Raw genomic sequence first — 115,343 nt, 5'->3', positions numbered from 1 at the left:
GAAGGCACCCGACAGCCGTAGTCGCGAAAGGCTTCTACACCGTAGTTATGGACCTGTAGGAGCGAGGTGACAAAATGAATGTTGCGACTGTTCAAGTAATTCCGGCGGATGAGGGGCAGTGGAAGGTCGAAGGCGACGAAAGCGAAGACCGGACGACATATTCCACTCGCGCCGAAGCCATCGCCGCTGGCGTTCATATGGCCCTCGAGAACGAGGCTGTACTCTTAATTCTGAGCCGCACACGCGAGCGAAGGGAGCTTGATTTCAAGGATTGCGGCATCGCATCTCAGCACTAAGCCGAACATGCCGATCACGCATGTTGTAATCTTCGGAGCGATCTGCGGTCGTTGGTACGTTTCTCCCATCCTTCACGATGGCGCGAAAGGAGGAGCGACAGGGTTCGATAGCCTCGGAGCCGCGGAAACTCACGTAAGACGCAAGTTTCCCGGGGCCGAGGTGATAAGAGGCGGGGCGCTCGCGTTACCCAACGATCAGGCCAAACTTCGTAAGGTTACCGGCTGAAGAGCGCCGAGCCACTACCGATGGCTCCAACTCGCGTCACACGCGCGGCGAAATTGCTAAGCCATCGCCGCATACCTGCTATGCCAAGGCCTCGTGCATTTCGGCCCAGCGCAGTTGCGGCTAACCGTGACTCGCCGGAGCTGGCAAAAGCGCAACGGCGGTAGCCGGCCAATTACGGTCATTGCAATAAGGATGATTGCGTGACCGAACAAGGCCTCAATTGCGCCATTGTGGCGGCCTCACGCCGTTACGTCTCGCCCCTGCACTGCTAAGCCGGAAAGAACTAAATGATGCCTCGAGCGCGGTAATGAGCACCATTGAACCACGCGCCAGGCGTCTTCTTTGAACGCTTGCGCTAGGGGTCTCCACCCGTCGCGATCACCCTGCAGCGCTTCAGTTTTCGACCGGCCCCGCTTTACTTTCCGCTTAGACGCTTCGTAACTTGTTCGATAAAGACCTTCAAGGCGTGTGTTCCTACGTTGCTGGCCGCAGTCATGATGCATACACCCACCGACAACGGAGGCTCGACAAACGTCAACTCCTCACTAGTGGACTGAGCGGTGTACTCGTCAATTATCGCGAAACCCACGCCCCGCTCTACAAGTGCTCGTGCGAGGTAGTAGGTCTTGACCTCAATTGTCGCACTGCCATCGTTTATGGCGGGAAGCACCTCCGCGATGCGCGAACCAAGGGGGTCGGCAGAATCAAGGCGAATCCACTCGGAACGTTCCAACTCATCGAGATGAACCACGCTGCGTCCGCGGCGAATACTTTCCGGGCCAAAGAAAACGGCGCGGGCTCGCCCCAATTCCTCGACAGTGATCCCCGGCGGCGCTGACGGTTCGAAAGCGATGCCAATGTCAATCTCTCGCGCCAACAGTAGCGCCGAAAGTACCTCGTTGTTCTCGGTACGAATGTTGATCGAGACATCCGGACACTGGCGAATGAACTGTGCTACCGCTTGAGGAACCAGACTGAGTCCTAGACTGGGAATGCATCCAATCCTCAGTATTCCCCCTGGGTGCGCAGTGAGGTTGCGCGCGAGTTGCCGGACGCGCTCCAGACTCGAATGGAGATGTTTTGTCTCCTGAAACAGGACCGTTGCTTCAGGCGTTGGCTTGAGCCCCCCGGGCAAGCGCTTGAACAGCGAAATCCCGAGGCTCTGCTCCGCCTGCGCAAGCATCTTGCTCGCCGCAGGCTGCGAAATGTTCAGCAATTCAGCGGCGCTCGACAACGAGCCTGCCTGCATGACTGCGTGGAAAACCTCGATATGACGTAGCCGCATGCCAGTTCCATGTGTTAGTCGCGCACCGACGGTGACGATATGCTTTTTGCGCAAATCCCTCATTGGCGACCACACCAAACGATCCAGCTTCGCATCTGCAACCACATCCTGCCAGTTACCCGCGACGGCGAGGACGTCAGCTCAACGTGATCGGCCATTTGGGCAGCTTAGCCTTCCTATAGGTCAGCAAGTCGTAACACGGCGTGGCCGAACCCGGAGCACCGACGTAGAGAACACGTTGAGAGACCTTCGAATACGAGGCATAGAAGTGCTGCGCCGATTTGACGACAACGATCTTCTTCTTGGCGATGTCGCAACCAAGACCAGTGAAGACATCCACGTTTAGTGCCTGGCATCGGTTCGAGATCAACACACACTCGATGCCATCGAATTCAACCAGTGCCGCGTCCCCCACGGATAGCGGATCGCCGGTTAGTCCGGTCATGACGTGGCCACGACGCAGCGCCTTGACGTGGCACGTGACATCCAGCGGATCTCCGGATACGGCACTGATCTTCCCGCCGATCCGAATACCGACGCGCGAACCTCCCCCCGCGGCGAACGCCATCTGTACAGCAATGGGATCCCAGAGCGGGCCCACGGCAACGTCGGTAATACCACGCTCGATGAGCCGCTCGAGAATGAAGGTCGAATCGCCAGCCGCGCCGCTACCTGGATTGTCGGACCGGTCCGCAAGGATGGCCGGCGTCGGTCCTTCCTTCAGCGCGCCGTCGAGCGCTTCATCGATCGTCAGGTAATTCGGCCGAAGTTGTTCTCGCAGCGTGACGAGCTCGTCCGCCAGGCTTTGCGCAAGTGCGTGTCCCCCTGCGGGGTCCCCATCGGTGTAGACAAGAACCTTTGTCCCCATGGCCGGCACGTCGCCCGTCGCGAAACCCTGGATCGCCGAAATGGTCAGCACGCCATTCTTGCCTTCCAGAGCGGAGAGCTTGTCGACGAACGATCTACCCGGATTCCGGGAGGTGTGAATCGGCACGACCATGTTGGTGTCGACTACTGCCGCTACGGGGCGGATCTCGCCTGCGTACGTGCGAGCACACAGATCAACAAGTTCGACGGCACGCTCCCTAATATCCGTATGCGGATATTCCTTGTACGCGATCAGGACATTCGCCTTGGAGACCATCTCTTCGCTGAGGTGCGCATGCGGATCCAACTCACAGCCAATAATTGCCTCTGGTCCAACCAAGCCGCGGACGCGGGCAATCAGGTCGCCTTCGCAGTCGTCGTAACCGTCGGTAACCATTGCGCCATGAAGACCGAGGAGGACCACGTCGACCGGCAGTGCTTTCTTCAGGTCGTCGAGCAGTTCGTCTCGAAGGGCCTCGTATGCAGCGCGCGTCACTAGCCCAGCCGGCTGCGCCTGCGCATACAGCCCCTCGATCACCGTCCAACCTTCGGTACGCGCGCGCTCCCGCGCGATGATGAGAGGCGCAGCGTAGCGCGTCGACTGCTCTGGATGCGTGCCGGCCGGGAAATACCCACCCTCCTTGAAGGCGTCGAGTCCCGTAGGCAATGGAGAAAAAGTGTTGGTTTCGGTGCCAATGCCGGCGCTAAATACACGCATCGTTTACCCCTGTCGTTTGCCGCTGACCGCAGCCGATCCGGAAAAGTGACGCAAGAGCGCCAGAACGGGGAAAGTATGGCGCGCGCGCCCGAACCTGACAAATGAGAAAAAGCGAGGCGTCTTAACCGGTGGTTATGCACCATGATAGCGATGTTACGCACCGAGGTAGAGAAAAACCCTACGGCATAACCAAAAACTATGTCGCCCCTTATCTTTTCATTAGACGGGGACCGCCTGTCACATCAATATGACATCGCCCCCAGCCGCGTTTGCGGCGGTTTTCCACGATTGCGTGCATTTTTCGCTGAATTGAGACCATGAGCCACTCCTTGCTTCGCAAAATCTTCGTTGCCTCCGCCTTCGCCATGTCTATCGGTGCCGCCCATGCGGGCTATCCCGATCGGCCCATCCGCGTCATCGTGCCCTCCGCCGCCGGCGGAGCCCCGGACATCGTTGTACGGATTTTTAGCAACGAGATCGGCAAGAAGCTCGGTCAATCGCTCGTGGTCGACAATCGGCCCGGCGCCGCCGGCAACATCGGCATGCAGGCCATCATGACTGCGCAGCCTGATGGTTACACGATCGGCTATGGCAACAACGCTACGTTGACGACGAACGAATTCTTGTTCACGAAGCTGCCGTATGACCCCAACAAGTTAGAGCCGGTTGTCCTTCTGACCAGGACCGCGAGCGTGCTGGTCGTGAACAACGATCTGCCGGTGAAAAACGTGCAGGAACTCGTCCAGTACTGCAAGCAACACGGCGACAAGGTTTCCTTCGGCTCGGCAGGTATCGGCACCTCGGCACACATTGGTGCCGAGCTCTTCAAGACCATGACTGGTATCAAGGCAGTGCATGTACCGTACAAAGGGGCTCCTCAAGCTCAGAATGACCTGATGGCTGGCAATGTCCAGTTCATGTTCGACAACTTCGGCCCCATCGGGCCAAATGTGAAGGCAGGTAAGGTCCGCGCATTGGCAGTCACGTCCAAAGCGCGAACGCCACTCTTCCCTGATCTCCCGACGATGGATGAGGCAGGCGTCAAGGGCTTCGAAATGAGTGCCTGGGGTGCCATCATCGCTCCTCCCGGCACACCGGCGGAGATCGTCACGAAGCTCAACAAGGCATTCAATGAGGTCATGCAGGACAAGAACGTCCAGGCCCAGCTTCAGAAGCTGGGCTCCCTGCCTGTGGGTGGCACCCCGGCCGATGCCCGGAAGCATATCAAGGCCGAACGTGCGAAATGGGGTGAAGTAGTACGCAAGAGCGGTGCAAAGGTCGAATGACCGGGCTGGCCGCAAAAGAAGTCTTGCACCCTCTTGCGCAGCGGGTGTGCCGCCAGCTTCGCTGGCGATCGCACCGATGCTGCCCGGGCCCGTCGTTGACGCGCTGATCGCGGCCGGTGGTCCAGCCTTCCTGATCTTTGAAACGCTGGCGGAACGCACGCTCGCGCTGGCGCAGCTTGCGTGGCGCGCGGATCCGAATGCTGGCTATGAACCGCTGCTCGTGGACATCCTGCGCCTGGTGCTCGGGCGTTGCCTTGCCCATGGCGTGCGCATCGTCAGTAATCTCGGCGCAGCCAACCCAGAAAGCGCGGCCAAGCGCATTCACGCCCTCGCCAGCGAGCTCGGCCTTCCTAAGCTGCGCATCGCCATCGTCTAAGGCGACGACGTCTCTGGGCCGGCGCATCGGCCGCTGTTGGAACAGGCTGTAGGCGCCAGCTTCTCCACGCTGGATGTCGTATCGGCTAACGCCTATCAGGGCGCAAAAGCCATCGCGGACGCGTTGCTTGCGGGCGGGGACATCGTAGTCTGCGGTCGCGTTGCCGATCCGTCTCTCGCGGCCGGGCCAGCACTCGCGCATTTCGGCTGGGCCTGTGATGACTGGGCTCGTATCGCTCGCGCGACCTGGCCGGACATCTGTTGGAATGCGGCGCCCAGGTGCCCGGCGGCTAGTATGCCGACCCAGGTAATAAGGATGTCCCCGGCATGGCATGCCTTGGCTATCCGATCGTCGAAATTGATGATGACGGAAACTGCATCATCACGAAACCTGCTGGCACGGGCTGACGAATTGATGCACATACAATGAAGGAGCAGCTTCTGTACGAGGTGCATGATCCAGCCGCGTACTTCACGCTGGACGTGATCGCCGACATATCGGACGCGCAAGTCACTGAACTGGCGCCAGAACGCGTGCGGCTCACCTCGACACCAGCGAGTCTTAGACCAGACGGTTGCGGCCAGCAGGAGTCTGCTGGCCGGGTGCACGTAGCCCATCTCTCCTCCACACTTCCCTGGCCAGTAGCGGAAAGTTGGATGCGAGCGATAGTCTCTTTCATTTTTGGAATCGACCTTACGACGAGCTTTCGAGTGTGGTCCGCAGGCACATCACGACGTGATGTTGTTAAGACCTGCGCACCAATCCGGCGCCCGCACCAATGCGTACAGACTAACTGAGGGTTATGCACCGTATCAGGCAATCCGGGGTTTCGCATAACCGCTGTCTATGTCCACCCCAAACATTTCATTGGACGCAGGGTTCTGGACCGCGCACCATGAGCGCAATCAAAGGAAGAGCAGTGAGTAGGAGAAGATGATGCAAGACAGATTCAGCCGAGCACAGAAGACCGCTTGTATTGCGGCCACTCTCCAGGGCGAAGATCGCCCGCAAGCCACCCCCAAGATCCTCGGAGCCGCGCAGACCCCAGCGAGATCCTGAGAGATTGCCCGACTGCACGCGCACGACCGTGCTGTCACCCGGCTTCTGGTGATTCACGAATTCGACACCAGCGTCAGCTACGCCGTACAACGTCACCGACGATTGCGCGTATGCTTCCCCGGCAACCAGGCCCAGAGCGGCCGCTGCCATCCACACTTCCTTCTTCTTCATGGCTCTAAGGTTTCCCCTCGTTGAAAAAGCGAGCGCCGGACTACCATGAACGGCATAATTGCTTTGCGCTTATGAGATCCCCCAACCGGGGGCTTGCACTGGAAGCGGTGTCAGGTGTGCGAATCTATGACTGCACGGGCTTCGAGCTTCTTGTAGACGAGAGCCGAAAGAGCAACGTCGACAAGCCCCACGCCAACCGACTTGTAGACACCGATGCCTTGAGCTGCGCCGTGAGCGGCAGCGTCTTCAGGCAACACCTCCCCGATCTCCAGAACGCGATCCCAGTCGACGACGCCATCCTGCGCCATCACCAGGTCGCCAGCCTCCTTGCGCGCCTGCTCCTTGTGCTCGACGATAATTCGGGTTGCGCGCTGCAGCGTGGAATCATCAATTTCGCGCGTCTGTGGCTTGCTCGATCCGATCGCCGCGACAAACGCGTGCGGCTTGAGGAGCTTGCCATCAAACAAGGGCGTCGGGCTCCGGGTGCATGTGATCACTACATCCGCTTCCGGCACAGCCGTAATTGCCTCAGCAGTCTGGAACTCCACGTGCGGATGCGCTTGCGAGAAACTGGCCGCCATTGCTTCTCCGTCGCCCTTACTGACAATGAAAACGCGGCGGAACACATCGAATTCCAGCAACGCGGCGAGATGTGCCCGCGCCTGAACTCCCGCACCGAAGATCGTCAGCGTGGAAGCCTCTTTGGGCATTTGCGCCTCGATGACGACACGCGTGGTCGCCGCAGTACGGAACTCCGTCAGTGCGTTACCCTGGAGAGTCCCCAGATAGCGGCCGTCCTTGCCATCGAAGAGCACGACAACGAAGTCGAATTGCCCAGCGTTAGTGGAATAGACCTTCGCTCCGCACATCCCGGCCGGCGCCACGATGCCGCCCATAACACTGAGCGTCAGATGGTAGAGATAGGTACGCGAGCGGGGAAGGGTTACGGCGCGTCCCTGTGCTGCCGCGATGAACGCATCGCGCACAACCGCGCTGCTCTCGCGCATGGTGAGAACGCTGCGGACTTGCTCATCGGTGATCAGTTTCATAGTGGCGTGCTTCCGCGTCTGCCTAATGGCAGTACTGCATAGTGGTGAGAGAGGCCGATTGTTTCCCGATCACGCGCCTTCGTCTAATGCGTTTTTTTTGCCCCGCCTAACCTGAGGCTATATGCCGGGCGATGTGCGTTTCCAGCTACGGCCGCGCGACTATTGCGCCCTTCCGAACAGCGTTAGCCTCGAAATCGTGCGACGCATACATCGACGCACCAAAATGGATTAACCAAGGGTTATACCCGGTAGCGTTTTGTCAATTGCGCCGAATAGCCGACGTTCGCATACTGGCGTAACGCTGAAATTGCAACAGCGAGCGTCTCTCCAGTACGTAACTGGGATAACAACCCCATCCGAAACTATGCATGTATGTGTGCTTGGCGGCGGCGTCGTCGGCGTGACCACCGCTTACTTCTTGGCTCGTGAAGGTCACCGCGTCACAGTCGTCGAACAACACCCGGAAGCCGGCGTCGAGACGAGTTTTGCAAACGGTGGCCAGCTCAGCTACAGCTACGTCGCACCACTCGCCGGCCCGTCGGCTCTGCATCATTTGCCCGCCTGGCTTCTCAGCAAAACGGCACCCCTGATCTTCCGACCCAGTCTGAGTCTTTCGCAGTGGACTTGGTGCATGCAGTTCCTGCGCCATTGCACGACTGACCGCAGTCGGCAGACAACCGTAGAGATGCTCCTGCTTGGCGCCTACAGCAAAGCGGTGATGAATGATGTCATGCAAGATGAAGGCATCGATTTTGACCATAGCAAAAGTGGCAAGCTGGTGGTGTATCGTGATCCTGTCGAGTTCGAAGGTGCGAAGCGGCAGATGGACTTCCAGGCGAAGTTCGGCGCCGAACAGAGTGCGCTGGACGCGAAGGCTTGCGTGCTGGCGGAGCCTGCGCTTTCCGCAGTCGGTGAAAGGTTGGCTGGTGGCATCCTGACCCCCTCCGAAGACGCTGGGGACTGCTATCTCTTTACGCGGGAACTGGGCCGTGTCGCCAAAGAAAAATATGACGTCAAGTTCCTGTTCAACAATCGCGTCCATGGGCTGGTCCGCGAACATGGCAAAGTGGTGGCGGTGCGCATCGACTCTGGCGAACTAATTGCGGATTCCTACGTCCTGGCCCTCGGCAATGGCAGTTCGGAGCTTGCAGCCGACGTTGGCATCCGACTGCCGATGTATCCACTAAAGGGATATAGCCTGACGGTTCCGGTAGGTCCGACACATCGGGCACCTTCGATGAGCGTGACCGACCTCCATCACAAGATCGTCTATGCCAAACTCGGGCAGCACCTGCGAGTTGCCGGGATGGTCGACATGACGCCCCCCGGCTCGAAGGTTGATGCGGCCCGGATCGAGCTCCTGAGGTTGCAAGCCGCGGCCACGATGCCGAATGCTGGGGATTTTCCCGACGCACAGGTCTGGACCGGCGCCCGTCCGGCCACTCCGGACAGCAAGCCTCTCCTTGGCAAGACCAACGTTTCGAACCTTTTGCTGAACACTGGCCATGGGGCGCTTGGCTTCACCCTCGCCTGCGCCAGTGCCAAGCTCGTTGCGGATACGTTGTGCGGCCGTTCCTCCGCGCTCGATCTGGCGCCATATCAGCTCGCAGGTCGGAACGTGCGCCGCGACTACCGGAAACTTGGCTCGCCTATTCATCGACCACGTTGTGGAAGCATTCCGCGCTGAGGGCCTGGCAGAGCGGCTGGCAGGCAGCCTCGGGGTTTAGCGTTTGCCTACCGAGGCAAAGCAAGGCTTCGGCGTCCGCTCTGGCCGTACTTGAGTCACTCGCCGGGCTTTAATGAAGGGCGGCTCCGGGTCGCTATGCAACGTTCGCGCTTCCAACAGACAGTTGACCCAGAGAACTGGAGAATCAGCCCACATAGGTGCTGCGCCGCCCCCCAATCTGCGGCGAGAGTCCGAGGGCTTCCGCTTATTTTCGCTGCGGGAGCCGTAGGGCTTACAGCGCCGCGCTCTTCGGCCTGCGAAACTTCACCTTCACTAGGCTGGATCCGCCGGATCCGACAGGCTGAGTGGCACGGCGGTCAGCGCCCTCTTACCGAGGCCGTTGGCGCAAGCTCGCAAATCCGCTTGGCTCCCACTCCCGTGTGGCCAGAAGCATGCCGATCCCACGACGCTGCGCCAGAGGCGCAGACGCGGACTCATCATGCAACAGAGCAACACGGGCCCGAAGCCGTTGCAGCTCCAACCGCAGTTGCTCAAGCGCCGGGCCGGTCAACATGGCGTGTGCAAACTCCATGGTCTGGCCCGGCGCATTAAAGGGGCTGTCGAGAAAGTCGTTCAGCCCCTCCTCCCTGAAAAAATCACGAATCGGGCCATCAGGCAGCCAGTCAAAATCGCGCATGACGCGCAGACGGATCCGGTCGCCGGGCAGGAGGGTAATCAGACCCATTCGGTCAAGCACAAGAAGCCGCTTCACACACTCCGCGCGGGTAATCCGGTAAGCAACCACGATCTCATCCGCCGACCAGTGGTTTAACGCGCAGACTGCAACCAGCAGCAGCTTGCGGTCTAACACCAGTTGCGCCTCCTGTTCCCGGGTAAGCCCCCGCAATACCGGCAGAGCGGCGGCGGCCTCCTGAGTGAGTTCGGCCAACGTAAAGCCGAGGAGCGCGGCGAGCTGGGCTAATCGGTCCAGGTTCAGCCGTTCACTGGCGAACAGCCGCTTGACGCTGGCTTCGGATAGGGCGAGTTCTTTCGCGACATCGCGATAGGTCAGCCCCTGCGCCTTGAGCTGGCGCTTGATTGTGGCGACGAGTAGTTCAACTTCGTTCATGGTTCGCCCCCTAACGCTAGAAGAAATCGGAGCCACGTATCAAATTGTGATACTCGATGGCCATCCAATCGCCACTCTGGCAGAGATTTTCACATTTTTCGATACCCCGTGCCATGCTGTGTTCATCGACATAGCGCTGCCAGGGAGACCATCCATGCAGATCGATACCAACGTTCTGGACCTTGCCACGACGCTGCAGGTTGGCGATGTTGTCTTTATCCGCGTTCGAGCCCGCCCCTTTCGTGAAGTTGCCACCGCCACGGCCTCTTGGACAAATCACGTCGGCATCGTAGTTGCCAACTCGGGAACCGAAACGTCGATAGCGGAAAGCACGTTCCCGCTCAGTCGAACCACCTCCCTCAAACGCTTTGCTGCGCGCTCCGAACATGGGCGAATTGCCATCGCCCGGCCGCGGCAGCCGCTGACGGCCTTGCAGCAAGTCCGACTGTCTGAGGCCGTGCGCCACCGCATGGGCATCTGGTACGACACTGGCTTCAACCTTCACTCGCGACGCCAGTTCTGCTCTCGTTTCGTGCGAGAAGTGCTGGCGGAGTCAGCCGATATCCGTGTCGGCGAACTGGAGACATTCAAGGAACTGCTGGCGCGTCAGCCTGACGCCGCGCTTGGTTTCTGGCGGTTGTGGTACTTCGGCCGGATTCCATGGGAACGGGAGACGGTCACACCTGCCAGCCTCCTTCGCAGCCCCGCACTGGAACTGCTTTTCGATGGAATCGTCCAGCCAGCGCACGCCGCCGCCAACCGGTCCGGAGGAGCACAAGCATGATTTCCGTCATTCTTATCGTCTGTGTTTGCTGCTTCGTACTGGAACGCATTGCTCCAGGCTGGCCCCTGCCACGCGTGCGCACATGGCCTGTTCGAGTCCTGCTGGTCAACTCCGTCCAACTCGGCGTTGTTTTGCTCGCCGGCATGAGTTGGGAACGGTGGCTGGCATCGTGGTCGCTGTTCCGCCTCTCGGACCATGTTTCGCCGGCCGCCGGGGGGCTCGTCGCCTACTTCATCGCGACCTTCGTATTCTACTGGTGGCATCGCTGGCGCCACGAGTCGGACTTGCTCTGGCGCCTGTTCCACCAGATCCATCACAGCCCGCAACGGCTTGAGGTGATCACGTCGTTCTACAAGCACCCCGCTGAGATGGTTGTCAACTCAATAATCGGCAGCCTGTTGGTCTACACGTTGCTTGGCCTGTCGCTCGAGGCGGGCGGCGTCTATACGCTGTGCACTGCGTTGGGTGAATTCTTCTATCACACCAATGTCAGGTCGCCACGTTGGGTTGGATTTGTGTTCCAACGGCCAGAAATGCATCGTATCCACCATCGTCGTGGGCATCACCGGAACAACTACGGTGACATCACCTGCTGGGACATGCTTTTCGGCACCTATGAAAATCCAGCCAAATGGCGGGACAGTTGCGGCTTTGATGGCGACCGCGAACAGCGACTGACGGAGATGCTGACCTGGCGTGATGTCCATGCTGGTAAGCGGCCGGATTCGCGGTGATATGGACTAGCGGCTATAGCAGACTTGACCCGGGTCGTCCACGAATAGAGGCCGGCAATGCTCCCACAGTGGCGTGATACGGCCCGTCATGCTGAACGTCGCGGAGGTAGCCGGGCGAGCAAGATCGGCCACCAGGAGCCGCTCGGGTCGGCCGGCCGAACTACAGCGCAGCCCAGCGGTTGCTGTCGTATGCCCTTCAGCCTTCGTAGTCACGGCCTTGGCTTGCATGCCGGTCATTCAGTGCATCGGAGACGCCTGAGTGGCCCTCGGTTTGTCTTGCCACAGAGGGCCTTGCTGCTTCTTAAGAGTTACTCTATAGTTTACTCCACAGTAACTCTGGAGATTGCCATGACAAACATCGTGAACGACGCTGTCAGCGTCAGCCTCCCGAAGGCGCTGCTCCTGCGTATCCAGGCCAAGTCCGAGATGCCCGCGATCGAGGGCCTCGAAGGCATCCTGACCCGGGTCCTCAATGAACACGACACGGCGTACCCGAACCAACCGAAGCACGTCGTCTTGGCCATGCCAGTTCAGCAAGAGCAGAAGTCCTTCAAGACTCAGCGGGGGTTCGAGCTGCCGATCGGGTTGGAGCTATTCGCCAACTACGACGGCAAGCACCTGACCGCGAAGGTAACCAAGAGCGGCATCGAGTACAAGGGCAAGACGTATGAGGTGTCTCCGTCTGCGTTCGCCGCCAAGAAGGACTGCGGTGCCACCGACACAGCAGCATCGACCAACGGCTGGAAGTTCTGGATGTTCAAGAAGGACGGCCGGGCACAGTTCATCGACGCGCTTCGGCCGCCTGTCGGTCAGAAGTGATCCTCAAGGGAGGGACGATGCAAGAGGAGCCTGCCAAGACGTGTCGCATCCTCGCCCTCGACGGCGGTGGTGCGAAAGGCTTCTACACGCTCGGCGTCCTCAAGCAGCTTGAGGCACTGCTCGGCGGTGAGCCGTTGGCCACGAAGTTCGACTTGATCTTCGGTACCAGCACGGGAGCCATCGCGTCGCTGCTGGCGCTAGGCAATTCAGCCAAAGACATCCACGCCCTGCAAAGGGCACGTGCCCAGAATCATGGGGGTGCATTTCAAGGGGCCGCGCACGATAGCCTTGGAGCAACTCGCGAAGGACGTGTACGGCGACCTCAGATTCGACGCCGTGAAGACTGGAATCGGGATCGTCGCCACCAGATGGCGTGAAGAGCGACCGATCATCTTCAAAGCCAGCGTCGCGCAAGGGCATGGATCGCATGCGACCTTCAAGCCTGGATTCGGTTGCACCATCGCCGACAGGCGCCTGCCGGCCAGGAAGCGACGGTCGACCGCACGCCCCGAACGGCGAGTCTACGCTTAGCTTCGGCCATCCAAATGAACCTCATGCAAGCTCCCGACCTACTTCTGTCGACATTCGTTCCCTGAGAGGCAGCCGCTGAGGTGCTTACTCGACGACGATCCCGCGCTCCTTGATCAGCGTTGACAGCCGCTTGCTCTCGTCATTGAGCAGGCTTCGGAAAGATGGCTTGTCCAGTGCCACCGGTTCGGCGCCGAGTTGCGCGAACCGTTGCTTGAGCACTGGCGAGGCCAACACCTTCTTTAACGCCGCAGAAAAGCGCTCGCTGATGTCGGCCGGGACCTTATTCGGTGACCAGACACCGAACCAGATATCAAGGCTCGCATTGCGGATGCCCAGGTCCGCGTATGACGGCGCGTCCGGAAAGAACGGTGACCTGCTCTCGCTCGCCACTGCCAGCAGCTTGACCTTGCCACTACGGATGTGGGGGAAACCAATCCCCGGGTCGAATACGACGTCCGCCTGACCGGCCATCACATCCTGCAGCGCAGGGGCGGAGCCTTTGTAAGGCACGTGCGAGATCGACGTGCCGATGCTCTGGTTCAATAGCTCGGCGGCGAGATGCGGTGCCGTCCCGGTACCGGCCGACGCGATGTTTATCTTGCCCGGCTGCGACTTCGCCAAAGCGATGAACTGCTTGGCGTCCCTGGCCTCAAGTGTTGGACGGGCGACCAGATACATCTGGGCGCGTCCGATCGCCATGACGGGCGTCAGATCCCGGGACGGGACGAGATTCGACTTGAACAGATATGGGTTGGCCGTCTCAACCGAGGTGGGCGCAATCAGAAACGTGTACCCGTCCGGCGCCGCCCTCACGACTTCGCCGAGCGCCAGGTTGCCGCTCGCCCCTGGCTTGTTGTCGACGATCACCGTCTGCCCCAGTGCTTCATTCAGCAACTGTGCAATCGCACGCGCCATCACGTCCGTTCCGCCGCCGGGAGCGAAACCGACCACTAGGCGGATGGGCCGTGCCGGCCACGCGGGACTCTGGCTTGCCGCCGGAAACGCTGCACCAGCCAGCAAGGCGGCAGCCAGCGTCAGTACCGCGCGGCGTGAACGGAAATGAGAAATGGGGCTGAAGCGGTGGGTCATGGTTGGTTGTCTCCTGGATTGTCCTGGCGATCGGAAGCGCCCTCGGATCAACCATAGTCGGATCGCTTGGCGTTGTAAATACGGTTTCATGGTTATCCATAGGATAATTTTTCGCAAAGTGCCCCACGCCCCACTCTTCGACGAAATTATCCTATGGATAACGCTACAACCCTATTTACAACGCGACTCTGATGTTCTACCGTTCGGTTCATCGGCAGCGGCCTTCAGCGCGATCGGCCTGCCGCAACGCAAATCAACGAGAGATAACGTGCTTGATAAGAGACAGTTCTATATCGATGGGGAGTGGGTCACGTCCTCGCGGCGCCAAGACCTAACGGTGATCGACCCAGCCACCGAACAACCCTGCGCAGTGATATCCGTCGGCGATGCGCTCGATGCGGACCTTGCGGTGCGGGCGGCAAGGCAAGCCTTCTCAGGCTGGTCTCGTACCAGCCCGGGCGAGCGCCTTCGGCTGGTAGAGCGCCTGCTGGAGATCTATGAGCGACGCGCTACGGAAATGGCGCGGATGATCAGCCTGGAGATGGGCGCGCCCTTAGACATGGCGCGCTCCGAACATGTCGGCGCCGGCGCGTATCACATGAGGAACTTCATTACCGCGTTTCGCACGTTCTCGTTCGAACGTTCCCTCGGCACGCATGCACCCAACGATCGGATCCTGATGGAGCCGATCGGCGTCGCCGGCCTCATCACCCCGTGGAACTGGCCCATGAATCAGGTCACGCTGAAAGTCGTGCCCGCATTGCTGGCCGGCTGCACCGTCGTGCTGAAGCCATCCGAGATCGCGCCGCTCTCCTCGATGCTCTTTGCCGAGTTCATTGAGGAAGCGGGCTTTCCGAATGGTGTGTTCAATCTCGTGAACGGAGACGGCACCGGAGTCGGCGCGCGCCTGTCATCCCATCCCGATATCGACATGATCAGCTTCACGGGCTCGACCCGTGCTGGCGTCGCCATATCCAAGGCCGCGGCCGAAACGCTCAAGCGAGTGGTGCTCGAGCTCGGCGGAAAAGGGGCCAACCTCGTCTTTGCCGACGCGGATGCGGATGCGGTCAGTCGCGGAGTGCTCCATTGCTTCAAGAACACCGGCCAAAGCTGCAACGCCCCTACCCGCATGCTGGTCGAGCGCTCGGTCTATGCGCGCGTAGTCGACGAGGCCCGCGAAATCGCCGAGAACTTCGCGGCCGAGGCGGCGCACGCGCCGGGGAAGTTCTTTGGCCCGCTGACCTCGGCGGCGCAATTCAGGAAGGTCCAAGAAATGATCGAGACAGGCATGGCGGAGGGCGCGCGACTTGTTGCAGGCGGCCCCGGGCGTCTCGAAGCGCACGAATGTGGCTACTTCGTGCGGCCAACCGTCTTCGCGGACGTGACCAACCAGATGACCATCGCCCGCGAGGAGATCTTCGGCCCTGTGCTCTCGATCATTCCCTTCGACACCGAGGAAGAGGCGATCGCCATCGCGAACGATACGCCGTATGGGCTGGCCAATTACGTGCAATCGACCGATGACGAACGATGCCGCCGCGTCGCGGGCCGGCTGCGTTCGGGCATGGTGGAGATGAATGGCAGGCCACGCGCACCGGGATCTCCTTTCGGTGGCATCAAGGCGTCCGGACGTGCCCGCGAAGGCGGGATCTGGGGCATTGAGGAGTTTCTTGAAGCCAAGGCGGTTTCTGGCTGGGCGGATCCTGCCTGCTCGCGCTGACCCCACGCGACCAATCTTCATCGAACCGGAGAACACACAACATGAATGGCGCCGAAAGTCTGGTCACCACACTGCTCGAGTCGGGCATCGATACCTGCTTCGCCAATCCCGGCACCAGCGAAATGCATTTCGTCGCGGCCCTGGATCAGATACCAGGTATGCGGTGTGTGCTGGGGCTGCAGGAGAACGTCGTTACCGGCATGGCCGACGGCTATTTCCGCATGGCCCGGAAGCCCGCGAGCACGCTATTGCATTGCGGCCCGGGACTTGCCAACGGCTGGGCGAACCTTCACAACGCTCGCCGTGCGAATAGCGCGGTCGTCAACATCGTGGGAGATCAGGCGACCTATCACCGCCCGTATGATGCGCCCCTCACTGCCGATACGGCCGCGCTCGCGGGCGCCGTATCGGCATGGGTCCGCACGAGCCAGTCCGCAGCCGACGTCGGTCGTGATGCGGCCGCCGCGGCAGCCGCTGCGCGCACCGCGCCCGGACAGATCGCCACACTGATCCTGCCTTCCGATACTTCCTGGGATGCGGGCGGCGTTGCCGCGCGCGCATTGCCCGTACCGTCGGCGCCATCGATCGATCCATTTGCCGTCGATAATGCGGCGCGCATTCTGCGCCAGAACACCAATGACGTGCTGATCCTGCTTGGCGGCGAATGCGCGCTGCCCGAAGCGCAGGCGCTCGCCTGGCGCATTGCCAGTTCGACGGGCGCGACCCTGAAGTACGAGTACGTGATGGGGCGCGTCTCGCGTGGACGAGGCCGTCTGCCGATCGAGCGGGTGCCCTACAGCACCGATCAAGCCATCAAGATGATGGCATCGTTCCGGCACATCATCCTGGTCAACGCCAGGCCACCAGTCGGATTTTTCGCCTATCCCGGCAAGCCGTCCCTCCAGTATCCGCGCGAAGCCCAGATCCATCATTTGTCGCGCATCGACCAGCATCCCGAAGCGGCCCTGCTTGCGCTGGCGGAGGCGCTGAACGCGCCAGTGGTCGATATGCCGCCCGCGCAGCCCTGCTCTGAAATCGTTACCGGTGCCCCCACGCCGGAAGGGCTGGCCCAGACGATCGCCGCCGTGATGCCGGAGAACGCGATCGTATCGGACGAAAGCATTTCGTATGGCCGCAGCTTCTACCGATTCACCCACGCTGCAGCACCACATGACTGGCTCTCACTGACCGGCGGTGCCATCGGCGACGGACTCCCGGTTGCAACCGGCGCGGCGGTGGCCTGTGGGGGCTCGAGACGGGTCATCAGCCTGCAGGCTGACGGCTCGGCGATGTATTCGCTTCAGTCGCTTTGGACGCAGGCACGTGAACGACTCCCCTGCACGACGCTTCTGTTGGCCAACCGCAAGTACAACATCCTGATCGGCGAGTACGAGAACGTTGGAGCATTACCGGGGCCCACGGCCATGAGCATGCTCGATCTGTCGAATCCCGATCTCGACTGGGTCAGGCTCGCCAACGGCATGGGGGTGGAAGCCGCACGCGCAACGACGCTCGAGCAGTGCGCCGATCTCATGAAGCAGAGCTTCCGCCAGGACGGTCCCTTCCTGATCGAACTGTTGATCTGAGTGAAGGCCGGCACTGCAACGTTACCCGAAGCACGCCGCGCGGCACCAACTGCTGGTCGCGGCGCGCGGAGATCTACCCAGATACAGAGACATACGAACATGAGCGAGATGACCCACGTCGGCTTTTTAGGCCTTGGCAACATGGGTGCCGCAATGGCATTGCGGCTTATTTATCCCGGGTACCGACTGCACGTCTACGACCCCAACCCGGGAGCCGTGTCGAGACTCGTGGACGCTGGCGCGGTGGCGCATGCCAGTCCGCGTTCGGTGGCCGATGCCGCCGCCATCGTCATGGCCTGCCTGCCAAGCGAGGCGGCATGCGAAGCGGCGATTTTCGGCCAGGACGGCGTGGCGGCCGGCAACGCGTTGCAGACATACGTCGAGATGTCGACCATCGGTCCGACCGCGGTGTCCTCCATCGCCGAGAGACTTCAGCGTCAGCATATCGCCACGGTGGACGCGCCAGTCAGTGGTGGGCCGGCTGCCGCGCGTGCGGGCACGCTGTCCATCATGCTGGCTGGCGCGAACCATGACATTGCGCTGGTCATGCCCTCGCTGGCTCGCATCGCGAAGACGATTCACAACCTGGGCGATCAGCCCGGCCAGGCACAGGCGATGAAACTGGTGAACAACATCATGCTGGCCGCCAACATGGCCGTTGCATCGGAGGCGCTGGCGATGGGCGCCAAGGCAGGCCTGAGCGCCGACGCCATGGCTGACGTCATCCAATCCAGTACCGGGCAGAGCGCGGCGGCAGACATACTCGCTCGCTTCGCCCTCCCCGGATCGTTCGACTTCGGGGCACACATGTCGATCCTCGCAAAGGATGTGGAACTCGCCATCACGGAGGCCCGCAATCTGGGCGTCCCGGCGCGGGTTCTGGAGCAGGCCCGGGGCGTCTGGCACACGGCAATGGAAGAAGGACGCAGCCAGGACGATTTCACTTCCATCATCAAAAGCGTGGAAGAACGCGCCAACGTGCTGGTACGCGGGGCACCACGGCGGTGACCCGCCAATCGGTTCTTCAATCATGACAACGACAACACTCATGGAGCAGATCATGGATTCATCCACCGACAACGTTCATTCCGACGCGTCGATTGCCGACGCAGAAGCGCTTGCGGCAAAGCTTGCCTATGCCACGCCCGAAACGGCGCCACAGGTGCCGGGACGCCGCTCATTCTTCAAGTATCGGGACCTGGGCGTGACGACTGCCACTGATGGCCGCATGCGCGCGCAGATAACTCTTGCAACCGGCGAAATGCAGCAAACCGGGTGGCACTATCACCTCTGCGATTCCCAGTTCATTTATACGCTGCGCGGCTGGGTCGACCTGGTCTTCGAGGACGGCCGCCACCTTCGCATCAGCGCGGGAGAATCGCTCCTGATCCCTGGCGGACTCAAGCACAACGAGCTGGCGATCTCACCAGACCTCGAGCTTCTCGAAGTCTCGATTCCGGCAAAGATGGGAACGGTGGCCTGCGACCCGCCAGCGAACTTCACCTCATCCTTCTGACGGGAGACAACATGACGAAAGGTTATATTTTTGCCGAGGTAGACATCCATTCCCCCGGCGCGGAGTGGGATGAGTACGCCAGGAAGGTCCAGCCCACGCTGGATTCCTATGGCGGCGTGTTCCTGATTCGGGGAGGCACGCCCAACGTCCTCGAGGGCGACGCCAAGACGGGGACGTTCGTGGTTCTGGAGTTCGAGAGCCCTGAGCAAGCCGAAGCCTGGTACACCTCCACGGACTATCAGCGCATTCTGCCGCTCCGTCTGCGAAATGCCGACGCGCGCGTCATTTGCTTGCCAGGGGCCGGGTGAGTTCACGTGTCATCGCCCGTGATAAACTCAAAAGTCGTTCGCGCACCCTGAATCCGAGCGCCCCTTCCGAGAGGAGTATCGACGGCTTTGACAAAAGCAAAAAAAACCATCGCAGAACCATCGGCAGTATCGGCGGACGACCTGCCACCGACTGCTGCCGGCAATGGCGCAGGACGGCGCCGGATTCAGTCGGCCGACAAGGCAACGGAGGTTCTTCTTGCGCTTGTCGAGGCGGGTAAGGCGACACCCCTCAAAGATCTGGCGCGCGCCATCGGCATGCCAAACAGCCTCGCGCATCGCTACCTCGCGAGCCTGATGGCAAGCGGTCTCGCGGTACAGGATGAAGTCACCGGTCTCTACGACCTTGGGCCGACGGCGGTACGCATTGGCGCGTCCGCCCTCGCGCGTGTTGATCATTTGCGCCTCGCCAGCGAAGCGATGCCACAGCTAGTTTCCAGCACGGGATTGCCTGCCCTCCTGTGTGTGCTCGGCGATCGCGGCCCCACTATCGTGCGATGGGAACGCAGCTATGTGCCGTTCATCACTACGTTGTCGGTGGGCTCGACATTCCAATTGACGAACTCGGCTACAGGTCGCGTGCTACTCGCCTTCACCCCCGATCAGGTCAGAGATGACCTGATCGAGTTGGCCGTTTCGAAGAACCATGAACAGCCGCCAGTGAAGTTGCTTGAGCGTCTTTCGACGATCCGGCGAGTCGGATACGATGAAGCGGAATCGGTTCTCATTCCAGGACTGTCAGCCATGAGTGCGCCGATTCTCGATGTTCAGAACGAGGCAGTCGCCTGTCTGACGCTAATCGGCGCAAGCCCTGATGTCCGGCGAATCAAGACAAAGGCAATCCAAGCGCTGGTCGAGGCAAGCGTGAGCATCTCGCGGTCCTGCGGGAGCAACCTGTCGTTCGCCTCGTTGGCCGATCCGACAACATAAGCTTGATCTCCTGCACTGCAGCCTGATCGTCTGCCAAAACCTGATATCCAACTCGCGGGCGACGGTCGCAGCACCGAGCCGGGCGACCGCTCTTGTCGCGACTTCAGTCAGAACAGTTGGACCGGCCGACCGGCGGAGAAGGGTCGCAAAGCGCCCTTGATTCTCTCCACAACTTGGCGCTGCCCGCCGTGTCCCCAACTCGGAACGGTTGAAGTAGACGTTAAGGCCGCGCCCCGTTCCTTCGCCTCTACTCGGCCCGCTGCGCGCTCTTGGGCATCTCCAGCCCAAGTCAGTCGACGTTTGGTCTTCGCGGCAATCGCTGAGACCAACATTTCAATCGGCTAGGTGACTCTTATTTGGGCGGCGCCTGCGGACTGCCGGCTTCACAGGATCTGTTTTCGCAGGTGGCGGTCCGGGTGGGCTTATCACTGTGATGACGGCGTCCAGAAGAGCATCGATACGGTTCGGCGTGAATCGCTCCGGCTCGATGGGGAGCATCATCATCCAGCCGTCGCCCATCGCGCTAAGTTGGTCGGCGAGCAGGTCTGCAGAGACATCGCTGCGGACTAGACCTTCTTCCTGGCCCCTCTCCAGTAGCGCCACACGCTTACTCCGATACTGGGCGTTGCGCCGCTGGAAGACGGCAGCGAGGGCCGGATCGCATTTCGCCTGGGCTAGCAATTGAAATTGCACGATCCACCACTGTCCCGGATCCTCGGCGTTGGTCCAGGTCACGAAGCGCTTGAAAGTCGCCTTGATATCGCTCGGGTCATGGACAGGCGCCATGAAGGATTCGAACTTGTCAAAGTGGCTTTCAACAAGAGCTTTGATCATCGCTTCCTTGTTCTCGAAATAGTGGAGCAAGGAACCTGTGGTGCAGCCCGCCTCCTCCGCCACCTTTCGCAAGGAAGCTCCGGCATAGCCCTCCCGCGCAACCACGGCGGTTGCGGCCGCAAGAAAGCTCGCGCGCCTGGCTTCGTGATCCCCGACCTTTGGCCCGGGTCGCCGCCTCCGCGCATTGGTCTCGGCTTTGGTGGTCGCGGAATCACGACCATCTGGCGTCTCCAAGTTCTTGGCTTGTGTCATGGAAGAGAGCTAGCAATTTAAGAGAAATACCGATGTCCGCGGACGATGCGATCGCTCGGGAATATGGCGCAAAAAATGAAGACGTCATCTTGCGGAACGGCCAGGAGTCGAGCATTGGCCGAGCTTGCCCCTAGCAATCCCACCCTGCGGTTCCAGGTGATGAATTGCACACTTCCCACCTGAAGACGCCGCGCAGCAACGATTAATGTAACCGGTCATGCACCTAACGGGGAAGGCTTTACCGCGCCCCCCAGCGACACCCGTTTCATACGCGTAATCCCTGACGTCCCAACAATTGTAATTGTATAACACACGTTATAGCATTCGTCCGTCAGCAGACAACAACAGCAACGTCGTGCGTGCCGCCCCAATGAGGGTGCATGACTTCACGCCTGCGACCGCGCCCTAATCCCAGAAGGAGACCGCATGCTTTTCCATTCACCTGTTAGCCCTCTTGACCATGGCCTGCCCGGCATGCTGGCCCCCGAGGGGGCGTGGCGTCATTGCTTTTCGCACCACCCGTTCGATGTGGAACTCGCCTACGCGGAACGCGTGTATTTGTACGACACCGAGGGAAAGCGATACATCGATGCGTCTGGCGGCCCGATGTCCGTCAACATTGGCCACGGCGACCCGCGGATGAAGGCGGCGCTGAGTGAACAGTTCGATCGTTATGCGTACGTCCACCCCACGTTTGCCAACCGCAGACGCGCAGAGCTCTGCGAGGCTCTGGTGGCCATCGCCTCGCCATCACTGAACGCCGTTTATCTCTGCAGTGGCGGCAGCGAAGCGGTCGATTCCGCGCTCAAGCTTGCCAGGCAGTATCACGTACTGACCGGGTCGACCGGCAAATTCAAGGTGGTCAGCTACTTTGAGTCCTATCACGGCATGACGCTGGCAACCATGTCGCTGGCAGGCAATCCCGGCTACAGAAAGACCTTCGATCCAATCATGTCCCCCTGGCTTCACATGGGCCAATACAGCGAAGTTCACATGCCACCGGGCATCGGTCGCGATGCCTGGGGCGTGCAGTGTGCGCAAGAGCTCGAGCGAGTGTTGTACTTCAATAACCCGGATACCGTGGCCGCCTTCATTGCCACGCCGCATGGCGTCGGCGCGGACTACGGCCTTGTTCCTCCCGCAAGCTATTGGCGAGAAATCCGCCGCATCTGCGACGAGCACAACGTACTCCTCATCGCGGATGAAGTGGTAACAGGGTTCGGCCGGACGGGCCGGTGGTTCGCAATGGAACACTTCGATGTCGAGCCGGATCTGATGACATTGGCCAAAGGCATCTCGGGTTCAAATCTGCCGCTCGCCGCTGTGCTGGTGAGCGATAAGGTGAACGAGCCCTTCCGCCGGGATGGCGCATATTTCCTGCACGGCTTCACGTACCAAGGCCATCCCATGGCCTGTGCGGCAGGACTGGCAACACTGCAGATCCTGAAGGAAGACAAGCTGGTCGAGCAAACCGCCGCAATGAGCCCGCACTTGTTCGAGCACGCCAAGAGGCTGAAGGAACATCCCACGGTGGTTGACGTTCGCGGCTGGGGGCTGTTCATGGCGATCGAACTGGTTGAGTCGAAGGAGCGACGGGAATACTTCGACGTCGAAAAGGGAGCAGAACGACTCTTCCAGGCCTATGCCCTCAAAAACGGCCTGGCGATCTATGGGACCTTGTACGGCCCCCGTCGCAGCGCGGCGCTACGCCGCGGCTTGCCAATCATGATCGCTCCCCCCTTGTGCATTCAGCCCGACGAGATCGACGACATGATGGATCGGCTGGACACCGCTCTCAGCGAGTGGGAACAACGCCTGCTTGGCTGATTCAGACCGCGCACTCCCAGCAGTTGAACAATCCTGGCGGACTTTGCCGCCCGGGTCTCGGCCCGGGCGCGGCCCGCCTATGCAGACTCATTGTCGCGAAAGGTTGAACTCGATGGAAACCACGAGGGACCGAATCATCCGTGCAAACTCAAAGCCGAACATGCTCCCCTTGAAGGGAGATTCCAGTGGCGCGGCATCACCGCGCTCCAACTCGATCACGCTGGAAGGGCTGGGCAAATCCTATGGCAGCACGACGGTGCTGCATGAGATCGACCTGCACGTTAAGCCGGGTGAGCTCTTCACCATCCTGGGTCCCAGCGGATCTGGAAAAACAACGTTGTTGTCCCTGATCGCGGGGATGGCGGTACCCAGTCGCGGCCGGCTGTTGATTGGCGACCGTGACGTCACCGCGCTTGAGCCGGCTCAGCGAGGCGTTGGCGTGGTGTTTCAGAACTACGCGCTCTTTCCCAATCTCTCGGTTTTCGACAACGTGGCCTTTCCGCTCTCGATCAGACGCCGCCCAAGACACGAGATCGCCGAGAAGGTCAACGAGATGCTGGAAAGAGTTCAACTCACGGGAGTCAGGGACCGGCGGCCTTCGCAACTTTCAGGCGGTCAGCAGCAGCGGGTCGCGCTTGCGCGTGCACTGGTATTTCGGCCATCGATCGTGCTGCTGGACGAGCCCCTGGGCGCACTGGACCGGCAATTGCGCGAACGCCTGCAAGTTGAATTGAAGGAGCTGCAGCGTTCTCTTGGCGTAACCATGATTCTGGTCACACACGACCAGGAGGAAGCGCTGTCTCTTTCCGACCGCCTGGCGATCATCGATAAAGGGCGACTACAACAAGTAGCGCCTCCGAACGAAGCCTATCTGAGGCCTAGCAATCCATTCGTCGCGACCTTTCTCGGCATGGCGAATTTCGTCGAAACACCCGATGGCGGGCAAGCCGTCGTGCGCCCTGAGCGGCTCAGGATCAACCGGGAACAAGACGGCTTCGGTGTGTCGGGCCATGTTCGTCACACCGTCTATCTGGGGCCATCCATACGCCAGCACATCGCCTTAGACGGCGGTGGCGAGATGGTGGCCAATATCCCGGCCACCGCCCCTGCCGCAAGCATTTCCCCCGGGGAGCGCGTCCACGCTTCCTGGCGTGCCGAAGACGCCTGGCCTTGCACCTGAATCGGCGATATCACGCAGCGTCCGTAACATCCGCCTCCTCCCGCTTCCAACGGTCTAGACACACATCCCAATCCTGGAGAACTTTCCATGAACCGTCGCGACTTCTTGCTGTCCGCCCCCGCAGCCTCCCTGGTCGTAGCCTGTCCCAAGGTATTTGCGGCAGCACCCACGAGCATTCGACTGATTGACTCGGGAGGGACCACTGGTGAATCCATTGCCGCCGCCTACATTCCACCCTTTACCAAGAAGTACGGTGTGCGGGTGGTTCGCGAGGCCCCCTCGTCGCTGGGCAAGCTGCGTGCAATGGTGGAAAGCGGCCGTATCAATGCGGCGCTGTTCGAGCTTGGCTCGTCAACCCTGGCGCAAGCACGCGAACTCAACTTGCTGGAGAAGCTGGACTGGACGGCAATTCATCCCGACCCGATGTTCCCTGAGGCCCGCGATGACTACGGCATGGGCTATCAGTATTTCTCCACAGTCATGGCGTGGCGCGATGGCAACCCGGCGCCAAAGACATGGGCGGACTTCTTCGATGTCCAACACTTTCCTGGCAAGCGATGTATGTCTGCTTATCCGCATTACACGCTGCCATTCGCCTTGCTGGCAGACGGCGTGGACCCGGCGAGCCTGTTCCCTCTTGATGTCGATCGTGCCATGCGAAAGCTCGAAAGCATCAAGAGCCATGTCTCTGTCTGGTGGAAAACAGGAACACAACCTCTGCAACTGCTCAAGGACAACGAAGTCCAGTATGCAGTGACCTGGTCGGCCGGTATCGAAAGGGAGCCGGGAATTCGCTCAACCTTCAATCAAGGCATGTACGACATTGCCTGGCTTGTCGTACCGCGCGGACAGCCCCCCGCCACCAAAGACCTGGCCATGAAGTTTCTGCATGAGGTGACCGTCGCGAAGAATCAGATGGTCGCGGCAAAAGTGTTGCCTCTGAGTGGCAACAGCCCGCAACTGGAAGGCCTCCTGGGCGCCAAGGCGTTCCAGTCCTTTCCCACCGCAAAGGCCAACCTGCAGGCCCAGTTCAGACAGAACGCCCAATGGTGGCAGAAGAACGGACCGGAAGTGAACAAGGTCTGGTCGAACTTCCTCCTGAACGCTTGAACGCCCCAAGGTCGCACCATGACTACTCTGTCCTCCTCGCGTTGGCATCGAATCATGCCCGACGCAAACGGCTGGCGCGCTCTGCCGCTGCTTGCCCTCTTCCTGATCGTCTTTGATTACTCATTGGGCGGTCTGCTGGCGAAGTCGGTGCACGGTGGTACTGGTCTCACCCTCCATTACTTCAAAGAAGCGTGGACGACGAAGGCGTATTTTCGTGTTTTCGTGGACACCTTGCAGGTGAGCCTGATCGCGACGAGTGTTTGCGTTCTTCTTGGATATCCATTGGCGTACTGGATGCGCGGGCTCGACGAGCGCCGCCGCGCTGTGGTCATGACTCTGGTGTTGATGACATTCTGGGTGAGCATCCTGGTGCGCACCTATGCGTGGATTGTTGTCCTGGGAAACGCGGGCCTGGTGAATCGGGCGCTATTGGCCACGGGCTTGATCCGTGAGCCATTGACGCTTTTGTACTCAGAAGTCGGCGTCACGATTGGCATGGCCAATGTACTGCTGCCTTTTCTGCTGTTACCTCTCCTCACTGCCATGTTGCGGATCGATGATCGACTGCTGCAGGCGGCGGCGTCACTAGGCGCATCCAGGCGGCAGATCTTCTGGCGCGTCTTCTTCCCGTTGTCATTGCCCGCGCTGGGTGTGTGCGTCTTGCTGTTGTTCATGTTGAGCCTTGGCTTCTACATCACCCCGGCCATTCTCGGCGGGGGCAAGGTGCCACTTCTGGGCAACCTTCTTGACACGTTGATCAATGAGACGTCCGAGTGGGCGCTCGCGGCCGCAATATCAACGGCGTTGCTCGCTTTTGCACTCGGCGTCTTTGCGGTCTTCCTTCGCCTGAACCGAATGACGGAGACAAAATCATGAATGCGCCACATACAATGTCTGCGCTTTGGCTCCGCGCCTGGGCCTTGTTGACCCTCGCCTTCCTGCTGATTCCGGTGGCCATCGTGCTACCCATGTCATTTTCTTCTGCAAACGCCCTCACCTTTCCCCCACCGGGATGGTCCCTTCGATGGTTTCAGGTTCTATTGTCAGATGCTGACTGGATTGATGCTTTTTCCAACAGCGCACTGATCGCGACGCTGACCGCCAGCGCGGCGGTCGTGCTCGGTAGCCTGGCGAGCTATGGCCTGGGTCGCGGGCAACCAAGATGGCGCGCGATGGCCGAAGCCAATCTGATGCTGCCACTGATCGTGCCGGGCGTCATTATCGCGATCGCGCTGTATTTCTTCTACGCGCGCTGGAATCTGCTCGGCACGATCGCCGGTCTGGTTCTCGCGCACACCTTGCTCGCTATTCCGTTCGTGGTCATGGTTCTCAATACGGCGATCCGAGGCTTCGATATCCGCATGGAACAGGTGGCATGGAGCCTGGGGGCGAACTGGTCGCAGACCATGCGACGGGTGGTGTTGCCGACGCTGGCGCCCAATCTGGCAGCGGCCTGGATCTTTGCCTTCGTAATCAGCTTTGACGAGGTCATCGTGAGCGTTTTTCTCGCGGGCACGATTAACACCGTACCGAAGAAGATGTACAACGACCTGATGCTGGAGATCACACCGACCATCACCGCAGTGGCGACCGTTCTGATTACCACGACGGCGCTAGTCCTGCTTCTTGTACGTTGGCTGACGCAACGGAAGCCATGACAACGCAACGGGCATCGACAGGCCTCGGCTAACTCCAGCCATTCGCCGCGGAAGCATCGCCCGGTCAGCCATGGCCGGCTGGGTCTGCTCGCCCTCGTAGCGCGTGAGATCACTCAGGCTGACCGCTGACAGCACGCTGTTGTGGTGCGTCGGCAGGCATTCACCGCCGCGGTGATACCGCTTGCACGGACCTTCCGGCGTAGTACATCGACCGCGGGCCCGTGCGGCTCTTGCCCTCTTAGTAGTAGTTCCGTCCAGGCCGCCCCTTTTTGACACGAAAAGGGACGAATGGATCAACGCGTCCATAGGGGCGCCCTCATGCCAGAAGGTTTGACCACGAAAGGGAGACAAAAATGAAATCGACGTATGGGATCAAATGCCGCAGTGCCGCGCTGACGCTGGGTGCGTGGCTTGCCTGTGGCGCTGCGCAGGCTCAATCCGGTGTGTTGCTGTATGGAGGGGTCGACGCAAACCTCGAGTATGTCAATCACTTCTCGACCGTGACGCCGTCCGCTGAAAACGGATTCAGCACGGGTCCTGGTACGAGCGTCTACCGCCTGAACTCGGGTGGCTTGTCGGGCTCGCGCTTTGGCATGCGGGGAACCGAAGAGCTTGGTGGCGGCCTGAACGCAATCTTCGTGCTGGAAGGCGGCTTCGCCCTGGATAATGGCATGATGCAGCAAGGGGGGCGCCTGTTTGGTCGCCAGGCCTTTGTCGGCTTCGATGACAAAGGAATTGGTACCTTCACCTTTGGTCGCCAGTACATAAGCTGGTTCGACGCGTTGGCGAACTTTTCGCCGACAGCCTTCTCAACGCAGTATGAACCGATCGTGGCACAGATCGGCATGGACTTCCGCTCTGACAACACATTGAAGTACACGGGGGTATTCGGCCCCCTGACTGCAAGCGCCAACTGGTCGTTTGGCAACGGGTTCCTCGGCAATGGCGAAGTCCCAGGACAGTTTCGTCGCGACACAGGCTATGGCGCTGCATTGACGTACGATTCTGGCCCCTTTTCCGCAACCGTCGGGTACAACCAGTACAACCCTACGCTGACCACGGCGGGCGACACTGGTAGATTTAAGAAAGCCGCCATCGCCGCAAGCTACAGCTTCGACGGGCGCGCCAAGCTGATGGCTGGCTACCGCTGGGGTCAGAGCAGGGGTGCCGATGGCTCAACGGTTTTGCGTGATGACTTCTACTGGGCGGGCGCCAACTATAACCTCACTCAGGGAATTGAGTTGACCCTGGGCTACTACTACGACGACATCAAGAAGTTTGGCGATAGGAGTATGAAGAACCCTTGGCAGATCTCGTTCATCGCCGACTACCGTCTTTCCAAGCGGACTGACGTCTATCTGACGACCGCATATGCAAAGAATGCAGGCCTGAACTTCGACACGTCAGCAGTCAGCTTTATCAACGGTTACTTCCTCGGTACCGGTCAGAGTTCGATGTTCGGCGCCGCTGTCGGCATCCGCCATAATTTCTGATAGTGATGCTCTTTTGTCCCCGCTATGTCCGAGCGGCGGGGACGCTTCTTGTCATTGGTAGGATGACGCAGTTCTGCGTGACTATATGATCATCGCGGAAAACGTCGGCGTGCTGTTAGTCCGTGAAATCAGCGTCAGTTTTTGGCATTGATTACCGGGCCTGACGCGCCTGAGCAAGCGCGCGCCCTTGGTTCCCCTTGACGATCGAGTTCGTGAAATGTCCGGCTCGGCGCAAGGCAAAGAGGGAGGTCGGCGAACAAATGGCCGCCGACATGAGGATTGCCGACGCCAACGCGGCCCCGGCCACCGAACCGGTGCGCGGGCAGGAACCCTCTTGGCCTGCCCCGATGTTCGCCCATCCGGTCCGCCGAACCGGCGCGCCATTCTCCGCAGATAACTGCGCGTTATCGTGCCTTATCGCCGCGTCTCAGTACGCCGATCTCGCGATTGCCCTGCTCTGCTCGCAGTGACGGACCGCTACTGCCTCAAGTTGACGGATGCCCAATGGTGTTAGCCGGCCAATAACGGTCGAGTGGCGCGTGCTTTCCAATGACCGATTTCTGGATCACTTGAGACGCTGAATTCGTATATGGAGCCGAAAGGCCGAGCGCAGTAGTGCTCGGCTCAGAACCATATTGACCGAGGCTTCGCTATTTGCTTCCTTCGGGTCGCAGTTCCAGCGACTCAAGTTTGTCTTCGTTGACCACGATTACACGACCCGTGGATCGGGAAAGGAAAAAGTAGGTCGATCCCAGCTTACCTACGAGGGCGCGCGTCTCCGGCGGCAAGGCACTAGTGCCGTCACCCGGCAAAATTTGGCGGACCAGTGTCGACTTCTTCCCTTCCCGCACTGCTTTTACGTCAGACATCGCGTTGAGAATGGCATATAGCGGAAAAGAGAACACTAGGGAGATCAGCGCAATTCGCAGATTGCGGCTCGGAATACGTTCCATTAAAGGCCCCCAATAAGAGGCAGATAAGACGGATGGAACGATAGCAACGAATAGCAGGTCGTGCTTCTGGCTTAGAAGCGGAAATTCGCCGGCACTAGCAAGAATCGCACAAAAAAACACAACGACGGGTAGCACCAAGGCACCATAGCCGAGCGGAGTGTTCGTCTGCTTGACTGCTCCCAAAAAGGAAGCAACCAAACCGAGTGCCACCACCGTTGCCGACATGACAAGCACTCGCAGAGCGTGGCCGACGGCATCCGCCGGAGAGATGAAGGAAAAAGGATTGATTCCAAACGGTCTGTAGTAGACGTCTAGATATAGAGCGGCGGTCGCAATGAGTGCGACGGATAGTACCCAACCCCAATTCTTGATAGAGTCCAATTTCTTAACGGCCTTGTGTTTTGTCTTGCAATCGACTTATGAGTGGGTAAGAGTGTCGGTAGTAATGCAATGTGTGTCCGACAGGAAAATTCTCGCGCGCCTGATTGGAAAAGCACTCCACACCCGCGTTTGTACATAGCACGTCGATAATCTCCCACGCATTTGCGGCATCGATCTTTGTTACGCGCGTCGAACGGGACGGCGTAGGTAGGAACAGTATTTATACCACGGCGGAAGGCGCCACCTCCTCGCACAATCGCGCCAGCAGATAGGCTCCCTCCGGGTTGAGTCCGAGACCGGTGAGATCGGAAGCCGGCGCTTTGGGAAGCAGGCACTCATCGAGTTCCTCAGCCAGCGGAAGCCAGGTCAGGTGGCACTGGAGGCCTGCGGCAGCGCTCACTGGTGGGCTCGCCGAATCGCGTCGCTTGGTCACGAGGTTACTGCATGCCAAATTCGCTCGCCCGTTCGTCCAGTCTGCGCCGGCGCAGGGTCAACGCGGGAATCTATCACCGTCGACACCGCACTAAGAGATCCAATACCCCCCTCTAGGGCCGGGTTGACTGTCCTGACATCTCGTTCCAGAGTCTTGGATGCTCCAAACCTAGCCTCGAGAGAAAGCGAATGCGGCTGCAATCTGTGTCGATCCGAAATTTCCGCTGTTATCGTGATGAAATCACGGTAGCCATGTCAGATCTGACGACGTTTGTTGGCAAGAACGACATCGGGAAGTCGACTGTCCTCGAGGCGCTCGAGATCTTTTTCAACAACGAGACAGTCAAGATCGACGCCAGCGACGCTAACGTCCACAACGAAGACAAGACCGTCGCCATCACGTGTGAGTTTTCCGATCTGCCCACAACATTGACTCTCGATGCCGGCGCAGAGACGACTCTGGAAGCAGAGTTTCTGCTCGCTGCCAACGGTTCGTTGAAGATTCGCAAGAGCTTTGATTGCAGCAAGAAGACGGTGTCGGCAGAGGTCTCGATCCTGGCACACCATCCCACAACTTCTGGTGTCGCGGACCTGCTTGAACTGAAAGAGCGAGACCTGCAACGTCGGGTGGATGATCAGAAACTACCTGTCGCCCGCAAGGGAAATCCAGGCATGCGGCAGGCCCTTTGGGCGGCGGCAGGCGACCTCCATCTGAAGGAAGTCGAGATACATGTCACGAAGCCGAAGGAAGACAGCAAGCGCATTTGGGACCAGCTCGAGCCACATCTACCACTATTCGCCCTGTTCCAAAGCGATCGGAGCAGTCGGGATTCGGATGGGGAAGTACAAAATCCGATGAAGGCCGCGGTCGCCGCAGCGATTGCGGAGGTGCAGGACGACATTGAGCGCATCCAGTTGAAAGTACGTGAGAAGGCCGAGCAAATCGCTCGGACAACACACGAGGCACTGAAGACGATCGATCCGGGTCTTGCTAGGGAACTGACTCCGCAGTTTGCGCCGCCCACTGCAGCGAAATGGACCGGACTCTTCTCTGTGAGTCTGGATACTGACGACGGAATCGCTCTGAATAAGCGGGGAAGCGGGGTCAGGCGACTTATCCTGGTCAGCTTCTTCAAGGCGGAGGCGGAACGCAGGCTGCGCAATGGTACCACTCGGAACATCATCTATGCGATCGAAGAACCGGAAACCGCTCAGCACCCGAACAACCAGCGCATCCTGATCGAATCGTTCAAGACGCTGGCGGCCGAGCGGGGCTGCCAAGTCATCCTGACCACCCATAGCCCCGGTTTCGCTTCCGAACTGCCAACGGAAAGCATTCGATTTGTGACGCGCGGCAACGACTTGAAGCCAGAGATTCAGACGGGCGCTGACGTCTTTGGCAACGTCGCGGAAACCCTTGGCGTCGTACCGGACAGCCGCGTCAAGGTCCTTCTCTGCGTCGAGGGTCCAACCGATATCATCGCGCTGAAATGCCTTAGCCGTGCGCTGCATGCAGCAGATCAGACCGTGTTGAATCTTGAGAGCGATCCGCGGGTGGCCTTTGTATTGCTAGGTGGGTCCACCCTCAAGCACTGGGTTGCCGCACACTACCTGCGCCAGCTCAACCGTCCCGAGGTCCATATTTATGACAGCGACGTTGCCACGTATGGCGCGGCGATCGATGCCGTCAACAAGCGCACCGATGGCTCGTGGGGTGTATTGACCGCGAAGCATGAGATCGAATGTTATCTCCATGCCGACGCCATCAAAGAGGCGTTTGGTGTCGACGTAGTGGTGGCCGATCAACCCGGCGCCGACGGCAAGGCAGTGCCCAAGTTGTTTGCAGAAGTTTACTCCGCGCAACAGAGGTTCGATGGGGTGATGAAGGACACGCAGGCAAAGATCCGCTTGGCCGACAAGGCTTTCCCGTTGATGACAGCGGAACGGGTGGCAGCCCGGGATTCGGCTGGCGAAGTACTCGGCTGGCTTCGCAGACTTCGCGCAATGCTCTGAAGTCCCAGCGTCAAGATGGCCGTATATCAAGCAGGCGTCTCGGAGCGAGTATTCGAGTTCGCGTTCAATTCGGAGTTCTGCGCCTTGCGCAGCGCTGTGATTGCCGGGTGCCCCTACATTCCCACGCAAAATCAGGAAAAGCGACTCGGTTTTGACGTCGCATTCGCGCTAAAAAATTCTGGGGCCGTGCGCTTTCTCTACCTCCAGCACAAAATCTCCAGAAAGGTAGACGGTGCTAGTCGCTCCAACAAGCACTTCCGTTCGGCAGCGGGTATGCCGTACTACGCCTTTCCGATCGACGTGGACCAGTACAACCTCATTCATAAGTTCTCGCAGAAGAAATCTCGAGAATTCTATTTCTGCGCGCCACTCTTCACGAGCAGAAGGGAACTGAATGATCATTTCAAGAATGGCGGTGTAGCGCTGAACTCAATCTGGATCGATATATCCGCTTGCGGGACGCTGACTAACACGGAATCCCACTGCATTGTGTATCCAGCGAACGGTTCCCACGCCTTTGTGTTCTCGGAGCATCCCGATGAAAGGCCATTAGTCGTCCAACCAGCAGGAATAGAAACATTTCCGTCCGACCGCACTATATCAACCTTACCACGGCGTCACTACGGGACGAATACGAAGAGATTTTCGAGACGGTGTCTCAGTGGTGGCGGGAGGATCGCATCGCGCAAAGGCGGACGGGAGGCATCGATAGCGATTTCAGAATGAGGCAGGAACCGCCGCGGCACAGGGACGGGTTCAGGAACCCGATGGACATGATCGCCGCCATTCGAGAACTCACCAATGAGTATCTTGGCGTCACATGGCTGATTCAAGAAAAATAGGGCGACAGTCTGCGTTGCTGCGCCGGTGGGTGGAACGATCCGATTCGGCGCCGGGTCGCCCTAGGCCGTGCTGTGAGGCAGTGGGCACTGTCACGTTGGTGGGGCGGTCGCGTAGGATGGCGCGATGACGAAGACGAAATCGCTCTACCACGGCCACCGCTTCCCGGCGGTGGTCATCAGCCAGGCGGTGCGCTGGTACTTCCGGTTCAACCTGAGCCTGCGCGACATCGAGGAATTGCTGTTCGAGCGCGGCGTGACGGTGACCTACGAGACGATCCGTCGCTGGTGCGACAAATTCGGCGCCCGCTTTGCCCATCGCGCCAAGGCCGCGCGTCGCAAACCGGGCGGCACATGGCACCTGGACGAGATGTTCGTGACACTCCGCGGCGAGCCGTACCTGCTGTGGCGGGCGGTCGACGAGCACGGTGCCGAACTCGATATCCTGCTGCAGAAGCGACGCGACAAGGCTGCCGCCAAACGTTTCTTCAAGCGCGTGCTGCGTTCCTGCCCAGTGCCGCGCAAGATCGTCACCGATCAGTTGCGCAGCTATCCTGCGGCGAAAGCCGAGATCCCGGAGCTGGCGAACGTCAAACACATGTTCGTCAAAGCCGCCGCCCGGGTGAACAATCGGGCAGAGAACAGTCACCAGCCGACCCGCGAACGGGAGCGGCGCATGCGCGGCTTTCGCGCCCCGAAGCGCGCGCAGGCGTTCCTATCGAGCTTCGGCCCCATCCGGCAGCACTTCGCGCTCAAGCGACATCTGCTGCGCGCCTCGCTTTATCGCAAACAGCTTGCCGCACGCTTCGTTGCCTGGCGCGAATTGACCGAACACGCCCAAAATCCGCTGGCCCCTATCTGAACGATGCTCACACCTGCCGCCGGCACGTCTCACTCTCGGTAAGTTGACAATGCCCTCGCCAGCATCCTTCCCCTGACGCAGGTGTGGTGGATTCCAGGCAATCACGACACCGACAGCGATGCCGACTACGACAACCTGTTCGGCTCGGGCCTGGCCGACCGGAACCTGGATGGGAGGGTGGTCACGATCTCAGGCCTTCGGCTTGCCGGGCTCGGGGGGATTTTTCGGGGCCAGGTCTGGATGCCGCCCGAAGCCTCGCGCGTAGAGAGCGCCACTGACTATCTCGCCAAATGTGGGAAGGGGAATTACTGGCGGGGTGGTCTGCCGCGGCGCCATCGCAGCACGATCTTCCCGCAGACCTACAACGCGCTGCTGAGTCAGCATGCGGATGTCCTGGTCAGCCAAGAGGCTCCGGCTTGTCACCCACACGGGTTCGAGGCGATTGACACGCTCATCGAAGCGATGGGCGTGCAACGTGCTTTCCACGGTCATCACCACGAATCCACGACTTATCCGACCACAGGACCGTGCCGCATCTTCGGTCTCGGTGCGTGCGCGTTGGCCACGATTGAGGGCGAGTTCTTGCCCAGCGTCCTGACTTGACCAAATCAAGACGAAGCAGGTTCGGCCGGCGGTTGAGGTTCGCTGGCAGCGCTATTGGACGGCAGGGCAGACGACCGGCGCGCTTTCGGATTGTGCACGCAGGCCAGGCCGCCCGCAGGTCGACATGACACCGGCAGATCCGGTGCTCGACCGCGCAGCGGCGGCTGCCGTCGGCAAGTTGGACGCGCCGGTTGCCAGATAGTGGGCGCGACCAAAAAAACAGCCCTCGCTCCGATGGAGGAGAGCCGCAGAACGTCCAAGAAGAAATCGGGTAACACCTTGCGGCGCCGCCCGCAGTCAGTATCCGCCAGGTTGCCGTTGACGGCAATCCAGACTGCGCCGCGCAGTTCATACTGTTCGCGAAAAAAACCCGCGCTCACCAGGGAAGGGGCGCGGGTGGTAGCAGGACCTACCGGAGCAGGATACGGCGAAATAAACATCGCGCAACACAGGATTAGGTGCCATTTTTCCCGGCAGTTCTTTTGCCAGCGAGAAAATTGTCACGCAGCTAACAGAACGCTGAACGAGGGGCGTAGCACGAGCGAACGACAGCAAGCGCTGCTCGAATGCCTGGAGCGATTCCTGCCGTCAGGCATCAAGTTTGGGGTTCTCGGATTTAGCGCTCGCCTTCTGGCTCATGGCATTCGGTAGCACTCATACGACCTTAGTCGTCGGGGAGTAGCGGGTCATCTTCGTGTCGGCGGTCAGCAGCGTCATTCCCTCATGGAGGGCCTGCGCTACTAGCATGCGGTCGAACGGGTCTTTGTGGTCATCGTGAAGCGCCAGCGCATCGAGGGTGCTCGTATGGTACTTGTTTATCACCAGGCTTTGATATCCGCACAGATCGAAAGCAGCGTTGGCCTGCGTGGCTGTGAACCCCAGCTTGCCGATGGCCGATTTGATACCGATTTCCCAGAGGCTGACCACGGAGACGAAAATATCGTTGGTCGGCTCGGCAATGACCGCCGCGGCCGCGGCCGGCAGATCAGTGCTGCCGGTCACTGCCCACAGCGCGATGTGTGTATCCAGGAGCACCCTCACTCATCGCCCTCCAGAAACATCGCCGCGACTTCGTCGTCGCTGGCGTTGAATTTATGCAGAGTCAGTCCCTCTAGCGACGGAAGCATGCCCTTGGCCCCGCCGATGCGTTGTGGTGCGAAAGTGGGTACGGGGACGAGCTGGGCAGCCGGCTTACCATTGCGAGCGATGATGACTACTGCCTCGGTGCCGGACTCGACAGCGTCCACCAGCTTCGAAAGCTGGCTTTTCGCATCGTGCATGTTGATCGTCAGCATCTTTCTCTCCTTAGCTAGAAGTCTTAGCTAAGTATAACTGCCAAGGCGCTGACTTGCACGTTGGCAGCGATGCCTCAACGCGCCGCCCCCAACCGTTGAGGTAAAAAGCAAATAATACGTTCTGTTTTTAGTGATTTGAGCTATTATTATTTGCATCATGCCAAGAAAAGCCAGCGCCGTTTCCACCCTACCTGGCCCGGTCAGCCGGTCGCTGATTCAGCTCGGCCTCAACCTGCAAGTTGCCCGCAAGCGACGCAAAGAAACGATGGCGGCCTTCGCCGAGCGGATGCAGGTTTCCGTGCCAACGCTCCGGAAGATGGAGCAAGGCGATCCAACGGTGTCAGTCGCCGTTTATGCCATGGCGCTCTGGCTGGTCGGGCGCGTCAAATGGCTTCCCGAGATTGCCAATCCTGCCGCGGATGAGGTCGCGCTGGATCTGGAGATCTCCCGCGTGCAACGGCCTGCTGCCAAGTCGCAGTCCCAGTGGAAGAAAGCATGAACGGCCACCTGTACGTTTGGTTCTACCGACCTCACAGCCCTGAACCTGTGCTCTGCGGCCGCCTGGATCTGATCGGTGGTCGGCAGTGTCTGTTCTCGTACGCGCCTGATTATTTGCAGCGGAAGGACGCCATCGCGCTCTCGCCAGACTTGCCGCTCCGTGATGGCAAGTATTCGGCGCCGTCTGGCCTGGAGCTACACCCTGTCTTCGAAGACGCCGGACCGGACCGCTGGGGACGGCGCGTTATCGATCGGGCCTTCAACCCACGCAGACGTGCGGCGATTGACTACCTGGCCTTGGCCGGCGAGGACCGGATCGGCGCGCTCGGCTTTGCCGATCTTGCGGATCGGTATGAGGTCAATCATCCTCTCGTGTTCCATCGCGGGGATCTGCCAGGATTGCTCGAGGCCGCGCGCGCCGTCGAGCTGCAGCTGCCAATCGACGATCGCCTTCGCCAGTTGCTACGGCCAGGCGGCACCGCCGGCGGCGCTCGTCCCAAGGCGATTGTCGATGATGAAGGCAGTTCCTGGATCGCCAAGTTCCCAGCAGAGGGCGACGAGGTGGATTTCTGCGCGATCGAGCATGCCTCGCTCGTGCTGGCGCAAGCGTGCGGCATCGAGGCGCCGGAGTCCAGGCTTGTCCGTTTGGGCACGAAAAACACGCTACTGGTCAAGCGGTTTGACCGGAAACCTGGCGGCGACCGCATCCACTTCGCGAGCGCTCGCACGCTGCTGCTTGCCGAAGGCATCCCTGAGGAACAAATGTCCTACGCGGACATCGCGGAGGTCGGGCGCCGCTATTCACCCTCGCCTCTCGACGACTGTCTCCAAATGTTCCGACGCATGGTTTTGAACATCCTCATCGAAAACACGGACGACCATGCGAAGAATCACGCCTTCCTGCATCAAGGTGGCGAAAACTGGCGGCTGTCGCCGGTCTATGACATCCAGCCGCAATTGCAAGGCATTCCCTACCAGCAACTGATTGTCGGCGACCACGGCACTGACCCGACGCTGGAAAATGCCCTATCCCAGGCCACCCGCTTCATGCTCACGCCTGCGGAGGCACACGCTGAAGTCGAGCAGCTTCTGGACATCGTTTCTGGATGGAGGAACACCTTCGCGGAAGCCGGAGTTTCTGAGCAAGACATCGAGGCCTGCGCACGCTACATGATGCGTGACACCAACCTTCCCCCATTGCCAACGCGCCGTCGCACCCGAAGGAGTGTCTAGGCACTAAGCGCACGCCCCCCCGAGGGAGTTGTCCAAGGAGATCCGCTGTCCGGGCTTTCTCGCCAGTCCCTCAATGGAATCGAGCAGGGCACAGTCAACGCCACGCTCGATACGCTCGGCCGGTTGCTTGACGTGCTCGGCCTGGTGCTCGACGTCATCGACCCGGATGCGATCAGGAGCGCAGCCGGCAAGCCGACGCGGGCTTTATGGCTCGCGGCCAAGAGCGCCAGCGTCAGCTACAGCGGCGAGCTAACGCCAGAGGAGTTGGAGCAGGCGTTGGCATCCGGCGAGGTCCCGGCCCAACATCATGCTCAGCTGGCTCACGTACTCGAAGAAGCGCCGCTTCAGCTTGTCTGCAAGGTGGTGGCTGAAGTTGCCGCCAAACGGCACCGCGAAACTACGGACATCTGGAAAAACCTGCGGCGCCTGGCACAGACCCTCAATGCTACGCGCTCGGGCCTATGGGGTGATCGGTCGTGACTGCGCTTTGGGTGAGCGCACAACGCCACCCACTAGTAATCAATGATTGCGCGAGTCATCGGAGGTATCGGTATTGGCGCAGGTCCCACCTCCACCAATACTGTGCCCGGGCGGCTGCGATTTGCCCGCTACCACTTCCAGCCCTCGGCCATCCCGGCCGAGGGCTTTTTCTTGTGCCTCAAATCCGTCACTGTATTTGGCACGGCTGCGGCACGCATGTCACTGTAGACCCTGGCGGCACAATGACCGTACGCCCGCTCGCGGGGGGAGGCGAAGGCGACTGGATGACATGGCGCTCAAATGAGAAGCAGCTGCCCAGCCCGAGCAGAGGCAGCAGCGCCAGTGAACGCACAAAGATTCTAAAGGTTTCCATGTCGACCTCCCAGTCAGGTATGGCGGGCGGTGCGGGTGCCCAGCACGTAGGCTGTGAAAGTATAGGCATTGAAATGCGATCCGCCCTGCCCGCTCGCTCGCAAGCCGGCCGTGAATCCATCCGACACTCAGGCTAAGTCCCCGGCATCCGCCATTTGGCGCTTCCGGGTCGGCATAGGCGTTTCAGTCGTGGCGTGTGGGGCATGCTCGCGGTTCCCGTGGCGGCCTCGGCAGGTGCTTTCGCGGCGCACATTGCCAAGCTGACCGGAGCCATCGTGGTGGCAATTTAGATCATTGGCGTCGCGGTGGGTAAGCCGGGATTCATCCGGGCGAAGACCATGCTGCCTCAAAACTGCGGCCATCTGCCCTGAGGACACCATCGGGCCAGTTTGTCATGACAAAGCTTAAACTGTTGAGCGTGAACTTTATGCCGACTGGACACAGAGCGCTACCCTTTTCCCCACGTGATCCCAACCAGTGTTTGCTGGTGTCTCAAGCCATGATATTGACACCACCATCCACATATAGCGTTTCGCCAGACAGCCGCCTGGCATAAGGCGTCGCCAGGAACGCGCAGGTGTATCCCACGTCCATGATGTCAACCAGTTCTCCAAGCGGGGCACGCTGCACGGCGTCGGCGAGCATCACGTCGAAGTTCTTCAGTCCCGACGCAGCGCGGGTCTGGAGCGGACCGGGCGAGATCGCATGCACGCGGATGCCCTGCGGCCCTAGCTCGTATGCCAGGTAGCGCGCCACCGCCTCCAGGGCGGCTTTCACCGGGCCCATGACATTGTAGTTCGGTACCACCTTGTTGGCGCCGTGGTAGCTCATGGTGAACATCGTGCCGCCATCGCGCATCAGCGGCGCGGCTAGCCGGGCCATACGCACAAAGGAATGGCAGGACACATCCATGGCCTTGGCGAAGCCCTCCGCCGAGCAGTTGAGCAAGCCGCCCTGCAGGTCGTCCTTGGGGGCCCAGGCAACTGAATGCATCAGGATGTCGAGCTTCCCCCACTGCTCCCGGATCCGCGCGAACAGTGCCTCCATTTCGGTCTCGTTCGAGACGTCCAGGGGAAGGAAGATGGGGGCAGCAAGCGCCTGTGCTACCGGTTCGACATGCGGCCGCGCTTTGTCGTTGGCATAGGTGATCGCCACCTCCGCTCCCAATTCGTGGAAGGCTCTGGCGCAGCCGTAGGCGATGGAATGCTCATTTGCAATGCCACAGACCAGCGCTTTGGCATTGGCAAGGATCGGTTGTTGTTCGGCTGTCATGTCACATTCCCTGATGGTTTGTTGCTTCGGTGGCGCCGAACCGTGCCGAGCGCCAACCTGGCCGGGGTGGCTGTCATCGCGGATGCGCCGCGAGAATCTCCTGGGTGTGCCTTGCAATCATCAGTTCCTCATTGGTCGGGATGACCCAGACCGGTACCCGGCCCGAGGCCGAGCTGATGCGCGGTCCGTCGCCCGCATTGGCTTCGGCATCGACACTCACTCCGAGCCAGGCCGCCAGCCGGCATACGCGTTCGCGGATGGGCGCAGCATGCTCGCCGATGCCTGCGGTGAAGACCAGCGCGTCCAGCCCCTGCGCGGCAGCGGCGAGCGAGCCAAGTTCGCGGGCAATGCGATACGTGTACAACTCGACCGCAAAGCGCGCCTGAGCATCGTCGCTGGCGAGCAGCGCGCGCATATCGCTCGACACACCGGAGACGCCAAGCAGGCCGGATTTGCGGTAGATCAGGTCCTCGATGGCGCGGGCATCCATGCCGAGTTCGCTGATCAGGTACAGGATCACGCCCGGGTCGAGGCTGCCGCAGCGGGTTCCCATCGGCAGGCCGTCCACCGCAGTGAAGCCCATGGTGCTGGCCACGCTGCGGCCCGCCACCAGCGCGCACATGCTGCTGCCATTGCCGAGGTGGGCCACAACGGTGCGGCCCGCGGCCGCGCCCGCATCCACGCCTGGGAGGACACTCGCGATGTACTCGTAGGACAGTCCGTGGAAGCCGTAGCGCCTGACGCCTCGCGCAGTTATCTCCGCTGGCAATGCAAATGCCTGTGCCACTTCCGGCTGCGCCCGGTGGAAGGCGGTATCGAAACAGGCGACTTGCGGCAGTTCCGGACGCCGCTCGGCGAGGATGCGGATGGGCTTGAGGTTGTGGGGCTGGTGCAAGGGCGCGAGCGGGCAAAGCGTATCCAGTTCCGACAGTAACGCGTCGGTCACCCTTGCCGGCTGGGTGAAACGTACCCCGCCGTGCACCACCCGGTGCCCCACCGCGCTCAGCGTATGCCCTTCCCCATGGCCGCGCAGGAAGTCCGCCAGGAAGGCGATGGCACCTTCGTGCCCGAGCTCGGTGCCGGCGTCCCACCGCCTGGTCTCGATCTCGGCCCCCGCCGCATCGGTCGCGCGGAACGCCGGCGCCGTGTAAAGTCCGTCGAGGCTGCCGCGCAAGACAAGTTGCAGCGCATCGTCATGGGTATCGTAGGCGCAGTACTTGAGGCTCGACGAACCCGCATTCAGGACCAGGATCAGTTCGGCCATGGCATCACCCCGCCACCTTGCCGGACTCGCGGCGAGCCCTGGCCACCAGCGCGGCCACCGCGCACGACGCCAGCCGGGTCGTGACCGAGTCGGCGCGGCTGGTCAGGATGATCGGCACCCGCGCGCCCAGCACGATGCCCGCGGCGTCGGCCCCGGCCAGGAAGGTCAGGCTCTTGGCAAGCATGTTGCCGGCGTCCAGGTCCGGCACCAGCAAGACATTGGCGCGCCCCGCCACCGGCGAATCGATCTTCTTGATCCGTGCGGCATCCAGGTTGATGGCGTTGTCCAGCGCAAGCGGCCCGTCGACTACCGCCCCGGTGATCTGGTGGCGGTCGACCATCTTGCACAGCGCGGCAGCATCGAGCGTGGACGGCACCTTCGGGTTGACCGTCTCCATCGCCGAGAGGATCGCCACGCGCACCTCCTCGACCCGCAAGGCATGGGCCAGGTCGATCGCGTTTTGCAGGATGTCGGCTTTCTCGGCCAGCGTCGGCGCGATGTTGACGGCAGCGTCGGTGACGATCAGGGCGTCCTCGTGCCCCGGCACGTCCATCACGAAGCAGTGGCTGACGCGTCGCGCGGTGCGCAAGCCGCTGTCGCTCCTGACCACGGCCCCCATCAACTCGTCGGTGTGCAGGCTGCCCTTCATCAGGGCCTCGGCCTTGCTTTCGCGAACGAGTTGCACGGCTGCCGCGGCGGCTGCGTGACTGTGCTCGGCATCGACGATCGGGTAATCGCGGATATCAAGGCTGGCTGCGCGCGCAGCGTCCTCGATGCGCGAACGTGGCCCGACCAGGATCGGCGCGATCAGGCCCAGCCGTGCGGCCTCCACCGCGCCTTGCAGCGACGACTGGTCGCACGGATGCACCACCGCAGTTGGTGTAGGCGGCATGGTCTTGCAAAAATCAATCAGACGCTGGTACTTCTCATGCTTGGCGTTCACGGCTTGCTCCGTCAGGGTCATCGGTGACGGTCGCCCGCGATGCAGGCGACCCACGGCGTGCTAGGACGCGCGCTTGATCGGAACGGCCGCGCCACGCACGCGTTCCGGCTTGGTGCCAAGCACCGTGCTGACCTGCTCAAGCATGGCTGCCTGCTCGGCGGTGGGCGTGGTGCCAAGCACGCGCTCATCGGTTCGCAGCTTTTCCGCCAGGGCCTGCAGCCGCTGCCGGTCGGCCTGGTGCCTGAGCAGCGCCGGCAGCGTCTCAAGCGCCTGCTCGGGCGCGTACCGCGTGATCAGTTCCTGCTGGCCGCGGAGCTTGCGCCAGGCGTCCGGCTCTAGTTCCGGCAGCAGATCCGCATAGTCCGTGACCAGTTCCTTGCGCAACTCCAGCCGGGACAGCGGCAGCGGTTCCCCCTTGCGGCCCAGCAGGCAGGCCAGCCGGGCAATGGCCTCGGCGTATCCGCCTTGCCCCACCGCGGCCAGCGCCGCTCTGACTTCCGGCAACTCCCTGGGGTCGGTCACCGTCGGGGTACCCGCGCGGGCGGAAGGCTCGCTTCCGGGCAGGAACGGGAACAGGTTGGCGTACACGTTGAAAAAGGTGTACTCGGTCATCGCATCGCGCACGGCACGATATGCATCCAGACCGGCGCTGAGCATTTCCGCGCCCGCCTGCTCTTGCTGGCGCAGCGGATGGTCCGGCTCCAGCGCCTGCCGGCTGGCCCGGACCGCGTCGGCAGCAGGCTTCAACCAGGCCATCCACGGATTCAGGTCGGAGAACAACCAGTTCTGCATGCGCAGCGGATGGAATTCGCGCAGCACCCGCGCAGTCATCTCGTTGGACAGCGCCTGGACGTAAGGCTGCGCAAACAGCTCGTAGGCGCGCTGGGTGAAGTCCGACAGGTTGGCGACCCTCTCGAACGGCTTTTCGTCGACGCGCTCGAAGCGGTTAAGCCTGCTGGCGATCTCCTCCAGCGAGTGCTCCTCGAACTCGACCTCATACTCCACGCCAGCGCTGCCCTTGCGCTCATGGATGACCATGGCGTAGAGCCCCGGCGGCAGCAGTTCGATGCTCTTGAGCACCGAGACGATCTGCGCGTGCTCCTTCTGCGCGACCTTGCCGGAGACGAAGATGCCGAGATGGCCGACGTTTCGATGCATCATGCCGACGATCACCTGGCCGCGCGCCTTGATCTCCTCGGTGCTGCCATAGATGTCCACGACCCAGTTGAAAGCCTGCTGCGGCGGCGTGATGTTGTCACCCATCGAGGCAAACAGCACGATGGGCGAGCGGATCTCGCGCAGATCGAACGCCTTGCCGCCGGCGTTCTTGACGTCACCGCTCTAGAGCTTGTTGCCGACGAACAAATTGCGCGTGATCCATTCGATCTCCTCGCGGTTCATCAGGTAGTAGCCACCCCACCAGCGTTCGAACTCCAGGAAACGTGGCGGCTCGGTATCGGCCTTTTTGTACAGGTTGTAGTACTTGTCCCACAGACTGTTGGCCGGATTCAGGTTCTCGAAATTCTGGACTAACCAGGCGCCGTCAAACTTGCCGTTGCCGAGGTCAGCCGTATACGAGGCCAGCCAGGTCCCGCCCAGCAGTCCGCCGGAATAGCGCATCGGGTTGTCGCCCTCGCCCTCACTCCAGGCGCCGCTCCAGTACGACATCGGCGCGCCGTTGATGACGATCGGCCCGGTGTCGTCCGGGTCCGAGGCGCCAAGCATCATCGCGGCCCAGCCGCCCTGGCAATTGCCGATGATGGCGGGCTTGGCACTGTGCGGATGCAGCGCACGCACTTTCTTGATGAACTGCTGCTCGGCCTCGCACACGTCCAGCAGGGTCTGTCCCGGCTCGGGATCGCGGAAGAAGATGACGAAATACACCGGATGGCCGGCACGCAGTGCCACGCCGACCTGCGAGTCGTCCTTGAAGCCGCCGATGCCGGGACCATGGCCGGCACGCGGATCGATGATGACGTAAGGGCGGCGGCTATCATCGATCGCCACCCCGTCGGGCGGCGTGATCTTCAGCAGCGCATAGTTGACGGGCCGCTCAAACTCGCGCGCATCCAACACGGTCTCGTAGCCAAAATGCAGGACCGGCTTGAGCCCCTGCATGGTGTTTTCGACAAAGTTATTGCCCCGTTGCCTGAGCGTGTCCCAGAACAGGATGGCGCGCTGCATGCTGTCGACGGCATAGGCATAGCCGCTCATCGGGTCCATCCCTGCCGTCGGGATGGCCGGGCCAGCGCCCGGATCCCCAACGGCTTGCTGCACGCGGCCGCTATAGGCCTCCTGCGCATTCTTCAGGCGCTTTTGCAGCACCATGCCGGTCTTGAGGCCAACTTCACGCGCGTGAACCAGTTGCTTTGCTGCATCCATGCCGTTCTCCACTGGAAATGCTGTGACATGGGTGCCAAGGAGCCAGGGTTGGTTGCTATGGCGATCCCATAATAGTCCGTGACGCGACCGCGAACGCCAGGAAGAGGCCAGTACGGTCGGCGGGCTTGGCCTGTCCTGGAATGATCCGGTGCTGCTACTTGCCTGCGGCCGGCTGCACCGACACAGCAACCGCCTCGGTATAAACCGCTTCGACCCGGTCGCCCTTCTTGATGTCCTTAAGACGCTCCGGATCCTCAACCAGGAGGTCCACGGTACGTCCTTTTGGCCCCTTGAGGGTGACAGTCCTGGCGCTGGTGTTGACCGCGACAACGTCGGCGGTGGCGGTCACCTCACGGCCGACCATGCCGCCCGGCTTGGCTCCCGGCGACGCACGGTCCGAGATTTCGCGCTCGTGCATGGCAAGCGGCCCCTTACCCTTCTTGAGGCTGACGGTCAGGGCTTCTTTGTACTCGATCGTGACGGTATCGCCGACCTTGAGCTGTTCGAAGTTTCTAGCCTCCGGTCCCACCACGAGATCCGTCGATTTGCCGTCGGCGGATTTCAGCGAGACCGTTCGCGTCGGCGCATCGATCTTGACAATCTTGGCAGTGACTTTAGCCGTGCCGGTCGCCGCAGCCTGTCCGGGCGACTGCGTGACATCCACACGGGTTTCGGGTTGCGCCAATACAGAGGCGCTAGCCGCTACCATCACTGCAACAGCCAGAAGTGTCTTTCGTTTCATGCTGAATCCCCTTTGATCAGACTTGTATTGCGCCCATTTCGCGATGTCCTACGCCGCCCTCGCTTCAGTTAAAGCGTTCTCTCATGATCAGGGCAGTGATCTTGTGACTTTTCCAAAAAATGTCGTGGATGCGCCCCCGCAACTTGTCCAGGGTGTCGTCGTCGAGCGTATCGAAGGTCAGCCGCACGGCAGGCCTGGTACCGTCGCCCCCATCGCGGCCTGCACGATCTCAAGGGGATATGTGGAGGCCATCAGGACTTGCGACAGCACCGAATCAGGGTAGAGCGCGATGGGTGCGACCAGCGCCTCGAGTTCTTCCGGCTTGAACGGCGCCGGCTGGGCTGTCGCGTCCTGCGCCCGGGCGGAGAGCGCCAGCAAGGTCAGGCCCTCGAACATCCATGCGCGGATGCAGCGGCGCAGTACTCCTCCCTCCATAGCCAATCCCCCTCGCCCGACTGCCGGGCATCGACCCCCGCTGCACGCTATGACCACTTAGGCAGTCAATGACACGGTTGAAAGCATCGTAGCCAGCCCCGGACGTGCGTCTTGCTGCGTACTCTACCGTCACCCGTTGCTGCAATAGAACTGAATCTTTTCGGACGCCGAGATAAGAGAAATTTCTACCGGATGAATGACCAGTCCTACTGGACTTTGCGTGCGCTATGCTGAACTGGCGCGGTGCACACCCGCTCCCTCAATGGAGAACAATCATGAGGTGTCGCCTGCTAGGGCTGCAGTGTCGACTCTCACGCTGGCGCGTGTGGCACCCGGCGGTCCTTCGAAACCGCAGAAGCGCCATTGCTGACGAACGCGGCATGCTTGACGCGATTAGCGGCGATGGGCGAGACGGAAAAATAGATGGGCCTCATGCAGCCGAATCAGAATGGAGATGGATACAACGTAATCTGGGCGTCGGCTCTAGCAGCTTTAGCTCCCTTTTTATCCCTCCAGGTAGGCGATCGAAGGACGTTTTGAGGACGATCTGGCCTCACCGGACGAAGGAGGTCATCCATGTGGATGAATTTGCTTCTCATTTTTGTCCCGATCGCGATCGCCCTAGAATTCCTGGCCGCTGATCAACATCTCCTAATCTTTATTGCGTCTTCTCTGGCGATCCTGCCGCTGGCGGGATGCATGGGCCATGCCACCGAGCAATTGGCGGAGCGCATGGGAGAGGCGGTCGGGGGACTGCTCAATGCAACGTTCGGCAATGCAGCGGAACTTATCATCGCACTGGTCGCCCTGCGTGCCGGCCTGCACGAAGTGGTGGAAGCCTCCATCGTCGGTTCCATTGTCGGGAACCTACTGCTGGTGTTTGGCGCCGCAATGCTCGCTGGAGGCATTCGGTATCCTGAGCAAATGTTTAACCCGCGTGGCGCGCGTTCTCAGGCAACCATGCTGATATTGTCTGCCGTGGCTCTGATTCTTCCCGCCACCTTCGAAGCGGTAGAGGGAAAGACAGCAGGGCTGCACCGACTCAGCGTCTGGATTTCGTTCGCACTCCTGGTCGTCTATGCGCTGTATCTGCTGTTCTCGCTGGTCACACACCCTGCGCTGTTCCGAAGTGCCTACGAGGCTCGAAGCGTTGGCACCGAAGGCGAGGAGATAAAGTCTAACCCTTCTTCCTCAGGGCGGGCGCTGGCATTATTGGCGGCGGCCACCGTAGGAACAGCCTGGGTGAGCGAGATCATGGTGGGGTCGCTTGCCCCGCTTATGCGCGACTACGCACTGAGCGACATTTTCGTCGGCGCATTCGTGGTCGCAATCCTCGGCAATGCAGCCGAGCATGCGTCGGCCATTACCGCAGCCCTCAGGAACCGGATGGATCTATCGTTTTCCATTGCGGTTGGTTCAAGTGTGCAGGTGGCGCTGTTTGTCGCGCCAGTGCTGGCGCTGGCAAGCCACTTTCTGGGACCAGCCCCGATGGATCTGGCCTTCCGTCCCGCTCTTGTTCTGATTGTGGTCCTCTCCGTCGTGGTCACGGCACAAATGGCGAGCGACGGCCACGCCGACTGGTTCAAGGGCGCACAACTCTTGGTCGTTTACATCGCCCTTGCCCTTACTTTTTTCTTCCTGCCACGCTAGCCCGTCATTCTGGCAAGGGCTGCTGGCGGCCCACGTCAGCGCCCCATGCGGCGGTCATAGCTGCGTGAAATGCGGTCAAGCAAACCGGTATCGCGAGGATTGGCTGCGTTGAACTCCACCCGCACGCTGCCGTCGCCCTGCTGGCGAACAGTGGCCGTAACGGTATCGCCGCTGGGGCAGCTTCGGGAAACCGCCTAGCGCCCTTCTGCCGCACTGTACTTTCTTGCGTAGAAATTCGAAACTTCCTCGATCTCGTGATCGGTCATCGCTCGCGCCATATTGCGCATCTGCGCCTCGCTGTCATTGCGGCGGGTACCCTCGCGGAATGCGCGCAACTGGCTTGTCAAATAGGCGTGCGGCATGCCTTCGAGCCACGGCGCGCCGAATTTCTGATCCACGCCCCCGTGGCAAGAAATGCAGGGCGCCACATTGCGCAACGGGTCTCCCACGCGCACCAGGGCGGGCAGGTTCTCGTTGTAGGTCGTCGGAGCCGTGCGGGCCCTTGGAAGCGAAGCGTAGTAGGCCGCGAGATCGGTGATGTCGCGCTCGGAGAGATTGCGGGAAAGCGTCTCCATGATCGGACTATTACGCTTACCTGCCTTGTAGTCCTGCATCTGCTTGATGACAACTTCGGGATACTGTCCGGCGAGGTTGGGGGCATTGGATGCGCTCATACCCTGCGCGCCGTGGCACATGGTGCAGTTCAGCGCGAGCGTGGCACCCCGGCCTACGGCGTCGGCCGGCGCCGCATTTGCCATTGCGCGGTCCAGCACGACGTTGGTGGCCACGTGGCCGGTCCGCGCAGCACTGTTGCCGGCCCATTCGGACGGTACGCCCGCAGCACGGCAGATGGTGTCCCACAGTCCACGCACGGTAAAGTCGCCTTGCGCCATGGGCAGCCACAGAAAGCCGACCAGCATCAGCAGGGCGGTGATTACAGCCAGAGCCACCACGCTCTGCCTGCCGAGCGGGCTGCGCTCCGGGGGCGTAGGGTTGTCTTGCATCAGCGGCTCCCGATGGGCACCACCGGCACGCGGGCGTTGTCCAGCATGGCCAGTTGCACGATGGGATAGCCATAGTTGACCAGCGTCAGCGCGATCATCATGCCCACCCACAGCGCGAAGCCGTTCAGCGCGGCTGGCGGGCGGGCACCGGGATGCAGCGGCTGGCTAAAGGTGTAAGGGGTGGGCACCGGCCCGGGGCGTCGCTGGGCGCGGGCGAGGATCAGCACAAACAGGATGGCCGAGACGACCATTGCCAGCCCCCCGAAGGTGGAGGCGGTTACCGTCCATGCCTGCGGCTGGAGCGCCGGGTGGGTGTAGTCGTAATAGGCCATGCGGCGCGGCATGCCAAGCAGGCCAACCCAGTGCCACGGCAGCGACAGCACCAGCATGCCGAGGAACCACAGCCACAGTTGCAGGCGCACCAGCCCCGATTGCAGCGGCGCGCACCCAGTGAGCTGCGGCCACAGGTCATAGGCGACCACCATGTACATGATGACAATGGCGCCAGCGAAGATCAGGTGGAAATGTCCGGTGACCCACTGCGTGTTGTGTATTGTCTCGTTGAGCTGGTAGCTCATGTTGATAATGCCGCCTGCGCCGCCCAAGCCGAGCATGATGAAGGAGAACGTTACCGCCAGCATCATCGGGTTGCGCCACGGTAGCGCCGTCAGCCAGCCGAACACGCCCTTGCCGCCGCGCAGCCGCCCCGCGATCTCCACCGAGGCGACGATGGTAAACACCGTGAGCAGCGTGGGCACTGACACCAGTGCTGTCATGGCTGCATGCACGAACTTGAAGCCCGCGCCGACCTGCGGATCGGCAAACAGGTGATGGATGCCAATGGGCATGGAAAAGACGAGGAACAGCGCGAAGGCTACCCGCCCCATCGTGTCGCTGTAGAGCCGCCCGCCGATGGCGCGCGGCACGATGCTGTAGAAGGCCACGTAGGCCGGGATCAGCCAGAAGTAGACGATGGCATGCAGTGTCCACGAAAAAAAGACTCGCGATAACCCGGCGTTGATGGTGTCGGTCAGCCCGAGCGACGCAGGCAGAATCAGCACCAGGACCTCGACCGCGGCACCCACCGACGTCCACGCCCACAGGTAGGCGCCGGCCACTGTGCCGTACAGCGCCAGGGGAACGGTCGCGCCGGGGTTGTCTCGCCGCCAGGCGTGCAGATTCACCGACATCAGCGCCACCCACACCCACGAGCCCACCACCACCAGCACCACGCCGAGGTAGTAGAACGGGCTGCCGATCATGGGGGGGTAGAAGGTATAGAGCACTGACGCCTTGCCCAGTCCCATGGCGATGGCCGCCAGTCCCGTGCCGGCAATCACCAGCCAGAAGCCGAGCCATGCCCAGCGCAGCCCCAGCAGAGGCCGCTTCAGCGACAGCTCGGTGATCGCATAGCCGAATCCCATTGCCACCAGCGTGGGCAGCACATAGGCCATGACCGTGCCGTGGGCGGTGACGGAGCGGTAGTAGTGCTCGGGATTGTTGACCCACTGCGCCAGCGGGCTGCGGATGAACATCTGCCATTCGCCAAGCAGAAGGGCACCGAGGAAGGCAACGAACGCCACCCAGAAATGCGCGAGGACGAGCTTTCTAGCGAGAAACACAGTTCATCCTTTCCGCGCCACGCGCGCGGGCCATGAACTCCTCTCGGGGCAGGACCTGCACCCGCGCCCACATCGCCTCGTGACCCGTGCCACAGTACTCGTGGCAGGGCATCAGGTGCTCGCCGGCCTTGGGGAAGGTGGTGGTGAAAGTGGCCACGAAGCCGGGAATGAGCATGGTGTTGGCGTTGGTCGTGCCGACGATGAAGCCGTGGATGGCGTCGGCGGCGGTGCCGCGGAAGGTGACGGGCACCCCTGCAGGCACCACGATGCATTGTGGCTCGAATGAGTACTGCTGAGCGATGAGCCGCACCGTGACCTTGCCATCGGCGTCCACGGCGGTGCCCAGGTTGCCCTCGGCGAATTCGCCGCGCAGGTGCAACGTCTTAACATCCACCGTCTCCACCCGCGATGGCGGCATCGACGCCCAGTGCAGCCCGGCGAAGATCATCAGAAGAATAATCACGACAATGATGAGTCCGACCACCACGGCCCAGCGCCGCTCGGCCGCGACCGCGACCGCCTCGGCGTGATGGCCGTCCGGGGCGGCGGACGGTCTGGAAGGCGGCGTTGCTGCGTTCACTGGACTATCCCCCTCGGCACGTGGATGAAAAACCAGAAGGCGAGGTAGATCAGCACGACGATAGCCGTGGCCACCCCTGCCACGGCGAAGGCGCCGGTGGGTCCTGCGCTGACCACGCGATGCACGTCGGCCTCGCTGGGCTCGATGGGCTCGGAATGGTCAGGATCGGGGGCGACCGGTTTCGCGCTGGGTATCGGACTGGGTATGGTCATCGGATTCACTCCGGCAGCAGCTTGCGCAACTCATTCACCTGGCTTGGAGCGACCGGCGTGCCGGCATTGCCCCACGCTACGCGGATATAGGTAACGACAGCGGCAGCCTTGTCGTCGTCAAGAATGTGCGAGAACGGCGGCATGCCGTGTGGACGAGGATTCTTGGCGGTGCCGGGCGGATAGCCGCCATTGAGGACCATGCGGATGGAATTGACCGGCGAGGCCATCGTGATCGACTGGTTGCCAGCCAGTGGCGGGAAGGATGGCGGATGGCCCTTGCCGTCATCGCCATGGCACATCGCGCACTGCTGCGTGTAGACCTGCCGACCCAGTTCCATCACCGCCGGCTGGACCAGTCGCGCCTGGCTGGTAGGAGGCGGCTCGGCGTCGCGCGGCGGCAGTGACTTCAAATAGACGGCCATTGCTTCCACGTCCGCATCGGTCAAGTATTGCAGGCTGTTGTAGACCACTTCGGCCATCGGTCCATACACCGTGCCCCGGTGAGAAATGCCCACCTGCAGCAGGTCGGTTATATCCTTGATCGGCCAGTTGCCCAGTCCCGCTTCCCGATTGGAGGTCAGGGACGGTGCATACCAGTTCTGGTTGGGAATCATGCCGCCCTCGAATTCCTTCGATTCGCTGGAGCCGCCCAGCGCATTGATGGCGGTGTGACACATCGCGCAATGGCCTAGCCCTTCTACCAGGTAGGCACCTCGGTTCCACTGTGCCGTTTGCTTCGGATCGGGCTGGTACTCGCCTTCCTTGAAATACAGGGTACGCCAGCCGATCAGCAACTCGCGCTTATTGAATGGAAAGCGCAGCTCGTGTGGCCGGTTGGCATGCTTCACCGGCGGCACAGACATCAGGTAGGCATAGATGGCGTCCGAATCCTCGCGCGTCACCTTCGTATACGAGGCGAACGGCATGGCGGGGTAAAGCAGCGTGCCATCGCGCGAGACGCCGGTGTGCATCATCTTGTAGAAGTCGTCCGCGCTCCACCGGCCGATACCGGTCTCATCGTCGGGGGTGATGTTGGGCACGTAAAGGTTGCCAAAGGGGGTGGCCATGGGCCGTCCACCGGCAAAGGGTTTTCCATTTGGCTCGGTGTGGCAGGCCACGCAATCGCCTGCGCGGGCCAGGTACTCGCCCTTGGTGATGACCTGGGTGGCAGCGCCGACCGGCCCGGCAGGAGCGGCCTTGGTCGGTGGCGAGCCCGCCTGCTGCGGCGCCGAGGGGGTACGCTGCATGAGGCGTGTCGCCAGCACCACGACGGCGACTATGACCGCAGCGCCGAGGATGAGTCGTGGCCAGCGTTTCATTGCATCACCGCTGGCTGCCGCAAGCCAGCGGCATGCGAACGAGGTTTGAGGATTCCGGCGACGGGTCGCTGGGGGCAGGCTGCTGCGACAGCCACTCAGCCACCGCAGAGACGTCGGCGTCGCTCAGCCGACCGGCGATGCGCTTCATGCAGTCGGGCTCGGCCGCATGGCGCTCGCCTACCTTCCATCGCGTGAGCTGGCCGACAATATACGCGCGGCGCAGCCCGACCAGCCCTGGAATACCCGGTTCCATCCCGGTCAGCCCGTTGCCATGGCAGGCGGCGCAGGCCGGAATGCCCTGGCCAGCATCGCCCTTGGTCACAAGCGCCTGACCGCGTGCGAGCACGGGTGGCGCGGCGTTGGTGCTCTCCTTGGGCGCGAAGGGCGGCCGAAGCTTGGCGAAGTACTCGGCCATTTCCTTCAGGTAGGGGTCGGGCAGGTAGGCCACCAGGTAGTTCATCGGCGGATAGCGCCGCGTTCCGTCGCGAAAGGCCGCTAACTGGTTATAAAGGTACCCTGCCGGTTTGCCGGCTATGCGAGGGAAGTAGCCGTTTGCTGTGCCTTGGCCACTCTGGCCATGACAGGTCACGCAGCCTTGCACCCTGGCTTCGAGGGAGTCCACTTGCCTGAACGCCGGAATCGCCTCAGGTTGCGCGATCCCGACCAAGGGGAAGACTAGTAGAGTCGCGAGCGGCGGAAACTTCCATGTGGGGCGCATGGTCGGTGTGCCGTGTGAGATGCATCAAGCGTAGCCGCCAAGCGTCGCGTGTCAAGCCAAAAGGCAACCTGAATAGGACTTGCATTCGAGGAACCAGCTTTTTGCGCCATATGCCCCATGACGAATTCGGCCATAGCAGAGGACCGGTCGTCTGCCATCGCTTGGGCGCGGTCTCGTCAGAATGCGGTGGGCGACAGGTCCAGCCCGCCGCTAGAATCGATCGAAATGCGATAGCGGACCGTCGAAGCTGGATTAAGCCTTACCTCCCTCTCCTTTAACCCTCCGGGACACATCACTGAAGTCTGGGCGCCAAGAATGATCGGCCCCGGTTTAGCGTAAAACCGGGCTACCTCACCTGATCTGAGTCGGCCCACTTCCTTCCCGTCCACTGATAGGACTGTATCGCAGGCGCTGCCGTAGAACCCTTCATCCCGGGTCACGATTAACGTCGCGAAATCGCCAGGCGGCGGCGTTTGCAATCCGCTAAGTCGTTCTGAAGGTGCTGGCGCCGCCTTGGTCGCCGTTATGGGGGTGGTCGAGCATGCGCACGTCAGCGTTGTCGCGACACAGACAGGAAAGATTATGGTTCGAATCAGCACGTCACTCTCCAGAATGCTCCAACTTGTCCAAGGGAACAAAGCGATGGTTGTGAGTTGATTTTTGCCATTTCAAGCTGAATCGTGTTATCCAGCTGTGGAAAATAGGCCTTCTCACTTATGGTCCACTCAAAATCTGTGCCGGACGCCCAAGGCGACGCCGAACATGTTGCTCTGGCCGTTGCCCAAAACATAGCTGTTACCTAGTGACAGGCTGTTGGCATAGAAAGTCGCCAGCGACTCAAGCATCAACCCCGCGTTCTTGGCGTAGGCCGTAGTCATGTAGAGATCAGTGCGTTTGGATAGCGCATAATCGGCGACGAAGGAGATCTGCCACGGGTTGGCCACGCTCGTGTTGCCGTAAAGGTTCTTGAGATCGTCGTAGTTGTACTCGAGCGTGAGCGCAAGCGCCGGCGTGACCTGGTAGTTTGCCCCTATCCAGTAGAAGTCATCCCGCTGAATCAAGGCATCGGCCGCATTCCTGTTCTGGCCCCAGCGGTAGCCGCCCATGATCTTGGCGGGGCCGAAGGCATAGCTGGCGCCTACTACGGCCTTCTTGACGGTGCCGGTGCCGGTGCCGATGGTGGGATTCCACTGATCATAGCCGGCTGTCGCGGCGAACGGGCCGAACGTATAAGCTAGCGCCCCGCCATAGGCGGTGTCGCGTCGGAACTGCCCCGGCACTTCGCCATTGCCGCCGATCGGAATGGGGAACCCTACCGAGGGCGGCAGGGCTACCCCGACGCCGAAGGACCAGTGCGCAAGCGCCGTCAGTCCTCCGAACTTCCCGGTGTACTTGACGGTGTTGTCCGCGCGGTAGTTGGGGCCGGACTGCATGACGACCGGTTCATACTGCGTGGCATAGGCGGTTGGAGAGAAGTTGGCCAGCGCCTCGAACATCGAAGTGTACTGACGGCCCAGGCTGACCTGGCCAAAACGGTCGCTTTGGACGCCCACGAATGCCTGGCGGCCGAACAGACGGCCGCTTTGCTGCGACAAGCCGTTGTCGATGCCAAAGCCGCTTTCCAGCACGAAGATAGCCTTGATGCCGCCGCCCAGGTCCTCGTTGCCGCGCAGGCCCCAGCGGGAGCCGGAAAGTCCTCCCGAAGTCAGCCGGTAGGCGTCGTTGCCCGGTCCCGGATTAAACCCGTTGGCGGCCGTCGGCACGACGCCCGCGTGGTTGACGTATTCCAGGTTGGCGTCGATCACGCCGTACAGCGTGACGCTTGACTGCGCAAGGGTTGCTAGCGGCCAACCCATCAGTGATGCCAGGGCCATCCTTTTCAGTACCATGCCCGCTCTCCTCTTATTATCTTCTTCGTGGTGGGTCCAGTCCAATGCGTTGCTTGTTGCATGCCCTGACCTTACAGCATGCTGCCGGGCAGCATGTTCGAGCATAGGAGGCAGTCCGTTCTCCGCCAACATCCGATGAATGAAAACCGCGTGAAGCGCAACACAGTGTCGGCCAATTGCAACAGTCGCCTGCGCCGCATGCTCCGTGCCCGCTCTGAAGCTTCACCGTGCGCTCAACAACAGCCATGGCAATACCTGGCGTGATCCACGACATGCGGACGCACAGCTCTCGGACAGAGTCCAGACCCAAGATGTCTCAAGGTATGGCCGGGCTCGGTCTATGGAACGGCAAGATAGAAATCGAGGCCATCGCCTATAAGACTTGAAGCCGGAACGTGCACGCCACGGTCCGCGCGAGCGTCGCGCCAAAGTTCAAATTGCGCACTATATTGGACTGGCGCTGTCGCAATATGCCGGCGGCGCCACTGGAAACCGGCCACGCCATGCGCACCGAAGACATCGACCCAGTACATTCCCGGCCGTTTGGTGCCGGGCCAGGCTCGCTCGGCATCCGCGGTTTTGGCTGCGCCCTGGTTATGGCCACTGCATGGCTTGGCGTTTCTTTATGGTTGGCGTTGCCCTGGATGGCCGGACTTGCGGAAAGGATCGGCTCGGTACCTACATGGCTGATCGTCGGTGGCATTGCGCTGGCGCCAGGGTTCATGAACGCCTTTCAGACCGCCAGTCTGCTGCAACGCCCAAGCGCTCGCTACCGCGAACCCATTGCCTACCCCGCCCTGACAGTCCTGATCGCGGCCTATAACGAGGCCGACCAGATCGCCAATGCCTTGCGCTCTCTTCTGGGCCAGAAGTACTCTGCGCCGTTGGACATTATTGTCATTGACGACGGTTCCCATGACGGAACCGCAACGATCGTACGCGAGACGTTCCCGGAAGTACGTGTGATTGCGTTGGCATGCAACGCGGGCAAGGCGGCAGCGCTCAATCGTGGACTGGCTGTCGCGCACCATTCTCTGGTCGTCACCGTCGACGGCGACAGTTGGCTACATGCCGATGCGCTCCGTTATCTGGTACTGGAGTACGTGAATGGCCCACCCAATACCGCAGCGGTTGCCGGCGCCGTATTCGTGGGCAACGGGGACAGGAGTTGGTCGTCTCGCGTCCAATACTGGGACTACTTGCATGGCATAGCGGCGACCAAACGCACGCAGGCCGCTTATGGCGGCACGCTGGTCGCCCAAGGTGCCCTGTCACTGTACCGTACCGATCTGCTGCGAGAAATCGGGGGGTGGCCACAAAGCCTTGGCGAGGATATCGTCCTCACCTGGGCGTTGTTGTCTCGAGGATACGACGTCGGCTACGCCGAGCGGGCGCTCTGCTTTACCAACGTGCCGGAAACTTTCGGCGGCTTGCTACGGCAGCGGGCTCGCTGGGCGAGAGGCATGGTCGAGGCCTTCCGTCATCACCCGGGCATTCTGCGCCAGCGCCGCATCACAACATTTCTGGTTGGCTGGAATCTGCTTTTCCCGTGGCAGGACCTGGCCTTTACCTTTGCGTTTATTCCGGGCCTGGTACTCGCACTGTTCGGTCAGTACTGGTTGGTTGGTCCAGTGACGCTGGCGTTGATCCCATCGGCCGGCCTTATCGGCTTCGTGATGTACCGGATGAGCGCGAAGGTGTTTCAGCAGGCAGGCTGTACGGTAGCGTGGGATCCGCTGGCGCTTGTCTTCTACACGCTGGCCTACGGACTCATCAATCATCCGGCCAGTTTGCGTGGCTACCTCGCCGAATTGTTCGGACAGGCGAAAACGTGGGGTACGAAATAATGGTCGTGCGCTTCCTGCCAGTGCTGCTCCTTGCGGTCGCTGTCAGCGCGGCCGCATCCGATGAGGTGGTCGACAAACGCCCGCCCGGACAGAGCCCCGACCTCTTCGAGTCGCCTGAATATGACCCACTGACCGGGATAACAACCGACTATTTTGGGACCCGCGATACGACGGGGTTCAAGCGGGATTCGCTCCGTCTTGGTGGAATGATTCACTATGCATCCCGGTACGACTTTGTCAGCGTTGGCGTGTCTCGCGATGAATTCCGCCACGGCGATTGGACTGGCATTGCTGACTCCATCCTGGTCGAAGGGCGGAGAGTCAATCAGCGTACCGCAGAAGGGATCACTGGCCGATTGGCGGTTACCACGAATACCGGGCATCCTCAATGGCATGGGGAGGCCACATGGAACGTGCGCTTTGGAGAGCGTGGCGGTGTCGAGCTTATTGCGAATCGCGACGCTGTAGAGAGCGAAGCGGCTCTCCAGAATAACATCCTCTCCAATTTCCTTGCGGCAAGCTTTGACTACGCGCCCACCGAGCGTCTGACGATGATAGCCATGCCAACCTGGCGGCGATTTACCGATGGCAACAAGCAGCTTGGCGGGCGAGCGTGGCTGATCTTTACCCCGGTGCCGGAGAGCGGGATCGGCATTGAACTGAAGGGACAGGGCTTTCACGGTAGCGGGCAACCCCAGCAGATGTATTTCAATCCAGAGGAGTACCGCAAGGCAGAGGCGGGACTACGGTTGCGGCGTTCGTTTGGCGATTGGCGGGTTTTTGCGTATGCCCGCTTGGGCCACGAATGGATCGATCACCACATTGACAAGCCGACGGCAGAATTTGGAATCTCCGCCAGACGCACCTTCAGCAACGGCATCACCGCCGCGGTGCAGTTCGCCTACAGCCGAAGCTCCTATTCGGATGCAGTCCAGAACCTCAACGAAAATTACGGATGGCGCATGCTGAGAGTCGTCGTCGTATTGCCTTTCGACCGCCTTTTCACTTCTTCTCAGGTACCTGATTGAAGTCTCGCCGTCGCAGCACGTGTGCCAGATCTCCTCTCCGCCCGGACTGCCGGGCGCTTCGCTTTCAGATCGACTGCCTGCCGCAAGCGGATTATCGGCCCACGGCGGCAGGAATGCTGCGTGCGTTGTTAGTTGCTCGATGCGAAGCGCTTGTTTCGCCCTTGGTTTTGGATAGCGGCGATAAGGTTGTGGTACGCGTCCCTGTCAACGCTCTCCACGGTATTCCAAATCTTGACGCGATCGAACATGCTGCTGCTAATGTCGAATGCCGCTTCTTCGATCTTGAGGAAAGTGCATTTGTCATGTTCGTGACTTGAGCCAGCAACATCTTCATACACTATGATCCGGATTTGGTTCGCCAAACTCTGTGCTAGTTCGCGAATTTCTTCCTGGCTCTTTTCACCAAAGGGCAAATCATGGATGTTGGCAGGCTTCTTTTTGAACAATCCAAACATATCTAAGACTTCGTTTAGGTAATTCACAAACTCACGGGCGACAGCCCGCTCCACCCTTGCCCGATTGGAACCTTTAGTCGTTGGAAAGGAATTCGATAGTGAAAGCCGGTGGTGCCATGCCGTTTTCGGAAATTCTCTCCCAAACAGCACAGACGGAGGAAATATAGGCCGCACCGAAAGCGAGCACAGCGCTAATCTTGATAGCCATTTCATTTTGTACCCCAGAAAACTTACACTACCAAAATAGGCGTAACGCAGAGGCGCGACTTTGCCCGAGCCGCCACTAGCTTTGCATTTGATGTCAGGTGCAGATAACTGCACTCAACTAGCAGAACTGGGCGAGCGCGATTCCCGCATGCGACCCGAAGGCCACGTCTGTTGACGGGAGGGCGCGCGGTTGATGGATGGGTAAATGCCGTGAGGCAGAAATCCTCGTACCGCAAGGAAACTGCCGATGGAACGCAAACGGACCTGTCGGGCGAGGATTTGCGGGCTGGGACGAAGCGCTGAATGATCGCTGTGCGGCGGAAGCTGACGCCGGACGGTATCCACCAGAATGAACGCGTGGCGTGTTCAGGAAGGCGGCAAAATCGCCGTACCTGTTCGGACTAGAATCCTCGGAGGAGGTGTGAATCATGTCCGCTATCAAGTGCATGGATCCGGGCCACCCCGCCTACCAGGCAGCGCTGCATAGGACAACCCGCTACCCTGCGGAGCACGTCACGTCGACGGCTAGCTCCAGAAAAAGGCTGCGCCCCTGTGTACCGCATCGCAAGGTCGGGCGCGGTAAGGTCGGCACCGGCGGCAAGCGCAGCGGCGAGTAGGCCTTGGAGCGCCGATCACCACGGTTGCAGCAGCCCCTGTGGTCGCAGCATGGACGGCATCCAGAAGGCCAACGTGGCGGATCGACCATGCTGAGGCCGCACGCAACGTCGGTCTGGCAATGCCGCCAAAGCAGGTGCTGATCTATGGCAACGCCAAGCGGGGAACGCCGTTGATGCTCGCGGCACCCAGCGTTGCGCTGGACTTGCCCTGCGCGTGCTGGTGCGCGATGACTGCCAGGGCAGCACCAGGGTGAGCGTCCACACCGCCGCGGAACTAGAAGGCCCTCACCCATTGCCGGCCGGCAGCGCCGCGCCGCTGGCTGTGGCGCAGCAGCTGATTCTTGACACGGTGGGGGCGCAAGGCGGCCCGGGGTGGTTTATTCCGCCAGGCCCTTGTTCGGGTTGATCAGGTACTTCTCCCCCGTCGCACGCTTGTTGTAGATGGCGATCACGTCCAGGTTCAGCACCTCGGCCAGCGAGATTTCTTTCGAGTAGTGGCTGGCAAAGGTGGTCTTCAGCTCCGCCACTACGCGTTGCTTCAGCGCGTTGGCCCGCTCGCGCCCGATCTTCTGCAGGAACGGGAACAGCAGCCAGCCGCCCATGCCCCACGCCATGCCGAAGTTGCGGCTGAACTCGGTCGGGCTTGTGTCCAGGCCGCCGTAGAGGTAGACCTGCTTGTGGGTGCTCGAGCCATAGCGGCTGTATTCGCGGGCCGTCTTGTTCAGGGCCGCTTCCATGCAGGTGAGGATCTGGCCGCCGAGCTTGCCGCCGCCCGTGGCGTCGAACGCGATCGTTGCGCCAGTGGCGACGAGTGCCTCGGTGAGGTCCTGCATGAACGTGGGCGACGCGGTGTTGCAGACGTGGACCGCACCTTGTACCTTGAGCAGGTCCGCCTGCTCTTGCTTGCGCACGATGTTCACCAGCTTGATGCCATCCTTGAGACAGATCTGATTGAGCATCTGGCCCAGGTTAGAGGCCGCGGCGGTGTGCACCAGGGCGCTATGTCCTTCGAGCCGCATGGTCTCGACCATGCCCAGTGCGGTGAGCGGGTTGACGAATGACGACGCGCCGTCAGCAGGTGTGGCGCCTTCGGGCAAGATTAGGCACTGGTCCGCGGAAATGCAGCGGTACTGCGAGTACATCGCGCCGCCGATGGCAGCCACAGTCTTGCCCATCAAGGCTTGCGCCGCAGGGGACGAGCCTGCATCGACGACCACGCCCGCGCCCTCATTGCCAACCGGCATGGACGCATCCAGGCGGCCCGCCATGCTGCGCATCGCGCCTTCCGGAACGCGCGCGGTGACTATGGGGCGCTCCGCCGTGCCGCTGGCCTTGGCCGTGCTCATGTCGGCCGCACCGAACAGCAGGCCGAGATCGGACGGGTTGAGGGGAGAGGCTTCAATGCGGATGAGCACTTCGTCCGGGCCAGGCTGCGGCGTGTCGATGCTGTCTAGCGAAAGCTCGAGTTCACCGCTGCTCTTGATTTTCGAACGAAGTTGAAGTGCAGTGGGCATTCGATGTCTCCTTGGTCTGTCGGTTTGCGGTGAGCGAGGCGGCAGCGTGCGGCCGTTTTCGCCAGCAGTCAGCAATGTAGCAAGTTCCTGCGAATCCCGTACTGGGCCGGAAATTCAGGTCATGCGTCGGCCGACAGGCCATCATGCATCGTACTGATAGCTGCGGATGGCGGTCAGCCCTCCCACAATCGATCCACTGGCGCCAGTGTCCAGCAACGGGGAAATCGCCTTTTGATGCGGAGTGGTGGCTTTCGGGTTCCCGCTGTGGCCTGCGCGGGACGGAATCCTGGGGGCGGAGGTCTTCAGGCGCTGTTCGTGCTCGAAAGCAGCATAGGAAGCGACACCGGCACCCTGCAGCTTCAGATAACTGCACGGTCCCTTGCACAGGGGTTGAATGCGGGCTAAGTTGGAACAGCCGTCATGCGCCGGCGGGGGCAGATATGGTGCGATTGGCACTTCTACCATGGTTGCTGGCCTTTGCGGTCATGCTGTTCGGACCAGCGCTACTTGCCCAGCGGAGGCCATCGATGCCGCTCATACTGACATCCCCCGCGTTTGCCCAAGGCGGGGAGATTCCCACTGTGCACACGTGCGAAGGCGCCGATGTGTCACCGCCCCTGGCGTGGTCAGGGTTGCCACCCTCCACTGCCAGCCTGGCCTTGATTGTCGATGATCCGGATGCGCCTGACCCGGCGTCACCGCAAATGACATGGGTCCATTGGCTCGTGTACAACCTGCCTCCGCAGCCCGTCGCGCTTGCGCAAGGTATGAGCCGGCAGAGCTTGCCGCCCGGCGCACGCGAAGGTCTCAACGACTGGCACCGTGCCGATTACGGCGGACCGTGTCCTCCAATTGGCCGGCACCGGTATTTCCACAAGCTATATGCCTTGGACGTCGTGCTGCCGGATCTCGGCAAGCCGGACAAGGCGGCGCTGGAGCAGGCAATGAGGGGGCACGTTTTGGCCCATGCCGAACTCATCGGGACCTACCAGAAGCATGCGCGCTGAAGTAGTCGCGCACTCGCCCCGAGCAGCGAGCTCAGGCCAACCGTCTTGCCAAGGATGCCGGTCTCCGACTCCATGATGACCGTGGTCCCATTCCGGCCAGCAGCACTCGTAGGCTGACTGGCTTGGCATCGCTCGCTCCCGGCTAGACGGCGTTGCGACTGCGACTATGGGCCTAGAAGCAAGTCCGGAGCATTCCAAGCGCGTCGCGGAATTGCTGCTCGACTGGAAAGCGGAGATTCTAAAGCTTGAACGGGCCTTTCGCGAACTGTGGCCCTGGGGCGTCAAGGCGGACCGACGTGTCTCTTGTCCCCAGCCGAGCGCGTCTCCGAGTTTAGTCAGCGCTTGTAATACCAGCCGCCGGCGAGGAAGCGCGTGACCCCCATGGTGACCAACGCGACCAGTAGCGCGTCCTCGCCCCGGCCGGTGACGTACAGCCAGAGCGCCCACCCGCCCCGCCAAAACCCAGCGCAAGGACGAACAAGATCGACATCAGCTGCCCCCATGTCTGAATGAGTGCGGACCGGTCGCACCCGACAACGCGACCTTCAGTCGTGGAGATCAATCAGAAAACGCTGGGGCTTCGTGCCAATCCATGCCGGAGCCCTGCCACGACCCGACCAGGTCTGCCCCGTTTTGGGATTGCGGTACTTCGGAAGGGGGGCAGCCTTTTTCTTAGTTGGAACCGCACCAGCAGCGCGCCCAACGCTTGGCTTGCCTGCAATGTCGTCAATGCTCAGGTCGTACTCCTGCATCAACTGCTGAATCTCCTCCACCACCTTTGGCACCTCCGCAGCCCACAACTGCTCAATTTGCGCATCGACGGATGCCAGTTGCGCGAGCAGTTCATGAGAGGTTACGGGTTTGGGTGTGCTTTGCGTTTCGGCAGGCGCTTCCCGCTTCTGTGGGCGCTTCCGGGTTTGCGTCACTTCAGTCGTTGCTTCCAAAGCGACGGCTTCAGCCAGCGTTTTCAGCTTCTGTCCACGCTTCCGGGTTCGCGTCCCTTCAGTCGGAGCTTCCGGAGCGGCAACTTCAGCCGACGCTTTCGGCTTCTGTTGGCGCTTCCGTGGTCTCCGCTCTTCAGTCGTTGCTGCCGGCGCGGCAGGTTCTGTCAGCGCTTTCGACGTCTGTCGGCGCTTCCGTGGTCGTTTCTCTTCAGTGGATGCTTCCGGGGCCAGGGCTTCAAGCGGCTCTATCGAGGCTTGAGCTTCAGGGAACTCGCCCTGGACGTCCGGTTCAAGCGACTCTACCGCCGCCGCGGCCTCAACCGGAACTTCGGCGGTCAACGCTTCAGTCGGCGCTACTGGCCGCATCGCTTCAATCGGTGCCTCAGCAGCGCCATACTCGACCAGCGCTTGCGGGGCGGCAGCTTCAATCGGTTCTTCCTGGGTCGGCGCTTCAGTCGGGGCTTCCGGGCTTGCGTAAGTCCGTCGGCGCCGATATGACACCGTCGCCTTGGCGCTGCTATTCCGGCTGGTCGTCCAGAAGTCCAGGCGTCGGGCCTCAGTATCAATGCTTCCAACACCGCCGCCTTCGCTACTGGCCTGACCAATGACGGGGTTCGCGTCGGACGCCACGTCAGCGCTGGCCACCTCCATCTGACCGGGAACGTCCGTCGCATCCTGCGCGACAAGTGGTTCAACCGCTTGCTCTGGGGCCAATTTGTTCTCCTTCGTCGAAGTCACTGCAGGTGCGGATGCGCTGAAACATTCTAGCGGCTCTCGTCAACGGCGTCGTCAGACCTACGGTCGACCATCCCACAACCAATGACGGAAGGCCCGGATCGCGCAGCGCGCACCACGAGGCTTACCGCTATGGTTCCCACGTCCAGGGATTGAGCAGCGCGACCCGTGAAGCGACGAAATCTGAAACGTTTCGTGTTGCGACTGTCATTCCGTGCACCAGCGCGGTGGCAGCAATCAGGCCATCCCGCAGCGGCTGCGGGTCCGGGACATGCAACCTCGCACTCCTCTGCGCAACTGCCGTATCAATTGGCAAGATGCGTCCCGCAAACGCTGGCAGGACGTGGCTATCGAGCCAGGCTCGTAGAACCGCTCCCTTCGGCGGATCACGACGCTCGGCCAGCAGAACGCCTATTTCCAGTTCGTGGATCGTGATAGCCGACACGAACAAATCGGCAGCGGCGACGCTGTCGGCCCATTGAACGACGTGGAAATCAGCTTTTCCATGTCGAGCCTTGCGCAGTTCGGAGACGACGTTAGTGTCTAGGATGAACATCAGTCGAGGTCCGCCGGTCGAGCAAGTTCAGCATGATGGGGGATATCGAGATCAATATCCTCGGCTTCCGGCATGGCCAGCAGGTCAGCAATCTTTTGCTGACTACCAGTGAGTCGCTGATATTCCTCGATGCTCAACAGGACGTGAGAAGGTCGGCCGCGATCAGTAATGAAAACGGGGCCGTCCTTCGTGGCCTTCTTGGCGCGAGTTACATCCTGGTTCAGCTCTCGACTGGATAGAGTTGTGATGTGCACTTTTAGCCCCTGCAGACCGAAGATGTAGTTACGTTACTACACGAACCTATAGCGTGCAAGGGCCCATATGAAACCGCGCCAAACCGGGGCTGACTAGGCGGCAAGGCGGCGTTCTTCTTTTCCGGCGATGGACGGATACCATCGGTCAACGCAAGACCGGAGTTGGCTATTGAGCACGGAACTACTCCCCTCCCCCACCAGCCGGCATCGGACGCCGCTTTCTCATGACCACAGGAGCAGTGATGTCGTTATCGGAGGGCACGCGTGTCGGACGTGTGCCAGGGCCTGATTGATGTGCCCCGGTATTCAATTGAATAGTCGATATGGCTCGCTTGTAAATAGCCTGCATACCGCGCTCTTTTCGCGCTGCGTCCTCACTTCGCGTAAACGTCATCGAGATTCGCACAGCCCTTCACCTCAATGGGATTTCCGCTCGGATCAAGAAAGAACATCGTTGCCTGCTCGCCAGGCTGTCCAACGAAGCGCGAACTGGGCGGTAGCACAAAGTCGATCGCTTGCGCTGTCAATCGATTGGCAGGAGTTCGCCAATCTTGCACGTCCATGACCAGCCCCAGATGCGGCATCGGTACGAGATGGTCTCCATTTGTGTGCGCAGCGGACTGCAAGGTGCAGAAGCATCGAAGCCCTTCGCCCAGTCCCAAGGACGGCTCATCTTTTTGGCTACGTCCTGCAGATCGCGCCGCGTCAAGTCTATGCCGACGCCATAGCCCCAAACAAGCTCGAGTGTGTCGATGGGTCAACATTTTCGCCGGATTGCCCAATCGCAACCACAAGCTCAATTTCGTGATGCAAGTTCTCTGTCAGCCGCGGAGCCGGAATAACGTACTCAGTCATTTGTTTCTCATAGGTAGGAATGACAGCGCTCGGCAGACCTGCCGCATGCGGGCCAGTCAAATAGGAGCGAGGTCGTCGAACTCAGGACATTTCGGGACGAGCCCACCAACTAATCCTCCGTCGCCCATCAAGACCGCGACCGTGCAGCATCTTAGGCGCCGGAGAAAAGGAGCGGCATCCGGAACATCAGCACAGCGTCATGTAGCGCGCGGGTATCCGGACATGGTGAAATCTGCTTGGCGGAGCTGCGCGAGCAAGCTCGCTGTGGTAGCGCTATCAAGCGCGATCAACGGCGGGCGCACCGTGCTCCAGCTCGCATGTCCCGAAAATTCAGCAACTACACGCTTCATTGCCGGAATCATCGGCGCGGATTGGAACACCTTGCGAATGACGTCCGCATTGACTTGCAACGCTTCCCCTTGCGGCGAGTTCCATCCCTCGTAGAGTTGCACAGTGCCATGTGGATTCATGTTTACGGTCGCGCTGATGCAACCCGCAGCACCGCTGCTCAGCCCCTTCGTCAGAAGCGATTCGCTCGCCGGAAAGACGTCGAACCCATCGGCCGCGAAGTGGTCGATCATGGCGCGCGTGTTCTCCCAATCGCCAGACGAGTCCTTGGCGCCCACCACCGTTTCTGGATAGCGTTTGCGCAGCATCTCGATCAAGTTCAGGGTGATGGGTGCCGCCGTAAACTGGGGAATGTGGTACAGGTACACCTTCAAGCGATCATCGCCGATACGCTCGATGACTTCCGAGTAGTAGGCAAAGAGACCCGCGTCGGGAACATTCTTGAAGTAGAACGGCGGCAGCATCAGGACACCTGCGGCGCCATTCTTCACCGCGTGGCGGCTCAATGTGACCGCGTCCGACACCGCGCACGCCCCTGTGCCGGGCATGAGCTTGCGGGGCGGGATGCCGGCTGCCAGAAGTTCGTCGGTTAGCGCGATACGTTCGTCCACGGACAGCGACGCTGCCTCCGAATTGGTGCCGAACACGGCGAGCCCAGCACCCTTGTCCACCAGCCAGCGGCAGTGCGCGATAAACCGCTCGGTATCTGGTTCGAGGCGATTGTTGAATGGAGTAAGGACCGGCGCAAGTGCGCCGCGAATGCGGTCTGTCATCGAGTCTCCTTCTGTGAAATGGTCTGGCGACGCACGGGGACGCCCTCTCTTTACAAGACAAGACACCGGCGGACGCCAACGGCGCCCTATGGCTGAGGGTGGGCAGGAGTCCTGCTGGCGTAGGCCGTAACACCCTGCTGCGACTCGATCTTATGAGTCGATCACATAGGTCATTCCACGTTTAGAACCAAAAATTTTTATGCCTTCGAGCCCGCCCAGGGCCCTAGTCTTCATCCCAGACAGCCGCCAGGTCTGTTGCCAGCAGCCGGATGGTTCACATTTGCTCGCCCACGCCTGTGAGGTAAGCCCAAGGCGCTCCAGCCCCGATGCTGCGCATTAGACGAACGCCACAAAAGAGGTATGACAATGACTGATCGAGAGACAACCGCCGACGCCGAAAACCCCGAGAAGGGACTGAAGAAAGGGGTAACCAACTACGGCGACAAGGAGTTCTCCCTGTTCCTGCGTAAGGCTTTCATCAAAGGGGCCGGCTATTCCGACGACGCGCTGGATAGGCCGATCATCGGCATCGTCAACACGGCGAACGACTACAACCCCTGCCACGGCAATGCGGCGCAGCTAATTGAGGCGGCCAAGCGAGGCATCCTGCTGGAGGGGGCGCTGCCGATGGTGTTTCCGACCATTTCTCTGCATGAGAGCTTCGTCAATCCGACGGCGATGTATCTGCGCAACCTGATGTCGATCGACACGGAGGAGACAGTGCGCGCGCAGCCAATGGATGCCGTCATCCTCATCGGCGGTTGCGACAAGACCGTCCCGGCCCAATTGATGGGCGCGGCGTCCGCCGACGTGCCCGCAATCCAGTTGGTGACCGGCCCCATGCTGACCGGCTCATACGAAGGCGAGCGAGTTGGTGCTTGTACGGACTGCCGTCGCTATTGGGGTAAGTACCGCGCCGGAGAAATCAACGCCCAGCAGATCGCCGACGTTAACACGCGGCTCGTCTCGAGCATCGGCACGTGCTCGGTGATGGGTACGGCCAGCACCATGGCGTGCGTGGTGGAAGCGCTCGGCATGATGACGCCGGGCGGCGCGACTCCGCCCGCGGTGACAGCCGATCGCGTCCGCATCGCGGAGCAGACTGGTCGCTACGCCGTGCAACTGGCAAAACACGGCTTGCGGCCCAGCCAGATCATGACCGGCAAGGCCTTCGAGAACGCGCTTCGCGTGCTGTTGGCGATCGGCGGCTCAACCAATGCGATCATTCACCTGACTGCCATCGCAGGTCGTCTGGGTATCGAAATCGATCTTGACCAGCTTGACGCAATGGGGCGCGAGACGCCAGTACTCGTCGATCTCAAGCCGTCCGGCCAGAACTACATGGAGGACTTCCACAAGGCCGGCGGCATGGTGACCTTGCTGCGAGAACTCCGTCCTTTCCTTCATCTGGATACGCTGACCGTCACCGGCCGCACACTCGGCGAGGAAATCGATGCGGCGCCCAAGTCCTTTCCCCAGGAGATCGTGCGCTCCGTCCAAAAGCCGATCTATGCGAGTGGTGGCCTGGCTGTCCTGCGCGGCAACCTTGCCCCACAAGGAGCCATTATCAAGCAAGCCGCTGCCACGCAGGAACTGCTGGAGTTCGAAGGGCGCGCCGTGGTGTTCGAAAGCCTGGAAGATATGGCGGAGCGCATCGACAGCCCGGACCTCGACGTGAATGCCGACGATGTGCTTGTGCTGAAGAACATTGGCCCCCGCAGCGGTACCGGCATGCCGGAAGCGGGTTACCTCCCGATCCCCAAGAAACTGGCGCGGGCTGGCGTCAAGGACATGGTCCGCATCTCGGATGGTCGGATGAGCGGCACGGCCTTCGGAACCATTGTGCTGCACGTCAACCCGGAGGCATCCGTCGGTGGACCACTGGCCTATGTGCACAACGGCGACCGAATCCGCCTGAGCGCGAGCAAGAGGGAGATCTCCTTGTTGGTTTCCGACGAGGAACTGGAACGCAGGAAGCGAGCGAAGCCGATCACGCCACCGACGGTCGAACGAGGCTTCCAGCGGCTGTTCTATGACTCGGTCACCCAAGCGGACGCCGGCGTCGATTTTGAGTTCCTGCGACCGAAAGTCATGACCGACAAGGTACCCAAGGCGCGGTAGCGCGATCAAGCGAGCGTTGAGCACCAGCAAAACTTCAACCCTGCTCGACGCTTTCCCAACCCGGCGCTCCTGAGGCGCCGTGAACACACACGTCACGAGATCGCTCACCAAGCGACGGGCATTCTGCCGTCGTGCAGTCACGCAGATCGCCATCAGGAGACACACTTGCCAAGCATTTTCAACTCAGCCCCGTGGAAATGGGCTTCATCCTATCGGCATTCGGATGGGCCTACGTACTCTTCCAACTTGCCGCGCTTCCTGGTGGGGGCGTGTGAAGCGCCATCGTTCCCTGGGAACAGCCGCATCGTAGCGGCCTGGTTTCCCGGACATGAACGCGGGACTGCCTCGGCAATTTTCAACGCGTGGCTGCCTTGGGCTGGGCCTTGAACTCGGACACGGCGGCAAAGCAGGCCACTGGCATCAGCGGTGCTGTTTTGAACACCTGTGGAAATCTGGGGGCCATTACGATGCCGCTCGCCATCGGATTCCTGGTGAACAAGGCGGGGTCATTCGAGTCTGCACTCCTCTACGTGGGAGCCCACGGAGCCGTGGCGATCTTGTGCTATCTCTTTGTGGTTGGCGAAATCAAACGCGTTGAGCTGAAATAGTCGGGGCCGGAGCGTTTCTCCATGCAGGGCACGCCATGAAGCATGGCGTGCCCTTTGACGTTCGAGTGCGGGAGCCCCTGACGGAGCGATCCATCGCATAGCACGGTCTGCCGAGCGCTCTGGAATTCCGATGTGCGACTCAACATCGTAGAATGAGCCCTCATAATTTTCTTTCGCCGCAACCACTAGAGCGCGAGGATGGCCATGGATGTGCGCTATATCCAGAGTTTTGTGAGCGTGGTTGAGTTCGGGTCCTTGGCCGAGGCTGGTCGACGCCTGGATCTAACGCCGGCTGCAGTAGCCGCCCGTATTCACGCGCTGGAAGATGAGATTGGGGCCAAGCTGATTACGCGCGTCGGACGCGTCGTCAAGCCTACGGAAATGGGGGTGGTTTTTCTCGAGCGCGCAAAGCCGGTCTTGAGAGACCTCAGGGAACTGCGATCGATTGCAAGCTCAGGGCTTGCCGTCGGAGAGATGCGGCTTGGCGTGTTCGTATCTGCCATGGTGAGCGTGCTGCCACCCGTGTTGAAGCGGCTCTACGCCAAGTATCCCGAGCTGAAGATCTTCGTCAAGGTGGGTTCCTCCATCGAACTGTCCAACCTGGTCAGCCAAGGAGACCTCGATGCCGCCATCGTCGTCGAACCCCAGTTCGCAATCGGCAAGGGCTGCGAATGGAAAGCGCTAATCGAAGAAGAGTTGATTGTTGTCGCCCCTTCGTCCCTTGGGAACCGCGACGCCCACGACCTACTGAGAAACGAGCCGTTCATCCGTTATGACCGCAGCGTCCTAGGGGGACAACTCGCCGACCGGTACCTGCGTGATCATGGCATACGCCCAAATCAACGTCTGGAGATTGACGGGCTGCTCGCCATTGCCGCGCTCGTCGAGCAGGAACTTGGCGTGGGCCTGGTTCCTGATTGGTCGCCGCTTTGGAGTCGGAACATGGCGATCGCAAGAGTGCCCCTGCCTGATCGGCCGCCGGTCAGAAAAGTGGGGATCGTCTGGAGTGAGTATGGCGCGCGTGCGGTCATGGCACGGGAGCTAATGATTGAGGCGAAAGCAGTGTTCGCGCAGTAGATCCTCCGCGCCAGGTTGCGTGCTGATTCCTTGCCGCCTGGCCGCAGGGTACATGGGGTTGCTACCCACACCATAAAAAGATTCTGTTCTGAACATAACGGCACTGTCTTTCGTTCGTCGGCTGCAGCGACAAGACTGTGGGCTAGGCACTTCACCCACAACAGAGAACGGAGACAATCGCCATGGCTCATACCCACTTCCCCGCGCGTCGCCTGCTGCTGGCCGCCATTGCAAGCGCAGCGATCCTTCCCCTGACTGCATTGGCAGCGTACCCGGATAAGCCAATCCGGATGGTCGTGCCTTATCCTCCAGGCGGCGCAACGGACGTTATCGGACGCATTCTTGCAGCACGCCTTTCGACGGCGCTGGGCCAACAAGTCGTGGTGGAGAACAAGGGCGGTGCGGGCGGAAACCTCGGCGCAGACGCCGTCGCGAAAGCGAAGCCGGACGGTTACACGATACTGATGGGTGCGATCACCTCTCATGCAACCATGGCAACGCTCGAAAAAGGGCGCCTCTCATACGATCTGCTAAAGGACCTGAAGCCCGCTATGGTGGTCGGATACGTACCGCTTGTGTTTGTGGTCAATCCTTCCGTGCCTGTCAAGGACTTTGCCCAACTGGTCTCATATGCCAAGGCAAATCCGGGCAAGCTTAGCTATGCCTCCTCGGGCGTAGGCGCACCGCAACGAATGGCGGCCGAGTTGTTTAAGAAGCAGGCAAACGTCGACATTCTCCACGTACCTTACAAGGGAAGTGGTCCTGCAATGACCGACCTCATCGCCGGGCAGGTCATGATGATGGCCGAGACCGTCCCTGCCGTTCAGCAGTTCATCAAGGACGGTAAGCTACGCGCATTGGCAGTTACAACGCCACAGCGACTGTCCATATTGCCCGATGTGCCGACGGTGCAGGAGTCGGGATGGAAGGGTTTTGAGGTGGTGTCCAACTTTGGTGTACTCGTGCCGGTCGCCACGCCAGCGGAAGTCGTCGCCCGTCTCAATAGCGAGTTGGCCAACATCGTGCAGAGCGCGGACGTGAAGGCGCAGATGCTGCAGCAGGGCGTCTATGCGGCAACGCCGCAGTCGCCGGCACAAGCCTCGGCCCGGCTAAACCAGGAGGTCTCCCGTTGGGGGAAGGTCATCGCCGATGCCGGCATCAAGTCGGACAACTGATTGCGGCACAATCTGAAGGTAGACTGCATGGAACCGCTGATCAAGGTAGGCGAGTTTGCTCCTGGGTTGCAGGAATGGATCGACCAGGAGTTCGTTTGCCATACCCCTGATATCGGCCGACCTTTAGCTCATGCCATCGGCCGCTATTGCTGCGCGAGCATCAGGTTCAGGTTCTGAACCGCGGCGCCGGATGCGCCTTTGCCAAGGTTGTCGAAAACCGCGGACAGCAGAACGTGCCCGTGTTCCATGTTAGGAAATACGCTTAAGTGCATGTCGTTCGTACCGTTCAGCACTTGCGGATCCAGGTGCTTTAAAGCGCACGACTCGTGCAACGGCAGGACATGTACATGGGCCGCCCCGGCATAGTGGCGGGCGAGGCATGCGTGGAGCGTGGCGCCATCCACGTCGGGGGCCAGCAGCCTCAACGCGACGGGCACAGTCAGCACGATGCCCTGGCGGAACGCACCATACGCGGGAACGAAGATGGGACGCTGCGCGAGCCCGGCGTGCTGCTGGATCTCCGGGGGGTGCTTGTGGGCGAGTTCCAGGCCATACACTTGGAATGCGGGTGCGCTGCCGGCATCCGGCCCCTCAAACTCCTCCACGCCGGCATGCCCGCGTCCGGAGTAGCCGGACACCGCATGAATGCTGACCGGGTAGCTGGGTGGCACAAGCCCGGCCTGCACCAGGGGACGCAGCAGGCCAATCGCACCGGTCGGATAGCAGCCAGGATTGGTGACGCGTCGCGCGTTCGCAATGCGCGCGGCCTGTCCCGGTGCAATTTCCGGAAAGCCGTATGTCCAGTCCGGATGCGTGCGGTGGGCGGAACTTGCGTCGATCACTCTGACGGCGGGATTGACGATGGCGTTCACCACCTCGCGTGCGGCGGCATCGGGCAAGCAGAGGATGGCGATGTCGCAGGCATTGATGGCTTCCGCACGACGCCGCGGATCCTTGCGTTCCGACGCGGCAAGCGTGACCAGGCTGAGGTCGGCCCGGCCGCGCAGCCGTTCGTGGATTTGCAACCCGGTGGTGCCTTGGTCGCCGTCGATAAAAACCAGGGGAGAGCTCATACGAGGAATACTCCGGTGACTGAAGGGTTAACACATCGAAGGAGCCTCAATCTTCCATGGACCACTAGAATAGGGAAAGTTGAATTTCACAACCTTGACATTCAATTTTCCTGAATCTGGAGCCGACATGCGAGAGATCAGCCTGGACCGCCTGCGCACGCTGGTCGCCATTGCCGACCATGGCTCATTCGCCGAGGCGGCGCGTGCATTGCACCTTGCGCCGCCCACGGTCAGCCTCCACATCGCTGAACTGGAACACCGCATCGGAGCACCGCTCCTGTCGCGAAAGCGCGGACAGGTAAGGCCGTCGGCGATCGGAGAGGTGCTGGTGGAGCGCGGGCGTCGGCTGCTGGCCGATGCGGAGCAGGCGCTGGACGATATTCAACGACAAGTGGAGGGGCTCGAAGGGCGCGCCCGGCTCGGTGCTTCGACTGGTGTGATCGCGCACCTGCTGCCACAGGCGCTAGAGGTGCTGCGCCAGCAGCATCCCGCGATCGACATTCAAATTGCGGTCCTCACTTCGCAGGAAACACTGTCCCGACTGGTGGACGGCACGCTGGATATCGGACTGGTTGCACTGCCTCAGCCGCCGGTGGCCGGACTGGTGATAACGCCCTGGCGCCGCGACCCCGTGATGGCCTTCGTGCCGGCGCACTGGCAGTGCCCGGCCCGCGTCACGCCGGAATGGCTCGCCGCCCAGCCGCTGATTCTCAACGACGCGACCACGCGCCTCTCGCGTCAGACTGCGGAGTGGTTCGCGGCCGCGGGACACCATCCCGCACCACGCATTCAGCTCAACTACAACGACGCGATCAAGAGTCTGGTTGCGGCGGGTTACGGCGCGGCGCTTTTACCCCACGAGGCCACCACGCCATTTCCGGACAAGCGCATCGTCATGCGTCCGCTGCGCCCGGCGTTATGGCGTCGGCTCGGCATCGCTCATCGTGCGGGGTACGTTGAACGCTCCACCCAACACGTACTTGATGTGCTGTGGGATCTGCGCTTGGTGTAGTAGTTGCCAGTCCCAGCTTCGGTTCGTTCTCGCTGGGACGGTAGCCTTATTGCACGCCACCGGCGGCGTGCTCAAGTTTGTCCCGGCGCGGTCGCGCTTCGATGATTCGGCTACGCTGGCTTGCGTCCTCGGCGATATTGGCCGTATATGTGGTGCCTCAGCCCGGCAAACGCTTCAATCTTGCGGACCTGGTCAGGGACATGCCCGCGGACCGCGGGGAATTGGGCAGGATTACGGATTTTAGCGACAAGGGTGATATCAGCGGCATAACATGGCTCTCTTTGTTCGATGAACTCACGCAGGGTCGCGTCGGTCGGCGCCGAAGCTTCAGCAATGACCCAGGAAACATGAAGTGGTGATGTACCCCATCACCGCAGGCAACGTCGCAAAGGAAAAGGTGTTTGAGCTGAAGTTCAGGTCCGCGACGGACAGACCTGGAGGCAACGCTATGCCATCGCGACGCCAAGTAAGCGGCCAGCATCTGGCGGCCAGATAAGTGCGTTTCCGCACGTAAGAGTTTGAAGCATGGACTGATACTAGCGACACATCGATCCTCTCTTCTTCAAGAAATAAGCGAAATGACAGAAGTGATTGCACGAGGATTGATACGTTGTCGCCGGCCTGGTCTCACTGCCGCCAATGGGAGCGTGGGCCCTGGGGCTGTTCGGTGTTGACGTTCCCCTGCATTTGGAGGAGCGTATTCTCACCTCGGCGGCTGGGCTCCTGCTCTGGCTGTCAAGCGAAATGGCATGGCACTCCAGCGAGCTTTGAGGGGCGGCGGGGCAAGCCTCCACCGTGTGTGGTCAAGATGACTGTGCACATTGCAATCGCTCCGATGCCCGCCTCTAACAACGGGCCCTGGCGATGAATCGAGCGGCATGGATAGCACGCACTTTGATTGCATTCCCCTGATTCGATACGTCGTCGGATCTGGGAGATGTTCACGATGATTGACGGCCGACTGCGATCACGTTCGGCTTGCCGTCAACCTCTTCAATGCGCGGCAGGGTGCCGGCAGCAATCCGCTGCCTGACCGTATTCTTTAGTTCAACGGCATGCCAGCAACCCTGCACGATGGCGAGCAGCGCGTCAGCGGTAACTGCGAATCGTCCCCCGCACGAGGCGCAACGGTACATACGACTTCCATGTCGATGATCTAGTCGGTCGCGCCATCGTCGCGCTAATGCAGCACATAATAAGCAAGGTACCGCTTCTGTAGAACCCAACTTCAGACTCCTGTGCCTTTCAACTGGACAAGGCAACCTCGCCCGTCCGTTGGCGTTAGTTTCCCGCTCCCAAGCAACCGAGCTACGGTCAGCCTATGCAGGAAGGCCAAAGCTCTATTGCAAGCAACTTTCGTGTGGTCGAGGATCGACGTTCCCGCCACTTGCGCTCGCGCCACTGTTGGTCGGGCCAGGCACGCCGCGCTCGCCAGAGGCGGGGCGACATTGGACGGGGACGGGTTCGTAATAGACGAGTGGCGGTGGAGCAGGCACGGCATAACCCGGCACTCCAATGCCGATGCCTACCTCGACACGGGCTTGCGCACTCCCCCGATCGACCACGCCAATGCCTAGCATGCCAACTATTTCCTCCTGGCATGGACTGTAGTCGCGACGCGAGGCAGGAAGTGTTTACAAAACGTTAGCGCAGTACCCACTTGTAACTCATCTCTGCGTCCCATTCGTCGGCCACGGTGCGGCAAAGACTTAGCGATGTTTGAATTGTCTGACTGACATTTCCGACGATTCCACGTACACCCACCCAGATTCCGTTCACCGCCGACAGTCCGTCAAATGATCGTTTGCACCGGCAACAAGACATTGATTCCGTTGCCCAGCACACAGAACCCTCGTCTAAAAGATGGAGTTGCAATGTATCGTCATTTCAGCTGCGAGCGACACACATGGGCATGAATGCTCTTGGCCCGGCGTCAAGGCCAGAATAATTTGAGGAAGGCCAATCAACATGTTCGACGATCTTCGCAGCGCCTATAACCAGGTCTATGTTCCCTTCTCCGGCGCGGAGTATCTGCGTAGCCTCGATGATTCGAGAGAGATCTGGATCTATGGCGAACGTGTGCGCAATGTCGCAGAGCATCCTGCATTTCGCAATATGGCGCGAATGGTCGCACGCCTGTATCAGGCCCTACACGATCCGGCGCACCATGCAGTGCTCTGCGTTCCAACCGAGTGGGGCGGGTACACTCATCGCTTCTTCCGCGCGCCGCTCGACGTGGCCGAACAAGTCGCACAACGGAATGCGATCGCCTGCTGGCAGCAGCGCGCCTGGGGCTGGATGGGACGGTCGCCGGACTATAAGGGCGCTTTCCTTGCCACGCTAGGCGCTAACGCAGACTTCTACAAAGGCTATGAAGTCAACGCACGGCGGTGGTACCGCAAGGCTCAAGAGAGAACCTGGTTTATGGGCCATGCCGTTGTCAATCCGCCGGTGGACCGCGATCTGCCGCCATCGTGCACATCCGAGGTGTACGTACGCGTAGTCGGTGAGGACGATGCCGGCATCTATGTCAGCGGCGCCAAGGTGGTAGCGACCGGCGCGGCGCTGACCCACTATATTTACGTGGCGCATGTCGACACCATGCCGGCGCGTGGGCCAAAGTTCATAGTGGCCACCAACACGCCGGGCGTAAAGCTGCTGTGCCGGGTCTCGAATGAATACCGCGCGGCGGTACTCGGCAGCCCGTTTGACTATCCGTTGTCATCGCGACTGGACGAGAACGACGCCATCCTGGTGATGGACAATGTCTTCGTGCCTTGGGAAAACGTATTCATGCACGGCGAGGTCGCGCAGGAAGACTGTACACAATGCGGCTCCGGATACCTCGAACGCGCGTCGCTTCATGGCTGCACGCGCGTGGCGGTCAAGTTGGATTTTATTGTCGGACTGCTGGCGCGCGCGCTGGAGATCACGGGTACCAGAGGCTTCCATGGCGTTCAGGTTCAGTTGGGCGAGGTGATCGCGTGGCGCAATGCCTTCTGGGGCTTGTCGGATGCGATGGCCAAGAGCGATGTCCCATGGCAAGGCCATGTCCGCCCCGATTCGCACTTTGCCGGCGCATATCGCGTGCTAAGCCAGGAGGCACTGCCGCGCATTCGCAATATCATTGAACAGGTGGTGGCCAGCGGTCTCATCTACATCAATTCGCACGCCTACGATTTCCAGGTGCCCGAAATTCGCGCCTGCCTCGACAAGTACCTTCGCGGCTCTGGCGGCGCCCCGGCACAGGAGCGCGTAAAGGTGATGAAGATGCTTTGGGATGCCATCGGCACCGAGTTCGGCGCGCGCCACGAGTTGTACGAAATCAACTACATTGGCAGCAATGACGCAAGCCGACTGACCAACTTGTCGGCGGCGCAGGACAGCGGCAACCTTGAGCGCATGAAGGCGTTTGCGCGCTCAGCGATGGACGAGTATGACCTGAGCGGCTGGACCGTGCCGGACTTGGTCAATCCCAACGACGTCAGCATCCTCCCGCCTGGCCCGCTTGCCAAATAGCGGCGCGCGTGCCATTGGCGCTAGCTCCCATGGGAGAGACTAGCAACGATGAGAGTTCTCGCCTTTCCTGGCCGAGAGATCTTTCTTTATCGCACCCCTGACGAATCGTCGTCCGGAATACTATCGCAATTTTTTGAGCACCTTCCGCTTGGGGCCTGCGATTGTAGAATCGCAGAGCACCCGTGACATCGGAGGGTTGGCCGAGCGCAGAGAGGGTGCATTCTCTTCTGCCATCGGCGTGCCACCCCGGGGTTTTCTTCCTGTTAGTTGGTCGCAAGTCGGCGTTTCGCTGCAGCAAGGATCTGCCGCTCCATTTCGGCGACTTCTGCACGCGCCGCGACCTCGCAAGCGGATTCGATTTTGACGCACCATCACGAGACAGTCCACAGAGGTCTGCACGAGCAATCCCAATGGATGATCAGGCTACCAACTAAGCGTCGACACCAGGCAACGTAGCGACGATCTCTCTTTTCTTACCATCCGCCAGATACGCAACGCGGCCGTCCTTGCGCACATATAAGCCTGAAGATGAAAGCACAACATTTAGTTCTTCCGGGCACAAACGAAAACCGTCCGAATCATGAGTCGCGCGGTTGATCAACAATATCAGATGATTTCCTACCCGATAGCTTGCCTGTGCGCTCGCCAGTGCTGTAAATAGGCGCTTCCACTTAGTCGCGGTTTGGCACGGATCCGGCAGTCCCATCTCCTTGAGCAGCCTTCCAATTTGTGGGCCTGTAAGGCCGCGCTGCCTGTCACCCAGCACCCGGCATGCGGCTTCAAGATGCTGCATTTCGAAGGGTACGAAGTGCGTCATGAAAGCTCCGTGAAAAAGAAGCGGTAGACCCTTGCGCCTCACTGTAGTGAGGGCCAATGGGTGGCTGGATCACTTCTATCGCGGCCTAATGGCTGCCTCCCTAACGCTGGCGCAAACGCCGTACCAGGTGGGCCGCGGACCCGTCTGATGCGCCACTATGAGGTCAGACTGTGATGCGGCCGTGGATGGAGGCTTGCCTCGCACACGCGTCACTCTTTACGTCTTAGCGACCTGGGATCGCTATTGTCAGCGCTGCTTCCCGGGGTGAGGGCGGCGGCGGCTGATACGCCCTGCTTCTCGCTTTGCTGTTCAGGCTTTCGCTTCGCTCTACTTCCCATGCTTTGGCGCTCACCGTTATACAAAGTCGGCAAATTTGCGCGTTGGATTGCTTCCAAAAGCCCTCACATCGTAAAATGTGCGCTAGTGAGCTTTTTGCAATCAGAGCAACCTCATCGTTGACGCCCGGCATCGAATTCTTGGCGACCGCCGATTGCACGTAATGCCAACGGTGGCGTTTGCATCGAGGAAGCTTTGCGCGCCGGGACTGTCCATGGCCCCTGCGCGAGACTCTTCCCGACAGGCATTGGCGAGCAAAAAGAAAACCCCCGGCAAATGCTCAGGGGCCATAAGGGTGCGACGGGCGTTCGCAGACCCGCCGATAAACATCCTTACACGTAATGCGTCCATTGGCTTCCCCACTTCGGTGGGTGGCCGAAAATTCATCTCACCAGGCGACTGTTAACCTCGTCCGTTGTGACAACAGCGCAGAGGGGATGGGCAAGCCGATCCTGCTTCAAAAGGAGTAGTTTGGTATTGACCGTCCGCCGCGGCTAGTACAACATCCCGTAAATAGCTTTAATAATTATCGGGCTGCAAATACGGATGCAGGAGCGTGACGACCAGCTGGGCCATCTCGTCGAGCGAGCCTGTGCCTGGCAACGGTTCCCAACGCCCGCTATGGGTGCGAAAGGCGGAACCATAACGATTGCGTCCGAGTTCGGTCAGCCGAGCCACCACGGTCGGCTCCTCATCATCCAGACGTTTGATCAGCAGGTGACGCCCGTAGGCTTGCGTGATGATGTGCTCGTGGCCGAGCAGGCTGCGCAGTTGCTGCTGCAATTCGGCAGCGTAATGTTTTGCGGGTAAGGCTGGCATGTCGATTCTCGATTACGATGCGCCGGTTTGTAGCGGATAGCCCCGGAAACTCCATTTGAACGGGCGGGCCACCTGATTGTGCGCGCGGACAAACTGCTCGGTGCGCTCGCGCAGGTGCGCGGTGCTGGTGTGGCTCGCGTGGCGCAGCACTCGACGCGCGTAGCGGGCAAACCAGAGTTCGATCTGATTGACCCAACTCGCGTGCAATGGCGTGAAGTGAAAGTGAAACCGCCCATCGTGCCGCGCGTTGAACGCCTGCCAGACGGCCTGGGCGCAATGGGTGTTGAGGTTATCCCACACGACGTGCACCTGTTTGCCCGGGTACGCGCATGCCACGCGCTCCATGAAGGCGACCAGATCCTCCTGGGTGCGCCGATCGCGGCATTCTGCCAGCACCTGTCCGGTATGCACGTCCAGCGCGGCAATCAACGCCTGGGTGCCGTGACGAATATACTCAAATTCACGCCGACGCAGCCGCCCCGGTGCGGGTGCGCGTCCTGGGTGCTTACGCTCGATGGCTTGAATGCCGGTCTTCTCGTCGATACTGAGTACCACCGCGTTTCGAGGTGCTTTGCGGTACAGCTTGCAAATCCCGTTGACCTTCTCGCGAAAGGCCGGGTCTGGGCTATGTAACCATTGCTGGACCCGGTGCGGACGCACGTCGCCGGCCTGCAAAATGCGCTGCACCTGGCTGCGACTGATCTGCTCGACAACACCACGGTCCACCGCGCGCTCCACAATCTCGTCGAGCGTGGGCGTGACTCGTCCCTCAGGCTCTTGCGTTTCACACGCCAGCGCGATCAACTGCAGTCGCGCCTCGTGCGTGATGCGCGGCGGACGGCCACTGCGCTCGCCCTCGCGGATGCCATGGGCACCTTGCTGGGCAATGCGCTTGCGCCACAGGCAGACCGTTTGCACCGAGACACTCAGTTCCCGCGCAATGGCTGTATTGGCGTGGCCCTCGTGGGCCCACAGCGCGATTCGCGCCCGCATCACATCCTGCTGCGGCGCCGTCTTGCGCTCGATCAGCGCTAGCAATTCCTGTCTTTCTTTCTTCGCCAGCTTCACTGGCGTAGCTTGGCGGCCTCGGCTCATCCCGCCATGATATCCGAGGTGATTAATTATTCAAGATATTTACGGGATGTTGTACTAGTCGGGCATCTCGCCCTGCCCGTCCCTGTCCCGCGGCGTCGCGGTAGCAGACCACGGGCGCTGGCGGTTCGGCGCTGTCTGCCCTCCCGGCTGGCTACGTTCTAGACGGCAAGGTATGCGCGCTAGACGATGTCGGCCGAGCGACTTCGAGCGCCTACACGCTCGCGCGCGTCGCAAGCGTTGGTATAAGGGTGCAGACTTGGTGGTCTATTGCGTGTTCGACCTGCTCGTTGCCAAGGGGAAGGATGTACGTCCAGCCGCTTGAGCGTCGCAAGGCAGTACTCCGCAAGCCTATCTCGGGAAACCAAGTGGTAGCGCCCTCTTTGCCAGCGGGTGCCCGAATTCGCTCATGACTCGCGATAGGCGATTGCATGCACGATTAGCGCCCGATGCGTGATGAGCTCCTTGAGACTGTCGCGCATGGTAGCCAGTAGCCGCTCGGCGGAATCACATTCGATACGGTCCCTTTTCAATTGCGCAATCCGCAATTCCTGCGCAACGATGCGCTTCTCAACTCGCTCTATGGCGAGATGCGTTTCGTCTAGGTCTCTTAGATCCTCTAGTCCGGGTTGCATGACGACCTCCATGCTGGTGCTTATGCTTTTGTGATAGCTCAGAGGCGAAGGCGCAGGTATCAGGCGGGGTCCTACAACGGGAGCCTGCAGCGTCACCCCTGCCCGCCGACTTCAGGGGCGGCGCTTGTTCTCTTCACGCGAGGTGCCTTCCGGCGGCTATTGCAGCTTCCAGCGATGAAATCGCTGGGTGTCTAGAAATCACTCTCCAAAATTCGAGCGCATCCTAGTTCGGGCCGGAAAACGCGAATGATTCACGCACTCATTTCGCCCCCTCGTCAAAGAAGTGCCGCGGTGTGAGCGGGCGAATCACAGATGTCGATTAGTAGCGGCATGTACCCTTTCAACGCGGCAGGTGGGCCAACAGAAGGATCGCCACCAGTTGCCGGCGTGCATGCCGTACGTCGCGCAAATTTCCTTGCCCCGCGCCGGAGATCCTAATGGCTCGTCTGCTGATGCTGCTCTGTTGGGAGCGGATTGCCTGCCTACGCGATGGAAGGCACTGTCGCGCGCGACATGCACAAGCTGTCCAATCCGCGTGCCTTTGCGTTGATACCTGAGGTGTTGATCCCCGATGCGTGCGGACCAAGTATGTATACTTCAACGCGCCCATATCGTTTATGGCTACCTCAGAGTTGGTAGGTGGCGGCGCACCGGAATGCCGAGCACTGGATAGCTGACCATCCGAACGCTGCGATAAGGCGACTTTAATCGAGCCAACCACATGGGCCAAGCACCTTCACCCACCCAGTTGCTGGCCACCACCGGCAACGGCACCGTGCCAGCTATCCCCACCACACCCCGCTATGGCAGCGGTTCCTCTCACTGGGACGGCTTTGTACTGGAGCGCCATGTGCTCGCCGCCGGCGCCCTGGACACCACGGTCATGCCTGTGCACTGCTTGGCCATCCCGGTCACCCGCCATCCTGTGCCGATTCGTTGGCAAATCAACGGACGGGGAATGGACGGGACGATGGCGCCAAAACGGGTCTACTTCCGCGCCGCTGGCGACGCGCTGTCGAGCAGTTGGTCAGCGCCGCTAGATGCCGTCTATTTTTCCGTGCGACCCGATGCCGTTGTCCACGCTCATGAACAGACGCACGAACGCAGCGCACCTGATCTGCAGTCCGACTTCGCCGGCGGGGCCGACAGCGGCCTTGTGCAATTGGTGCTGACGCTCGACGCACACGTTAGGGGTGGTAGCGTGGGCGGTAGCCTTTACGAGCAATCCTTGCTGCTGGCTATTAGTTTGCGCGTGGGCCTCCTCTATGGCGCCGGCGTGTCGAACACCACAGCGCTGGCCGTCACGCCTCAGCGTGGCCTTCTGTCCCGACACACGCTCGCGCGGCTGGACGATTTCATTCTCGCTCACCTCGCCCAGCCGCTCACTATCGACACAATCGCCGCGGCGATCCATGTCAGCCCTTTCCACCTGTGCCGCATGTTCCGCAAAACACGCCAGGTCAGCCTTTGGCAATATGTATTGATCTGCCGGATCGAGTATGCACGCAAGCTGATACGGCGCCACCCCCATATGCCACTGGCCGATGTGGCGGCCGCCTGCGGCTTCGATTCCTACACTCAGTTCTTCGCAGCCTTCCGCAAATTTAGCCGAATTTCACCAAGCGAGTTTCGCCGCAGTGTCGGAAGGCAGTCAAGCTAAGCCAGGCCTGCCCGCCATGAGGCCGGCTTAGGCGCGGGCAATTTCCGCGCCCCAAATTTTGCGCAAGAAACCGCAAGTGGGAACGGGCCGGATCCCCTATCGTCTACGCATTCCCCCGATTGGGGGGCTAGGCCAGACAGAGCACGTGGGCCGTCACGCTGTACGGGGCAGCGCTCTGCAGGTGCACCGCTGACGGCATTGTGGGGAAGCCGATGAACGAAGAAGTGGTATCTCAAACCATACGAGGTCTGTACGAGGGCATCCTCGACGAGACCGCCTGGCAGTCTGGCCTGGTACGGTTGCGCGACGCCAGCGACAGCATGAACGCCTCGCTAGTCGAGTTCACACCCATTAACCAGCGGTTCCGGGTCAACGAGATATATGACCAAAACCAGGAACTGGTCGACGCCTACAATGGCCATTACCAAGCCGAGGATCCGGCGCGCACATACATGCGCCACATGGACCAGGGTGACTGGTATATCGATTCACGTGAACTGGGTCAAGCGAACATGATGCGGCTACCCTTTTACCGGGAATTCATGTACGGTTTCAGGCTGAGTTCCGTCATGGCTTGCCTGGTCGAGCGCAAGCGGAGCCAGGAAATCTATTTTTTCCTCCAGAAGCCCCTCGGGCACCCGCCCTACCAGGCCGACGACGCGCACCGAATAGGCTGGGCGATCCCGCACCTGCGCCAGGCACTTCGTCTGCGGCAGCGCGCGCACGAGGCCCGCGCGCTTGTCGAATTGTCCGAACAAGTACTCGAGCGACTTTCCTTTGGCCTGATCGCGGTCGCCGCTGATGGCAAGGTGCTACTCCACAACGCCTGTGGCGAACGTTGGGTCAGGCGGTTGTTGGCAGGCCATGGCGTCTCCTCGGGACTCGTGAGCCACGACGGTTGGTGGATGAAGCGGTCGCTCCAGGAGATGTTGGCCTCGGCTTGCGACCCGTGCGAGACCGTCCCGGCCCAGGCTACGCATGCCTGCGACAACAGCGGGAACAGCGCAGACGTCATCGTGCTACCTCTGCCACCGGCCCACCATCTGGCCGAGCCATGGCAGCGTCCCGCCGCGCTGGTGGTCATACACGAGGCCGGCGCTGCGGCGCCTCTCTTGTCGGATATGCTGTGCGATTTATATGGCCTGTCGCCAGCCGAAACTCGGCTGGCGACCCTACTCACCGCGGGAATAGGATTGCCTGAAGCCAGTGCGCGACTCGCCATCGGGCACGAGACGGCTCGCACGCAGCTCAAGATGATCTTTAACAAGACCGAGACTGGTTCCCAAGCAAGGCTCGCTCATCTGCTGACGCAACTGGGGGCTTGCGTTGGCCCTGGCTGACGATCGGCAGGATCCCAACGGACGTGCTGAAGATCATCGCGTCAACGTCCCAAGCGAGCCCCTCGGCCCTAGGGCGATAGACCCTATACCGCTTGCGGGCACGACTGACGAAGATGCACCACGGCAGTCCTGCACCCGCCCGTTTCGTTCAGAGCATCGCCCTCCCCGTTCGAGGGCTCTTTCGTTTCTGGCACGCCCGGAGGCAGAAGGAAATGCCCCCCGCGGAGCTTCTGTGGATGTTGTTAATCTGAAGTTCGATATTTTCGGAAGGTCCGAGTCAAGAGTGTGCGTAAATGCCCGTTGGTCCAGGGTGGCGATGACTCGAATGGCGCAAAAAGAGTCCGCGAAGAGACGACCGGGTTGAGGCGGCGCAGCCGTAAACGGAACAGCGGGCCCCTCGTTGTCGAAGCTGACCGCCTCGAGAGAAGTCGGGATTGGCTTGGCAATCCAGCGCCCGCGGTTTTTCAGGCTAACGGGGGAGAGCCCAGGCTCTCTTCCAGGCGGTCGATCCGGGCGACACGGTCGAATGCTCGACACCGAGCTAGGATCTGCACTTGGCGAAGACGCTAGCGGATTCGGCTGGCATCGACTTGGGGTTGCTGGATCAGGTCTCCCAGTATCTCGACACCAACGACAGTCAGGCAATGCAGCGATGGATGTGCCTCGGTCGCCCAGTTGCTTGAACCCGCCCCTTCCGAGGGGTTTATACCGAGCCTGCCGGCTCCCGTGAGCACGCGCTGCGGACACGAGCCTGCAGCCGAGGCCTGGCGATCTATGACTGGTCTGCTTTGATAGCTGTCATTGCCTTCGTGTCAGCTCGAATGGCAGGACAGGGTCGCAGATGTCCTGCACGCGCAGTCGGGTTAGGTCGCACGCTCGGAGCTTGCTGTCAATGGCAAGGTTGAACATCGCCAGTTCGCGAACATTCGTCGTAAGCGATCCGACGTACCAAAGCAGCGTTGATCCGAATGGCATTTTGCGCACTACGAGCAGCAGAAGCGGGGATTGCAATCCGGCCGCATGGTGAATGATTCTAGAAGATGAGCAGTGGGCATTGTAGCGCCGCGTCGACCTTCCGGCCGGACAACGGCCTGCTAGCATGAACGTGGGCTAGGACCAGATGGGACAGTCATCTCTGAAAATCAGAAATAATTTCGAGGAGAATTCATGCACTATAAGAATTTGGTCATTTTGAGCGCTGTGGCGCTGATGACAGGTAGCGCGCTGGCGCAGAAGTCGGGCCTGACCCGCACCGTGGTCGGCCGGGCCGATGTATCCGTACCGGGTCGCGAAGCCGTGGTCGCGCGCGTGGAGGTGGCGCCAGGCGCCTATGCGGGGCGACATACGCATCCCGGAGACGAGATCAGCTACGTCATGGACGGCGAGGTGCAACTCCTAGTCGACGGCCAGTCGCCGCGCACGATCAAGGCCGGTGAGTCGTTCGTGGTGCCGGCCGGCGTGGTGCATGACGCCCACAACAGCGGTAGCACGGCGACTCGGCTGGTGGGCGTGTACGTGGTCGAAAAAGGGAAGCCGCTGGCATCGCCGGCGCCGTGAGTGATGTGTCGATCGGTGCGGGTTGCCACATCAAACAGGGGCACCAAGACCTTCGAGGCCAAAAGCAACGATGGCAGAGCCGGTAGGGCCGTACGCTGGCGCATCGGGCTTGCCGGCGGCGGCCGCTCGACATTGCCGGCGTCTACCAGAACGAACGCATGGCGCCGCCTCCCGCCCGGAACCCGGCCAGCGCAAGAGCTGACAGGGGCCTCCACAGGTTCAACTCAAGGCTGCGCACGTAGTCAGTGTAGCCATCGTCAAGCCCGACACCATTCGCCGCCGCCCACTTTACGCCGGCCCTCGCAAATCGCTTTCAGTCCGCTCATCCGTTGTTCCGGCTTCGCCTTGCATTGTACAAACAGTGTCCTTGCCAGCCGACGCCAAGGACATCGGCCATGCGGATGAGGTCGGATTCATTCACGTACGAGGGACTGTCAAAAATGTCCAATTCGATCAGAGATCTGCAAGGAGGTACTGGATTGAAACTCGGGGCAGGAGATTTTGCGTTTCAATATTGTTACGTTTTGAATTCCGCACAGTGCAGATAGAAAGGAAAATGAATTCTGCATCATGCGATGCCATCCTATTGTGATTGGATCTCGCACCAGCATGAAGTCACTCCACGAGTTTGATGAGAGCGAAGGCTCGAATCTCAATGCAATATCCTTTTATTTCTGTTTTTTTCTGAGTTGCGCAACAAAGAGGGACACAGAAAATGCGTCATACCTTACTTGCCTCAATAACTGTGGTCGCGGGCCTTCTAGCCTTTCTGGTGTCATGTGCGACAGGGACGAGCAGCGTTCCTGGGAAAAACCTGCTTGATCTGATCAACGAAAAGCGGACCGCTGCGGGATGCCCTGCCGTGCTTGGCTCAAGTGAGTTGCGGAGTGCTGCAGATCGACATGCGGTGGATATGCGCGACAATAAAGCCCACCTACAGCCCAACACGGACGGGCACACGGGTTCGGATGGAAGCAGACCGGGGCAGCGAATCGCCAGTGCCGGCTTCGCGCCCCTCTCGCGCTATGGTGAGATCCTCTATTTTAGCGAGTCAACTTCCAGCGAGGCAGCGACGGTCAACTGGTGGATGAACAGCCCAGCGCACAAAGCAATTATGCTCGACTGTCAGTTCACTCACGCCGGTGTAGGGCTTCTTTACCCCGGTGGCACCAAGTGGTACGCCGTGGTGGATTTCGGTAAGCATTGAGCTGAACCGACGACACAAGGCCATACGTCGGGCAACTGCGCGCGGTGCAGAAGAAGGTAGCCTGGTTCGTCGTGGAGAAACAAGATGCGGAGTACCGCCTTGATCAAACCTGAGCTGCTCCGTCATTGATCACTAGTCGAACCTGGCTCGCCGAGCAGACCACGCATCTGTTAATCATGGCGGTACGGGGGCGAATCAGGATTGGCGTATCCGGTGTGCGCCTGGGTTGTCCTGTTGCTCGCCGATTTGCCACACTCACGACGTGCTCCCCAATCGATTCAACGCGTTCGATATCCAGTGGCTCCTGCATGCCACCGAAAAAGCGCGCAATAGCAGGAAGCACGCCACACGGGAAAGCCTGCCGCGCGTTCGCGTGGCAGGTCTTCTCGAGCGTTGTTCATCGGAGCGGGTTGCCGACCATGTCGGCTGGGCGCACCCATTCGTCGAACTGTTGTTCGGTCACATAGCCGAGCGTGAGTGCGGCCGCTTTCAGCGTCGTGCCTTCCTTGTGCGCCTTCTTAGCGATCTGTGCGGCTTTGTCGTAACCGATGTGAGGATTCAGGGCCGTCACCAACATGAGCGACTCGTTGAGCAGAATGTCGATGCGTGCGCGGTTTGGCTCAATGCCGACCGCGCAGTGATCGTTGAAGCTCTGCGCACCATCCGTGAGCAGGCGGATAGATTGCAGCACGTTGTGCGCGATCATCGGCCGAAACACATTCAACTCGAAATTGCCGCTCGCGCCTCCGAAGTTCACCGCGACGTCATTGCCGAATACCTGGCAGCACAGCATCGTCACCGCCTCGGACTGCGTAGGGTTCACCTTTCCGGGCATGATCGAACTGCCCGGCTCGTTTTCCGGAATCGACAGCTCCCCTAGGCCGCAGCGCGGGCCACTCGCGAGCCAGCGGATGTCGTTAGCGATCTTCATCATGCTGGCGGCGACTGTCTTTAATGCGCCGTGCACGAACACGAGTGCGTCGGCGGCGGCCATTACCTCAAACTTGTTCTGTGCGGACACGAATGGAAGGCCCGTTAGCTTACCGATCACTGCGGCGACCTTGTCCGCGAACTGCGGATGAGCGTTTAGCCCGGTTCCGACCGCGGTGCCCCCCTGCGCGAGCTGATAGAGATGCGGCAGCGCCGATTCGACATGCGCGATCCCCTGGTCGAGCTGAGCGACGTAGCCGGAAAACTCCTGGCCGAGGGTGAGTGGCGTCGCGTCTTGAAGATGCGTGCGGCCAATCTTCACGATGTCTGCGAACGCCTTTGACTTCTGGTCGAGCGTCACACGCAGCGTTTTTAGTGCAGGCAGCAGGCGCAGGACGATCCCGTACGCGGCGGCGACGTGCATAGCGGTCGGAAACACGTCGTTAGACGACTGGCCACGATTCACATCGTCGTTCGGATGGATCTTGCGCGCTTCGCCGCGCTCCCCGCCAAGGAGCTCGCTCGCGCGGTTCGCAATCACCTCGTTCAGGTTCATGTTGGTCTGCGTGCCGGAGCCGGTCTGCCAGACCGCAAGCGGAAACTCGTCCGGGTGTTTCTCAGCGATAATCTCGTCGGCCGCCTCGATAATCGCACGTGCCTTCTGCTCGTCGAGCACGCCAAGTTCGTGGTTGACTTCGGCCGCCGCACGCTTGATCCACGCGATAGCAACGATCAGCTCGGGCGACTGCTTTTCAGTCGAAATGCTGAAGTTCTGCAGCGAGCGCTGGGTCTGCGCGCCCCAAAAATGCGCGGCGGGCACGGCGATTTCGCCGAATGTGTCGCGCTCCATCCTTACGGTATCAGTCATCGTTAATCTCCGCTGTATAGCCTCATCCGGCAATTTCTCCTGGCTGCGGTGAAGATTTTCTGCACTCCGGAACTCGCAGGAGACAGGCCGGGTCGGCTTCTGGGCCTTACGCCATCAAAAGCGCCTCGTATTCTTCCCGGAACTGATCCAGGGAGCTGTTCACCACCGTCACGGCGCCATCGATCAGGCCGCAGCGCCCGCTGCCGGGAAGGATGCGGCACAGGTTTTCCAACGCTTCCACGTCCGCGCGCACGCCGCGGCCGGTATCGATCCGATTGAGCAGCCGCATCAGCTGGAAGGTCCCGCCCTTGCATGGCGGGCACTGGCCGCACGAACCCTGGGCGAAGAAGCTCACATACTCGGCCACCTTGCGGACGATGCTGGTTCCTTCCGACACCACGATCATCGCGCCGGTCCCCAACCGCGAGCGCCGCTGCCGCACTGAATCGAAGTCCAGTGCCACGTCGAGGTCGCGCTTGGTCAGCAGGGTATTGGAAGGACCGCCCGTAAAGACCGCCTTGAATTCCTTGCCCTGGAGCATGCCGCCGCCATGCCCGAACACCAGCGTCTCCAGGCTCGTGCCCATCGGCAGCTCATACAGCCCGGGCCGCAACACGTCGCCCGACAGCGAATACAGCTTCGTGCCCGCCGCATTGCCGGTGCCGAGGCTGCGATACCACTGCGCTCCGTGGCGCAGGATGCCGGGCACGTGGGCCAGCGTCTCGGTGTTGTTGACGACCGTCGGCGCGCCATGCACCCCGTGCTGGGCGGGAAAAGGCGGCTTGCGGCGCGGAAACGGGAACCCGCCCTCCACGCTCGCGATGACCGCGGTCTCCTCGCCACCGATGTACAAGCCCGAGCTCGGCACCACGCTGAGCGATACCGGCCCGCCGACCAGTTGCGCCAGCTCGGCGAACTGCGCGTGCCCCTGCCACTGCTGCACCGCCTGGCGCGTCCTGTCCAGCGCCAGTGGCTGGTGCGGATTGACGTACAGGACGACGTGGTTGGCACGGGTGGCGGCCGCGGCGATCAGCGCGCCCTCTATCACCTGGTGCGGCGTATGTTCCAGCAGGAACCGGTCCTTGAAGGTTCCCGGCTCGTCTTCATTGCCATTGCAGATGATGTATTTGTCGCCATCGGCGGCAGCGGCCACCGGCGTCCACTTGCGATGCGTCGCGAAGCCGGCGCCGCCCATCCCGCGCAGGTCCGCCTGTTCGATTTCTGCAATGATCGTGGCCGGATCGCGCAGCGCCCTGGCCAGCCCCTCTCCGCCGCCCCGCGCAAGCCAGCCATCCAGGTCCGCACCGACGCGGATATCCTCGTTGAGGAGTACCTGATTCAGGTGTTCCATCGCGCGCTCCGTGGGTCGATCACCGCGTGCCGCCGACCGTGCGGCCGCGTACGCCGGAGCGCAATCCGGCATCGTCGCGCAGATCGAAATGGGCGTAACCGGGGAACAGCTGCGGTGCCTTGACATGCAGTGGCAGCCCGGCCAGCGTCAGTTCCCGCTGCCACGCATGCACGTGGCCGATCCCGGCGCGCACGGCCATCCCAGCGCGCCCCGCTTGCGCCGCGCTGGCACCGGCACGACGGCCCATGCTCAGGATGTCGAGCAGCGCGTTGCCCATCAGCCGGTTGCGCCCGTGGATGCCGCCCGTAACCTCGCCCACGCAGTAAAGTCCCGGCACGCTCGTCGCGCCATCCTTGTCGATGGCAACGCCACCATTCTGGTAGTGCAGGGTCGGATAGACCAGGAAAGGCTCCTGCGCCGCGTCCTGCCCGCACTTGTGCGCCAGATGGCGCAGCGTGACCAGCCGCTTGGCGAGGATGCCGGGATTCTCCATTTCGAGCGTCGGCGTGTCGAGGAATACCCCGACCTGTCCGCCCCGCTCGATGCCGCGGCCCTGCGCGCACTCGCGCAGGATGGCCGAGGCCACGATGTCCCGGGGCTTGAGCTCATCGACAAAGCGCTCGCCCTCGCCGTTGAGCAGCCGCGCGCCCGCCGAGCGCGCCGCTTCCGAGATCAGGCCGCCCGCCAGGTGCGGCGGGTAGGCGATGCCGGTGGGGTGGTACTGGAACGAATCGAGCTCGCGCAGGCGCGCCCCGAGGCGATAGGCAAGCACCAGGCCGTCCGCGGTGGCGCCGTAGTGATTGGAGGTGGGGAAGCTGTTCAGGTGCAGGCGCCCCGCCCCGCCGGTGGCGAGAATCACGGCACGCGCGCGCACCAGCATGAAGGTTCGCCATTCGAGGTTGTAGATCACGGCGCCGGCGCAGCGGCCCCGTTCGTCGGACAGCAGCTCGACCGCGGGACAGCGGTTCCACACCGCAACCCCCGGTTCCAGGTCCACGGCCTCGCGCAGCACGCGCATCATCTCCAGCCCGGTGTAATCCCGATAGGACAGGATGCGCGCGGCCGACGCCCCGCCTGGCTTCTTGCGCAGCAGGTTGCCGCCAAAGGGCCGGTCCTCTTCCTGGTCAAACATCATGCCCAGCCGGATCAGCCAGCGGATGACATCGGGCCCGTCCATCACCATCTGCGCGACCAGTTCCGGCTCGCCGCGGAAATGACCGGCGCGCAATGTGTCCTCGAAGTGCAGCTGGGGACTGTCATCCTCGCCGATGGCCGCCTGGATGCCGCCCTCGGCCATCACGGTATTGCTGTCGCCAAGGCGCAGCTTGGTGGCCAGGATCACCTGTGCGCCCTGCCCGGCCGCCGTGAGCGCTGCCGCGCAGCCGCCTCCGCCGCCGCCGATGATCAGCACATCGGTGGAGACGAGTTGGGCGCCGGCAATGTCGACATCGTCAATCAGCGCATTAGCCTGCAGACAGCGCGCAAGATCCGGCTGGCAGGGCTCGCCGCGGTTCACGCCAACGGCCAGCGCAACGCGCGCATTGGGACCGTGGTCTGGGTGATAGCCCTTGAGCAGCGCTTCGACGCTGTCGTCGTCGCTGCGCATCGCTGTCGCGACGCCGGGCCGGTACCGCCGGCGCGCTTCATCGTATGGGATGCCGGTTGGCATGTTTGTCTGCCCCCGTCAGCGCGGCGGCTGCGCGCCTGGTGCGTCAAAGTCGATCGTCATCGCGCCGCTTTCGATCTGTTGCAGGCGCAGCATGAGATTGGCGGGCCGCAGCGTCTGGGCCGCGATCATGCGCCGCACGAACAGGCCGAGATGGTTGGGGCGGATATGCTCGGGGCAGGCCAGCGTGCAGAGGTTGCACATGACACATTCGTCGAAGACCTGGCTGGCGGCGCTGAGCTTGCCCTCCACGGCGAACTGCACGCCCTGCTGGACCGCCAGCTCCTTCGGACAGGCGCGGTCGCAACCGCTGCAGTGGCGGCAATGGGCGGCCTCGGGGAACACCGTGGAAATCGTCCGCAAGGCTTCCCAGCTCTCGCCGACCTCCTCCATGCGATAGACGTGCCGCTCCGACGCCGTGAAGTAGTCCAGGAACGCGACCTGCATGCCGTCCTCGACCAGCGTCTCGCAGGCCAGCGCCGTGCGTACATCCTGCTCGCCGCTGCGCCGCACCATGACCCGGCACGAGCCGCAGACGCCCTGGCCCATGCAGCCCACGCCTTCAACCAGCGTCTCCCCTGCGTGCAGGAAGGCCTGCAGGATGGAACAGTTTGCCGGTGCCTCGATTTGCCGCCCCTCGATGCTCAAACGTGCCATTTCACATCCTGTCGTGTCGGCGGCGCCAGCCGCACATTTAACTGGCGCACTGTCCGAAAAGGTCATATAAACCATAGCACAGCGAAGGTCTTTGCCTAGGGGAAGCCCCATGAAAACCCTGCTGACGGCGCTTGCGCCCGTCGTGGCCGCGGTCGTGGTCGCGTTGATTCCCGCGCCCGAGGGGCTGGCACTGCACACATGGCTGTACTTCGCGATCTTCGTCGGCGTCATCGTCGGGCTGATGCTCGAGCCCATCCCCGGTGCCGCCATCGGCCTGATCGCGGTGACGCTGGTGACCGTGTTGTGTGAATGGGTGTTTTACAGCCCGGAGCAGTTGGCCAAGCCCGGCTTCAACCCGGCGAACGCGGCCCTCGCGTGGGCGCTTTCCGGATTTGGCAACAGCACGGTGTGGCTGATCTTCGGCGCCTTCATGTTCGCGCTGGGATACGAAAAGACCGGCCTGGGCAGGCGCATCGCCTTGCTGCTGGTGCGGGCGATGGGCCGCAAGACGCTGACGCTGGGCTATGCGGTGATGATGGCCGATGCGTTGCTGGCGCCGTTCACCCCATCCAATACCGCGCGCAGTGGCGGCACGATCTTTCCCGTCATCCGCAACCTGCCGCCGCTCTATGACTCGAAGCCGAACGACCCGTCGGCGCGGCGAATCGGTTCGTACATCATGTGGACTGCGATCGCCACCACTTGCGTGACCAGTTCGATGTTCCTCACCGCGCTGGCGCCCAACCTGCTCGCCGCCGAGCTGATCCGCAAGACGGTCCAGGTCGACCTGAGCTGGATGCAATGGTTCATGGCCTTCGCGCCTGTAGGGGTCCTTCTGTTGCTGGCCGTGCCGCTCCTCGCATACCTGCTGTATCCGCCGGAAGTGAAGGAAGGCACCGAAGTGCCGGCCTGGGCGGCGCAGGAACTCCAGAAGATGGGCCCGCCCAGCCAGCGCGAGCTGTTGCTCGGGCTGCTGGTGCTGATCGCGTTGGCGCTCTGGATCTTCGGAGACAAGCACGTCAATGCGACCACCGCGGCGTTGATGGTCATTGGCCTGATGCTGGTGACCCGTGTCGTGACCTGGGACGACATGCTCGCCAACAAGCAGGCCTGGAATACCCTCGCCTGGTTTGCAACGCTGATCGCGCTGGCGGACGGCCTGAGCCGGACCGGCTTCGTCAAGTGGTTCTCCGACACCATGGCCAGCCACATGAGCGGCTTTCCGCCACTGGCAGCGGCAGTGATCCTGGTTCTGGTCTTCTACTTCACGCATTACATGTTCGCCAGCGTCACCGCCCATACAACGGCGATGCTCCCGGTCATGCTCAGCGTGGGCTCGACCATCCCGGGCCTGCCGATGCAATCCTTTGCGCTGATGCTGGCCCTGACGCTGGGCCTCATGGGCATCCTGACACCCTACGGCACCGGTCCGAGCCCGGTCTATTTCGGCAGCGGCTACCTCCCTGCCGGCGATTACTGGAAGCTTGGCGCAATCTTTGGCGTCATCTTCATTGCCGTATTCCTGATGATCGGCGTGCCGCTATTGTTTTGAAACGGATCGCCCGATCCACGCTGCGCCACACTTCCCTCCACCGCGAGGGCCACAAGCGCCGATCCGCCTGCATGTCGGAACGCTTCGCTAAGTCGGGGATTCATCATTGGCTTCAGCGGGCGCCTTCCCATGCGATCAGCGCGCTGGCAAATCATGACGCTCAGGGACTGGAACCTGACAACAATACCGAAATTTTCCCGCGGGGCGGTCGTCGCGCTAAGCCGCGGCTAGGTATCTTGTCGTGTCAGGGCACGGATGCCAGGGTATATCTCGGAGTGCCATCGGGTGCCAGAGAAAAGATCATAGTTGCCGCACCGGCGCGCCGTCATATATCGCTTGTCCCGTGCCGCAATGCCGTGGCACAGACCGTGCGCCGGGTGGGCCTGCCCGCAGCCGGAAATGGCGTCTTGATCGCCTTCCATGGTCAGTAGCCTAGTGGCGCGGGTGTCTTGCGGACGTACGGGCCGCCTGCGACACCGCTGGCCAAGTTGACCCCTGCTCCGAAGTTGTAGCGCTGGTTTCTCCTGGCTGTGAATTAATGAGTGGGTTTTCAATCGAGCATGTTGCCGTGCTCGACTGAACAGACGCATGGAGCGTGCCGGTTGTGAAACATAGCCAGAAGACTGCCGAGGTGGCCGCGCAAACGCCGGGTTTCCGGGCGGGATGGTCTGTATGACCTCGGCGTGGCGGAACGCAACGCGACGTGGAGTGTTGGAAGGCATCCGGCAGTGCGACGAACCTGTTTAGTGCCACCCAACACCTACACGTGGCGCGACGGATGCAGGGCCCGCACTGTGACGCCGCTGACGAGGCGGAGGCGCTGCCTCTTCTCTAGGGCCGCATGGGCGAGTTCCGCAGTATTCGTGCGCCATCGGTCTCGAAACTGACCCGGTGATGCGCCGGCTCCTGAAACTGAGCTTACGCATTCGGCTCCACCACCGCGGCCGCGTTCACCGGGGGGCAGGTAACCTTCGTCGCCACAGAAGGATCTAGCGGCAAGGCATCTGGTGCGAGACTCAAGGCCGGGATCCTCAATTCCGGTAGTGAGGCGCAGGCTTCATTCGCGCGGCCACAAGCACTCTGCGAGCGAGGGGCGACGCCCACTCGAGCCTGGGTGGCTGTACGAAATCAAGTACCTGGTCCGGCGTGCGGTCGCCCGACTGGGTGAAAGTCAAGCAACCTAAAGCGGTATCACCGCAAGACTCGGGCGCCTTTATGAGCATTTGCTGAGCCCGGCGCATGGGTTATCGCGGGCCCGAGCGCATTCCCGCCTGTATCAGCGCCTCGCTGGGCGGCGCCACCTGAAGTGTCGCGAGCAACAGCCCCATGCCGGCCAGGATGCGGTACTGGCTCGCCAGTTCGGTGTACTGGCCGGTCACATAGGCCGTGCGTGCGCTGAAGTACTCGTTCTCGGCATTGAGCAGATCGAGCAAGCTGCGTTGCCCAATGCGGAACTGCTTGCGATAGCCGACGCGCGTGGCGTCGCTGGCCTGCACGTATTGCTGCAAACTCACCAGCCGGTCCTGCGCGGTCCGGTAGGCGTTATAAGCCAGCGACACACCTTCCTGCACCAGCCGGCGTAGCCGCTCCAGGTTCTGCTCGGCTTCCTGAATCTGGTAGCCGGCCTCGTTGATGCGGGCCTTGTCCGCGTTGCCGCGAAACAAGTTGTAGCGCACGCGCAGCATCACGCTGCGCTCGTCAGTGGTGCCCAGCACGCGATCGCGATCGCGGGCCGCAGTGGCCTCCAGGTCCAGTCGTGGCCACAACGCGGAGCGGGCCAGCGAGCGGGCAGCCTGGGCTTCAGCGATATCGGCCTGTCCGGCGCCCAGTGCGGGATGGCTGGCATTGGCCACTCGCTGCGCTTCGGGCTCTGTGGCGGGCAGCACGGCAGCTAGCGATTCCGGCCGGGTCAAGCGCTGTGGCGGCGCGCCGACCACACGCAGGAAGGCCGCGACGGCGTCCTGCAGTGCGCCCTGTTCGGCGCGCAGGTTGGCTTGCGCCAGCGCCAACCGGCTCTCGGCCTGGTATAGATCGGCGCGGCGCAGAACGCCATTGTCGGCGCCGAGCCGGATTTGGTCCTGGATGTGCTGGTGGACTTCGAGGTTAGCCTCGGCTATCGCCACGGTCTCCTGACGACGAAGTACCTCCACATAGACGCCAACCGTGCGCAGCGCAATATCTTCGGCGGTGGCACCGACGCGGTACGCAGCGCCATCGATCCGGGCGCCCTGGCGTTCCACGTCGCTGCTGACTCCAAAGCCGTCGAACAGCATCTGCGTGATCGTGACGTCGGCGGCATGGCGGGCATACGATGAGTCCGACAGGCCGGTGACCCGGGTGCTGTGGCTGTCCAAGCGCACGCGGCCGGTGGCGGCGTTGACATCGACCCGTGGCAGGTAACCGGCGCGCGCCTGCTTCAACCCCTCATCAGCGGCCAGCCGGCGGCTGCCCGACGCTAGCACTTCGGGATTGGTGTGCACGGCCTGTTCGACTGCCTGCGGCAGTGGCTGCGCTGCCGCGTGATGCGGCACCGCAATGGCTGCCCATAGCAGTACGGGTGCCAGCCGGCACCATCTCGTCGTCATGCTTCCCCCAGATCGGGTACACCGCGCTCGCGCAAACGGCGCTGCGCAACGCGGTGCCCTACCCGTTTATTATGGTTGTTTCAATGCGCCGGCAGTGTGCTGCCGTCCTGCATTTCCGCTTGTCGTTCTTCCTTGTTTCTGACCTCTACTTTCTTCCCATCTTCGTCGTCTTTCTGTCATTCCCCTGGATTGCCCTCTCCGGAGGCCGGCGTCAGGGCGTGTGGATATTGCCGTTGCTCAGCAGCGTATTCAGGTCCAGTCCCACCACGCCCTGCAGGACGGCGATATCCTGGAATGCGGCGCCGGTACCACTGCCGTCCCGGTCGAGGCTGACGACGGTGTTGCCGTCGACTTCGGACAGGCGCACGAACTGCGCTGCATTGGCAGTGGTCACGCTGACGCCCGACAGCAGGTCGGACAGATCCAGTGCGTCGCCTCCGGCAGCCGCGGACGCACGGTCGAAGTCGGTGATCGTATCCACCGACGCGGCATCGGCACGCAGGAAGCGGTAGGTATCGGCGCCGGCGCCGCCGGACAGCGTATCGGCCCCGGCGCCACCAACAAGCAAGTCATTGCCCGCGCCCCCGGCCAGTTGATCGTTGCCCGCGCCACCGCGCAGCACGTCGTTGCCGCCCGAGCCAGTGATCGTGTCGTTGAAGGCCGAGCCAATCACGCCTTCCATGTTCCTATAGCCGTCGGTACCAAGTCCGACCGCACTGAGGTTGACTGACGTGACGCTGCTGCTCTGGACCAGCGTGAAACTGACCGCGCCAGTGGCATCGGTGAAATCCAGCAGGTCGATGCCGGCACCCCCATCCAACGTATCGTTGCCGGCAGCGCCACGTAGGACATCATTGGCGGAGCTGCCGCTCAGCGTGTCATTGAAGCCCGACCCAATCACGCCCTCCATGTTGCTATATCTGTCGCTGCCGAGGTCGACACCGGATAGGTTAACGACCGTGTTACTGCCCGACTGCGTCAGCGTGAAGGTCACCCCACCGGTGGCATCGGAGAAGTCCAGCATGTCGATGCCGTCACCACCGTTTAGCGTATCGTCACCGGCACCCCCGCGCAGCACGTCGTCACCAGCGCCGCCCAGCAGCGTGTCGGCGGCGGCGCCGCCGATGAAGGCGTCACTGCTGGCAGCGCCGGTCAACGCATCGCTGTTGCTGCCGCCATCCAGGTAGGAGGCCTGGTAGCTCTGGCTCGCCAGGGACACCGTGGCCGCCCCATTCGTCGACGAGACATTAACGGTGACGTTGGCCGTGCTGGTGCCGCCCGCGCCATCCGAAACGGTATAGCTGAAGCTGCCAGAAGGCGAGTTGTCGGCGTCGAACATGACGTAGCTGTTATTGCTCCCGGGGGCGAACCTCAGGTTGCTGACCGCGCCAGCGGCCGAGCTCAGCGATGTGATGGACAAGGCCCGACCATCGACGTCGCCGTCATTGCCAAGCAAGGCGCTGACCGGGATCAGGATGCCGTTGGTATTGTTCGAGACATAGACCACGTCCGCCGCGGCAACCGGTGCGTCGTTGACCGGATTGACCGTGATCGCCACCGTGTCGGTATCGATGGCAGTGCCGTCGCTGGTCTGGATCTGCAGCGACGCACCGCCCGCATAGTCCTTGTTACCGGTAAAGCGCAGTCCGTCTAGCGCGGCATTGATCGCCTCATCGCTGCCGGTGAAGACCATGGTGCTGTCCGCCGTGCCGTCGCCTGCAAGGAACTGTAGTCCGGCAATACCGCTCAGCGTCAGTGAGCCGGCGGTGGCGGTCAGCGTCACGGTGTGGCTGCCGTTGTCCACGTCCGAGATGCCGAGGGCGTTGCCGGTGACCTTGCTGAAGACCAGCGACGTGTCCTCGCTGACGGACTGCGCCAAGGGGACGGTGTTGACGACGGCATCGTTGGTGCCGGTGATATTGACGGTGATGGTCTGGCTGCCGGTGAGATCTGCGGAGCTAACGCTCAGCGTATCGGTGACCTGCTGTCCCGTGGTCAGGGATTCCGCTTTGGCGTTGTCGAGCTTGTAGGTCCAGGCGCCAGTGCCGCTGTCGAAGGTGAAGGTGCCGTACTGGCCTGTGAGGCTGGCAGCCGGCACCGCCGCGAAGTGCGCCTGGCCAGCATCGACATCGCTGACGGTCAGTGTGCCGCTGGCGGATACGTCGCCGGTTATGGCATTGGCGAGGCCGCCGGCTTCCGTCACTGACGTATCTTCGCTGGACGATGCCGTGATGCTGGCGTGGTCGTTGGCACCGGTGATGTTGACCGTGATGGTCTGCTGGGCGGTCTGGTCGGCCGACACCACTGTCAGCGAATCGCTGGCCTGCTGACCCGCAATGAGCGCATCGGCCTTGCTGTTGTCGAGCGTGTAGGTCCAGGCGCCGGTGTTGCTGTCGAAAGTGAAAGTGCCGTAGTTTCCGGCAAGACTTTCCTCCGGGACAGCGGCAAAATGAGCTTCACCGGCATCGACATCGCTGACGGTCAGCGTGCCGCTGGCCGAGATGTCACCGGTTATGGCATTGGCCAGGCCGCCGGCCTCCGTCACCGACGTCTCTTCGCTGGTCGATGCCGTGATGGTGGCGTGGTCGTTGGCGCCGGTGATGTTGATCGTGATGGTCTGCTGTGCGGTCTGGTCTGCTGAAACCACGGTCAGCGAATCGCTGGCCTGCTGGCCCGCCGTCAGCGCATTGGCCTTGCCGTTGTCGAGCGTGTAGGTCCAGGCACCGGTGTTGCTGTTGAAGGTGAAGGTGCCGTACTGCCCCGTCAGGCTGTTGGTCGGCACGGATGCGAAGTGCGTTTGACCAGCATCGACATCGCTGACCGTCAGCGTGCCGCTGGCGGAGACGTCGCCGCCCATGACGTTGGCCAGGCCGCCGGCTTCCGTCACCAACGTGTCTTCGCTCGTCGATGCTGTGATGGTGGCGTGGTCGTTGGCACCGGTAATGTTGACCGTGATGGTCTGTTGTGCGGTCTGGTCTGCTGACACCACCGTCAGCGAATCGCTGGCTTGCTGGCCCGCAATGAGTGCATCAGCCTTGCTGTTGTCGAGCGTGTAGGTCCAGGCGCCGGTGTTGGTGTCGAAAGTGAAAGTACCGTAGTGCCCAACAAGATTGTCCGGCGGCGCTGCGGCAAAATGCGCCTCACCGGTATCGACATCGCTGACCGTTAGCTTGCCGCCAGCCGAAGGATCGCCGGTAACGGCGTCGGTCAGCCCCCCAGCCTCAGTCACCAACGTATCTTCGCCCGCCGAGGCGTGGATGGCGGCCACGTCGTTGGCGCCGTTGATCCGGATGCTCAGCGTCGACGACGCCGACGCCTGCCCATCGGTCACGTTGTAGCTGAAAGCCTCGTCGACATGGTCGCCCGGCCGCAGTGACTGCACCTGCGCATTGCTGTTGTCCAGAGTGTAGTTGTAGCTGCCATCGGCGTTGATCTGTAGCGTGCCGTACTGGCCGACATAGGCGCCGGGATTGGCCACCGCCAGCACGTTGCCGGCGTCGACATCGCTGTCGTTGGACAGCACATTGCCGGTAATCGGATTCGGATGATTGTCTTCGCCTATGCGATGGGTATCTGCCGCGGCAGTGGGCGCATGGTTGTCGTAGCCGGCGAAATCGGTCTTGGCCAGTTCATGCAGGCCGTTGAGCTGGATGACCATCTCCGCCGTGGCGGGATTGCCATCGACATCCACATAGACATAGGTATTGCCGCCCGATTGCCCGAACCAGGCACCATGAGCCGTCGGCGTGCGCCCTCCCCATTCGAAGCCGGTCTGGCCCAACACTGGCCGCAGGTCGAGACGGTCGGTACCGCGCTGGAAGTCGGTGATGACATCCATGCCCCCAGTAGAGGAATCCAGCACGGCGTTGTAGATGAACACATCGCGGCCTGCGCCCCCGCTCAGCAAATCCCCGCCGCCGCCGCCGCCGATGGTGTCGTTGCCACCTTCGCCATAGATGGTGTCCTTGCCGTTGCCGCCGGCAATGATGTCGTCGCCGCCCACGGCGACATTGTTGCCGTTGTCCCCGTAGATCAGGTCATCGCCATTTCCGCCAGCGATGCGGTCGTTTCCGGGCTGCGCCGACTCATGGCCGCGACCAAGCTGATAATTGGCGTAGCTGTCGAAGCCGTCGCCATAGAGGATATCGCCGCCGTTATCGCCGGTGTAGAGCGCAGAGCTACCATCGAGGCTACCGATCACGTCGTCGCCGCTGCCACCATAGACCGCATCGGTACCGTTGCCGCCCGACAAGCTGTCGTTGCCGCGTCCGCCGAATACGCGGTCCTTGCCATTCGCACCCAGCAGGGTGTCGTTGCCGTCACCGCCTTCGACGATATCGTCGCCGTTGCCGGCGTCGACGTAGTCATTGCCCTCGCCGGCGCTGACATAGTCATTGCCGTTGCCGCTCAGGATGGTGTCGCTGGAATTGGTGCCGATGATATTGTCGCTGCCGTTGCCGCCCGTCAGTGTTGCCATGGTTTCCTCTCTCCGTCCTGAATGCCGGCCCGGTAGCCGTCTCTTGCTGGTTGTGCTTGTACGCAGGCTGTGCGCATTTCCCTTTGCGCTTATCGTTCCCGGAACGCCAGTTCGCGAGTCTTGATGATGGGCTTGAGCAGGTAGTGGAGCACCGTCTTCTGGCCAGTCAGTACGTCGACCGTTGCCACCATGCCGGGCAGGATGGGCACCTGCACGGCGCTGCCGCCGGGCCGGTTGTCGCGGGTGCGCACGCGTACCAGGTAGTAGCTCTCGGGCCGCTCGCCCGGGCGCTCCGGCGTCAGCGTATCGGCGCTGATATGTTCGACCGTGCCCGGGAAGCCGCCATAGATCGAGAAGTCATAGGCCGACAGCTTGACCACCGCCGGCTGCCCCGGGCGCAGGAAGGCGATATCGGCTGGGCGCACGCGCGCCTCCACAAGGAGCGTGTCTTCCAGCGGCACGATCTCCACCAGGTCCATGCCGGGCTGCACCACGCCGCCCACGGTATTGACCTTGAGTTGCTTGACGATGCCGGCCAGCGGCGCGCGCACCAGGGTGCGGTCGACGCGGTCCTGCAGCGCGGTGTTGGTGGCGCTCTGCGCAGCCTGTTCGGCCTTGGCCTGGTTCAGTTCGCGCATGGCCTCGGCGCGGAAATGCGTGGCCGCCTCGTCAAGCTTCTGTTGGCCCTCGCGGTAAGCCGCCTCCAGGCGCGGCATGGCCAGCCGCGTGGCGTCGAGCTCGCCCTTCAGGTCGTTGGTCTGCCGCTCCAGCCGCAGCACGTCGACGTCGGACACCACGCCCTGCGCGACCATTGGCCGCATCATCGCCAGCTCCTGCGCCACGAGGCGATGGCTCTGCCGCAGTTGCTGCTCGCGCGAGCGCTTCTCGGTCAGTTCCTGGCGGCGTTGCTCTGACTGCTGGCGCAACACGGCCAGATTGGCTTCGAGCGCGCGCTTGCGTGATTCGAACAGCGAGCGTTCCTCGGCGACGAAGCGGCGGCTGTCGGCATCGGCGGCCGCACTGGCGACAAACACCGTGCCGGCGGCCTCGGCGCTCAGGCGTGCGATGCGCGCCACCAGCGCATCGTCCTTGGTGCGGCCCTCCTGGTACGAGGCAGTGAATCGGGTATCGTCGATGCGCATCAGCGGCTGGTCCTTGTTCACGACCTGACCGGGGCGCACCATGATCTCGGCGACGATGCCTCCTTCGAGGTTCTGCACCACCTGCACCTGACTGGACGGGATCACCTTACCCTCGCCCACCGTCACTTCGTCCACGCGCGCGAGCGCGGCCCATGCCAGCGCCAGCACCACGAACAGCAGCGCGCACAACAAGATCCAGTGCGTGAACCAGCGTGGCCCCGCCACCGCTGCGGCCTCACGCTCGTCCATGAACGCGGTGTCGTCCGCGTGCGGCCGCAGCGCTGCGGTCAGGCGGCGCAGAAGACCCCGGGTCTCAGGCAGAGGCGACATGGAGCTTCCTTCCCGCGAGCGCATTCAGCACATCGGCCTTGGGCCCGTCCGCGACGATGCGGCCCTGGTCCATTACGATCAGGCGGTCGACAAGGCTCAGCAGCGAACCGCGGTGCGTCACCAGCAGCAGCGTGCGTCCACCCAACGCTGCGGACAGCCGTGCCTTGAACTGCTCTTCAGTGCGGTTGTCCATCGCGCTGCTGGGTTCATCCAGCAGCAGCACCGGCGGTTGCAGCAGGTCCGCCCGGGCGATCGCGATGGCCTGGCGCTGCCCACCTGACAGGCCTTCGCCGCGCTCGCCTAGCCGAAGGTCATAACCGTCCGGAAGGCGATCGATAAAGTCGCTGACGCCACCCAGTCTCGCCGCGCGCAGCACCGCCTCATCGTCGGCATACGGTGCGCCCATCACGATGTTTTCGCGCACGGTGCCGCTGAACAGCATCACATCCTGCGGCACGTGGCCCATATCGCGCCGCAGCGCTGCGGGATCAAGCTGGCGTACGTCTGCGCCATCGACCAGAACCGAGCCAGCCTCCGGTGCGTAAAGGCCCAGGATCAGCTTCTCGATGGTGGTCTTGCCCGAACCGATCCGGCCGATTACGCCCACGCGCTCGCCGCTGGCAATGCGGAACGACACGCCGTCCAAGGCGGCGCCATCGCGTCCCGGATAGCGAAAACTGACCTGCCGGAACTCGATCTCTCCGCGCAACGGCGGGCGGTGCACGAAATGCCTGCCGGGCGCGCGCTCGACGGGCAATGCCATCATCCGGTCGATGCCGGCCAGCGCGGTGCGCGCCTGATGGTAACGCGTGGTCAGCCCGGCCATTTGCGACAGCGGCGCCAGCGCGCGCCCGGCCAGGATGGTGCAGGCGATCAGGCCGCCCATGGTGAGCCGGTCTTCGGCGATCAGGTAGACGCCAATGACCACCACGACCAGCGTGGCGGCCTGCTGCGCGAACAGGGACACGTTGATCACGCACGCTGACAGCAACCGTGCCCGCAGGCCCAGCTTTGCCATCTGCCCGACCACCTGCTCCCAGTTGCGCTGGGCGGCACCTTCGGCGCCAACCGTCTTGATCGTCTCGAGCCCGACCAGGGTTTCCACCAGCGCAGCTTGTCGCTGCGCCGCGCAGGCACTGCTGGCGCGCACCGCGCGCGACAGCGGTCCTTGTAAGGCCAGGCTGACGCCCAGCACCAGCGGCACCGTCAGCAGCGGCACCCAGGCGAGCGGGCCGCCGACCCAGAACATCGCGGCGATAAAGACCGCGGCAAACGGCAGGTCGATCAGCGTGGTGATGGTGGCCGAGGTCAGAAAATCGCGCACCGACTCGAACTCGTGCAACTGGCTGCTAAGGCTGCCTACCGATGCAGGCCTTGACCTCATCTCGATGCCCAGCACTTTGCCGAACACCGTTGCGGAAACCGTCACATCGATGCGCCTGCCCGCCACGTCGACAAAATATCCACGCAGCGTACGCATCGCCAGTTCGAACAGCAGCACCAGCCCCACTCCGATGGCCAGTGCCCACAGCGTCTCCAGCGCATGATTCGGCACCACGCGGTCATAGACGTTCATGGTGAACAGCGGCATGGCCAGCGCGAACAGGCTCAGCAGCAGCGAGGCGACCATTACCTCGCCATAAACCGGCCAGGATTGGCGCATCACACCCCAGAACCATTCACGGGGCGAAGGCGGCGCGCCATCGTGCGCGGCATCCATGCGATGCGCAGGCCGGGCAAAGATGGCATGGCCCGAGTAGCGGTCCAGCAGGTCTTCTGTGCGCACAACCTGCTCGCCATTCCCGCACTCGGGCAGCGCCAGCATCAGCGTGCCCGCCTCGCCGCGGCGCAGCAGTACGCAGGCCTGTCCCTGGTCGAGCAGCAGGATCGCGGGCAGCACCAGGTCAGGAATCTCTTCGAGTTTGCGCGGCACCAGCCGCGCTGACATGCCCGCGCGAGCGGCCGCCCGCGCGAATAGAGCCGGGGTCAGGCGATGGGATACAAGCGGCAGGCCGGCAAGCAGCGCCTCGGCCGACGCCGGCCGGTGGAAGTGATGGGCCAGCCAGAGCAGGCATTCCAGCAACGGATCGTCCGGACGCGCGTCGCGGCATGGCGGATCCGGCAAGTTCCAGCCGGTATCCCCGGCCCCCCGCGCAGGGATGGTGGCGGCGTGCATGGCCTGGGTCTCGCGCCTCAGCGTGCGCGCGCGCCGCGACGCCGCGGTGCGATATGGCATGGCGCCACCAGCCTGTCGCTGCGTGCCGCTGCCGCGCGCCATGCGCAAGGCGTGCGTAGATTGCATCCATCCATGGTGCCCCCCGGTCCCATTTGGTGTGACGTTTTTTGCAAGCGTATGCGACGGGGGTCTGTGCGCCCATCCTGCAAATGGCGCAACGCGGGCATCGGAGACGCCTGACGGCACCATCCGTATGGCGTTTCACAAATGCAACTGTTTGGGGGCAGAGCCGGTTGCTTGCGCTTCAGTGCACCGCCGGAACCACAACAGCGGCAGCCCCAGCAGCAACACAGGGCTGCGGCCAGCAAGGCACGGATCTCGATTTCCCTGCGTTCGGGCGCGGAACGGGCGCTCAGTTGCCGATCCCCCGCCGGGTCTCAATCTCTACTAGCGCGGCCGGGACGACGAAACGATGCTACGTATTCGTGCGACCGCTTTCTGGCGCGGCCTGCTCATGCGCAACCGGCCAACTACGGCCACTCGACTGCGCTCTCAAGCCGACATTCGACTGTCGGCTTATTTCTGAAAGTGCTGCTTGGTCGCACAGACACTCAAGCGGCGGCCCCGGCTAGACAACGGCCCTTCGTACGTCAGTCGCACTCGTCGCGTCATCCGCCATTGCAGCTCACGCATACTGGATCCGGAAGCCGACCCGCCTTCTGAGGATTGGACCCCGCAGGAGTAAACTCTCCCAGAACGTGCTCAGCGCCCCGTCAGCCGAATGGAAAGATACGCGTCGATGTTGACGCCAATTCAGGGTAACGAGGCAATGGCCTTGCAGGTGAAAGGCCAACCCACTGTAGGGAGGGCGAAATCATGAGGCAGTTATTCGCTGCGATGGTGTCACTTGCGGGCGTCGCCGACGCTCAGCCGAACCTCAAGTCCACCGTCCTCAGCCTAATTGCGGCTTTCATGCTTGTCTTGCAAGGGTGCGCGACTGCGCCGGCACGCCTGCCGGCCGTTCCCCGCGACCTGACAACAAAAGCTGAAATACCCGGCATGCCCGGGGTACGCTACGTCGCAGGGATCGATTCTCCACAACTCACCCAAGCAGCTTTTGAATCACTTAGGCGGGAACAGGATTACCGCGCACGGGAGGGGCACAAAGGGCCCATGCCTGCGGCGGTGTACGCCGCGATTTCGGGTGGCGGTGACAACGGTGCGTTTGCTGCCGGCCTTCTGAATGCATGGACGGAGACTGGGACACGACCGGTGTTCAAACTCGTCACCGGCATAAGCACTGGTGCGCTGATCGCGCCCTTCGCCTTTCTCGGGCCGAAGTATGATGCGACGCTGAAGGAGGTCTATACGACCCTCTCCCCAAAGGACGTTATGAAACCGCGCAGCTTTCTTGGGGGCGTGTTAAGCGACGGAATGGCCGATAACGCGCCACTGCTAAGGCTTACGCGAAAATCGGTGACCGAGGATCTGCTCAAGGAGATTGCCGCCGAGTACGCCAAAGGCCGCATGCTTTTGGTGGCCACTGCTGACCTCGATGCGCGCCGCGGGATTATCTGGGACATGGGCAAGATCGCGAGCTATGGCGGGCCCAACGCATTGGACCTGTTTGTGAAGGTTATGGTCGCCTCCGCCTCGATTCCAGGTGGCTTTCCGCCGATGATGATTGACGTGGAAGTCGACGGCAAACACTACCAGGAAATGCACGTTGATGGCGGCATCGTCGCGCAGGTATTTGCCTACCCGGCGGTGATCCGCGTCAAGGAGGACGCGGCTTCAGTTGGCGTTAGCCGCGAGCGCACGCTCTATGTGATTCGCAACGCCCGACTCGACACGGAATGGGCGGAAGTCGAGCGCTCCACGATGAGCATTGCCGCTCGCGCGGTCTCCTCACTGATCCAAAGCCAGGGCATTGGCGACCTTTATCGTATCTATGCCACGGCGCAGCGCGATGGCGTTGATTTCAACCTTGGCTTCATCCCAGCGAGTTTCAACGCACCACACAAGGAGGAGTTCGACAACGAATACATGCGTGCCCTCTATGACACCGGTTATCAAATGGCGTTGAAGGGCTACCCGTGGGTTAAGGCACCCCCTGGATTCACATTGCCGAGCGCCGCCGCAGCGGCAAAATAGCGTGCGCAGCCGACGGGAAACGCACGGTGGTATTCGGCGGACGTACGACCTCGGAAGCTGCCGTTCGCTTAACGCGTGTCGAAGAGCCGAAGTGGGTCGACCTCGGAAAATTGCACTATCCCTTGCACCGTGGTTGAATCCGGGCTAAGTAAGACCAGCCGTCATGCGCCGGCGGGGCCAGATATGGTGCGATTGGCACTTCTACGGTTGCTGGCCTTTGCGGCCCAGCGCTACTTGCCCCGCAGAGGCCAACGAATGGGTCTATTGGCTAGTGTACAAAACCCGCCTCCGCGGCCCGGACGAGCCGGCATAGCTTGCCGCCGGGCGCTCGCGAAGGTTTCAACGACTGGCACCGAGCCGATTACGGCGGGCCGTGGCTTTGCATTGATGCCATCCGGCGATAAAGTGGAAGCTGCTTCAACCAGCAAGGGGGCATGAAAAATGGTCAAATTTGGACGTTGGACCCGGACAGGGCCGATTCTGGCAGGAGTCGCTGGACTGCTGGTATTGTCGGGCGCTGCCCTGGCTACCGAACAATCGCAGCAGCGGCAACAAGGCCGAGATGCAAACCAGGCTGCCAAACAGAACGCGCGGTCCGGCAAGATCGACTGCAGGGCTGAAAACCAGAAGAGCAACGCTGAGTGCAGGCAGGACAAGCGCGACACAAAGCAAGAGGGTCGCCAGGAGAAACGGGAAACCAAGTATTGAAAAGACTTGAGCTTCTGCTGGCGATCACCTGGCCGGCTTGTTCCGCCTTGTGGGCACAATGGAATAGCCGGCCACTAGCTGCCCTTGTTTGAAGAGATCGTTGCGTCCTTCTTCCTGGTCTTGTAGCTGCAGACGGGGAAGTTGGAGCAGGATCGGAACTGACCGTATGGGCCGGTCCGCAAAACCAGAACTCCTTGCTTGTACGCGGGGCAACTCTCCTCTCGCATGGCTTCGCCTTCGGAGTAGGCGATTGACACCGTACGGTCCTTAACCAGCTGGCGTCAGGGTCCAAAGCCCCGCCTAAGCTCACCAATCGGCGCAACGCCGGATAGGGGCAGCCGTGCTACAGGTTAGGCCATGCCGTTTGCAACCGTGCAAGCCATCAGTTCCCGAACCGCTCGGCCAGGACGCCGTGGCGCAGGCCGCGGTCGCTGACGGTCAGCGAACCCTGGCCGAGCTTGTCCATCACTGTCCTGACGATACACGCACCGGCCAGGATAACCTCCGCGCGCTTTGGTTGCAGGCCGACGATCGTACGGCGATGCGCCGCGTCGCTCGTCCGGTACATCTCGATCTGGCGTTCGATTTCGGCGCGGTCGAGCACCGTGCCGTGGACGATATTTGGATCGTACGTGGCCAGCCCATGCTTGACCGCGGCGATGTTGGTGACCGCGCCACCCATCGCCACCAAGGCGTCCGGCTGCGGGCGTCCCTCAATCCGCTCTAGATCGTCGGCGATCACCCCGAGTGCTTCGCGCAGCACGTCAGGGGTGACCGTGCCGGCAAGCCCGAAGCGTTCCGTGTAACGCGCGGCACCGACCTCGACGCTGAACCGCTCGTCGACGCGCGCATCCGTTCCGAACGTGAACTGCGTGCTGCCGCCGCCGGTGTCAAACACGACCAGTGTGCCCTCGGGCATGCGCAGCCCCGCCTTCACAGCGAGGTAGGCCAGTCGAGCCTCCTCCTCGCCCGGGATCACCTCGATCAACAGCCCCGTTCGAGCTTGAATTGCGTCAAGGACCGCCCCACTGTTGCGGGCGATCCGCAAGCCGGCCGTGCCGACAGCGATGATCGCCCGTACCCCGTTGCGTCTCGCTTTGCCGACCATGTCGGCGATCGCGCTCGTCGTCCGCTCGGCTGCCTCGGGTGTGATCTCGCCCGTCTTTTCCAGACCCTCACCCAGACGTGTCAACTCAGCGCCATCGACAATCGTGTCCCACGTTCCCCCGGCGCCACGTTCGCCGACATGCAGCTTGACCGAATTCGTGCCCACGTCGATGACTGCGTAGCGTTCGGGCGCATCGTCGAGCAGCGCGCGCAGGCCCAGCGCATAATTTGTGTTGATATAACCGCCAAGGCCGACCAAAGCAACGGCCGAGAGGACGGCGCTTGCGTCCTCGGCTTCGATCGCAATGGTGCGGCTGGCCCTGCCGTCCGCCCGCACATCGCTGAGTTCGGAGACGCAGCCGCCCACGGTGTAGCGGACACGGCGTTTGTGGACCTTCACGGGGCGCAACACCCCACTCGGCGCCACCAGTTCGCCGACGAACTGGTCGAGGGTGTAGGCGTCCCGTGCAAGCCGAGGCGTTGGAAGACCGACCGACGCGAACACCTTCGCCGCGTCCGCGGCGGGCAACGGGAAGGCCTGCTTCATGACCGGCTCCCAGCGCTCGAGACCGTTTTCGTCCACCTCCCGGAGCACCTTGATGTCCATGAGGTCGTCGCGCACCTTCACGTTCCCACCGGTGCCACCAAGGAAGTACAACTCGTCGCTCTCCTGCACAGCGCCCGGCGTCAACTCGGCGAACCGGGTCTCCGCAACCCCAAAATGGGTGCCGAATGTTCGCCACTCCCATCGCGGAACGATCATGGCCATGGAGGACCTCCTGGTGGCTGGCAGCGCCCGCGTTACGCGGGCAGGTGTTATGGCTGTGCTTCCTTGCAGACCCTGGCGAAGTATTCCAACGCCGTGCGGGTCTTGGTTTCCTGGGCACCCTGCGGGTCAAGACCGAGTTCCAAGAGATGCTTGTCGAAGGCCTCTCGTGCCTGGGCCGCCTTGTCCGGGAGCACTTTGATCGAGACCTCGACCAGGTCGTCGCCGTTGGGGAGTCTCCACTCTTCGACGGTCAGTTCATGGGGAAAGGTCTCGTGCTTCAGCTTCCAGCGCAGCACTCGAATGGGCCCCATGACGCAGAGCTTTCCGAAATCGACCGGTCCATTGTGAAACTCGCTCAGGAAGCGCTCCTGCTGCTTGGAAAAGAGCTTGTCGATGGCACGCTTTCCCTTTGCGACCTCGTCGATCTCATCCCGCTGCTGGATCTCCGTGAGGGATGCGGAGCAGACTATATGGTCGCCGACGCAATCGGCCTCCAGTTTGAACCCCTCCAGTCGCTGCCAATCCTTTAAGAGCGCAGTCGCCCCTACCGGACGGAACTTGACGGTGGAATCGTCGGCGTCGCCCTTGACGAGGCGGGCACGCAAAACGATACCTGCCTTGAGCAGATCCAGGTCCGGCGTGTCGTAGAAATAGACAAGTCGGATATCCGCGGTGTCCTCGTTGACCTGCATCGCGCGTTCCGCACGAAGCTCCTGATCGGGGCGGATCGTGACTTTGATCTCGACGGCATCCATCCCGGCCAAGGAATCCCCTGGCGGGTTCTGAGAGGTCATGATGGTGCTCATTCGCGAAGTCCTTTCCGATCGAACCGCCAACCGTGTCCCAACAGGCCTCGCCGCCAAGGCACACAGTGAAGGCAAGTGGCTGCGACGATGCGATTCCAGGTGCGCGCCGTTAAAGTTGTCGGCACGCGCTAAGCGTTGCCCGCTCTGAGCGGCTGCAGCATGCCACAACGCTAGCGCTAACAGCTCATCCGCCAAATCCCGCACCTTGCCCGCTGCCTCTCTGTCACACTAGGTCAATGACACGCAGCGCACAAGGCTTCAGACTCCCTCGCTTCAGCGACTCAGTGCTCCACGCTTTTCGCTCCTGGTGGCCGGACAACAAGAGGGCCAGGATGTCGCCAATCCGAGGCCCGGCCAGGATTTGAAAATCTGCGAAGCCTCACATGTTTGCGACGGTATAGGGGTAGGAAACGGCGTGCGCCGTCCCCTCCCTCCGAACCCGGTGTGCGGTTTACCCGCGACGGGCTCTCCAGTCAGTTGTTTCCACATCGGGATTGGCGCGCCAATCGAAGGGCCTCGGACATCGTGAACAGCCCAAGATTAGCGAAAAAGGCATTTGGCCATCGGGTGTGATCGCGAAGGCAATGACCCTGCCCCGGACGATGAAGCTGTCGGCGCAAGATCGCTCGCAGACGGCGACGAACAAAGCCGTCGACCGACGAGAAGGTGTAGCGGTGGGCGTGCTGGAAATAGCCGAACCAGCCACGCAGGGTCGGGTTGATCGACGCAATGATGCTCTCGATCGAATCGCCCCTGTTACGCTTGGTCAGGGCCCGGATTTTATCCCGCAACCCCATAAGACTCTTCTTGCGCACCCACCGTTGGCCCGCCTCGAACCGGTAACCGAGAAACTCGAACCCATGACCCTCCAGCCGGCAATCCCCAACGTGGGTTTTGTCGGGATGCAGTGTCAGGCCGTTCGCATCCACCCAAGCCCGCATGCGAGTTAGCGCAGCTTCCGCTTCCTCACGTGTGCGGCATAACACCACGGCGTCATCCGCGTAGCGCACCATGACCAGCCCTGCCTGACGCATTTCCACGTCAAGCTCGTGCAGGTACAGATTTGCCAACAGAGGGCTGATGACCGCCCCCTGCGGACTCCCAGAAGTGGGCGTCCAGCGCGTCATGTCTTCCATGATGTCTTGCTTGAGAAAGGATTGGATAAGTTCCAGAACCCGGCCGTCCGCGATGCGCCCGGCCACTCTCGCGAGAAGGGGCAGGTGTGGGATCGAGTCAAAATAGCTTTGCAGATCGGCATCGACCACCCAGCAGTAGCCCGCTTTCACATGTCGGTCCACTTCGCGCAGTGCATCCTTGCAGCCCAAGCCCGGGCGGAAGCCGTAGCTTCTCGGCTCAAACTCATGCTCAAAGATCGGCTCGATGACCAGCTTCAGGGCCGCTTGAACGACGCGATCCTTCACAGCGGGTATACCGAGCGGGCGGCGTCCTTTACCTTTCGGTATGTAGACGCGCCGCACCGGCTGCGGGCGATAGCTACCATCCTGCAATGCATGCGCCAGTTCAGCAAGGTAGCGGTCCCGCGCTTGCGCGAATCGCTTCACGCTCATGCGGTCCACTCCCGCTGCCCCGGCGTTCTTCTCGACCTGAGTCCATCCCAGCGCGAGCGTGTCCAGGCGAAACACCTTGTCAATCAGACTGTGCCATTTACCTCCCTTAACTCCGTTTTGTAGAGCAGCCAACATAGCGTCCGTCCAGATTGAAGCTGACGCGAATTTCCGCTGCACGCAGCTTCCCAGCGCGTTTGCATCTCGTCTAGTCGTTTCCGACACTGGCGATGCTTCGATCTTCATCTCTGCTTCCTTCCGGTCTTTTGCTATCAACTTTCCTGCCCCGCTTCCCTAGTGCGCCTTTTGCTCTGACGCAGGTCTCCACGGCTCTACGCTTCCGTGTGCAGTACTATCGGGACTCTGACTCCTGCCAGCGTTCACCTCGCCGGCAGGTCTCCCCGCTTGCTTCGTGCCACCATCCCATCGTTCCGTCCTCAATCACGTGGTACGCCACCGCACCGCTTTGTCCGCCACGACAGCGTGCTGTGTTACTTCCAGGCTTCGCCACTTTAGTGCAGGCTCGCCGCCATACCCCGCCGAAACAGGTTCGTTAACCTACGGACCGACAGTTCGCTTCCGGTTACTCCCCACCCCGTCTCACGACGACGCAGTTACCTTCGGCTACGGAGCTGTGGCCAACTCCGACAGGGACTTTCACCCTGCAGATGGCACGCCATCACGGGCGTACACTAAACCGCTGACGCGGTAGTGCGAGTAAGCGAACGTTGTTGTCTGGCGCTATGTCAGGGACGCGACCTGAAGCTGGGACTGCGAGAAGCGGAGACCCGAGAGCAACTGGAAAGGCCCAACGGGCATTTCATTCACTGCTTCCAGGAGTTCCGCCATGACACCGCTTCGCGAACAGCGGAATACCACATTCAAGGTATTGGCGCAGGCCCCAGTTGCACCAATACTGTGCCCGGGCGGCTGCGATCTGCCCGCTACCACTTCCAGCCCTCAGCCACCCCGGCAGAGGGCTTTTTCTTGTGATTTACAAAGCACTGTAGTTGGCTGCGGCGCGCATGAAGCCGCCTTGTGATCCAGTCTTGAAAGGCCATCCAGGACGACTCGGCCAGATCTGATGCCTGGAACGCAGCCAGGATTTCGGGTTGAATGCGCAGCGACAGCGCGACCTTGCGCGGCGCCTTTTGCGTGCCACGCACGCGGCGCGCCGCGGACGAATTCGAGTCGACCGTTTTCTGCGCCATGATGCTTCCTCCTGCATGCGGCGACGCGCATCAGCTTTTGCAGAACGGCCAGGCAGCCACCGGACTGTCGCGCACGGGCAAGCGGCGGCGGGCCGAAGCGATGGATGAAACCCCCACCTTTTCTCCGGCGAGATCACGATCGCGGATCGCCTAGATGGGATACTAGGATCGACCGGAATTGCTGTCCACGGTCACTCCGGTCCGGTGTTACGGAGGTTAGGAACACGCAGCCGCCGGTCCGCCAGACGCCCTAAGCGGGCAAGACAGGCGCCAACTGAACTCTGCGGAGGGGGAGATAATTGCCTTAATGTGTTCTGATTTATCCTTATTCCTGCAACGATGAGGGCCTTTGATTGGCATTCTTCGGTGACGTGCCGCCGCCCACGCGGGTCGTCTTTGCATTGGGGTATTGCATAGCTACAAACGCGCGCGCCTCATCTTCGGAGTCGAAAGCATGGGCGTCACCGACCGAACCGTCCTCGAAAACGGGCATAGCGAAGATGCGGCCGTTGATAGCGCTGCTGATTGCAACTTTTGAAATTTTCCGCATTTGTTAATGCCGTGGATTCATGAGTCAAAGCAGCAACCAGCTCAGGCGCGCTCTTGCCATGCGGTGCCGGTCGACTTCAGAAATTACCACGTCTGCATTAACTTACCGTGATGCGCAAACTTTTGACAGGTGCAAATTACATTCAGAATATTAGCTTTCGAAGCTAAGTAGGGAATCTGCCTGAGCAGGTGGACACCGCATTCAGCGCATGCCGGACCCTACTAAATAGAGGGATGCATCTGGCTGGGTTGCAAGTGATCATATGATCGCTGGCGGTTCCGCGACACGTCAGAGTACTTCAGCCCTCCCCAGCCCGGCGGAGGGCTTTCTTTTGGTCAGCGCGGAAACGACACGAGGGTCACAGAACTCCACGATCAACAGGACGGATCCCTGGGCGTAACATCGGCCGATCGGGCTTCAAGGGCAGCAAACTCCGACTTCCTCTACCATCGCGTGACCGGTGTTTCTGCCCGGCGCCGCGAAAGGCGCGCGTGGTCGACAAGTTCGGCATGCGCGCCGTCCTCATCGGGCCGCGTGCGACCCAATCCGAGGAGTTCAAGATCAAAGGTAGGAGTCCGCAAATCGCCGATGGACTCACATTACGACTTCTGCCCTGCCTTCGCACGCGCACTTGCGATCGCCGTGTCCCGCTCCTTCGCGGCGGCTTTCTTGGCCTCGTTGTACACGGCCTTCGCCTCCTTAACCTTTCGGTCATACTCCTTGCGGGCAGCTTGTTCGTCCATACGCAACGGGACGAGGCGATCATCCGCCGGCTTCTCAGCGCCCCAGGCAGGCGATGCCATCACTGCCGCAAGCAGAAGGGTAGCCGCGATTATTTTCATGCATTGCTCCCGACTTATAAAGAAAGAAGAGGACGGGAGTAGGCCGCACGAAGCAGCGGCGAAATGTGTCATCGTCCAGGCCTTTGCACGTTGCAGCGATTGTTTACTTACGCTGCACACCTGACTATGCATGGGCAATACCACGGAACCGTGATCGAAAATGGCATTCGTGCGCACAGGGCCGCACGATCAACTGGGAACCGGTGTTGCCTGATTGCGGACTAATCCCAATACCTCTTCACGTGGAAAACAGTAACCTTTTCAGCAGCCTCACTTGGAGTCATCCTCGATCAGACACCGACCCTGCGAATGTTGAGACTGACATGCCCACACCGAAAGAATTGATGGATTCACCTCCGGATACCCGGTCGCTTTACCCTGCAACAGCCCTCTATGCTCGTGTCGATACGGTGGAGTTGACCGCGGCGGTGGCCTATGGCAACTGGTCGCCGGATGCTGAACTGGCCGCGCGGCTCGAATGTCCGATCCTCGCCCTCAATCCTCTCGCGTATCATTTTTTCGTCATGCCACCAGAGGCCACAGTCGACGGCCATGCGCTTGTGCGTGCCGTGCCGAAATAGCCCCTTCCCCCATTCCTCGGCTTGCGCCGAGTGAGCGCCCTTTTGATCGTGCGGTCGAGTTGTGGCTTTCGACTCAGTTCAATAAGCGCAACGTTATGGAACCCTATCGCCTGTGCCAGGAGGCATATAGCGTCCCGTCCCGGCGCCGGTTCCGGAGACAACGCCATCGAATGTCAAGGCATCCGAACGGTTGAATAAAAGCGTGCCGTTATCTGCCACGTTGCCGGCGATGCTTCCGCCGGTACCGCCGTTGCCCAGTTGCAGCGTGCCGGCACTGATGGTCGTATCACCGCTGTATGTGTTGTCCGCGGTGAATATCGTCGTGCCTGCGCCAAGTTGAGCGAGGGTACCGGTGCCGGAGATGACGCCGCCGAAGATCACTGTGTCTGCGCGGTTGAAGGCAAGCATGCCGTTATCGGTGACGTTGCCGGTAATGCTGCCGATGGTACCGCCGTCGCCGAGCTGCAGCGTGCCCGCGCTGATCGTCGTACCGCCCGAATAGGTGCTGTTTCCGGTCAAGGTCAGCGTTCCTGCACACCAGCAAACTGCTGCTGGAACCGAGGGTATTCAACGTAATACCGCGAAAGTTCAGATTTAATCCAGCGCCGAAGGAACTGATTACCTTGTCCTGCGCTCCCCCCGTCGTGGTGATCGTCAGATTCCCTGCCTGCACCACACCGCCAAAGTTGCTGGTCCCGGTGAAATCCACAGTTCCGCCGCCAGCCGTATCCAAGGTGATGGTCCCCCGAATATCCTCCCGGTTTATGGCATTGACGATCAGCGTCGAAGGCCCATTCACAAAAAAAGCTGTTGACCGTATTGCCGAGGCCGCTGTCGGCGAAGCAAAGCTCAGGGTTGCTCCGTTCGAGATGGTCGTCGGCCCCGTATAAGAAATGGAGCCTAGTGAAGCAAGCGTGACGTTACCGGCGGACTATCGAACTGGGCTAGCTCGGTGACCGGCGTCCTCACAACGGCATCGCCAATCCCTGCGGTCGAGGTAACAGACGGTCACTGCAGCAGCGAAGTGGCATCAAGTCATCAATGCCGCAAACCCCTGCAGCAAGCGCTCAATGTCGTGCGCCTGGATATGTCCCATCGTGGAGATCCGGAATAGTTCGTTCGACAGCTGCCCCTGCCCTGCATAGATCACAAAGCCGAGCGCTTTCAGGCCGTCGTGCAGCTGCGTGTACGACAAGCTCGCCGGCAAACGGTAGGCGCGCAGGACGACGGAGGACTGGTCCGCCGGCAACGCGCTTGCGATGCCACGCAATTCAAGTCCCGCGCGCACTTGCTCGGCCAGGGCCGCATAGTGCGCGTGCCTGGCGGGCTGGCCGCCGCTGTCGTCGAGTTCGCGCAGCGCTTCCACCAGCGCGTAGTAGGCGTGCACGGACGGGGTGAAGGGAGTGTTGCGCTGATCCTGCAGGCGTGCCAGCCGGCCAAGATCCAGGTAGTAGGTCCGGCTTTCGGCCTGGGCCAGCGCGTCGCGCCGCGCGATCACGAAGGCGACCCCCGGCACGCCGTGCAGGCACTTGTTGGCGGTGGCGGCCACGGCGGCAATGCTGCCGCCGAAGTCGATCGCCTCGGCCCCGAAGCTGCTGACGGCATCGACCAGCAGGCG

94 protein-coding genes and 10 pseudogenes (1 of these 104 cut by a window edge) are annotated in these 115,343 nt (G+C 61.4%); 49 read left to right on the top strand and 55 right to left on the bottom strand.

Translation table 11 applies throughout. The features are described from left to right. Positions 1-74 precede the first annotated feature (74 nt). Positions 75-296 carry a DUF2188 domain-containing protein gene (locus CTP10_RS32335; protein ID WP_116323118.1) on the top strand — a complete coding sequence of 74 codons (222 nt, stop codon included), beginning with the start codon at positions 75-77 and terminating at the stop codon, positions 294-296. Positions 297-937: 641 nt separating this feature from the next. Here CTP10_RS32335 and CTP10_RS32330 read toward each other — a convergent pair. Together CTP10_RS32330 and CTP10_RS32325 are read right to left on the bottom strand one after the other, a co-directional pair. Next, positions 938-1,807, bottom strand: coding sequence for a LysR family transcriptional regulator (locus tag CTP10_RS32330; protein WP_158577742.1), 870 nt, complete (start codon positions 1,805-1,807; stop codon positions 938-940). Between the two features lie 136 nt (positions 1,808-1,943). Further along, the gene (locus tag CTP10_RS32325) at positions 1,944-3,392 is read right to left on the bottom strand and encodes a M81 family metallopeptidase (RefSeq protein ID WP_116323120.1); all 1,449 of its coding nucleotides are present in this window, start codon (positions 3,390-3,392) and stop codon (positions 1,944-1,946) included. A 317-nt stretch (positions 3,393-3,709) separates the two neighbouring features. On the opposite strand from CTP10_RS32325, the gene CTP10_RS32320 reads away from it, so the two are divergent. Both CTP10_RS32320 and CTP10_RS32315 read left to right on the top strand, forming a co-directional pair. Next, complete coding sequence (locus tag CTP10_RS32320) at positions 3,710-4,678, top strand: Bug family tripartite tricarboxylate transporter substrate binding protein (RefSeq protein WP_116323121.1); 969 nt, start codon at positions 3,710-3,712, stop codon at positions 4,676-4,678. A 33-nt stretch (positions 4,679-4,711) separates the two neighbouring features. Continuing rightward, a pseudogene (locus tag CTP10_RS32315) lies at positions 4,712-5,623 on the top strand (acyclic terpene utilization AtuA family protein); the annotation flags it as partial. Between the two features lie 406 nt (positions 5,624-6,029). On the opposite strand, the pseudogene CTP10_RS32310 reads toward CTP10_RS32315, so the two are convergent. After that, positions 6,030-6,284, bottom strand: a pseudogene (locus tag CTP10_RS32310) (porin); the annotation flags it as partial. A 110-nt stretch (positions 6,285-6,394) separates the two neighbouring features. Beyond that, the gene (locus tag CTP10_RS32305) at positions 6,395-7,333 is read right to left on the bottom strand and encodes an ornithine cyclodeaminase family protein (RefSeq protein ID WP_116323122.1); all 939 of its coding nucleotides are present in this window, start codon (positions 7,331-7,333) and stop codon (positions 6,395-6,397) included. 364 nt (positions 7,334-7,697) lie between these two features. On the opposite strand from CTP10_RS32305, the gene CTP10_RS32300 reads away from it, so the two are divergent. Continuing rightward, a complete protein-coding gene (locus tag CTP10_RS32300; protein ID WP_116323123.1) occupies positions 7,698-9,020 on the top strand; it encodes a D-amino acid dehydrogenase in 1,323 nt (440 codons plus the stop codon). 367 nt (positions 9,021-9,387) lie between these two features. Here the strand turns inward: CTP10_RS32300 and CTP10_RS32295 are convergent, their stop codons facing one another. Beyond that, positions 9,388-10,128, bottom strand: a complete 741-nt coding sequence (locus CTP10_RS32295; protein ID WP_116323124.1) for a helix-turn-helix domain-containing protein — start codon at positions 10,126-10,128, stop codon at positions 9,388-9,390. 154 nt (positions 10,129-10,282) lie between these two features. On the opposite strand from CTP10_RS32295, the gene CTP10_RS32290 reads away from it, so the two are divergent. The 4 genes from CTP10_RS32290 (at position 10,283) to CTP10_RS32275 (ending at position 12,842) form a co-directional block, all read left to right on the top strand. Then, positions 10,283-10,912, top strand: a complete 630-nt coding sequence (locus tag CTP10_RS32290; protein ID WP_116323150.1) for a YebB family permuted papain-like enzyme — start codon at positions 10,283-10,285, stop codon at positions 10,910-10,912. Beyond that, on the top strand, positions 10,909-11,646 hold the full coding sequence (locus tag CTP10_RS32285; protein WP_116323125.1) for a sterol desaturase family protein: 738 nt from the start codon (positions 10,909-10,911) through the stop codon (positions 11,644-11,646). The genes CTP10_RS32290 and CTP10_RS32285 overlap by 4 nt, the downstream gene beginning before the upstream one ends. 348 nt (positions 11,647-11,994) lie before the next feature. Beyond that, positions 11,995-12,465 (top strand): DUF2924 domain-containing protein, encoded by a 471-nt coding sequence (locus CTP10_RS32280; protein WP_158577743.1) that lies wholly within the window; start codon positions 11,995-11,997, stop codon positions 12,463-12,465. A gap of 17 nt (positions 12,466-12,482) precedes the next feature. Then, the gene (locus CTP10_RS32275) at positions 12,483-12,842 is read left to right on the top strand and encodes a patatin-like phospholipase family protein (protein ID WP_233528402.1); all 360 of its coding nucleotides are present in this window, start codon (positions 12,483-12,485) and stop codon (positions 12,840-12,842) included. Between the two features lie 238 nt (positions 12,843-13,080). Here the strand turns inward: CTP10_RS32275 and CTP10_RS32270 are convergent, their stop codons facing one another. After that, positions 13,081-14,085: a Bug family tripartite tricarboxylate transporter substrate binding protein gene (locus CTP10_RS32270; protein WP_116323127.1), complete on the bottom strand. Its 1,005-nt coding sequence runs from the start codon at positions 14,083-14,085 to the stop codon at positions 13,081-13,083. Positions 14,086-14,353: 268 nt separating this feature from the next. On the opposite strand from CTP10_RS32270, the gene CTP10_RS32265 reads away from it, so the two are divergent. The 6 genes from CTP10_RS32265 to CTP10_RS32240 all read left to right on the top strand — a co-directional run bounded on the left by CTP10_RS32265 (position 14,354) and on the right by CTP10_RS32240 (position 20,163). After that, positions 14,354-15,805, top strand: a complete 1,452-nt coding sequence (locus tag CTP10_RS32265; RefSeq protein ID WP_116323128.1) for an aldehyde dehydrogenase family protein — start codon at positions 14,354-14,356, stop codon at positions 15,803-15,805. 41 nt (positions 15,806-15,846) lie between these two features. Beyond that, positions 15,847-17,391, top strand: coding sequence for an acetolactate synthase large subunit (locus tag CTP10_RS32260; RefSeq protein WP_116323129.1), 1,545 nt, complete (start codon positions 15,847-15,849; stop codon positions 17,389-17,391). Between the two features lie 99 nt (positions 17,392-17,490). Beyond that, the gene (locus tag CTP10_RS32255; protein ID WP_116323130.1) at positions 17,491-18,399 is read left to right on the top strand and encodes an NAD(P)-dependent oxidoreductase; all 909 of its coding nucleotides are present in this window, start codon (positions 17,491-17,493) and stop codon (positions 18,397-18,399) included. Positions 18,400-18,439: 40 nt separating this feature from the next. Continuing rightward, positions 18,440-18,907 carry a cupin domain-containing protein gene (locus tag CTP10_RS32250; protein WP_158577744.1) on the top strand — a complete coding sequence of 156 codons (468 nt, stop codon included), beginning with the start codon at positions 18,440-18,442 and terminating at the stop codon, positions 18,905-18,907. 11 nt (positions 18,908-18,918) lie between these two features. After that, complete coding sequence (locus CTP10_RS32245) at positions 18,919-19,215, top strand: DUF1330 domain-containing protein (RefSeq protein ID WP_116323132.1); 297 nt, start codon at positions 18,919-18,921, stop codon at positions 19,213-19,215. 87 nt (positions 19,216-19,302) lie between these two features. Continuing rightward, positions 19,303-20,163, top strand: coding sequence for an IclR family transcriptional regulator (locus CTP10_RS32240; protein ID WP_116323133.1), 861 nt, complete (start codon positions 19,303-19,305; stop codon positions 20,161-20,163). 333 nt (positions 20,164-20,496) lie between these two features. On the opposite strand, the gene CTP10_RS32235 is transcribed toward CTP10_RS32240, so the two are convergent. Then, positions 20,497-21,249, bottom strand: a complete 753-nt coding sequence (locus CTP10_RS32235; RefSeq protein WP_116323134.1) for a TetR/AcrR family transcriptional regulator — start codon at positions 21,247-21,249, stop codon at positions 20,497-20,499. A 426-nt stretch (positions 21,250-21,675) separates the two neighbouring features. Between CTP10_RS32235 and CTP10_RS32230 the strand changes: the two genes are divergently transcribed. The 7 genes from CTP10_RS32230 (at position 21,676) to CTP10_RS32200 (ending at position 28,987) form a co-directional block, all read left to right on the top strand. Then, positions 21,676-23,076, top strand: a complete 1,401-nt coding sequence (locus tag CTP10_RS32230) for an aminotransferase family protein (RefSeq protein WP_116323135.1) — start codon at positions 21,676-21,678, stop codon at positions 23,074-23,076. Positions 23,077-23,236: 160 nt separating this feature from the next. Beyond that, on the top strand, positions 23,237-24,256 hold the full coding sequence (locus CTP10_RS32225) for an ABC transporter ATP-binding protein (RefSeq protein WP_116323151.1): 1,020 nt from the start codon (positions 23,237-23,239) through the stop codon (positions 24,254-24,256). Positions 24,257-24,343: 87 nt separating this feature from the next. Beyond that, positions 24,344-25,366 (top strand): extracellular solute-binding protein, encoded by a 1,023-nt coding sequence (locus CTP10_RS32220; protein WP_116323136.1) that lies wholly within the window; start codon positions 24,344-24,346, stop codon positions 25,364-25,366. A 54-nt stretch (positions 25,367-25,420) separates the two neighbouring features. Continuing rightward, positions 25,421-26,242, top strand: coding sequence for an ABC transporter permease (locus CTP10_RS32215; RefSeq protein ID WP_158577745.1), 822 nt, complete (start codon positions 25,421-25,423; stop codon positions 26,240-26,242). Next, the gene (locus CTP10_RS32210) at positions 26,239-27,024 is read left to right on the top strand and encodes an ABC transporter permease (RefSeq protein ID WP_116323138.1); all 786 of its coding nucleotides are present in this window, start codon (positions 26,239-26,241) and stop codon (positions 27,022-27,024) included. The genes CTP10_RS32215 and CTP10_RS32210 overlap by 4 nt, the downstream gene beginning before the upstream one ends. 353 nt (positions 27,025-27,377) lie before the next feature. Further along, on the top strand, positions 27,378-28,517 hold the full coding sequence (locus CTP10_RS32205) for a porin (RefSeq protein WP_116323139.1): 1,140 nt from the start codon (positions 27,378-27,380) through the stop codon (positions 28,515-28,517). Positions 28,518-28,777: 260 nt separating this feature from the next. Further along, positions 28,778-28,987 carry a hypothetical protein gene (locus CTP10_RS32200; protein WP_116323140.1) on the top strand — a complete coding sequence of 70 codons (210 nt, stop codon included), beginning with the start codon at positions 28,778-28,780 and terminating at the stop codon, positions 28,985-28,987. 180 nt (positions 28,988-29,167) lie between these two features. On the opposite strand, the gene CTP10_RS32195 is transcribed toward CTP10_RS32200, so the two are convergent. After that, entirely contained in the window at positions 29,168-29,851 is a 684-nt protein-coding gene (locus tag CTP10_RS32195) for a hypothetical protein (RefSeq protein WP_147316309.1), read from the bottom strand. 268 nt (positions 29,852-30,119) lie between these two features. Between CTP10_RS32195 and CTP10_RS32190 the strand changes: the two are divergent. The 5 genes and pseudogenes from CTP10_RS32190 to CTP10_RS32170 form a co-directional block, all read left to right on the top strand. Continuing rightward, positions 30,120-30,327: pseudogene (locus CTP10_RS32190) on the top strand (IS110 family transposase); the annotation flags it as partial. A gap of 145 nt (positions 30,328-30,472) precedes the next feature. Continuing rightward, the gene (locus CTP10_RS32185) at positions 30,473-32,296 is read left to right on the top strand and encodes an ATP-binding protein (RefSeq protein ID WP_116323141.1); all 1,824 of its coding nucleotides are present in this window, start codon (positions 30,473-30,475) and stop codon (positions 32,294-32,296) included. 15 nt (positions 32,297-32,311) lie between these two features. Next, positions 32,312-33,022 carry a hypothetical protein gene (locus CTP10_RS32180; protein WP_147316310.1) on the top strand — a complete coding sequence of 237 codons (711 nt, stop codon included), beginning with the start codon at positions 32,312-32,314 and terminating at the stop codon, positions 33,020-33,022. Between the two features lie 240 nt (positions 33,023-33,262). Next, positions 33,263-33,997, top strand: coding sequence for an IS6 family transposase (locus tag CTP10_RS32175; RefSeq protein WP_116323142.1), 735 nt, complete (start codon positions 33,263-33,265; stop codon positions 33,995-33,997). 81 nt (positions 33,998-34,078) lie between these two features. Continuing rightward, on the top strand, positions 34,079-34,600 hold the full coding sequence (locus tag CTP10_RS32170) for a metallophosphoesterase family protein (RefSeq protein WP_233528403.1): 522 nt from the start codon (positions 34,079-34,081) through the stop codon (positions 34,598-34,600). 654 nt (positions 34,601-35,254) lie between these two features. On the opposite strand, the gene CTP10_RS32165 is transcribed toward CTP10_RS32170, so the two are convergent. Then, positions 35,255-35,635, bottom strand: a complete 381-nt coding sequence (locus tag CTP10_RS32165; RefSeq protein WP_271816161.1) for a type II toxin-antitoxin system VapC family toxin — start codon at positions 35,633-35,635, stop codon at positions 35,255-35,257. 2 nt (positions 35,636-35,637) lie between these two features. Further along, positions 35,638-35,895, bottom strand: a complete 258-nt coding sequence (locus CTP10_RS32160; protein ID WP_116323145.1) for a type II toxin-antitoxin system Phd/YefM family antitoxin — start codon at positions 35,893-35,895, stop codon at positions 35,638-35,640. A 157-nt stretch (positions 35,896-36,052) separates the two neighbouring features. Between CTP10_RS32160 and CTP10_RS32155 the strand changes: the two genes are divergently transcribed. The 3 genes from CTP10_RS32155 (at position 36,053) to CTP10_RS32145 (ending at position 38,106) form a co-directional block, all read left to right on the top strand. Next, a complete protein-coding gene (locus CTP10_RS32155) occupies positions 36,053-36,394 on the top strand; it encodes a helix-turn-helix domain-containing protein (protein WP_116323146.1) in 342 nt (113 codons plus the stop codon). Then, positions 36,391-37,626 (top strand): type II toxin-antitoxin system HipA family toxin, encoded by a 1,236-nt coding sequence (locus CTP10_RS32150; RefSeq protein WP_116323147.1) that lies wholly within the window; start codon positions 36,391-36,393, stop codon positions 37,624-37,626. The genes CTP10_RS32155 and CTP10_RS32150 overlap by 4 nt, the downstream gene beginning before the upstream one ends. 123 nt (positions 37,627-37,749) lie before the next feature. Beyond that, positions 37,750-38,106 carry a hypothetical protein gene (locus CTP10_RS32145; RefSeq protein ID WP_233528404.1) on the top strand — a complete coding sequence of 119 codons (357 nt, stop codon included), beginning with the start codon at positions 37,750-37,752 and terminating at the stop codon, positions 38,104-38,106. 864 nt (positions 38,107-38,970) lie between these two features. Here the strand turns inward: CTP10_RS32145 and fabI are convergent. The 6 genes and pseudogenes from fabI to CTP10_RS32115 all read right to left on the bottom strand — a co-directional run. Beyond that, positions 38,971-39,750: an enoyl-ACP reductase FabI gene (fabI, locus tag CTP10_RS32140; RefSeq protein WP_116323148.1), complete on the bottom strand. Its 780-nt coding sequence runs from the start codon at positions 39,748-39,750 to the stop codon at positions 38,971-38,973. Positions 39,751-39,823: 73 nt separating this feature from the next. Beyond that, positions 39,824-41,014, bottom strand: a complete 1,191-nt coding sequence (locus CTP10_RS32135; protein ID WP_271816159.1) for an acetate/propionate family kinase — start codon at positions 41,012-41,014, stop codon at positions 39,824-39,826. A 4-nt stretch (positions 41,015-41,018) separates the two neighbouring features. Beyond that, on the bottom strand, positions 41,019-41,957 hold the full coding sequence (locus tag CTP10_RS32130; protein WP_233528514.1) for a phosphate acetyltransferase: 939 nt from the start codon (positions 41,955-41,957) through the stop codon (positions 41,019-41,021). A gap of 60 nt (positions 41,958-42,017) precedes the next feature. After that, positions 42,018-44,339 (bottom strand): annotated as a pseudogene (locus CTP10_RS32125) (DUF3141 domain-containing protein). 154 nt (positions 44,340-44,493) lie between these two features. Continuing rightward, positions 44,494-45,081, bottom strand: coding sequence for a DUF1344 domain-containing protein (locus CTP10_RS32120; protein WP_116323607.1), 588 nt, complete (start codon positions 45,079-45,081; stop codon positions 44,494-44,496). 213 nt (positions 45,082-45,294) lie between these two features. Beyond that, a pseudogene (locus tag CTP10_RS32115) lies at positions 45,295-45,516 on the bottom strand (DUF3300 domain-containing protein); the annotation flags it as partial. Positions 45,517-46,092: 576 nt separating this feature from the next. On the opposite strand from CTP10_RS32115, the gene cax reads away from it, so the two are divergent. Further along, positions 46,093-47,166, top strand: coding sequence for a calcium/proton exchanger (gene cax, locus CTP10_RS32110; RefSeq protein WP_116323606.1), 1,074 nt, complete (start codon positions 46,093-46,095; stop codon positions 47,164-47,166). A gap of 194 nt (positions 47,167-47,360) precedes the next feature. Here cax and CTP10_RS32105 read toward each other — a convergent pair whose 3' ends face one another. The 7 genes from CTP10_RS32105 to CTP10_RS32075 form a co-directional block, all read right to left on the bottom strand. Then, positions 47,361-48,170, bottom strand: a complete 810-nt coding sequence (locus tag CTP10_RS32105) for a c-type cytochrome (RefSeq protein WP_116323605.1) — start codon at positions 48,168-48,170, stop codon at positions 47,361-47,363. After that, positions 48,170-49,792, bottom strand: coding sequence for a cbb3-type cytochrome c oxidase subunit I (locus CTP10_RS32100; RefSeq protein WP_116323604.1), 1,623 nt, complete (start codon positions 49,790-49,792; stop codon positions 48,170-48,172). Before CTP10_RS32100 ends, CTP10_RS32105 begins: the two co-directional genes overlap by 1 nt. Further along, on the bottom strand, positions 49,779-50,372 hold the full coding sequence (locus CTP10_RS32095; RefSeq protein ID WP_116323603.1) for a cytochrome C oxidase subunit II: 594 nt from the start codon (positions 50,370-50,372) through the stop codon (positions 49,779-49,781). The genes CTP10_RS32100 and CTP10_RS32095 overlap by 14 nt, the downstream gene beginning before the upstream one ends. Continuing rightward, the gene (locus CTP10_RS32090) at positions 50,369-50,584 is read right to left on the bottom strand and encodes a hypothetical protein (protein WP_116323602.1); all 216 of its coding nucleotides are present in this window, start codon (positions 50,582-50,584) and stop codon (positions 50,369-50,371) included. Before CTP10_RS32090 ends, CTP10_RS32095 begins: the two co-directional genes overlap by 4 nt. A 5-nt stretch (positions 50,585-50,589) precedes the next feature. Beyond that, positions 50,590-51,903 (bottom strand): c-type cytochrome, encoded by a 1,314-nt coding sequence (locus tag CTP10_RS32085; protein WP_116323601.1) that lies wholly within the window; start codon positions 51,901-51,903, stop codon positions 50,590-50,592. Between the two features lie 4 nt (positions 51,904-51,907). Next, a complete protein-coding gene (locus tag CTP10_RS32080; protein ID WP_116323600.1) occupies positions 51,908-52,621 on the bottom strand; it encodes a c-type cytochrome in 714 nt (237 codons plus the stop codon). A 725-nt stretch (positions 52,622-53,346) separates the two neighbouring features. Next, a complete protein-coding gene (locus CTP10_RS32075) occupies positions 53,347-54,510 on the bottom strand; it encodes a porin (protein ID WP_116323599.1) in 1,164 nt (387 codons plus the stop codon). Positions 54,511-54,905: 395 nt separating this feature from the next. Between CTP10_RS32075 and CTP10_RS32070 the strand changes: the two genes are divergently transcribed. Both CTP10_RS32070 and CTP10_RS32065 read left to right on the top strand, forming a co-directional pair. Further along, the gene (locus CTP10_RS32070; RefSeq protein WP_199414739.1) at positions 54,906-56,357 is read left to right on the top strand and encodes a glycosyltransferase; all 1,452 of its coding nucleotides are present in this window, start codon (positions 54,906-54,908) and stop codon (positions 56,355-56,357) included. Beyond that, positions 56,357-57,385 (top strand): hypothetical protein, encoded by a 1,029-nt coding sequence (locus CTP10_RS32065; protein WP_116323598.1) that lies wholly within the window; start codon positions 56,357-56,359, stop codon positions 57,383-57,385. Before CTP10_RS32070 ends, CTP10_RS32065 begins: the two co-directional genes overlap by 1 nt. A 128-nt stretch (positions 57,386-57,513) precedes the next feature. Here CTP10_RS32065 and CTP10_RS32060 read toward each other — a convergent pair whose 3' ends face one another. Then, the gene (locus CTP10_RS32060; RefSeq protein WP_147316329.1) at positions 57,514-58,053 is read right to left on the bottom strand and encodes a hypothetical protein; all 540 of its coding nucleotides are present in this window, start codon (positions 58,051-58,053) and stop codon (positions 57,514-57,516) included. A gap of 730 nt (positions 58,054-58,783) precedes the next feature. Between CTP10_RS32060 and CTP10_RS41350 the strand changes: the two genes are divergently transcribed. Further along, positions 58,784-58,918: a DUF302 domain-containing protein gene (locus tag CTP10_RS41350; RefSeq protein ID WP_233528457.1), complete on the top strand. Its 135-nt coding sequence runs from the start codon at positions 58,784-58,786 to the stop codon at positions 58,916-58,918. A gap of 123 nt (positions 58,919-59,041) precedes the next feature. On the opposite strand, the gene CTP10_RS32050 is transcribed toward CTP10_RS41350, so the two are convergent. Beyond that, positions 59,042-60,178, bottom strand: coding sequence for a zinc-binding dehydrogenase (locus CTP10_RS32050; RefSeq protein WP_116323595.1), 1,137 nt, complete (start codon positions 60,176-60,178; stop codon positions 59,042-59,044). A gap of 527 nt (positions 60,179-60,705) precedes the next feature. Between CTP10_RS32050 and CTP10_RS32045 the strand changes: the two genes are divergently transcribed. After that, positions 60,706-61,185 (top strand): YbhB/YbcL family Raf kinase inhibitor-like protein, encoded by a 480-nt coding sequence (locus tag CTP10_RS32045; RefSeq protein WP_116323611.1) that lies wholly within the window; start codon positions 60,706-60,708, stop codon positions 61,183-61,185. A 545-nt stretch (positions 61,186-61,730) separates the two neighbouring features. Here CTP10_RS32045 and CTP10_RS32040 read toward each other — a convergent pair. From CTP10_RS32040 to CTP10_RS32015, 6 genes and pseudogenes are all read right to left on the bottom strand, one after another. Next, positions 61,731-62,843, bottom strand: coding sequence for an H-NS histone family protein (locus CTP10_RS32040; protein ID WP_233528456.1), 1,113 nt, complete (start codon positions 62,841-62,843; stop codon positions 61,731-61,733). A gap of 151 nt (positions 62,844-62,994) precedes the next feature. Next, positions 62,995-63,420 carry a type II toxin-antitoxin system VapC family toxin gene (locus tag CTP10_RS32035; RefSeq protein WP_116323593.1) on the bottom strand — a complete coding sequence of 142 codons (426 nt, stop codon included), beginning with the start codon at positions 63,418-63,420 and terminating at the stop codon, positions 62,995-62,997. After that, a complete protein-coding gene (locus CTP10_RS32030) occupies positions 63,420-63,674 on the bottom strand; it encodes a type II toxin-antitoxin system Phd/YefM family antitoxin (protein ID WP_022538192.1) in 255 nt (84 codons plus the stop codon). The genes CTP10_RS32035 and CTP10_RS32030 overlap by 1 nt, the downstream gene beginning before the upstream one ends. 374 nt (positions 63,675-64,048) lie before the next feature. After that, positions 64,049-64,276, bottom strand: a pseudogene (locus CTP10_RS32025) (VOC family protein); the annotation flags it as partial. After that, positions 64,270-64,589: pseudogene (locus CTP10_RS32020) on the bottom strand (fumarylacetoacetate hydrolase family protein); the annotation flags it as partial. The pseudogenes CTP10_RS32020 and CTP10_RS32025, both read right to left, overlap by 7 nt. A 137-nt stretch (positions 64,590-64,726) precedes the next feature. After that, positions 64,727-65,650: a dihydrodipicolinate synthase family protein gene (locus CTP10_RS32015; protein WP_116323592.1), complete on the bottom strand. Its 924-nt coding sequence runs from the start codon at positions 65,648-65,650 to the stop codon at positions 64,727-64,729. Between the two features lie 366 nt (positions 65,651-66,016). Here CTP10_RS32015 and CTP10_RS32010 point away from each other — a divergent pair, with 366 nt between their 5' ends. The 5 genes and pseudogenes from CTP10_RS32010 to CTP10_RS31995 all read left to right on the top strand — a co-directional run bounded on the left by CTP10_RS32010 (position 66,017) and on the right by CTP10_RS31995 (position 70,631). After that, entirely contained in the window at positions 66,017-67,771 is a 1,755-nt protein-coding gene (locus CTP10_RS32010) for an IlvD/Edd family dehydratase (RefSeq protein WP_442875256.1), read from the top strand. A 146-nt stretch (positions 67,772-67,917) separates the two neighbouring features. After that, positions 67,918-68,134: pseudogene (locus CTP10_RS41345) on the top strand (MFS transporter); the annotation flags it as partial. Beyond that, positions 68,134-68,379 (top strand): annotated as a pseudogene (locus CTP10_RS32005) (MFS transporter); the annotation flags it as partial. The pseudogenes CTP10_RS41345 and CTP10_RS32005, both read left to right, overlap by 1 nt. Positions 68,380-68,583: 204 nt before the next feature. Further along, positions 68,584-69,456 carry a LysR substrate-binding domain-containing protein gene (locus CTP10_RS32000; RefSeq protein ID WP_116323609.1) on the top strand — a complete coding sequence of 291 codons (873 nt, stop codon included), beginning with the start codon at positions 68,584-68,586 and terminating at the stop codon, positions 69,454-69,456. 182 nt (positions 69,457-69,638) lie between these two features. After that, positions 69,639-70,631 (top strand): Bug family tripartite tricarboxylate transporter substrate binding protein, encoded by a 993-nt coding sequence (locus CTP10_RS31995; RefSeq protein ID WP_116323589.1) that lies wholly within the window; start codon positions 69,639-69,641, stop codon positions 70,629-70,631. 143 nt (positions 70,632-70,774) lie between these two features. Here CTP10_RS31995 and argC read toward each other — a convergent pair whose 3' ends face one another. Continuing rightward, positions 70,775-71,704, bottom strand: a complete 930-nt coding sequence (argC, locus tag CTP10_RS31990; RefSeq protein ID WP_116323588.1) for an N-acetyl-gamma-glutamyl-phosphate reductase — start codon at positions 71,702-71,704, stop codon at positions 70,775-70,777. A gap of 127 nt (positions 71,705-71,831) precedes the next feature. Here argC and CTP10_RS31985 point away from each other — a divergent pair, with 127 nt between their 5' ends. Beyond that, positions 71,832-72,716, top strand: coding sequence for a LysR family transcriptional regulator (locus CTP10_RS31985; protein WP_116323587.1), 885 nt, complete (start codon positions 71,832-71,834; stop codon positions 72,714-72,716). A 1,968-nt stretch (positions 72,717-74,684) separates the two neighbouring features. Next, on the top strand, positions 74,685-76,235 hold the full coding sequence (locus tag CTP10_RS31975) for a 4-hydroxyphenylacetate 3-hydroxylase N-terminal domain-containing protein (protein WP_116323584.1): 1,551 nt from the start codon (positions 74,685-74,687) through the stop codon (positions 76,233-76,235). 430 nt (positions 76,236-76,665) lie between these two features. On the opposite strand, the gene CTP10_RS31970 is transcribed toward CTP10_RS31975, so the two are convergent. The 4 genes from CTP10_RS31970 to CTP10_RS31955 all read right to left on the bottom strand — a co-directional run bounded on the left by CTP10_RS31970 (position 76,666) and on the right by CTP10_RS31955 (position 79,934). Then, on the bottom strand, positions 76,666-77,052 hold the full coding sequence (locus CTP10_RS31970) for a hypothetical protein (protein ID WP_233528455.1): 387 nt from the start codon (positions 77,050-77,052) through the stop codon (positions 76,666-76,668). Between the two features lie 855 nt (positions 77,053-77,907). Further along, positions 77,908-78,207: a hypothetical protein gene (locus CTP10_RS31965; RefSeq protein WP_116323583.1), complete on the bottom strand. Its 300-nt coding sequence runs from the start codon at positions 78,205-78,207 to the stop codon at positions 77,908-77,910. A 12-nt stretch (positions 78,208-78,219) separates the two neighbouring features. Continuing rightward, complete coding sequence (locus CTP10_RS31960) at positions 78,220-79,302, bottom strand: IS630 family transposase (protein ID WP_116323582.1); 1,083 nt, start codon at positions 79,300-79,302, stop codon at positions 78,220-78,222. A 404-nt stretch (positions 79,303-79,706) separates the two neighbouring features. Continuing rightward, positions 79,707-79,934 carry a hypothetical protein gene (locus CTP10_RS31955; protein ID WP_116323608.1) on the bottom strand — a complete coding sequence of 76 codons (228 nt, stop codon included), beginning with the start codon at positions 79,932-79,934 and terminating at the stop codon, positions 79,707-79,709. Positions 79,935-80,655: 721 nt separating this feature from the next. On the opposite strand from CTP10_RS31955, the gene CTP10_RS31950 reads away from it, so the two are divergent. Then, a complete protein-coding gene (locus CTP10_RS31950; protein ID WP_116323581.1) occupies positions 80,656-81,594 on the top strand; it encodes a helix-turn-helix transcriptional regulator in 939 nt (312 codons plus the stop codon). A gap of 212 nt (positions 81,595-81,806) precedes the next feature. Beyond that, positions 81,807-82,934 carry a helix-turn-helix transcriptional regulator gene (locus CTP10_RS31945; RefSeq protein WP_116323580.1) on the top strand — a complete coding sequence of 376 codons (1,128 nt, stop codon included), beginning with the start codon at positions 81,807-81,809 and terminating at the stop codon, positions 82,932-82,934. 840 nt (positions 82,935-83,774) lie between these two features. Here CTP10_RS31945 and CTP10_RS31940 read toward each other — a convergent pair. Beyond that, positions 83,775-83,864, bottom strand: a pseudogene (locus tag CTP10_RS31940) (integrase); the annotation flags it as partial. Positions 83,865-84,101: 237 nt separating this feature from the next. Between CTP10_RS31940 and CTP10_RS31935 the strand changes: the two are divergent. After that, positions 84,102-84,491 (top strand): cupin domain-containing protein, encoded by a 390-nt coding sequence (locus CTP10_RS31935; RefSeq protein WP_116323579.1) that lies wholly within the window; start codon positions 84,102-84,104, stop codon positions 84,489-84,491. Between the two features lie 715 nt (positions 84,492-85,206). Beyond that, positions 85,207-85,698 carry a CAP domain-containing protein gene (locus CTP10_RS31930; protein WP_116323578.1) on the top strand — a complete coding sequence of 164 codons (492 nt, stop codon included), beginning with the start codon at positions 85,207-85,209 and terminating at the stop codon, positions 85,696-85,698. Between the two features lie 397 nt (positions 85,699-86,095). Here the strand turns inward: CTP10_RS31930 and fumC are convergent, their stop codons facing one another. The 4 genes from fumC to CTP10_RS31910 form a co-directional block, all read right to left on the bottom strand. Then, on the bottom strand, positions 86,096-87,496 hold the full coding sequence (fumC, locus tag CTP10_RS31925) for a class II fumarate hydratase (protein ID WP_116323577.1): 1,401 nt from the start codon (positions 87,494-87,496) through the stop codon (positions 86,096-86,098). Between the two features lie 106 nt (positions 87,497-87,602). Further along, positions 87,603-88,847, bottom strand: coding sequence for a complex I 51 kDa subunit family protein (locus CTP10_RS31920; protein WP_116324055.1), 1,245 nt, complete (start codon positions 88,845-88,847; stop codon positions 87,603-87,605). A gap of 19 nt (positions 88,848-88,866) precedes the next feature. Further along, complete coding sequence (locus CTP10_RS31915; RefSeq protein WP_116324056.1) at positions 88,867-90,516, bottom strand: FAD-binding protein; 1,650 nt, start codon at positions 90,514-90,516, stop codon at positions 88,867-88,869. Positions 90,517-90,531: 15 nt separating this feature from the next. After that, positions 90,532-91,170, bottom strand: a complete 639-nt coding sequence (locus CTP10_RS31910) for a 4Fe-4S dicluster domain-containing protein (protein ID WP_271816147.1) — start codon at positions 91,168-91,170, stop codon at positions 90,532-90,534. A gap of 109 nt (positions 91,171-91,279) precedes the next feature. Here CTP10_RS31910 and CTP10_RS31905 point away from each other — a divergent pair, with 109 nt between their 5' ends. Next, positions 91,280-92,722 carry an anion permease gene (locus CTP10_RS31905; RefSeq protein ID WP_116323932.1) on the top strand — a complete coding sequence of 481 codons (1,443 nt, stop codon included), beginning with the start codon at positions 91,280-91,282 and terminating at the stop codon, positions 92,720-92,722. A gap of 227 nt (positions 92,723-92,949) precedes the next feature. Here the strand turns inward: CTP10_RS31905 and CTP10_RS31900 are convergent, their stop codons facing one another. From CTP10_RS31900 to CTP10_RS31880, 5 genes are all read right to left on the bottom strand, one after another. After that, positions 92,950-93,144, bottom strand: a complete 195-nt coding sequence (locus CTP10_RS31900; protein WP_233528489.1) for a hypothetical protein — start codon at positions 93,142-93,144, stop codon at positions 92,950-92,952. Positions 93,145-93,966: 822 nt separating this feature from the next. Further along, a complete protein-coding gene (locus CTP10_RS31895; protein WP_116323934.1) occupies positions 93,967-95,307 on the bottom strand; it encodes a TolC family outer membrane protein in 1,341 nt (446 codons plus the stop codon). A gap of 211 nt (positions 95,308-95,518) precedes the next feature. Continuing rightward, on the bottom strand, positions 95,519-99,784 hold the full coding sequence (locus tag CTP10_RS31890) for a beta strand repeat-containing protein (protein ID WP_116323935.1): 4,266 nt from the start codon (positions 99,782-99,784) through the stop codon (positions 95,519-95,521). 89 nt (positions 99,785-99,873) lie between these two features. Continuing rightward, positions 99,874-101,256 carry an HlyD family type I secretion periplasmic adaptor subunit gene (locus CTP10_RS31885; protein ID WP_116323936.1) on the bottom strand — a complete coding sequence of 461 codons (1,383 nt, stop codon included), beginning with the start codon at positions 101,254-101,256 and terminating at the stop codon, positions 99,874-99,876. Then, a complete protein-coding gene (locus CTP10_RS31880; protein ID WP_116323941.1) occupies positions 101,240-103,432 on the bottom strand; it encodes a type I secretion system permease/ATPase in 2,193 nt (730 codons plus the stop codon). The genes CTP10_RS31885 and CTP10_RS31880 overlap by 17 nt, the downstream gene beginning before the upstream one ends. Positions 103,433-104,308: 876 nt before the next feature. On the opposite strand from CTP10_RS31880, the gene CTP10_RS31875 reads away from it, so the two are divergent. Continuing rightward, positions 104,309-105,586: a patatin-like phospholipase family protein gene (locus CTP10_RS31875; protein ID WP_233528490.1), complete on the top strand. Its 1,278-nt coding sequence runs from the start codon at positions 104,309-104,311 to the stop codon at positions 105,584-105,586. 441 nt (positions 105,587-106,027) lie between these two features. Next, positions 106,028-106,294, top strand: coding sequence for a hypothetical protein (locus CTP10_RS31870; RefSeq protein WP_116323937.1), 267 nt, complete (start codon positions 106,028-106,030; stop codon positions 106,292-106,294). A gap of 74 nt (positions 106,295-106,368) precedes the next feature. Here the strand turns inward: CTP10_RS31870 and CTP10_RS31865 are convergent, their stop codons facing one another. From CTP10_RS31865 to CTP10_RS31835, 7 genes are all read right to left on the bottom strand, one after another. Continuing rightward, positions 106,369-106,521: a topoisomerase DNA-binding C4 zinc finger domain-containing protein gene (locus tag CTP10_RS31865; RefSeq protein WP_116323938.1), complete on the bottom strand. Its 153-nt coding sequence runs from the start codon at positions 106,519-106,521 to the stop codon at positions 106,369-106,371. Positions 106,522-106,676: 155 nt separating this feature from the next. Further along, on the bottom strand, positions 106,677-108,170 hold the full coding sequence (locus CTP10_RS31860) for a Ppx/GppA phosphatase family protein (protein ID WP_116323939.1): 1,494 nt from the start codon (positions 108,168-108,170) through the stop codon (positions 106,677-106,679). A 47-nt stretch (positions 108,171-108,217) separates the two neighbouring features. Next, positions 108,218-108,976: a hypothetical protein gene (locus CTP10_RS31855; protein ID WP_116323940.1), complete on the bottom strand. Its 759-nt coding sequence runs from the start codon at positions 108,974-108,976 to the stop codon at positions 108,218-108,220. 473 nt (positions 108,977-109,449) lie between these two features. Next, complete coding sequence (gene ltrA / locus CTP10_RS31850) at positions 109,450-110,787, bottom strand: group II intron reverse transcriptase/maturase (protein ID WP_116324081.1); 1,338 nt, start codon at positions 110,785-110,787, stop codon at positions 109,450-109,452. Between the two features lie 698 nt (positions 110,788-111,485). Next, positions 111,486-111,752, bottom strand: coding sequence for a hypothetical protein (locus CTP10_RS31845; protein WP_116323379.1), 267 nt, complete (start codon positions 111,750-111,752; stop codon positions 111,486-111,488). A 325-nt stretch (positions 111,753-112,077) separates the two neighbouring features. Beyond that, positions 112,078-112,302 carry a hypothetical protein gene (locus tag CTP10_RS31840; RefSeq protein ID WP_116323380.1) on the bottom strand — a complete coding sequence of 75 codons (225 nt, stop codon included), beginning with the start codon at positions 112,300-112,302 and terminating at the stop codon, positions 112,078-112,080. Between the two features lie 599 nt (positions 112,303-112,901). Beyond that, complete coding sequence (locus CTP10_RS31835) at positions 112,902-113,144, bottom strand: hypothetical protein (RefSeq protein ID WP_116323381.1); 243 nt, start codon at positions 113,142-113,144, stop codon at positions 112,902-112,904. A gap of 323 nt (positions 113,145-113,467) precedes the next feature. On the opposite strand from CTP10_RS31835, the gene CTP10_RS31830 reads away from it, so the two are divergent. Beyond that, complete coding sequence (locus CTP10_RS31830; RefSeq protein WP_147316322.1) at positions 113,468-113,725, top strand: hypothetical protein; 258 nt, start codon at positions 113,468-113,470, stop codon at positions 113,723-113,725. 93 nt (positions 113,726-113,818) lie between these two features. Here CTP10_RS31830 and CTP10_RS31825 read toward each other — a convergent pair whose 3' ends face one another. Beyond that, positions 113,819-114,244: an autotransporter-associated beta strand repeat-containing protein gene (locus CTP10_RS31825; protein ID WP_199414727.1), complete on the bottom strand. Its 426-nt coding sequence runs from the start codon at positions 114,242-114,244 to the stop codon at positions 113,819-113,821. 511 nt (positions 114,245-114,755) lie between these two features. Then, positions 114,756-115,343 carry the 3' portion of a 2-aminoethylphosphonate aminotransferase gene (locus tag CTP10_RS31820; protein ID WP_116323383.1) on the bottom strand. Its footprint extends 477 nt past the window's final position, so only the last 588 of its 1,065 coding nucleotides appear in the window; its start codon lies off the right edge, out of view; its stop codon occupies positions 114,756-114,758.

The organism is Cupriavidus sp. P-10, from assembly GCF_003402535.2.
In the GTDB taxonomy this organism is placed as follows: domain Bacteria; phylum Pseudomonadota; class Gammaproteobacteria; order Burkholderiales; family Burkholderiaceae; genus Cupriavidus.
Note: the sequence above shows the minus strand (reverse complement) of the source record. Positions and strands in the feature narration are given on the sequence as shown.

What these genes read in the sequence shown, in the direction of transcription:
- CTP10_RS32335 (WP_116323118.1), top strand. Translation starts at nt 75, where the DNA reads ATGAATGTTGCGACTGTTCAAGTAATTCCGGCGGATGAGGGGCAGTGG.
- CTP10_RS32330 (WP_158577742.1), bottom strand. Translation starts at nt 1,807, where the DNA reads ATGCGGCTACGTCATATCGAGGTTTTCCACGCAGTCATGCAGGCAGGC.
- CTP10_RS32325 (WP_116323120.1), bottom strand. Translation starts at nt 3,392, where the DNA reads ATGCGTGTATTTAGCGCCGGCATTGGCACCGAAACCAACACTTTTTCT.
- CTP10_RS32320 (WP_116323121.1), top strand. Translation starts at nt 3,710, where the DNA reads ATGAGCCACTCCTTGCTTCGCAAAATCTTCGTTGCCTCCGCCTTCGCC.
- CTP10_RS32305 (WP_116323122.1), bottom strand. Translation starts at nt 7,333, where the DNA reads ATGAAACTGATCACCGATGAGCAAGTCCGCAGCGTTCTCACCATGCGC.
- CTP10_RS32300 (WP_116323123.1), top strand. Translation starts at nt 7,698, where the DNA reads ATGCATGTATGTGTGCTTGGCGGCGGCGTCGTCGGCGTGACCACCGCT.
- CTP10_RS32295 (WP_116323124.1), bottom strand. Translation starts at nt 10,128, where the DNA reads ATGAACGAAGTTGAACTACTCGTCGCCACAATCAAGCGCCAGCTCAAG.
- CTP10_RS32290 (WP_116323150.1), top strand. Translation starts at nt 10,283, where the DNA reads ATGCAGATCGATACCAACGTTCTGGACCTTGCCACGACGCTGCAGGTT.
- CTP10_RS32285 (WP_116323125.1), top strand. Translation starts at nt 10,909, where the DNA reads ATGATTTCCGTCATTCTTATCGTCTGTGTTTGCTGCTTCGTACTGGAA.
- CTP10_RS32280 (WP_158577743.1), top strand. Translation starts at nt 11,995, where the DNA reads ATGACAAACATCGTGAACGACGCTGTCAGCGTCAGCCTCCCGAAGGCG.
- CTP10_RS32275 (WP_233528402.1), top strand. Translation starts at nt 12,483, where the DNA reads ATGCAAGAGGAGCCTGCCAAGACGTGTCGCATCCTCGCCCTCGACGGC.
- CTP10_RS32270 (WP_116323127.1), bottom strand. Translation starts at nt 14,085, where the DNA reads ATGACCCACCGCTTCAGCCCCATTTCTCATTTCCGTTCACGCCGCGCG.
- CTP10_RS32260 (WP_116323129.1), top strand. Translation starts at nt 15,847, where the DNA reads ATGAATGGCGCCGAAAGTCTGGTCACCACACTGCTCGAGTCGGGCATC.
- CTP10_RS32255 (WP_116323130.1), top strand. Translation starts at nt 17,491, where the DNA reads ATGAGCGAGATGACCCACGTCGGCTTTTTAGGCCTTGGCAACATGGGT.
- CTP10_RS32250 (WP_158577744.1), top strand. Translation starts at nt 18,440, where the DNA reads ATGGAGCAGATCATGGATTCATCCACCGACAACGTTCATTCCGACGCG.
- CTP10_RS32245 (WP_116323132.1), top strand. Translation starts at nt 18,919, where the DNA reads ATGACGAAAGGTTATATTTTTGCCGAGGTAGACATCCATTCCCCCGGC.
- CTP10_RS32235 (WP_116323134.1), bottom strand. Translation starts at nt 21,249, where the DNA reads ATGACACAAGCCAAGAACTTGGAGACGCCAGATGGTCGTGATTCCGCG.
- CTP10_RS32230 (WP_116323135.1), top strand. Translation starts at nt 21,676, where the DNA reads ATGCTTTTCCATTCACCTGTTAGCCCTCTTGACCATGGCCTGCCCGGC.
- CTP10_RS32225 (WP_116323151.1), top strand. Translation starts at nt 23,237, where the DNA reads ATGCTCCCCTTGAAGGGAGATTCCAGTGGCGCGGCATCACCGCGCTCC.
- CTP10_RS32220 (WP_116323136.1), top strand. Translation starts at nt 24,344, where the DNA reads ATGAACCGTCGCGACTTCTTGCTGTCCGCCCCCGCAGCCTCCCTGGTC.
- CTP10_RS32215 (WP_158577745.1), top strand. Translation starts at nt 25,421, where the DNA reads ATGCCCGACGCAAACGGCTGGCGCGCTCTGCCGCTGCTTGCCCTCTTC.
- CTP10_RS32210 (WP_116323138.1), top strand. Translation starts at nt 26,239, where the DNA reads ATGAATGCGCCACATACAATGTCTGCGCTTTGGCTCCGCGCCTGGGCC.
- CTP10_RS32205 (WP_116323139.1), top strand. Translation starts at nt 27,378, where the DNA reads ATGAAATCGACGTATGGGATCAAATGCCGCAGTGCCGCGCTGACGCTG.
- CTP10_RS32200 (WP_116323140.1), top strand. Translation starts at nt 28,778, where the DNA reads ATGGCCGCCGACATGAGGATTGCCGACGCCAACGCGGCCCCGGCCACC.
- CTP10_RS32185 (WP_116323141.1), top strand. Translation starts at nt 30,473, where the DNA reads ATGCGGCTGCAATCTGTGTCGATCCGAAATTTCCGCTGTTATCGTGAT.
- CTP10_RS32180 (WP_147316310.1), top strand. Translation starts at nt 32,312, where the DNA reads ATGGCCGTATATCAAGCAGGCGTCTCGGAGCGAGTATTCGAGTTCGCG.
- CTP10_RS32175 (WP_116323142.1), top strand. Translation starts at nt 33,263, where the DNA reads ATGACGAAGACGAAATCGCTCTACCACGGCCACCGCTTCCCGGCGGTG.
- CTP10_RS32160 (WP_116323145.1), bottom strand. Translation starts at nt 35,895, where the DNA reads ATGCTGACGATCAACATGCACGATGCGAAAAGCCAGCTTTCGAAGCTG.
- CTP10_RS32155 (WP_116323146.1), top strand. Translation starts at nt 36,053, where the DNA reads ATGCCAAGAAAAGCCAGCGCCGTTTCCACCCTACCTGGCCCGGTCAGC.
- CTP10_RS32150 (WP_116323147.1), top strand. Translation starts at nt 36,391, where the DNA reads ATGAACGGCCACCTGTACGTTTGGTTCTACCGACCTCACAGCCCTGAA.
- fabI (WP_116323148.1), bottom strand. Translation starts at nt 39,750, where the DNA reads ATGACAGCCGAACAACAACCGATCCTTGCCAATGCCAAAGCGCTGGTC.
- CTP10_RS32135 (WP_271816159.1), bottom strand. Translation starts at nt 41,014, where the DNA reads ATGGCCGAACTGATCCTGGTCCTGAATGCGGGTTCGTCGAGCCTCAAG.
- CTP10_RS32120 (WP_116323607.1), bottom strand. Translation starts at nt 45,081, where the DNA reads ATGAAACGAAAGACACTTCTGGCTGTTGCAGTGATGGTAGCGGCTAGC.
- cax (WP_116323606.1), top strand. Translation starts at nt 46,093, where the DNA reads ATGTGGATGAATTTGCTTCTCATTTTTGTCCCGATCGCGATCGCCCTA.
- CTP10_RS32105 (WP_116323605.1), bottom strand. Translation starts at nt 48,170, where the DNA reads ATGCAAGACAACCCTACGCCCCCGGAGCGCAGCCCGCTCGGCAGGCAG.
- CTP10_RS32090 (WP_116323602.1), bottom strand. Translation starts at nt 50,584, where the DNA reads ATGACCATACCCAGTCCGATACCCAGCGCGAAACCGGTCGCCCCCGAT.
- CTP10_RS32085 (WP_116323601.1), bottom strand. Translation starts at nt 51,903, where the DNA reads ATGAAACGCTGGCCACGACTCATCCTCGGCGCTGCGGTCATAGTCGCC.
- CTP10_RS32080 (WP_116323600.1), bottom strand. Translation starts at nt 52,621, where the DNA reads ATGCGCCCCACATGGAAGTTTCCGCCGCTCGCGACTCTACTAGTCTTC.
- CTP10_RS32075 (WP_116323599.1), bottom strand. Translation starts at nt 54,510, where the DNA reads ATGGTACTGAAAAGGATGGCCCTGGCATCACTGATGGGTTGGCCGCTA.
- CTP10_RS32065 (WP_116323598.1), top strand. Translation starts at nt 56,357, where the DNA reads ATGGTCGTGCGCTTCCTGCCAGTGCTGCTCCTTGCGGTCGCTGTCAGC.
- CTP10_RS32060 (WP_147316329.1), bottom strand. Translation starts at nt 58,053, where the DNA reads ATGAAATGGCTATCAAGATTAGCGCTGTGCTCGCTTTCGGTGCGGCCT.
- CTP10_RS41350 (WP_233528457.1), top strand. Translation starts at nt 58,784, where the DNA reads ATGCCGCCAAAGCAGGTGCTGATCTATGGCAACGCCAAGCGGGGAACG.
- CTP10_RS32050 (WP_116323595.1), bottom strand. Translation starts at nt 60,178, where the DNA reads ATGCCCACTGCACTTCAACTTCGTTCGAAAATCAAGAGCAGCGGTGAA.
- CTP10_RS32045 (WP_116323611.1), top strand. Translation starts at nt 60,706, where the DNA reads ATGCCGCTCATACTGACATCCCCCGCGTTTGCCCAAGGCGGGGAGATT.
- CTP10_RS32035 (WP_116323593.1), bottom strand. Translation starts at nt 63,420, where the DNA reads ATGTTCATCCTAGACACTAACGTCGTCTCCGAACTGCGCAAGGCTCGA.
- CTP10_RS32015 (WP_116323592.1), bottom strand. Translation starts at nt 65,650, where the DNA reads ATGACAGACCGCATTCGCGGCGCACTTGCGCCGGTCCTTACTCCATTC.
- CTP10_RS32010 (WP_442875256.1), top strand. Translation starts at nt 66,017, where the DNA reads ATGACTGATCGAGAGACAACCGCCGACGCCGAAAACCCCGAGAAGGGA.
- CTP10_RS32000 (WP_116323609.1), top strand. Translation starts at nt 68,584, where the DNA reads ATGGATGTGCGCTATATCCAGAGTTTTGTGAGCGTGGTTGAGTTCGGG.
- CTP10_RS31995 (WP_116323589.1), top strand. Translation starts at nt 69,639, where the DNA reads ATGGCTCATACCCACTTCCCCGCGCGTCGCCTGCTGCTGGCCGCCATT.
- argC (WP_116323588.1), bottom strand. Translation starts at nt 71,704, where the DNA reads ATGAGCTCTCCCCTGGTTTTTATCGACGGCGACCAAGGCACCACCGGG.
- CTP10_RS31985 (WP_116323587.1), top strand. Translation starts at nt 71,832, where the DNA reads ATGCGAGAGATCAGCCTGGACCGCCTGCGCACGCTGGTCGCCATTGCC.
- CTP10_RS31975 (WP_116323584.1), top strand. Translation starts at nt 74,685, where the DNA reads ATGTTCGACGATCTTCGCAGCGCCTATAACCAGGTCTATGTTCCCTTC.
- CTP10_RS31970 (WP_233528455.1), bottom strand. Translation starts at nt 77,052, where the DNA reads ATGACGCACTTCGTACCCTTCGAAATGCAGCATCTTGAAGCCGCATGC.
- CTP10_RS31965 (WP_116323583.1), bottom strand. Translation starts at nt 78,207, where the DNA reads ATGCCAGCCTTACCCGCAAAACATTACGCTGCCGAATTGCAGCAGCAA.
- CTP10_RS31960 (WP_116323582.1), bottom strand. Translation starts at nt 79,302, where the DNA reads ATGAGCCGAGGCCGCCAAGCTACGCCAGTGAAGCTGGCGAAGAAAGAA.
- CTP10_RS31955 (WP_116323608.1), bottom strand. Translation starts at nt 79,934, where the DNA reads ATGCAACCCGGACTAGAGGATCTAAGAGACCTAGACGAAACGCATCTC.
- CTP10_RS31950 (WP_116323581.1), top strand. Translation starts at nt 80,656, where the DNA reads ATGGGCCAAGCACCTTCACCCACCCAGTTGCTGGCCACCACCGGCAAC.
- CTP10_RS31945 (WP_116323580.1), top strand. Translation starts at nt 81,807, where the DNA reads ATGAACGAAGAAGTGGTATCTCAAACCATACGAGGTCTGTACGAGGGC.
- CTP10_RS31935 (WP_116323579.1), top strand. Translation starts at nt 84,102, where the DNA reads ATGCACTATAAGAATTTGGTCATTTTGAGCGCTGTGGCGCTGATGACA.
- CTP10_RS31930 (WP_116323578.1), top strand. Translation starts at nt 85,207, where the DNA reads ATGCGTCATACCTTACTTGCCTCAATAACTGTGGTCGCGGGCCTTCTA.
- fumC (WP_116323577.1), bottom strand. Translation starts at nt 87,496, where the DNA reads ATGACTGATACCGTAAGGATGGAGCGCGACACATTCGGCGAAATCGCC.
- CTP10_RS31920 (WP_116324055.1), bottom strand. Translation starts at nt 88,847, where the DNA reads ATGGAACACCTGAATCAGGTACTCCTCAACGAGGATATCCGCGTCGGT.
- CTP10_RS31915 (WP_116324056.1), bottom strand. Translation starts at nt 90,516, where the DNA reads ATGCCAACCGGCATCCCATACGATGAAGCGCGCCGGCGGTACCGGCCC.
- CTP10_RS31910 (WP_271816147.1), bottom strand. Translation starts at nt 91,170, where the DNA reads ATGGCACGTTTGAGCATCGAGGGGCGGCAAATCGAGGCACCGGCAAAC.
- CTP10_RS31905 (WP_116323932.1), top strand. Translation starts at nt 91,280, where the DNA reads ATGAAAACCCTGCTGACGGCGCTTGCGCCCGTCGTGGCCGCGGTCGTG.
- CTP10_RS31900 (WP_233528489.1), bottom strand. Translation starts at nt 93,144, where the DNA reads ATGGAAGGCGATCAAGACGCCATTTCCGGCTGCGGGCAGGCCCACCCG.
- CTP10_RS31895 (WP_116323934.1), bottom strand. Translation starts at nt 95,307, where the DNA reads ATGACGACGAGATGGTGCCGGCTGGCACCCGTACTGCTATGGGCAGCC.
- CTP10_RS31890 (WP_116323935.1), bottom strand. Translation starts at nt 99,784, where the DNA reads ATGGCAACACTGACGGGCGGCAACGGCAGCGACAATATCATCGGCACC.
- CTP10_RS31885 (WP_116323936.1), bottom strand. Translation starts at nt 101,256, where the DNA reads ATGTCGCCTCTGCCTGAGACCCGGGGTCTTCTGCGCCGCCTGACCGCA.
- CTP10_RS31880 (WP_116323941.1), bottom strand. Translation starts at nt 103,432, where the DNA reads ATGCACGCCGCCACCATCCCTGCGCGGGGGGCCGGGGATACCGGCTGG.
- CTP10_RS31875 (WP_233528490.1), top strand. Translation starts at nt 104,309, where the DNA reads ATGAGGCAGTTATTCGCTGCGATGGTGTCACTTGCGGGCGTCGCCGAC.
- CTP10_RS31870 (WP_116323937.1), top strand. Translation starts at nt 106,028, where the DNA reads ATGGTCAAATTTGGACGTTGGACCCGGACAGGGCCGATTCTGGCAGGA.
- CTP10_RS31865 (WP_116323938.1), bottom strand. Translation starts at nt 106,521, where the DNA reads ATGCGAGAGGAGAGTTGCCCCGCGTACAAGCAAGGAGTTCTGGTTTTG.
- CTP10_RS31860 (WP_116323939.1), bottom strand. Translation starts at nt 108,170, where the DNA reads ATGGCCATGATCGTTCCGCGATGGGAGTGGCGAACATTCGGCACCCAT.
- CTP10_RS31855 (WP_116323940.1), bottom strand. Translation starts at nt 108,976, where the DNA reads ATGAGCACCATCATGACCTCTCAGAACCCGCCAGGGGATTCCTTGGCC.
- ltrA (WP_116324081.1), bottom strand. Translation starts at nt 110,787, where the DNA reads ATGAAGATCGAAGCATCGCCAGTGTCGGAAACGACTAGACGAGATGCA.
- CTP10_RS31845 (WP_116323379.1), bottom strand. Translation starts at nt 111,752, where the DNA reads ATGGCGCAGAAAACGGTCGACTCGAATTCGTCCGCGGCGCGCCGCGTG.
- CTP10_RS31840 (WP_116323380.1), bottom strand. Translation starts at nt 112,302, where the DNA reads ATGCGGAAAATTTCAAAAGTTGCAATCAGCAGCGCTATCAACGGCCGC.
- CTP10_RS31835 (WP_116323381.1), bottom strand. Translation starts at nt 113,144, where the DNA reads ATGAAAATAATCGCGGCTACCCTTCTGCTTGCGGCAGTGATGGCATCG.
- CTP10_RS31830 (WP_147316322.1), top strand. Translation starts at nt 113,468, where the DNA reads ATGCCCACACCGAAAGAATTGATGGATTCACCTCCGGATACCCGGTCG.